A 110,122-nucleotide genomic window follows, 5' to 3' on the forward strand; every position below is an offset into this window, starting at 1 on the left:
GAATACGCTCGGCACCGGCCGACAACGGCACTTGGTCGGGAACGGTGACGATGTGGACTGCTTCGACGGTTCCGCCGCGTGCCGTCGCCATCAGACTCGCCAACTCGATGAGGTGCTTCTCCGTTCGGGGGTTGGCAAGCGGCACCATCACGCGGTAGCCGCTGCCGTCGGGTTGAACCGTACTTGCAGCGGAGACGGCGGCGTCGGGCATCGTCTCCGAACGCGAGAGAACGTACTGACTGAGTAGTCCTCCCGTTTCGACCTTCTCGCGGGCGTAGACGAAGTACCAGACGACTGCCGCGACGACGAACGCCGCCGAGAGCGCGATTTCGATGGTATCCATGAACGCGACGAGGCCGAGTGACAACACCGCGCCGGCAATCGGAGTGATAGGGTACAACGGCACGCGGAACTCCGGTTCGTAGTCGATAGCTTCGGACTCGCGAAAGACGACGAGCGCGACGTTCATCAGCGCGTAGACGATGAGGTGAAGCACGCTCGCCGCCTTCGCAAGGACTGCTAACTGCTGCCCCAGCGCCGCGATGAAGACGACGATGATGGCCCCCGTCACGAGAATCGAACGGTACGGCGTGGCGAACTTCGGGTGAATCTCGTTGAGCCAGTTGGTGACGATTTTCTCACGGCCCATGGCGAAGTTGATGCGCGCAGAGGCGAGAATCGAGGCGTTTGCACTGGAGGCCGTCGCCAGCAGTGCCCCGAGCGTCATCACGGTCGCTGCGACTGCGGCGATACCGCCGGGGAACGCGAGTTCGGCCGCCTGTGCGACCGGCGCGTCCTGACTGAGGTCGGGCCACGGAACGACACCGAGCATCACCGTCACCAAGATGGCGTAGACGACGGTGACGAGTGCGACGCTGCCGATGATGGCGATAGGGAGGTTCCGACCCGGATTTTTGAGTTCCTCGGCGACAGTGGCAATCTTCGCGTAGCCCAGAAAGGAGACGAAGACGACGGCCGTTCCCGGAAGGATAGCGTTGACGCCGAACGGCGCGAGACCACCTTCGGCGGTGAGCGTCGAGTAGTCGAACGACGCCCATCCGGCGACGGCGAACGCACCGAGAATCGCCAGCAGAATGAGCACGATGACGGTCTGGATGCCACCGGTCTCCTTCGCCCCGACGAAGTTGACGCCGACGAACACTACGCCGGCCAGAAGCGCCCCCGTCTGGATGGGCGTGAGGAACAGAATCCCCGGCAACCCGACGAGTTCGGCGAGATACTGTCCGAAGCCAATGCAGTAAAACGCCGACGCGAACGCGAGGCCGACCCAGTCACCGAGACCGGCGATAGAGCCGAACAGTGGCCCCAATGCCCGATTGACGTAGTAGTAGCCGCCGCCGGCTTTCGGCATCGCCGTGCCGAGTTCCGAAACCGAGAGCGCGTTGACCATCGCCACCACCCCGCCGACGACGAACGAGACGACGACGATAGGTCCTGCCTCCTGAGCGGCGACGCCCGGTAGGACGAAGATTCCCGCGCCAATCATCGTCCCGATACCGATAGTCATCGCCGACAGCAACCCGAGGTCTTTTGCGAGTTCCTCGTCAGCCATCGTGTTCTCCTCTCGGGTACTCCTCCAGAGCGGCGGTAGCGTCGGCGGCAGCCGTCGCTTCGATTCGAGTGTTCATACACAGCGTATTGATTGCGGAATCATAACTCAATCGACTCTGAGTTACTCAAAGCACAATTTAGTATTTAAATAGACTACTCATAGGTCACCAAAACCTCGTTCGTTTATATCCGTGTACTGCTCCGATAGCGTCACCACTCGGTCACCACTGCGCATCGAACAGAAACGGTCAGCGGCGGTCGTCAGCAATCGCCCCCGATACGTCTCTACGCCGTGTTTCGGAGCGCCGCGAGCGTCTCGTCGGGAACCTCGCCGCGCGAAAAGAGCGTCACTTCGTCGCCTGCGCGGAGAACCGTATCCCCGCGCGGCGTCACGACGGTGTCACCGCGGTCGACGGAGATGACGAGCATGTTCTCACTGAGGAGACCGCGTTCGCCCGCCTCCGACAGCGTCAGCCCGTCGATTGGCGCGCCTTCGCCGATGGTCGCTTCGACGATTTCCGACCCGCCGGTGAGACTCACGAAGTCGGAGAGCGTCCCGCGTCGTTCGTCTTCCTCGGGTTCGTACGCCGCGTAGGGGAGATACGTGTCCGCCTGCACGAGGTCTTCGTCCTCGATTTCGATGCCGAGACTGGAGAGTGCTCGCGCGACGCGGCGCAGGTCGGCGATGTCCTCGCCGACCGCCAGCACGTGGAGGTTCCGGCGACCGGTCATCAACTCGCGGACGTGGACGACTCCCGGCACGGTTCGCACTCTCGCGGCGACGGACTCGCGTTCGGCGACCGGCGCGTTACAGAGATACAGGTTCGTCAGTCGCCCGTCAGCCCGCTCGAAGTCGATGTGGGCGTGGTAGCCGCTGATGATGCCGGCTTCTTCCAGTCGGGCGATTCGGTTCCGAATCGTCCCGGCGGAGACGCCGAGTCCCTCGGCGATGGCGGGTGCGGAAGTGTTCCGCGCGTCCGCCATCAGTGCGTGGATGACGCGACGGTCGACCTCGTCGAGTTGGAACGCCCCGTCCATTGTCACTCCGGCGCGCCGTCGAGAATCGCAACCCCACTGGAGGCGCCGATTCGCTCCGCCCCAGCGTCTATCATCGCCAGCGCCTCGTCGTAACTCCCGACGCCGCCGCTGGCCTTCACGGGCAGGTACTCGGCCATCAGTTGGACGTCCTCGATTGTCGCACCACCATCGGCGAACCCGGTCGAGGTTTTGACGAACGCGGCATCTGCCCCTTCGGCCGCCTCGCAGGCGCGGTGTTTCTCCTCGTCGGTCAGAAGTGCCGTCTCGATAATGACCTTGACCGGAATCGGAACCGCGGCGACGACTTCGGCGATGTCGGCTTCGACAGCGTCGTCCTCGCCAGCTTTCAGTCGACCGACGTTGACGACCATGTCCAGTTCGTCGGCACCTTGCTCCCACGCGTCGACGGCTTCGGCGCGCTTGGCCTCCGTCGAGTGCTGGCCGTGTGGGAAGCCGACCACAGTAGCGAGCGTCACGTCCGGGGCGTATTCGGCCGCTTCGGCGACGTAACACGGCGGGATACAGACGTTCATCCCGTACTCGACGGCGTCGTCGAGGACGGCTTCGACGTCGTCGAGCGTGGTCTCCGGACCGAGGACGGTGTGGTCGATGCGGGCGGCGAGTTCGCGTCGTTCCATGGCGGCCTCACGGCGGCGGGGGTTAAAATCCCGCTGGAGGCCGGCGGAGGCTGCTGAACACCGCCGGTCGAAGCGCAGGACACCTCCGAGGAGGGTTCGGTAAGGCTTTCACGCCGGCCCGACACTCCTCGCGCCATGCAGGTGTTGCCCGAGGGGTTTGCGCTGCCGCCGCTGCCGTACCTCCTCGCGCTCGTCGTCGGTCTCGCCGCTGTCGGCTACGCGTTCTACCGCCGTCGACCCGCACTCACCGACCGTCACGTGCTGGCGCTCGCGCCGTGGATGGTGACCGGGTCGGCGCTCCACGTCGCCTACGCGCTCGGCGTGCTCCCCGCCGTCGTCGACCCGCTGATGGGGACTCCGTCGGTGTATCTCACGGTCGGCGTCGTCGCCGGCGGCGTCTGGGTCGTCGCCGACGCGCTGAACTGGCCGGTTCCGACTGCCCTCGCCGTCACGGGTGTCGTCGCCGCGATTCCCGCCGTCGGCCTCCCCGTTTCGGCGGCGCTCGCTGCAGGGTCGTTCAGCCCGTTCTGGTCGACTGTCGCGCTCGTCGTCTCGCTCGTGCTCGCGGCGGTGGCGTGGACCGCACTGAAGACAATCCGCCCGGAGACGACCGTCACCCACTGGGCCGGCGCGCTCGCCGTGTTCGGACACACCCTCGACGGCGTCTCGACGGCTGTCGGCCTCGACGTGCTTTCGTTCGGCGAGCGGACGCCACTCTCCCGACTCATCTTCGAGTTCGCCGCCGAACTGCCGACGGCCGATATCATCGGGACGGGATGGCTGTTCGTGCTCGTGAAACTCCTCTTGGCAGGATTCGTCGTCTCGATTATGGCCGACTACGTCCGCGAGGAACCGAGCGAAGGCCTCCTTCTCCTGACGCTCGTCGCGGCCGTCGGTCTCGGGCCGGGCGTGCACAACCTCATCCTCTTCGCCGTCGCCTGATACTCGAATAACTGGAGCACGGCCGCGTCGGGTGGCTTTTTCTCGCCAGCGTCCGAGAATCGTCTCATGCCCCGTGTCATCTGCGCCGGTCACGTCAACTGGGACGTGACGCTCCGCGTCGACCACCTCCCCGAACCCGACGGCGAAGCAGCCATCGAAGCGCAGTCCGGTGCGGGCGGCGGCAGCGCCGCGAACGTCGCCGGCGGCCTCGCCGGTCTGAACGTCGCTACCGACATCTTCGGCAGCATCGGCGACGACGGCCACGGCGCGGACGTCGAAGCGGAACTCGCCGACGCGGGCGTCGACTGCGAGACGCTCGTCCGCGCCGACGGCCCGACAGCAGTGAAGTATCTCGTCGTCGCCGCAGACGGCCGCGTGATGGTTCTGGGACGCGACGGCGTCAACGAAGCGTTCTCGGCTACGGACCTCCCGGCGGAGCGACTCGCTGCGGCTGACCACCTCCACCTGACGAGTCACGACCCGGAGACGGCGGCGGCGCTGGTCGACCGAGCGCACGAAGTCGACGTGTCGGTGAGTTTCGACCCCGGCAGGCGCGTGGGTGACCGGGGTTTCGAGGCGGCACTCGACGGGGCCGACGTGGTGTTTCTGAACGACCGCGAGGCGGCGGCGGCGTTGGACGCCGACCTCTCGCCGAGGGGCCGCACGCTCGTGTTGAAACACGGCCCGCGCGGCGCGGAGGTACGGACGCCGACGGAGACGTACACGCATCCGGGATTCGCCGTCGACACGGTCGACACGACGGGCGCGGGCGATGCGTTCGCCGCCGGCTTTCTGGCGTGTCGTCTCGACGGCGACAACTACGACCGGGCGCTCGCCGTCGCCAACGCCTGCGGCGCACTCGCGGCGTCGGCGCTCGGCGCACGGACGACACTCGACTGGACGGCCGTGGACCGACTGCTCGACGGTGAGTAGCTGCCGGAGGACTGTTGTCAGACGCATCGATTGTCTCCCGCACGTTTATACGACTGCACGAGGTTTTCCGGGTAATGCTCGTCGACATCGTCCTCGAGGTAGCTACGACGCCCCGCGTCGCGTTGCTTGCTCGCCTCGCATTGGGCGCGCTGGCGGGCCTCGTCGCCGCCGTCGTCATGGACGTTCCGATGGGTCGACAGGAAGGCGGCTTCACGCCCGCCTACGTTGCCGCCTCGGTGCTGCGTCGAACGACGCCCGACGAGGTGAGTTTCCGCGACGCCAACGTCGTCCACCACGGCGCGGGACTTCTCGCGGGTGTGCTCTACGCGGTCGTGTTGACCGCCAGCGAAAGCGTCGTGCCGCCGGTGTGGTCACTCGGCGGGGTCGACTTACTCGCACATCTCGTCGCCGTCGGCGTCGTCGTCGGGTTCATCTACGGCTTCTTCGCGTATCTCGTCCTCCCGCGGGCCGGGAGGCGAATCTACGAGGAGCAGTCGACGGCGGTTCGCGGCCAGTGGCTTCGGTCCTCGTTGGTGTTCGGCGCGGCGTTGGCCGTCGTCGCGCCGTTTCTGCTGGCGTTCGTGTGACGTCACCGCCCCAGTCGCAGGTTTCTGACGCTCACTCCTCGGGCGGAAACGGAAGGCTGCCGTCGCCCTCGCGCCGCATCACGTCGCGGACGAACAGTCGAACTCCGTCGACGAGGTCGCCCTCGTCGTCGTACGCACGAACCGTCGCGTCCCACCGGTCGGCGACGGCGCGAATCATCGCACTCCTGACGCCTGCTTCGTGGACGAACAGCACTCGCTCGCGTGCGTGGTCGGACATATCCTCCAACACCGCGCCGACTTCGATGCCGACACCGAGGTTCTGGCCGTCGGCGGGGACGACGAACACGACGGCGTTGCTGGCGCGGGCGAAGCGCAGCGACTGCGTCCCGGCGTCCATCTCGTCTAAGTCGATGTCCGCGTCGGTGGCGAGGAAGGCGTTGAATCCCACGTCCCTGAGGTCGTCGCGGAGACGTTCGAGGAAGGCGAACATCTCGCTGTTCTCGCCGTGGTGGGCCTTGTACGGCCCCATGAGGTAGACGAGGAAGCGCCGATACTTCGTCGGTGGGAGGGTGTCGAGGAGACGGTCGCGCATCTTTGCGGAGTCGTTCTCAGTGCGGTAGTATAAAAATAGCGGGTGTTTCAGGAGTAGTTGACTCAAGAAGTGTTAAGGTATCACGGAGTAGATACAGAGTATCAACGGCGTATATACTACGTGAACGACCCCCATCGTAACCCAGCAAGAGCGGCACACTAATCCAGAGTCAGACGGCCCAAACAAATGTCCAAAGCCAAACACCCCCACATCCCCGAACTCCCCGAGGACGGCGTCCTCACGCTGAGCGAGTACCTCGCCATGCAACGCTCCATCGGCGAGGAGACGCGCTACCGCGTACTCGCCGAACTGCTGCGCGAGGGCGAACTGAGCGCGAGCGAGTTGGCCGACAGCCTCGACAGCCCCTCGAACCGCCTGCACTACCACCTCGACAAACTCGTCGACGTCGGATTGGTGGCGAATCGGAAGCGGCGCGAACGGGGGAAGGACGGTCTTTACTCGTACTACACGGCGACGGCGCTCGGCGAGGCCATCATGACTCACGGCGTGAGCGAACTCATCGCCGAGGAGCGCGAACTGCTGCAGCGGTACGGCTGAGTTCGAGCCAGTTCGTACTCAGTGAGCAATACTTTTCTCCGGCCGCAGAGTCCTCGAACTGATGCCCTCCAGACGAACGTTTTTAGCCACGTGTGGCGCGGTGCTGTCGACGTCGGTTGCCGGATGTACGGAACTGGTGACTTCGCCCGACTTCACCAGCGGTGCGAGTACGTCCGCTGACTCGGCGGTGCTTCGTTATGGACCGACACCGACCGACGGTGCGCCGTTCGCAGCCAAGGTGTTCACAACCGCCGAGACGGCTCGCTCGGAAATCCACTGGGATGCGCTCCCCGAACCGTACCACGAGTACCGTGACATCGACTTCTCGGAGTCGTTTCTCGCGGTTTACGTCACGCGCTATCAGGTGCTTCCGCCAGGGCAGTTCAAGGGCTGGTGTCCGCTATCGAAACTTGACGGCGACGAGTTCGTCTTCGAGTTGAAACTGGAGACGTGGCCACCGGTTGCCGGAAATCGTGTTCAGGTGCAACTCGAACAGTGGATGCTCAACGGAAACGAGCCACCGAAGCGGGCGCGAGTCGACGTTTCGCTCGTCGATTATCGCACTGAACGGATTTGTACGGACTGAACCCCGAGAAATCTCGAACCCGACATCGTTGGAGCGGTCTACGATACCAATCAGTTTTTCTCCGCGACGCGTGAGCCACGACTATGGCAAAACAGCCGCACCTGCTCGTCGAGGACGGAGACGTACACGACATCGCGCTCATCCCCGGCGACCCGGGCCGCGTCGACCGAATCGCCGACCAGTGTGAGAACGTCGAAGAGGTCGCACAGAACCGCGAGTACAAAATCGTCAACGCCGAGTACGACGGCGTTCCGCTCACCATCTGTTCGACCGGTATCGGCTGTCCATCCGCCGCCATCGCCGTCGAGGAACTCTCACGCGTCGGCGTCGACACCGTGATTCGCGTCGGTACCATCGGCGCGCTACAGGAACACGTCGAAATCGGCGACATGATTGTGGCGACGGGTGCGGCCAAAGAGGAAGGCACCTCGAAACGCTACGAGTCGGAAGTGTACCCGGCAGTCCCCGACTACGGGGTTCTGACGGCGCTCGTCGATTCCGCGGAAGCCAACGACGAGGACGTCCACGTCGGCCCCATCGTCTCCGACGATGCGTTCTACAACGAGTCCGACGAGTACGTCGAGGAGTGGAACGCGGCGAATCTGCTCGCCATCGAGATGGAGGCAGCCACGGTGTTCTCGCTCGCCCGCCGCAAGGGGATGCGCGCTGGTGCCATCTGTACCGTCGACGGCAACCTCGTGAAGGGCACGCAGAAAGGTGCGGACTCCGACGACGAACTCCCCGAGAAGGCGAAGAACAACGTCGAGCGCGCCATCGCCATCACGCTCGATGCGGTGACGACCGTCGCCTGAGTCCTGAATGTTCGACCGGGTGGTGAGACGAGTCGGCGACGTGCTCCGGCGACTCCGCCGCATCGAGCGGCGGGAACTCGTGGAGTTGCGGCGCTGGATGGAGAACACCAGCAACCTCGTCCACCTCTCGGTACTCGTGTTTGTCCCGCTTCTCATTGCGCTCGTCACCCACCTCTCGAATCTGACGGCGCTGTCGTTTCTGCTGTTTCCACCGCTCGCGTCCGGGACGTACACGCTGTTTGCGGACCCGGAAGGTCAGTACGCGGACCCGATTCGGTTCGTCGCGGGGTTCGCGGCGGGTGCGGCCGCGGGATGGCTCGCCGAGGCCGTCGCCGTCACGCTGTTCGGGCCCGTGGGTTCGACCACCGTTAGCCCCGTCAGCGCTGCGCTGGCCATCTTCTTCGCCGGGGCGGTGACGTGGGGCCTCGACGTGGAGGAACCGGCGGCGTACTCGACGGCGCTGCTCGTTCTCGTCGCCGTCGACGCCGAACCGTGGGAGTATCTTCTCGCGGTCGTCGGTCTCAGCAGCGTCGTCGCGTTCGTGTTCGTGCTTTGGCGCTCGCGCTTCTACGAACGTCGCGCGCAGTATCTGTACGGAACCACCCGCGGCGACGACCACGTTCTCGTCCCGATGCGCGGCGAGACGGCGACGAAGACGGCGCTGTTCGCCGCGCGACTCGCGGCGGCCCACGAAGCCGGGAAAGTCGTTCTGCTCGATGTGCTCGACGACCCCGAACACGCCGCTGCAGAGCGGGCGATTCTCGACGACGAACTGTCGGCGGCGACGAGCGGCGTGTCCGCCGACACCGACATGGCCGCGAAAAGCGAGTCACGGCGTTCCGATTCGGTCGACCCCGAACCCGCCGAAGCAGTCGACGATGAAACCGCCGAGGCCGTCGACGACGCCGCCGACAGACTCCAGACCGAAGCCCAACGGATTCGAACGCGAATCGGGGTCCCTTGCGAAGTCGTCGTCGCCAGCGGGTCACCCGGTACTGTGGCCGTCCGCGCCGCCCGCGAGACGAACTGTGACCTCGTCGTAGTTCCGTTCGAGTCCGAAAACGGCCACCTCTCGGGCGTCGTCCGCACCATCTTCAACGGCCCGACCGACGCCGTCGCGTTCCGTTCTCGAACCGGGAAGGAGCGATGGCGACGTATCCTCGTCGCTGTCTCGCGGCCCGGCGACTCCGCACACGCGATGATAGATTTCGCCGAGCGACTCGCTGGACGCGGCGGTCACGTGAGCATCTGTACCTGCATCAGCACCGAAACCGAACGACGTACCGCCGAGAACAAACTCGCCAAACTCGTCGAAACGACGCGGGGACACGTCGAAACGCGCGTCGCCCGCGCGGACATCAAATCGTTCATCGCGGCCAACGCCGAGGCGTACGACCTCGTCGTCATCGGGTCCAGCGGCGACCGAAGCGCCGCGTCGCGCTTCATCTCACCACCGACGTTCGAGCGCCTCGAATCGCTCGACTGCGACCTCGCGGTCGTCGACCGCGGGCGCGCGAACTGAGCGGACCAGCGGCGTTCGAGTCCGTTCTCAGTGCTCAGCGCTCTATCGAGCGGTCGTGCAGCAGTCGCTCTGCGACGTCTTCGATACCCTGTCCGCCGAGCGCCGACGCCGCGAGTAGATGGCCACCGAGCGCCGCGGGACTGATAACCGTGTTCGCACCCGCCCGTTTCAGCTTCTGGACGTTTCCGCGCTGTGTCGCTGCTGCGACGATGGGCACGTCGGGGTTCAACTGTCGGGCGGTGAGAATCGCCAGCGCGTCCTGTGCGTCGTCGTTCGTCGCGGCGACGACGGCGCGCGCCTCCTCGATGCGGGCGCGCTTCTGAGGTTCGTCGTCGCTCGGGTCGGCGGTGAGCACGTGGTCCCCACGCTCGGTCAGTTCCTGTGCGCGGGCGCTGTCGCGGGTGACGACGAGATACTCCGCCTCGTCGCGCAGTTCTTCGAGAATCGGTTCCGTCAGTTCCCCGTACCCGAGTACGAGGACGTGGTCTTCTAGAAGCGAGAGTTGTGTGTCTGTCATGCGTCCGAGTGTTCTGGCGAATCGAGCCTCGATAGCGGGCGTCAGGAGCGTCCCGAGGGCGACGGCGAAACTCGCCGTGCCGGTCAGAAGCACCGACATGGCGAACAGTTTTCCGGCTTGGCTGGCGGGCGTCACGTCGCCGTAGCCGACGGTGCTGGCGGTGACGAGCGTGAAGTAGAACGCGTCGACGACGGTGTCGACGGTGCCGAACTCGTCGCGGAGTGCGTACGTCCCTACCGTTCCGTACAGTTGCGCGAGCGCGATAGCGGCCAACGCCGCCTGCTGGGTCGTCGAGAGTTCGGCGCTCTCCTCGAAGTGACGGCGGTTGAGCAACACGACCGGTAGCGCCAGAATCGAGAGCACGACGAGCGGGTACGCGAGCGGACTCGACTGCAGGAGTCCCTGTGCGGCCGACAGCGGCAGCAACAGAACCGCCGTGTACCAGCCGATTCGGAGCCCGTTTCGGAGCGCGTAAACGCTCGCCAAGAGCAGAAACCCGGTGAACGCACCGGTGAACGCGGCCGCCTGCTGGACGAACGGCGGAACGTACGCGGCGAGCGGACCGTCGACGCTCGGCACGTCGAGTCCGAGGATGCCGAACCCGGCGACGCCCGTGACGACCGACAGCGTCGCTGCGGCGAACGTGAGCGCGACGGCCAGTCGCGCGCCCAGTCGTTCTCGATTCACCTCCATACCACCGGAGTGGTCCGCACTGACACATAAATTCGCCCGAACCGGTTCGTCCTCGCTACCGCTGTTAGCTTCGGTAGAGGTTTATCCGGGGACACCCGTGGCGACGCTATGGCAGAATCGATTCCGTTCGAGATTCTGCGGGGTCTCTATCTCGGCGTTCTCACGGGAATCATCCCTGCGCTGGTCTCCGCGGGTCTCGGCTTCGTGTTCAAATACTTCACCGGCGTCTCCATCCCCGGGTTCGGTGTGGTCGTCTTTGCACTCGCCATCGCGGGTGCCAACGGCGGCCTCTTGGCGCTGAGCGACGACAGCCTCACCGCCGGACAACACGGCTTCGCGCTCACCATCGCCATCCTCGTCGTGTTGATGCTGTCACTGTACGCGCACGCACAGGGCGACAAACTCGGCGGCAGCCTCCCGAAACGAATCACGTTCAAATCGCTCCGCGAGCGGACGCTCTCGGGTGACGTGGTCGAACTCGTCGGCGGCCGCCGCCGGGTGACGGTCACCGTCGCTGGCGACGTCGACGACATCGAAGGCTACCCGCCGCTGTCGCCTTCGCTCCGCACGGAACTGAGAGATGGCGAGTGGGAGTTCCCGGCGGACGTCCCACTGTCGGAACTCGAAAGCCGACTCGCCGAGCGACTCCGAACCGACTACGACCTCGCGGAAGTGACGGTGACGCTCGACGAGAACGCCCGCGCGAGACTGGCGGCCGCGCCGCCGGTCGGCGGCCTCTCGAAGCGTCTCTCGCCGGGCCAACGTGCCGTTTCGGTCGAGACGCTCGTGCCGACGGGCGTCGCCCGCGGCGAGTCGGTCACGCTCCGGACACCCGACCGAACCATCGACGGGACTGTCGTGACGGTCAACGCCGCCGAACCGTCGGCGAGTTCGGCGACGCCGGACGCCGACGACGCGGAAAGCGATGAGGACGAAGACGAGAAACCGGCCGTCGTCCCCGCGGCCCCCGTCGCCGCCGGCGGCGAGGGTCGACTCACCGTCGCCGTCGACCGACCCGACGCGGAGGCGCTGTTGTCGACGGGCGCACCACAGGTCGTCGTCCGGTCACGGGGAACTCGCCGCGAGTTCGAGTTGACGACGCTACTGCGGCGGGCGGGCCGGCGGATTCAGCGACTCTCGGTCCGCTCCGACGGCGCACTCGACGGGACGACCCTCGGCGACGCCGGCGTCCGCGACGCCTACGACGTGGCCGTGCTCGCGGTTCGGCGCGACACGTGGCGCTTCGCGCCGCGCGGCGACACGCAACTGGCAGCGGGTGACGAACTGTTCGTCGTCGGGTCACCGGGTGCGCTGTCGGCGTTCGCGGAGGTGGTCGCGTGAGGGGCGTCGGGTCGCTCGCGTCCGTCTGGTTGCAAGTCGCGACAGAGGAACCGCTCGGTGCCGAGACGGGGTTCGTCGGCGACGCGCTCTACATTCTCGGCCTCGCGTTCGCCGCCGCCGTCGTCGCCGCCGTCGGTGCGTTCGCCTACCGGTGGTACTTCCGGGAACGGCCGCCGCGGGGACTCACCGTCCTGCTCGGCCTCTCTGCCGTCGTTCTCTATCTCAACACCGCCAAACTGAGCGACATCGCGCTCGGAAACGGCGGCGACGAACTGTTCGTCGTCGGCAACGTGCTGTTCAACCTCGGTGCGCTCGCGGCCGCCACCGTCGCGGCCCCCGTCGGCGCGCAGGTCGGCGACACGCTCGCCCGAAACACCTCGGCGTTCTCGGGAGTGCGCGAAATCGAAGGCGAGGTGAGCCGAGTCGTCCGCTCTGTCGGCCGCGTTATCTCGGTGACGCTCCCCGACGAAATCGACGATATGGCCGAGTACGACCCCGTCGCCGACGCGACGAAGGAGGCGCTCGCCGGCAAGACGCTGTTGTTCCCGCGACGGCTCACGGTGGCCGAACTCCGAGAGCGACTGGTCGCCCGCCTCCGCGAGGATTACGGCGTCGGTCACGTCGACCTCGATTTGACCGACGACGGCGAAGTCGAGTATCTCGCCCTCGGCAGTCGCCTCGCGGGTATCGGCCCGACGCTCGCCCCCGGCGGCGTCGCCGTCGCGGTCCGCGCCGACCCGTCGCTCGACGCCAGTCCCGGCGACACCGTGCAGGTGTGGCGCACCGACGACGAGGGACCCGCCCGAGTGCTGACCGGCGAACTCCGCGCGACGACCGACGACACGGCGACGCTCGCCGTCGACGAAGCGGAGGTCGACCGTCTCGACGGCGCACAGTCGTACCGCCTCGTCACGCTGCCGGTCGACCCCGGCGTCGACCGACAGTTCGCGGCACTGCTTCGAACCGCCGACGAGACGATGGGCGTCATCTCGGTCGCCGAGACCGACTCGGGGACGCACGCGACGGTCGGCGACTTGGCGACGACAGTCGTCGCAATCCGGCCGGCGGACGGTCTCGTCGAAGCCATCCCGCCCCGGTCGCGGGAACTGTCGACGGGCGACGCGCTGTACGTCATCGCCCGCCCGGACGAACTCCGCCGTCTCGAACGGACGGTCGGAACGGCGACGGGGACCGTCGGCGACGACGACTGACCGGCGGTGACGACGGCTGTCGTCGCCTCGAACTCCACTGAACTCCACCGAACTTCGCAGAACCCCGCAATCCTCATGTCGACTGCGCGGCGAGTAGCGCGCATGCAGTGGAAACTCTTTGCGGACCTCGCGGAGACGGCCGGCACTCGAACCGTCTCGCTCGACGCCGACTGCGACACCGTCGGTGATGCGCTCGACACGCTGCTCTCGTCGCGCCCGGCGCTCGAAGCGCGCGTTCTCGACGACGACGGCGACGTGCGCGACCACATCAACGTTCTCCGAAACGGCGAGAACGTCTTCACCGGTGAGGGACTCGACACGCCGGTCGACGCCGACGACGAACTCGCGCTGTTCCCGCCGGTCAGCGGCGGCTAAATCCAAATTAGGACTCGTTGAGCACTCACACGACGGCTACGAGCGTTTATACCAGAGAACGCGGCCACCTTTCTCCGTGACCTGACGACGGCCGCGAGCGGGCCGAGGCGGGTGTGCGGCGTCTCCCTCGCGTGTCGGCGACGAGCGTGTCGACGGATGGACTCGTTGACGGACAGACGGACGCGTCGACGCCTCGTCTCACAGCGGTGACGCCGCCTGTTCGCCCTTCAGACCATCGCATCCGACGAAATTTCCGGATGCGCTCGCACGTACTCGACGAGTTGCGGTGCGTACGCCGCAATCGGCGGACAGGCGATGTCGGTGCCAGCGAGGTCGCGCCGAGCGTTGCCGTCGACGTAGCGGGTCGGGTGTGTGAGATAGTCGAGCGTCTCTGGGTCGACACGGAGCGCGTTCGCCGCCTGCGGGACGACATCGAGTAGACGCTTTCCAGCGCTCCCACCGACCGGAACCGTGACGGCGCGGCGGTCCATCGCCGCGGCGAGACACCGGACGAACGCCGGGACCGACAGCGGTGCCGGGTCGCAGAGCTGATACACCCGATTCGCCGAACGGTCGAGTCCGCTCAGGTGGTCGATAGCGTCGACGACGTAGTTTCGGGGGACGACGTTCAGTTCACACCGCTCAGCACCGCGTCCGAGCGGAACGACGGCGACCCGGGGTTGCCGCGACAGCAAGCGCACGAGCGAGTATGGGCCGTCGTACTTCTGGGTCGCTCCCGTCTCGCTGTCGCCGACAACGATTGCCGGTCGGTAGATAGTCGTCGGCAGTCCCTCGGCCATCGCGCGCTGAACTGCGACCTCAGCCAGATACTTCGTCTCCTCGTAGGCGTTGTTGAACGACTGCCCCACGTGGAGGTCGGATTCGGTGAACACGCCGTCGTGTCGACCGCTCACGTAGCAGGTGCTCACGTACTGGAACCGTTGGAGGTTCGGACAGCCCTCCGCGAACGCGAGTACGTGCTTCGTCCCGCGGACGTTGACCGCCATGCCGACCTCCCGGTCGACGCCGAGGTCGTACACCGCCGCGAGGTGGAACACGTCGGTCGCCTCGCGTTGGAGCGTCCGCCGTGTCTCTGCATCCAAGCTGAGCGACGAGTCAGTGATGTCGCCGTCGTAGAGCGTGAGCGACTCTCTCCAGTCGTCGCCGGCGAGTTCGGCCGCTCGCTCTTCGGCTTGGGTGCGATACTTCGGCTGGACGAGACACGTCACGTCGCGGCCGCGGCCGAGCAGTCGCTCGACGAGCGCTGACCCGAGAAATCCGGGAAAGCCGGTGAGAAAGACGGTCATCGAAGCCACTCCACGACACGTTTCTGTGCGCCGAGCAGCGCGACCATCCCCCGTTGCCACCACGCGTCGGGAATCGAATCCGGTGGCATCGTCGGCGCGCCACGGTCGACGGCGACCGTTTGGGACTCGGTGTACTTGCGAATCCCTTCGGGGCCGTGTCGCCGGCCGACGCCGGACTCCTTCATCCCGCCCATCGGTGCGTCTACCGACGACCACGCAGTTGCGTACGCGTCGTTGACGTTGACGGTCCCGCACTCGATTCGCTCGGCGACGGCCTCACCTCGCGCCTCCTCACCGGTCCAGACGCTTCCGTTGAGTCCGCGGTCGGAGTCGTTCGCCCGTTCGACCGCCTCGTCCTCGTCTTCGACTCGGTACACCGAGACGACGGGCCCGAACGTCTCGCTACGAAAGAGCGTCATCTCAGGGGTCACGTCGGTCAGAACCGTCGGTTCGTACACGTACGGTCCGCGGTCTGGCCGTGGCCGACCGCCGCTCAGGACGGTCGCACCCTTCTGAACGGCGTCTTCGACGTGCTCGGTCGTCTTTTCGAGTTGGTCGGCCGAGACGAGTGACCCGACTTCGACGTCGTCGCCGAACGCCGCGCCGACCGAGAGCGCTCGCGTTCGGGCGACGAACGCGTCGAGAAACGCGTCGTACACGTCGGTGTGGACGTACAGACGCTCCGTCGAGAGACACAGTTGTCCCGCGTTCGAGAAACAGCCGACGACCGCGTCGGCGGCCGCGGCGTCGACGTCGGCGTCGTCGAGGACGACACCCGGGTTCTTGCCGCCGAGTTCCAACGAGCAGTCGACGAGGTGTTCGCCCGCGAGCGACCCGACTATCCGTCCGACGTCGACGCTGCCGGTGAATCCGACGAAGTCGACGCTGGCCACGAGCGACTCACCCAGTTCGTCGCCGCGGCCGGTGACGACCTGTAACAGGTCCGAAGGAAGGCCACAGTCGACGAGCAGGTGCGCGGCGTAGAGAGCGGTAAACGGCGTCCCTTCGTCGGGTTTGAGGACGACGGCGTTACCCGCCAGAAGCGCGGGAATCGCGTCCGAAATCGACAGCGTCAGTGGGTAGTTCCACGGTGTGATGAGGCCGACGACGCCGACGGGACGGTAGTTGACAGTTACCTTCGAGAGCAGCGGAAACACCGACGAGCGACGCTCGCGCTGTAGGTGGTCGTCACCCTGTGTCGAATAATACTGTGCGGTGAGCGCGACGTCTAGGAGTTCGACGAACGCGTCCCGCTTCGACTTTCCCGACTCCGCCTGCATTAGTTCCAGCAGTTCCTCGCGTCGGGCGAGGAGTCTGTCGTGAAACCGACTGAACACCGCCGCTCGTTCCTCGAAGGGTTGTGCGGCCCACTCTGACTGCGCCTCTCGGGCGCGTCCGGCAGCGTCGACGACATCCTCCGCTGTCGCCGCCGGAACCGTCCCGAGAGACTCACCGGTAAACGGTGCTTCGACCGAGAGCGACGCCGACGAACTCGTCTCCGCGGCAACCGTACGTAACGCGTCGAGGTCGGCGGTCGGGCGAACCGACGTAACTTCGCTGTTCATGCGTTCTGTTGGGCGAGTGACCCATTGAATGGTCCGGTCCGGCGGGTTCGACAGCAGGGCAGATGTTACGACGACCTTCTCGGCTGACGCTACGTCTCGGCGAGTCGGTATCCATTGACTGGAAATCGAGAGAGAAGGAAATCGAGAGAAACGAAAGGAGTCCGAGAACGGTGGCGGTTGGGTTCGTTACTCGGGACGCGGACGGGCGACGAACAGCGTCTGCACGACGCTGAATGGGTCGTACACCGACTGGTGGCACTGGCAGTAGACGGCGTTCGCACCGCCGAACGTCGCCGAGGACCCCGTGGTTTTGTAGCCGGGGACACAGCAGAAGTGCGTACACTTGTTCAGCCAGGCGATGACGCCTTGGGAGGTGCTCGCGTTGAGCCACTCGTTGTTCTGGGCGGCCTCTTCGATGCGTTCGCTCCGAATCATCTGCACCGGGATGACGTCCTCGGCGTCTTGGGAGCGCCAGTTTCCGGCGGCTGGTTTACCGATACCGGCCTCACCGATACCGTTGCCCCACGTCTCGTAGTCGTCGAAGTCGCTGATGTTGAACCGGTCTCCCTCGGACTTCGACTCCTGTTGCCACGCGTACGGCGGTGCCGAACCGGAGCGGAAGTAGTTGTCGCTCTCGTAGGTGGGGTCGAGGCCTTCGTAGGACTCGACACCGCAGTACTGGAACCACTCCGAGGAGTACGTCGTCCCGCCGAGTTGCGTCTGTGCCAGTTGCACCTCGACACCGTTCTGCTCGACGGTCTGGACTTCGGGCCAGACACCTCTGATGTAGCCTTCGTCGTCGATTTCGATGGGAATCTGGGGCATCCCACGCGGTGCTGGCCCCGCGACGTTCTCGATGGCGTACGCCTGCGTCGAACCCCCACCCGCACCCGAAGCGTTCGTGGTGGCGTTGATGCTCGTAGTCCCGAGGACCCCGACGCCTGCGAGGGTAGCGCCGCCGACGACGCCTTTGACGAACCGACGTCGGCCGGATTCAGCGGGATACTTGTCGCTTTCGCTCATAGCTATGCCTTGGAGTGACCGATAAAAAGACTGACGAAGTGGGTGGGGGGTCCGTTCGCCGTCGCCGAAATCAGGTTGGGATGGAGCGCTCGAACTCCGGTTAGCTATATAGGTCACTTAGCGAGCTTTTTACTCCTCGCTGGTCGCAGTTCGGACGACGACGCCACGACAGTCCACACGTGAGTACAGCCAGCCCCGTGGCGCGTCACCGGCCCCGTCCCCGGGGCCTGATTCCACACGACGGTACCGGGCCGTACGGAGCCAAACGGCCCTCATCGCTGCAGTCAGACATCACTCGCAGTTCTCTTCCCTCTCTTTTTTCGGCGACAGACACAGACTGTCATAGAAGATAGTACTCGATTCCGAGGCAATTTTTCGACGATTGTCGCGGACTTTTACCCTATGCCACTCGTACACGTACACATGGACCTGCACAACCGGACGGTTCGCCAGGACGTCCGCGAACTCGGTGCGTTGCTCGGCGACGTTCTGGAGGCACAGACCTCCACCGAAGCGTTCGAGACGGTCGAAGAACTGCGGACGAACGCCATCGGCTACCGCAAAGGCGACGTCGAGTCGAGACAGGAACTGTACGACGTACTCGGGCGACTCCGTTCGGGCGACGAGAGCGTCGTCGCCCGTGCGTTCACGACGTACTTCGAACTCATCAACCTCGCCGAGGAACGTCAACGGGTCCGTGCGGTCAGACGTGGGTCACAGGACGGTACCCTCGACGACAGCCTCGTCGACACCGTCGCCGCGCTCGCGGACGCCGACGCCGACGCCCACACCGTCCAGCAAGTTCTCGACGATGTCCTCGTCGAACCGACCTTTACCGCGCACCCGACCGAGGCGCGCCGGAAGACGGTCAAATCGAAACTCCGCGCGATTGCAGGCGATTTGGAGACGCTCGACGAGCGTCGCCTCACCGACCAGGAACAGGAGCAGACGTGGCACGAGATAGACGCCGAGGTGACGAGTCTCTGGCAGACGGCGCAGGTCCGCAACCGTCGTCCGGAACCGACCGACGAAGCCCGAAACGTCCAGTGGTACCTCGAAAACACGCTGTTCGACGTGACCGGCGAAGTGTACAGCGAACTCGAAGACATCGTCTCGGAGGCGTACGGTGACGAGGTACGGGTGCCGAAACTGTTCGAGTTCCGCTCGTGGGCCGGCAGCGACCGCGACGGCAACCCGTACGTCACCGTCGACGTGACCGAGGACACCTTGGAACGCCAACGCTCGGTCGTCCTCCAGCGCTACCGCGACGCGCTCAAACGACTCTCCGGCGTGCTGAGTCAGGACGGTAGCCGTATCGACATCGGGCCGGCGTTCGAGCAGTCGTTGGAAGCCGACCGCGAGCGACTGCCCGCGACGGCCGAGGAGGCGACAACGCGCTACCCCGACGAACCGTACCGTCAGAAACTGAAATTGATGCGTGAACGTCTCGAACGCGTCGAGGACGTTCGCCCCGACGGCTACGACGACGCCGCCGAACTGACGGCCGACCTCGAAGCTATCGCCCAGAGCCTGAAACTGAACGGAGCCGAGCGCGTCGTTTCCGCATACGTCGAACCGCTGATGCGACAGGTCGACACGTTCGGCTTCAGTCTGGCGAGTTTGGACCTGCGCGACCACCGCGAGAAACACACGAGCGCCATCGCGGAGGCGCTGGCCGTCGAAGGCATCGAGTACCGCTCGATGGACGAGGACGAACGCGTCGAGATGCTCACCGAAGCCGTCCTACAGGAGAAGCCGATACTCGACTTGGACGACCTCAGCGAGTTCTCCGACGAAACGACGCGGGTGCTTCGCCGCTTCCACAAACTCGGCGACTGGCAGCGGGAGTACGGCGTCAGTGCCATCGACACCTACGCCATCTCGATGACCGACGAACCGAGTCACGTCCTCGAAGTGCTGTTCCTCGCAGACCAAGCGGGCGTCGTCTCGCTGCCGGACCACTGCGGCATCGACATCGTCCCGCTTCTCGAAACCGAGTACGCGCTCAACGGCGCGCGCCGCATTATGGGCACGCTGTTCGAGAACGAAGCCTACTCACAAGCACTGGCCGCGCGGAACGGCCTCCAGGAGATTATGCTCGGTTACTCCGACTCCAACAAGGAGAACGGCTTCCTCGCGGCGAACTGGGACCTCTACAAGAACCAGCGTCGCCTCGCCGACATCACCGACGAACACGACGTCGATATGCGTCTGTTCCACGGCCGCGGTGGCTCTATCTCCCGCGGCGGCGGCCCGATGAATCAGGCGATGCTCGCGTTGCCGAACGAGACGGTGTCGGGGCAGATCAAGTTCACAGAGCAGGGCGAAGCCATCGCCGAGAAGTACGCGAACCCGCGTATCGCCGAGCGCAACCTCGAACAGATGCTCGACGCACAGATTCGCGCCCGCTACGAGGCGATGCAGGAACCGAAAGAACACGTCCCCGACGAGTGGGCCGAGGCGATGGACACGATGTCCACCGCCGCCCGCGAAGAGTACCGCGGCCTGTTGGAGACCGACGGATTCGTCTCCTACTTCGAGCAGGCGACGCCCATCACCGTCATCGAGGAACTGAACCTCGGCTCTCGTCCCGCCTCCCGGTCGGGCGAGCGGACCGTCGAGGACCTCCGCGCCATCCCGTGGGTGTTCTCGTGGACGCAGTCGCGCTGTATCCTCCCCGGGTGGTACGCGCTCGCGACCGGTCTGGACGCGTATCTCCACGACGGCGGCGACGAGGAGACACTCCAAGAGATGTACGACGAGTGGCCGTTCTTCCAAACGACACTCGACAACGCGGCGCTGTCGCTGGCGCGGACGGACCTCGAAATCGCCGCCGAGTACGCCGCCCTCGCCGACGCGTCGCTTCGCGCGGAGTTCTTCGACCGCATCGAGACCGAGTACGACCGTGCGACCGAACTCGTGCGCGATATCTCGGGACGCAACTCGCTGTTGAAGCGTGAGTGGCTCGGCGAGAGCCTCCGCCGCCGTAACCCGTACGTCGACCCGCTGAACCTGCTGCAGACGCACCTGCTGTCGCAGACCCACCGGACGACCGAAGAGGAACGGACGCTTCGGCTCACCGTGAAAGGCATCGCTGCTGGGATGAAGAACACCGGGTAGTCGCCGGGTCCGTCGACACCGACGGCACCGGCCACCGAACGACCGCTTCGCCGAAGAGCAACACTTAGCCTCCCCCCGTTCGACGCGCCTGCAATGAACTTCTTCGACCGGTTGGCCGACCGCATCGCCACCGTCGACAGTGTCGTCTCGGTCGGGTTGGACGCGGACCCGTCACGCATCCCCGACCACTTACAGGAAAAAGACCTGCCGCAGTGGGCGTTCAATCGCCGCATCATCGACGCGACGCACGAACACGCCGCGGTCTACAAGCCGAACGCGGCCTTCTACGAGTCCGAAGAGGGATGGCGCTCGCTCCGCGAGACCATCGCCTACGCCGAGGGCAAGGGCGTTCCAATCCTCTTAGACGCCAAACGCGCCGACATCGGCAACACGACCCGACAGTACGCGAAACTGCTCGACGACGTCGACGCTATCACGGTCAACCCGTACATGGGCCGCGACTCGCTGGAACCGTTTCTCTCCCGCGAGGACAAGGGCGTGTTCGTCCTCTGTCGGACCTCGAACCCGGGCGCGTCGGACCTCCAAGACCTCGAACTCGACACGGGTGAGCCGTTGTACGAACGGGTCGCGGCGCTCGCGGACCTCTGGAACCGCAACGACAACGTGGGTATCGTCGTCGGCGCGACAGCGCCGGAAGAACTGGAGTCGCTGCGCGAACAAGTGCCCGAACTTCCGTTCTTGGTTCCCGGTGTTGGCGCACAGGGCGGTGACGCCGAGGCGGCGGTGGAGTTCGGACTCCGCGCGGACGGCGTCGGCCTCGTAAACTCCTCGCGCGGCATCATCTTCGCCGGCGAGGGCGAGGGCTTCGAGAAAGCCGCCGGGCGCGCTGCCCGACGGATGAAACGGCGTCTCAACGAGTTCCGGTAGTCTCGAAGAGACCGGTCGTCAGTCGCCCTACCGAACGTCAGTCGACTAATCCGGCGTCACGGATGTGTGCTTCGAGTGCCGCCTCGCTGTCGAACTCCTTGCCACACGTCTCACAGACGTACGCTTCGACTTCGTTCGTTCCGTCTGTCTCGTCCTCCGAGCGCGTCATCGCATTACGTCTGACTGGTCGATTTCGCTCGTCTGGTCGTCGGACTGTCGTGCCGCGGACGCACACCGAACACAGATGCTCAGTTCGCGGTCGTAGTGTTCACTGCAGACCATCGCGCCGCAGTTCGGACACGTCTGCGACGCTTCCGCCGACTCGCACACCTGACAGACGCCACTGACACTCATACCCGCGGTACGACGCCGAGTCACTTGAGCGCTGGGCAGGTGGTGTCGGTGTCCGTCGTCCGACGCAGAGTGCGGCAGGGTGCGCCGGGGGGCAGCGGGGTACCAGTTCGACCCGTCGAACCGGGCGGGAGCCTTAGGTCCGTGCAGTCCATAGCACCGCCGTGGACCGCGACTTGCTCATCATGGGACTCGCTGCCGTCTTCGCGGGGATTACTGTCCTCCTCGCGGTTCTCGGGTTGAGCTATCAGCCGTTTCTGCTGGTCCTCGCGCTTCCGTTCGGGGCGACGACGTACTTCATGTGGTATCAGGCGAGCGGTCGCCTCACCGACCAAGCGCGCACCCGCCGGGTCCGCCGCGAACCGTCAGGGTTCGGTGCGGGCGCACGACGCGAGAACGTCCGTCAGAACCGACGCCGAGCACGCCGGGGTGCGGGTGCGGGCCCGGGAGGGCGAGCGGGTGCTGGCGCGCGGACGAACGGCGGCGCGAGAACGGGCGCACCGCGGACGACGCCCGGCCCGAGTCGCGCGGAGGCGTACCGCGCGCTGGATTTAGAACCCGGCGCGAGCACCGCCGAGGTGAAACGCGCCTACCGTTCGAAAGTCAAGGAAGTCCATCCAGACACCGAAACCGGCGACGAGGAGTCGTTCAAGCGGGTGAACCGAGCGTACGAGTCGTTGAACGAATGAGAGTCCGCTCGTCGACATGGCGGCTCTTACATCAGCTGTCTTTGCCTTTCGTACCCGTCTCGTCCCGGCGTATCGAACACGCCCGAGAGCGTCCGTAGACGAAAAATCTGTGTCTACAGACTTCGAGAACTCCGTATCGCTCGGTAGCGCTTCTGTGCTATGTCTTCTCAAAACACGAAAAAGGTTTTAGCAAACCGACGCTTACCGCCGCCCATGAGCGCCGACCGGGCCGCCCTGCAAGAGGCCCTACAGCGCGGAGAGGAAGAAGGCGGCTACATCGAGTTCAAAGAACGGCTCTCCAAGGAGGTCCACCTCTCGGGTGGCCGCATGGAGAGTCTCGCCGCCCAACTTCGACACCGAGTGCTCTCCGGCGACGGGGAGGCGACGTACGTCGTCGGCGTCACCGACGACGGCGGCATCGCCGGCATCTCCTCGGAGGCCTTCTCGGAGTCGATGGACGTGCTCTCGCTGCTCGCCGAAGAAGCGAGCGCGCACATCGAAGACGTAGACACTTGGGGCGTCGGCGGCGAGGCCGACGCGGGTCTCGTCGGCATCGCAACCATCCGCGAGGGTGCGATGCTCGAAACCGACGAGGAACACATCGTCGTCGGCACAGCGGGACACGTCGACCACGGCAAGAGCACGCTCGTCGGGTCGCTCGTCACCGGTCAGGCCGACGACGGCGACGGCGGCACCCGAGGTTTCCTCGACGTGCAACCGCACGAGGTCGAACGCGGCCTCTCGGCGGACCTCTCGTACGCCGTCTACGGCTTCGACGACGACGGCCCGGTTCACATGCGCAACCCGCACCGAAAGAGCGACCGCGCACACATCGTCGAAGAGGCCGACCGCCTCGTCTCCTTCGTCGACACGGTCGGTCACGAACCGTGGCTCCGAACCACGATTCGAGGACTCGTCGGCCAGAAACTCGACTACGGACTGCTCGTCGTCGCCGCCGACGACGGCCCGACGAAGACGACGCGCGAACATCTCGGCATCCTCCTCGCCACGGAGTTGCCGACGCTCGTCGCCATCACGAAAGTCGACGCCGTCAGCGACGAACGCGTCGCCGAGGTGGAACACGAAGTCGAGAAACTGCTGCGCGACGTGGGCAAGACGCCGCTGCCGGTCGAGCGATACGGCGTCGAAACCGCCGCCGAGGAGATTAGCGACTCGGTCGTCCCCATTCTCCGGACCAGCGCCGTCGGCATGGAGGGTCTCGACGACCTCGACTACCTGTTCGAGACGCTGCCGAAAACGAGCAACGGCGAAGGCCAGTTCCGGATGTACATCGACCGCAGTTACAGCGTCACCGGCGTCGGCGCAGTCGCGTCTGGAACAGTCAACTCCGGCACCGTCGAGGCCGGCGACGAACTGCTGCTCGGCCCGATGCCGGACGGCAGTTTCCGCGAGGTAGAGGTGCGCTCCATCGAGATGCACTACCACCGCGTCGACGAGGCGAAGGCCGGGAGAATCGTCGGTATCGCGCTCAAAGGCGTCAAGGAAGCCGAAATCGAGCGCGGGATGGTGCTCGTCCCACGGGAGTCGGACCCGAAGGCGATTCGGTCGTTCGAGGCCGACGTGATGGTTCTCAATCATCCGACGCGCATCGGAACCGGTTACGAACCGGTCATCCACCTCGAAACCGTCAGCGAGGCGGCGGTGTTCTATCCGGACGAGGGCCGACTTCTGCCGGGCGACACCGGCCACTCCCGCGTCGAGTTCAAGTTCCGGCCGTATCTCATCGAGGAGGGCCAGCGGTTCGTCTTCCGCGAGGGCCAGAGCAAAGGCGTCGGCACCGTGACCGACGTTCACTACGACTGAGCCAGCCGACGACTCCGTCCACACCTCGCGGCGACGGAGAGACGCCGCCATCGCCGCAACTTCCTTCTTCCCGAGGCGAATATTCGACACATGGAACAGCGACGAATCATCCTGACGGTCACCGGCGCGTTGCTCGCGGGTGTCACGACGGCCGTACTGGGTTCGACGGGACTCGACGCACCGCTGGCTATCGTCGCCGGCGTCGCGGTGGCGATTCCGTTGCTCAGAGCCGAGGCTTTCGGCGGGTTCGACAGCCCCGAGTCGTTCGATAGCGGCGCGGCGTTTCTCGCCTCGCTCGGCGCGTTGGTCGTCGGTACCGTCGGCGTCTACGCCGCGGGTGCGTTCGGGGCAGGGCAGACGGTGACGGTCGGACTCGGCGGGGGCGGGGCGTTCGCAGGGAGCTATCTGGGCGACGTGTACGCCCAGCGACGGTCGTGAGAGGCCGAGAATCGATTCGTGAGGTTGTAGGTTTAGGCCCGAACGTACCCGCCGTCTCGTCGTTCGGCCAAACCGAGCAACACGAACCACTCCAGAATGTCGGCGACGCGTTCGCCCCAAATCTCCTCCCAGCGCTCGGGATTTTTGAAGTGTTCCCACTGCGGGACCCGGTCGCGGACGCGGGCGTACGCCTCGTCTGCGCTCACCGGTTCTTCGGCGGCGACCAACACCGCGAGCAACTCCTCGGCGGCGAACACCCGACGAGTGAACGCGTCGCGGAGATGTTCGGGCGTGGGGTCGGTTCGAAGTCGTTTGAACCCGGTCTGCGTCTCGGTGGCGAGTTCGAGCGCCCGCAGAAACGTCAGCCACGTCCGCGCGGCGTCACGGCTCGGAAAGCCGACGCGTCGCATCAGCCGCTCGCAGCAGTCGTCCTCCGAATCCGGAACCAGTGGCACCGCTTTCTGTGCGTCGGCGACGACGCTCAGGTCGTCGGGCGCGGGCGGAACGAGTTTGAACTGCACGGTTCGACTCAACTCAGAGTTCGCGGAGGCCGAACGACTCCGCGAGCAGGTCTTCGTCCGTCTCGCCGAACACTCGCGTAGAGCCGTCGACGACGTCGACAGTAATCTGTGCGGGTGCGAACGCCGACACGGGAACCTGCGAGAAGTCCCAGTCGTTCTCGGCGAAGATGTCCTCGAACGGCGTGCCGTACTCGTCGGCCGCAGTCGACGGAACCTCGTCGAAGCGGTCGAACTCGTCGCGGACGGTCAGGTGGACTTTCCCACCGTAGGCGAGCGCGTCGTTCGTCCGGCCCATGGCGACGCCCTCGTCGTAGCTGACGGGGGCCATCGGTGCGCTGCCGTTGACAGAGAGGATGTCTCGGGGGTCGTAGCCGAGTTCGAAAAGACGGAAGACGGCGAGTTCAGCCGCGCGCGAGGCGATGTTGACGCTGCCGGCGAGCGAACCGACGGCGAACGTCGGCAGGAAGACGGCGCTGGGTTCGACTTCCGCGAGGTCGGCGACGTGTTCGGCCACCTCGTCGCCCGGGAGGTCGATGCTCTCGACGGCCAGAACGGTGAGGTCGAACTCGTCGTAGTAGCCGACGGCTTCGAACTCCGACTCCTGACCGACGAGTGCGCGGGCGGGACCGCTGCCGAGGCCGTCGAAGCGGTCGAACTCCAGTTCCCATCCGGCCTTCTGTGAGCAGAGAAGCGCGATTGCGGGGTGGTCGGTCGACAGTTCGATATGTGGAATCGGCGCGCCGTCGACTGCGCCCATCCGACTCTGGACCGTAGCGAGGCCGGCGGTCTGAATCTCGGTCAGGAGCAAGCCGGCTTCGACACCGCCGACGGCGTCGACGCCGAAGTCCAGTACAGTTGCCCCCGAGTCCAACTCGTACGCGCTGAGGTTCAACTCGTCGGCGAAGTCGAGCGCCTCGTCGACGAGTTCTATCGCCATCCGATTGAGACTGTCCATACACCCGGTTGCGCGCATTCGGATAAAGGGTTTGGCGGTCGGCGGTCGTTAGCCGTCGGCGGTCGTCTACTGATGACCGAAAGTGGCCCCATCGTTGGAACCGGACGGCCGATTTTAGTTTCACCCTGTGGTACGTTCACGCATCGATGCTCGAACTGTACCAAGCCGAAGGCTGCCCGCACTGCGCGACGGTCCGCGACGAACTCTCGACGCTCGGACTCTCGTATGTGAGCCACACCCCGCGACTGCCCGGCGGCGAGGGCGGCGACGTGGTGAACCGACAGGCGTACGACCAGATGGTGACGCTCGGCGGTGCCGACCAGATTCCGTTTCTCGTCGACCACGCGGAGGCGGTCAGACTGTACGAGAGCGACGCGATGGTCGCGTATCTCCGCGAACAGTACGGTCCCGATACTCGTGCGGAGTTCGAGACGCGCGACCCCGACCCGACGCACCTCCGGAGTCGGGTCGTCTCGGTCGGTCGGCGCTTGTTACAAGCGCTCGGATGAGGCGGGAGGCGAACTATCGGTCGCTTCGCGCCTCGCGGCCGAGTTCGCGCTCGACTGCTTCTACTTTCTCGCGTGCGCGGCCGTCGCTCGTCCGCTTGTCGTCGATTTTGAGGACGGTGCTCACCCGGTCGGCGTCGACGGCTTTGTGCGCGGCCGAAACGGCGTCGAGGAGCGTGTCGATGTCGTCGGCTTCGACGACGGTCCCCATCGGGTTCGTCTCGTAAGCGACGTCGAACCCGTCGAGTGCGGCGACGGCGTCGGCGACGTCGGCGGCCATGCTCTCTTCGGTGACGGGTGCGACGCTCAGCAGTGCAATGACTGTCATACGTGTCGGGTCCGCGGCCAGCGCCCTAACTGTGCGGGTCGGTCTCGCCGGGGTCGATTCGGGCGGTCTCGTTTCCGTTCTCGCGCCGCCGGGCGCAGTTGAACTCGACGGTAACCGTATCGACGACGGTTCCGTCGGAGGTGACGCCGTCGAGTCGATAGACACCGTTCTGCGGGCGCGGGCCGAGCGACTGCTCGTACTCGATGATACCCGAATCGGGGTACTTCCCTTGCGGCGCGTTCGGTTCGTGTTCCGCGCGGACGGGGATAGCGAACGCCGACGAATCGCGTCCGCGTCGGTACGCCTCGACGTACGCCGCACCGGACTGTTCGATTCGGTCCCGCTGGAGCGGTATCACCAAGACGACGTTCTCATCGTCGACTTCGACGTGTGCACCCTGATTGAGCAGGCTCCCGTCGCCGTGGTTCGTCGCCCAAGTGCTACAGGCGTCCACGTCGTTGCTGGAACTACTTTCGGAGTCTTCACCGGAGAGACAGCCGGCGACGGTTGCGGCCGCGGCGACGCCTGCGGCAGTCAGTAGCTGTCGGCGAGAACTGGTTCGTGGCTGGACGTCTCGGAAGTCGTCGGCCGTCTCCCGTCGACGTGGCGTCTCGGAGGGCACGGGAGACGGTTCGGGAACTCGCCGCATCAAACTGCTGACTTCGGTTGCCGGCGCGAACGAGCGTCTCGCTCCCGGCGGGCTTTTGGCCTCCGTCGTCGTACTGGCGACAATGTCTCTCTCGCGTGAACGCGCGGTGACGGTCGGTCGTGCACTTCTCCACGAGATTCGCGTCGAGAAACTCACGTTCTTGGCTGGAAGTATCGCGTACCACGCCTTTGTCTCGCTGTTGCCCTTCTTCGCGTTGGCGCTCGCGGCGTTCGCGGCCGTCGGTAACCGGTCGTTTCAGGACGGCTTCGAGTCGCTCGTCGAGGCGATGCTGGCTCCGGGGGCGGGCGACCAACTGATTCAGGACCTCTCGAACGCCAGCGGGTCGACGAGTCTCTCCATCGTCGGCGTCGTCTTCCTGTTGTGGGGCGCACTGCGCATCTTCCGCGGCCTCGACACGGCGTTTTCGGATATCTACGAGACGGAAGCCGAGAACACGTTCCGCGACCAGATACTCGATGCGACCATCGTTCTCGGGACGGTGGGTATCGCTATCTTCGCGGCGATTCGGATTCAGCAGTTCGGCCTCGGGCAGTTCGGACTCGCGGGGCGAATCGTCCAGATACTCCTCCTCGTGGGCGGCCTCACGCTGACGTTTCTGCCGATGTACTACATCTTCCCCGACACCGACGTGAGCGTCGCCGAAATCCTCCCCGGCACTGTGTTCGCCGCCGTCGGCCTCACCGTCTTCCAGTTCGCCTTCCAGTTCTACGCTGCGGCCAACAGCGACGGCCCCGGGAACCTGCTCGCCGTCGTGCTTCTCGTCCTGACGTGGCTGTACTTCAGTGGCCTCGTCGTCCTCGTCGGCGTCGCCATCAACGCCGTGCTCTCGAACCGCAGCGCCGACGTGAGTATCGAACCAGTCATCGGCGGTGTCCGTCCCGAACACAGCGCCGAACGCGCCGACCAGAAGGAACTCGCCGCGGCGTTGACCGAACTGGACCGTCTTCTCGACGCCGGCGACGAGATAACCATCGAAGTCGGCGACGGCTCAGTGACGCTCCCCCGTCCCCAGCGCATCGCAACCGAAACCGACGGGTCACTGTTCCGACTCAGTGACGGCGGCTACGGACTCGAACTCCGCTGGTCGGTCCACGACGAGGAGTGAACCGGAGGCGAAAATCAAGAGGCGAATCCCGAGGCAGAACCCGGAGGTAGCATACCGAGAACGAGACGTGACGGCGGACTCGCTGATTTATGCTGTCATCGAGCGTACTGTTACCGATGGACACGAAGCAGCCACTCACATTCCGAACCAGCGATTCGACCGCCGCCGGTGCGATTCCTCGACGTGCAGTCGTCCGGAACGAACGTCTCAGCAGTTCGGCACTCGCCGAGGCGTACCTCGTCTGGCGCTGTTACCGCTGCGGCGAAACGGGCGACTTAGAAGCGTTTCCGGTCGCGTGCTCGAACTGTGACGCACCGCGTGAAGACCTGTACTACTGGACGGAGGACTAACCGTCTTCGTCAACCTGAACCGGATTCGTTTTCTTTCGGACCGAACTCCTCCCGGTATGTACCTCTCACACCCCGTGCGCCGGATGCGTGACGACCCCATCGACGGCGAGGTGGTGACGTTGGTCGTCGAACTCGACGACGAGGCGGCCCGAGAGTCGCTCGAATCGACCGTTCGGGACGCCGGTGGGAGCGTCGAGCGCGACCTACAGTTTCAGGCAGTGCTGGTCTCGCTTCCAGAACCCTGCGTCTCGTCGCTCTGTACGCTCGACGGACTCGCGCGCATCGAGACCGGAGAGACGCTCTCGCTCGGCGTCGACGAGGATTCGGCGGAAGTGGCCGACTCAGCCGACTCCGACACGGCTGACACGGACGACGCACTCGACTTCGGAGCGTCCGAACGACGGTAGTAGAGACTCTCGGTTCGTCGTCTGTTCTTTTCATCGCCTCTTCTCGAACCGCCGGCGTTCTATCGTGGTCGCCGAGCGACCAGCGCGTGGGCCGTCCACGAGATGACGACTTCGTCGCGTTGGTTGACGCCGGTTATCTCCACGTCGACGTAGCCGCGTTCGGGGTCCGACTCCGAGACGCGCATCTCGCCGAGTTCGACCCACCCCGAGAGGGTGTCGCCGGGTCGGACCGGTCTGTGCCAGTAGAACTCGCTGAGGCCGCGACCGCAGAGAAACGCGACCCGTTGGAAGAACGCCTCGGTCGCCAGTCGGTTGCAGACGCAGTAGGTGTGGAGGCCGCTGGCGATGAGGCCGCCGAACATCGACTCGCGGGCGGCGTCCTCGTCGACGTGGAACGGTTGCGGGTCGTACTGTTCGGCGAACGCGACGATGTCGTCACGTGCCAGTGTCGCCGTCTCCAGTTCCCACACCTCGTCGGGGTCCAAATCTTCGTAGTGCTGGCGGGTGGAGGCGGCGGCGTCGGGGTGCATACCGAGTAACGAGTCGCGGACGGAATGACGGTTCCGATACGGAGGAACGAGTGCGACAGCGGTGACTACCCGACCAGACTGCGGGCATCTGGCCGTACTGACCGACCGGCCGCCGACGACCCGGTGTTCGCTCGTCGGTGACTTGGTCGGCCGTGGACTTCCCTCACGGTGTGGTGTCCGATGTGCCGACGACGTACACGTCCTCGTCACGTCGAGACTCCCGGTGTTGCGGTGTGTGCCGGTCCCGACGGGTCGTCGACGGCGACTGCCGCGTCACGACGGGCCGTTATCAACTTGTGGGCCACACATACGCTCAGGTGACTCTATCGGGCGAGTGAGTGTTTGTGCGATGTGAGGAGACGTGCCGCTCAGAAGTGCTGAAATCGGAGAAGTACGCTGGTCAGGACCGAGCAGACCGAAAATCTGCGAGGGTTGGGCAGCGCACTCCTTTCGGTCGTACGCTGCCCAAGATTTGAACAAAGTCAGGCGTGCTCGCTCACGGAGTTCGCTGCGCTGCGACTGACTGGCTCAAATCCCGTACCGCATTCACGACACCTGAGCCTCGCAGAGCGATAAAACGCCCTGCTCGGTGTGTGGGATTCAGAGAAATGCGCTGGCCAGGATTTGAACACTGGGTTGCGGCCGTGGAAACGACCGCGTGTTGACCGCTACACTACCAGCGCAGGGTGACTGCGTCTACACTCTCACCGATGCCCGCCAGTAGTAAAGGCGTTGTCTCGGTTATCACACTGCGAGACAACTGCCCGAACAGATGCGAGCGCTGAAGTCGCGTTCCAGATTTGGTGGAGATATCCCGTTTCTGTGATTTGGAAACGAGAGAGTCGAACCCATCGAGAAGACACGGCTCCTCCGGGAAGTAGGCCCCAAAGCAGAACGATACGCATCGCTTGGAGATTTAAAATCGTAGAAGTGCGCTGGCTGGGACCGAGCAAACCGAAGGTTTGCGAGGGTCGGCGAGGCTTTGTCTCGCCGGGATTTGAACCGCCCGAACTTCGCTCGCTTCCGCTCACTCGTTCCGTGCTTCAAATCCCAGAATTTCGCATTCACCGCTTCACAGTCTCGCGACGGGATAACACCCGCCGCTCGGAGGTATTGAAATCGTAGAAGTGCGCTGGCTGGGATTTGAACCCAGGTTGTGACCATGGCAAGGTCACGTGATACCACTACACTACCAGCGCCTGACTGCTGCATTTCCACAAATGCGGCATTTGTTGATAAGGCTTGCGAATCGACTTCGAATCGACAGCAGGCGTGGGGGTGATTCGCATCCCCAAATTCGGCTGAATGTGTCGTCAACAGTCATGTGAGCGCGTCTCACTGGCGTTTGGATTCCGCTACGCTTTTTAGTGCGTGTCGGATAGCAACGTCACAGTCTAGTGGCGAGACACCCAAACGACGGCATGACACTCACCGTATGCGTGCCGTCGTCGCTCGTCCGGGAAGCCGAGGACCAACGCGAGGCAACTCGCAAAATCGGCTACGTCGCCCGCGCGGCGACGGTGTTCCGGGCGGACCGACTCGTCGTCTTCCCCGACGGGGAAGGCGAACGTCGCTGGGGCGGCGACTTCGTCGCGACCGTGCTCGAATACGCCGTGACGCCCCCCTACCTCCGGAAGGAGGTGTGGGGCAAGCGCGACGAGTTACGGTACGCGGGGATACTCCCGCCGCTCCGTGTCTCGCCACGGACCGGCTCCGAATCAGACGATTCGGGGTCGTTAACACAGGGAATCGTGACCGAGGTCGGACCTGAAGGTCGCGTCCGGGTCAATTGCGGACTGCAACACCCGATCTCGCTCTACACGCCTCCGGGAATGGAGGCAGAGGAGCGAGAGCGCGTCACCGTCAGGATCTCTTCGAGAGAACCGGTCCGTGCCCGCATCGTCGACGAGACCCCACCGGGGTTCGTCGTCGAGCGCATGGACCTATCGGAAGCGCTCGGCCGTGAGGACGCCGGCGTGAAAATCGGCACCTCCCGATTCGGACAGGAACTGTCCATCGGGCGGCTGTCGACGCTGGCCGGACGAACCGCCGACGGAATGACCGTCGCCTTCGGTTCGCCCGAGAGAGGGCTTCCGGACATCTTCGGGTTTCCACCCGAAGCCGTCGCCGACGACGAGTCGGCGAGCACACGAGTCGAACCCGGTCCGGGGTTCGACCTCTGGCTCAATACGATTCCGCGACAGGGCAGCGAGGTGGTGCGAACCGAGGAAGCGATGTTCGCCTCCCTCGCCTGCCTAACACTCACGGAGTGAAACAATGCCACAACCAAGCAGACCACGAAAAGGCTCGATGGGCTTCGGCCCGCGTACGCGCGCAGCCAAAGAGGTTCCGCGCATCAAGTCGTGGCCCGACGACGATGGCTCCCCTGCACTGCAGGGCTTCGCCGGCTACAAAGCCGGAATGACCCACGTCGTTATGGTCAACGACACGGCGAACTCGGCCCGCGAGGGAATGGAAGAGTCCGTTCCCGTCACGGTCGTCGAGACCCCGCCGATGCGCGCCGTTGCGCTCCGAGCCTACCAGAACACGCCGTACGGACAGAAACCGACGACGGAGGTTTGGGGAACCGACCTCGACGAGGACCTCGACCGGGTTCTCGACCTCCCGTCGGAAGACACGTTCGAGGAGGACGCAGACGACCTCCGTTCGCTGCTCGACGACGGCGAGGTCGATGACCTTCGCGTCATCACCCACACCGTCCCGAGCGGCCTGAAGAACGTCCCGAAGAAGAAACCCGACGTGATGGAGACTCGCGTCGGTGGCGGTTCGCTCGACGAACGCGCCGACTTCGCGCTCGACCTCCTCGAAGAGGGCGGCGAGCACGCGATGGCCGACGTCTTCCGCGCGGGCGAGTACCTCGACGCCGCAGGCGTCACCAAAGGGAAAGGGACGCAGGGTCCCGTCAAGCGCTGGGGCGTCCAGAAACGCAAAGGCAAGCACGCTCGCCAAGGATGGCGGCGTCGCATCGGTAACCTCGGCCCGTGGAACCCGAGCCGCGTCCGCTCGACGGTTCCCCAGCAGGGCCAGACCGGTTACCACCAGCGTACCGAACTGAACAAACGTCTCGTCGCGATGGGCGAAGGCGACGACGCATCCGTCGAAGGCGGGTTCGTCAACTACGGCGAAGTCGACGGCAACTACGCGCTCGTCGAAGGCTCGCTCCCGGGTCCGAACAAGCGCCTCCTGCGCTTCCGCCCGGCCATCCGACCGAACGACCAACCGCGCCTCGACCCAGAGGTGCGCTACGTCTCCACCGCGTCCAATCAAGGGTGAATAACGAATGGAAGCAACAATCAAGGACCTGAACGGCGACGACGCCGGCACGCTCGAGCTTCCGGAGGTCTTCGAGACGACGTACCGTCCGGACCTCATCAAGCGCGCCGTCCTCGCCGCACAGGCGAACCGAACGCAGGCCTACGGAGCCGACCCACTCGCCGGAATGCGAACCCCGGCAGAGTCGCTCGGCAGCGGCCGCGGTATGGCGCACGTGCCCCGAGAGAACGGGCGCGCACGTCGTGTCCCGCAGGCCGTCAGCGGTCGCAAAGCGCACCCGCCGAAGGCCGAAAAGGAGCACGGCAAGAAAATCAACAAGAAGGAGCGCCAGTTGGCGGTCCGCTCGGCAATCGCCGCCACGACCGACTCGGACCTCGTGTCCGAGCGCGGTCACCAGTTCGGCGACGCCGACCTCCCGCTCGTCGTCTCCGACGACTTCGAGGACCTGGTGAAGACGCAGGAAGTCGTCTCGCTGCTCGAAGCGCTCGGCGTCGACGATGACATCGAACGCGCGGAAGACCGCAAAGTCCGCGCCGGACAGGGGAAGGCACGTGGTCGCAAGTACAAGCGACCCAAATCCATCCTCTTCGTCACCAGCGAGGAGCCGTCGAAGGCGGCTCGTAACCTCGCCGGTGCCGACGTCGTCACCGCTTCGGAGGTCAACACCGAGGACCTCGCACCCGGTACCCACGCCGGTCGCCTGACCGTCTGGACCGAGAGCGCAGTCGAGGAGGTAGCCGACCGATGAGCGTCATCCGACACCCCCTCGTCACCGAGAAAGCGATGAACGAGATGGACTTCGACAACAAGCTCCAGTTCATCGTCGACCTCGACGCCTCGAAGCCAGAGGTCAAAGAGGAGATAGAATCGCGCTACGACGTGACCATCGACAAGATAAACACGCAGGTCACGCCGAAAGGAACGAAGAAGGCGACCGTGCGTCTCTCCGAGGACGACGACGCACAGGAAATCGCCTCCCGAATCGGGGTGTTCTAGATGGGACGTAGAATTCAAGGTCAACGTCGCGGACGCGGCACGTCCACGTTCCGTGCACCGTCGCACCGCTACAAAGCCGAACTCACGCACAAGAAGGAAGCGACCGACGGCGACACCATCTCCGGAACTGTCGTCGACATCGAACACGACCCTGCCCGCGCAGCGCCGCTGGCCGACGTCGAGTTCGAAGACGGCGACCGACGCCTCGTGCTCGCGCCCGAGGGCGTCACCGTCGGCGAGACCATCCAGGTCGGTGTCTCCGCGGAAATCAAGCCCGGCAACACGCTGCCGCTGGCCGAAATCCCCGAGGGGATTCCGGTCTGTAACGTCGAGCGCCAGCCCGGTGACGGCGGCAAGTTCGCCCGCGCCTCCGGCGTCTCGGCGCAGCTTCTGACCCACGACAAACGCGTCGCGGCGGTCAAGCTGCCCAGCGGCGAGGTCAAACGGCTCAACCCGCAGTGCCGCGCCACCATCGGCGTCGTCGCCGGTGGCGGTCGAACGGAGAAACCGTTCGTCAAAGCAGGGAAGAAACACCACAAGATGCGCGCCCGTGGTACGAAGTACCCGCGCGTCCGCGGTGTGGCGATGAACGCCGTCGACCACCCGTTCGGTGGCGGCGGCCGCCAGCACCCCGGCAAACCGAAGTCCGTCTCGCGGAACGCCCCGCCGGGACGGAAAGTCGGTGACATCGCATCGAAACGTACCGGACGAGGTCGTAACAAATGAGTACTGAATACCGCACCGGCCGCGAGGGCGAGTTCACCTACCGCGGCCACACGCTCGACGAGCTACAGGATATGGAGCTCGACGAGGTCGCAGAACTGCTCCCCGCGCGAATGCGGCGAACCATCACCCGTGGTCTGGGCGTCGAGCAAGAGAAACTGCTCGAGAAAGCCCGAGACAAGACCGACGAGGAGACCGCGAACAACCCGATTCGGACGCACCTGCGCGACATGCCCGTCGTGCCCGCGTTCGTCGGCCTCACGTTCGCCGTCTACAACGGGCAGAGCTTCGAGCGCGTCCAGATTCAGCCAGAGATGATTGGCCACTATCTGGGCGAGTTCCAGCTGACCCGAAACTCGGTCGAACACGGGCAGGCCGGCATCGGTGCGACCCGGTCTTCGAAGTTCGTGCCACTCAAATAACCCATGGGAATCAACTACAGCGTCGAGGCCGACCCCGACACGACGGCGAAAGCCATGCTCCGGGAGCGGCCCATCAGCCTGAAGCACAGCAAGGCCATCGCGCGCGCCATCAAAGGCAAGCGCGTCGACGACGCCGAGTCGTACCTGCAGGACGTCATCGACGAGAAGCAGTCGGTACCGTTCAAGCAGCACAACACCGGCGTCGGCCACAAAGGCGACATCGACGGGTGGGACGCAGGTCGCTACCCGAACAAAGCCTCGAAAGACTTCCTGAAGATACTCGAAAACGCGCGTAACAACGCCAACGAGCAGGGCTTCGACGGCGAATCGATGGTCATCAAGCACGTCGCTCCCCACAAGGTCGACGAGCAGATGGGGCGTAAGCCCCGCGCGTTCGGACGAGCGGACCCGTGGAACACGACGCTCGTCGACGTGGAACTCATCATCGAGGAGGTCGAAGAATAATGGCAGACGAACACCAGTTCATCGAAGACGGACTCCAGCGCTCGCAGATAGACGAGTTCTTCGCGGAAGAACTCGGCCGCGCCGGCTACGGCGGCATGGACGTCGCCAAAACGCCGATGGGGACCCAAATCGTCCTCAAAGCCGAGAAACCCGGTATGGTCATCGGCAAGGGCGGGAAGAACATCCGAAAGGTCACCCGCCAACTCGAAGAGCGGTTCAACCTCGACGACCCGCAAATCGACGTGCAGGAGGTCGACGAACCCGACCTGAACGCACGCATCGTCGCGGACCGCCTCGCCAACGCGCTCGAACGCGGTTGGTACTTCCGTAAGGCCGGTCACACGACCATCGACCGCATCATGGACGCGGGCGCACTCGGTGCCGAAATCAAGCTCAACGGCAAGGTCACCGGCGCACGCTCGCGCGACGAAAAGTTCAACCGCGGCTACATCAAGCACAACGGCGAACCCGCCGAGGAAGTCGTCGACACCGGCCAAGGTGTCGCCGTCATGAAGCTCGGCACCATCGGCGTCACGGTGAAGATTATCCCGCCGGGAGCACAGCTCCCCGACGACTTCTCCGTCGCCGAGGACGTCGAGGTCGAAGCAGTCGAGCAGATTGCCGAAACCGAGGGCGTCGAGGACCTCCTCGAAGAGCCCGACGACGAGAAAGTGCCGGACGTCGGCGACGACGCCGACGACGTCCCCGCCGAACACGCCGGCGAGGACGACGCGCAGGAGGCCATCGACGAGGAAGTCGTCGAAGAAGTGGTCGAGGAGACCGCAGACACCGCCAACGCGCAGGAAGAACCGGTCGCAACCGGCGACGTCGACGACGACGAGCACGCGCTCGACGCCGACGAGGAAGCCACCGACGACGTGGAGACGGAGCTTTCGGAGCTCGACGAGGAAGTCGAGCAGGAAGCCGCCGACCTCGTCGCCGAGATGGAAGCCGACGAAGAGGAGGACCAGTAAATGGCAATCCTTTACCCCGACGAGATACGCGACATGACGCCCGCAGAGCGCGAGGCGGAAGTCGAGGAACTCGAAACGGAACTCCTGAACGCCCGCGCCGTGCAAGCGGCGGGTGGCGCACCGGAGAACCCCGGCCGAATCGGTGAGATTCGCCGGACCATCGCCCGAATCAAAACCATCCAGAACGAAGAGGGCGACGAAGAGTAAGATGGCCCTGACACCCGAACGCCTCACGCGACACGAACTCAACGGCCTCCCGATTCGGGTGGCCGCCGCCGACAACCCCGACCTCGTCGGGATAGCCGGCCGTGTCGTCGTCGAGACGATGCAGACGCTGCACGTCGACTGTGACGTGTCCGCTGCAAGTCGACTGTTCGGCGACGACGTCGCCGAACGGGGCGCTCGGGTCGTTCAGGTGCCGAAACGCGGAACGACGTTCGAGTTCGCACTCGAACAGAGAGACGGCGGCTCGAACGGGCCGCCGCGCACAAATGAAGCCGCCGGGAACCGTCGACACCATCTCGACGAGTCGTCGGACACGCGCCGACGACGCCGCAAGGCCCCGGGGTCCGCGTCCAAACGGGAGTCGGAAACTGCCGGTAATTTAGCCGGTCAGTCTGGTTCGACCCGCGAGGGCTCGTCCGACGACGGTTCGTCGGGCGACTGCGAGGGCGTGGTCTACGTTACGGTGGATGGTGCAAACCTGCTCTCACGACCCGCATTGCGCACCGAAAACGTAGGTGAATCTACATGGCGATAGGACTGAACGTACCAGAACCGGAGGAAACCTGCTCCGACGAGAACTGTCCGTTCCACGGCTCGCTTGCCGTACGAGGACAGACGCTCGAGGGCACCGTTGCCTCCACAGACATGGACAAAACCGTCGTTGTGGAACGCGAATACGACGTTCGCGTTCCCAAGTACGACCGCTACATGAAGCGGCGTAGTCGCGTTCCCGCCCACGCACCCCCGTGCATGGAGCTCGAGGAAGGCGACACGGTTCGCATCGCAGAGACACGACCACTTTCGAAGACGAAATCGCACGTGGTCGTCGAGACAATCGAGTCGCTGGACGTCACCGAGGGCCTCACGGCTCCGGAGACGACCGGCGACGAGACCGAAGAAGGTGACGCGTGATGGAGGCGCTGAAAGCCGACGTCACGCAGGGTCTCGAACGAGGCTCGCTCGTCACCTGCGCAGACAACACCGGAGCCCGCGAGCTGAAAGTCATCAGCGTCGCCGGCTACTCCGGAACGAAGAACCGACACCCCAAAGCGGGCGTCGGCGACAAAGTGACCGTCTCGGTCACGAAGGGTACCCCCGAAATGCGTCGGCAGGTACTCGAAGCCGTCGTCGTGCGACAGCGGAAATCCATCCGCCGTCCCGACGGCACGCGCGTCAAGTTCGAGGACAACGCCGCCGTCATCATCGACGAGAACGGCGAGCCTCGCGGGACCGAAATCAAGGGTCCCATCGCGCGAGAAGTCGCCGAGCGCTTCGGGAGCATCGCATCCACGGCTACGATGATTGTATAGTATGACGAAGCAACCACGCAAACAGCGAATCCAGAACCGCGACGCGCCACTGCACGAGCGACAGAAGCAGGTCCGCGCGACGCTGTCCGCCGACCTCCGCGAGGAGTACGGCCAGCGCAGCGTTCGCGTGAACGCGGGCGACACCGTCGAGGTACTCCGCGGCGACGACGCCGGGGAGACGGCCGAAGTCATCGACGTCGACCTCAAACGCGAGGTCATCACCGTCGAAGGCGTCGTCGTCGAGAAGGCCGACGGGGAAGAAGTCCCCCGGCCGCTCGACACCTCGAACGTCCGTGTGACCGAACTGGACCTCGAAGACGAGCGACGCGAAGCGCGTCTGGAGGGTGAGGAATGACGAAGCACCAGAAGCGACTCTCGGTCCCGAACTCGTGGCCGGTCGAACGGAAAGAACAGGTCTGGACGGTCAAAGCCGGTGCCGGTCCGCACGGCGAGCAGGGTGTCCCTCTGCTCATCTTGCTGCGGGACGTGCTCGGCTACGTCAACACGAAGAAGGAAGCGCGCTACGCGCTCAACGAGGGCACGGTCCTCGTCAACGGTGACAACGTCTCCGACGAACGCCGACCCATCGGCATGTTCGACATCTTGGCGTTCACCGCCCGCGACGAGTACTACCGCGTCTTCCCCGACGAAGGTGGTCGTCTCGCGCTGACCGCCGTCGACGAGGACGCCGCCTCGAGCCGACTCGGTAAAATCGTCGGCAAGCGCCAAGTCTCCGGCGGCGCGTTCCAGCTGTCGCTGCACGACGGCACGAACGTCCACCTCGAAGACGCCTCCGAGTACGACACCGGCGACTCCGTCGTCGTCGACAACGACTCGAAGGATATCGTCGCACACTTCCCGTACGAGGAAGGTGCGCTCGTGACGGCCGTCGCCGGCGGACACGCCGGCGAAATCGGCACCATCTCGGACATCACCGTCACGCTCGGTAGCGGCGACAACACCGTCGCCGTCGAGCAAGAAGACGGCGAAGGCTTCGAGACGGTCGCCGACTACGTCGTCGTCATCGACGAGAACTTCACCGGCGGCGAACCGGAAGTCACCACCACCGGAGGTGACGACGAATGAGCGAGTCCGTCCACGAGATGCGCGAAGCGCGCATCGAGAAGGTCGTCGTCCACATGGGCATCGGCCAGGGTGGCCGCGAACTCGCCAACGCCGAGGACATCATCGAGGCCGTCACCGGCCAAGAGAGCGTCCGCACCACGTCGAAGCGCGCCGGACAGGACTTCGGCGTCCGTATCGGTACGCCGGTCGGCGCGAAGGTCACCCTTCGCGGCGAGACGGCCCACGAGTTCCTCGAGACGGCGCTGCCGCTGGCAGGCCTCTCGGAGAGCAACTTCGACGACACGGGTAACTTCAGCTTCGGCGTCGAGGAACACACCGAGTTCCCGAGCCAGGAGTACGACCCCGAAATCGGTATCTACGGGCTGGACGTGACGGTCAACCTCGTCCGCCCCGGCTACCGTGTTGCGAAGCGAGACAAGGTGACGCGGAGTATTCCCGCGAACCACCGACTGACCCCCGAGGACGCGATTGCGTTCCTCGAGGAGTCGTTCGACGTAGAGGTTGAACAATGAGCGAGAGTGAAACAGACGTGACGGGCGAACACGCCACGCAACGCACCGGCCAGCGCCACGAGTGCCGCCGATGCGGTCGCAAACAGGCGCTCGTCGGCAAGTACGACATCAACCTCTGCCGGCAGTGTTTCCGCGAGATCGCCCGCGAGATGGGATTCAAGAAGTATCGATAATCATGGCTGACAACGACCCACTCAGCAGCGCGCTCTCCGGCGTGGACAACGCCGAGAGCGTCGGGCATCTGTCCCACGAGGTACAACCCGCCTCGAACATCATCGGCTCGGTCCTCGAGGTCTTCTACGACCGCGGGTACATCGACGGCTTCGAGTTCGTCGACGACGGCAGAGCCGGTCGGTTCGAGGTCGAACTGAAAGGCGCTATCAACCAATGTGGCGCAGTCAAGCCCCGCTACTCGGCGGGTGCTGGCGAATTCGAGAAGTGGGAGAAGCGGTTCCTCCCCGCCCGCGACTACGGGGCACTCATCGTCACGACGAGCCACGGCGTCATGAGCCACTACGAGGCCCGCGAACAGGGCATCGGTGGCCAAGTAATCGCATACGTCTACTAATATGAGCCGAGTCCAAATCGAAATTCCGGACGACGCCTCCGCCGAGGTAGACCACCTCGACCTCACCGTCGAAGGACCCAACGGGTCCGTCACGCGACGGCTCTGGTACCCAGACGTCTCCGTCAGCGTCGAAGACGACCACGTGGTCGTCGAAAGCGACAACGAGAACGCGAAGACGAACGCGACCATCGGGACGTTCGAGAGCCACATCCGAAACATGCTCTACGGCGTCACCGACGGCTGGGAGTACCGGATGGAGGTCTACTACGCTCACTTCCCGATGCAAGTCAGCGTCCAAGGGAACGAGGTAGTTATCGAGAACTTCCTCGGTGAGAAGGCACCGCGCCGCGCAGAGATTCGCGGCGATACCGACGTACAGGTCGACGGCGAGGAGGTCATCCTGACGGGTTCCGACAAGGAAGCCGTTGGACAGACCGCCGCGTCCATCGAACAGCTGACGCGCGTCACCGACAAGGACACTCGCGTGTTCCAAGACGGCGTCTACATCACCGAAAAGCCACAGGCAGGTGGTGCATAAATGGCCGACGACGAACCAGAGACACTCGAAGAGATAAGCGGTGTTGGGCCGAGCAAGGCCGACGCACTGCAGGAAGCCGGCTACGAATCCGTCGAGGACGTCAAGGCAGCAAGCCAGTCCGAACTCGCGGAAGTCGAAGGCATCGGCAACGCGCTGGCGGCCCGCATCAAAGCGGACGTCGGCGGACTCGAAGTCTCCGAGGAGACCGAAGCCGAAGTCGAAGACGAAAGCGAAGGCGAGGAAGTCGCCGACGAAGACGAGGACGTCGAGACGGAACTCCGTCCGCGCGGCCACGTCGACAAGACGCCGACCCTCGACGACGAGACGGCGCGCGCACTCGGGCAGAAGCACCGTGAGGGCATGCCCGCGTTCCGCCGCCAGAAGTACCACGCAAAGAAGCGCGTCCCCGAATCGTGGCGTCGCCCACGCGGTGGACTCTCCAAGCAGCGACGCGGCATCAAGGGCAAAGGCCCGAAGGTCGAAGCGGGTTACCGCACGCCGAAGGCCGCCCGCGGTCTGCACCCGAGCGGCTTCGAGGAGGTTCGCGTCCACAACGTGAACGACCTCGAAGGCGTCGACGGCGACACGCAGGCCGTCCGCATCGCCAGCAAAGTCGGCGCTCGCAAGCGCGAGCGCATCGAGGACGAGTGTGAGGACCGCGAGATTCGCGTTCTCAACCCGACCTACGTCGAAGTGGAGGTCGAGAAATGACGAACCTCAGCGCACAGCGACGCATGGCCGCCGACGTCCTCGACGTCGGTAAGAGCCGCGTCTGGTTCGACCCCGAAGAACAGGACGAAATTGCCGAAGCCATCACCCGCGAGGACATCCGCGACCTCGTCGACAGTGGCACCATCCGCGCGAAGGACGCCAAGTCCAACTCCCGCGGACGCGCCCGCGAGCGGCAGGCCAAACGCGACTACGGCCACCGCAGCGGCCCCGGCACCCGCAAAGGGAAAGCCGGCGCGCGGCGAGACTCGAAGGACGAATGGATGAGCCGGATTCGCGCCCAGCGAGCCCGACTCAAGGAACTGCGCGACGACGGTCCGCTGAACCGAACCCAGTACCGCGAGCTTTACAACAAAGCAAGCGGTGGCGAGTTCGACAGCGTCGACCGCCTCGAAGCGTACGCACGAAACAACTACGACATCGAACTGGAGGACCAATAGATGGCGACAGGACCACGATACAAGGTACCGATGCGACGCCGTCGTGAGGTCCGGACAGACTACCATCAGCGGTTGCGCCTGTTGAAATCCGGCAAGCCGCGGCTCGTAGCCCGCGTCAGCAACAAGCACGTCAGGGCGCAGCTGGTAACCCCCGGACCCGACGGTGACAACACACACGCCGCCGCTTCCTCCGAGGACCTCGCCGAGTACGGCTGGGAAGCCCCCACGGGCAACCTCCCGAGCGCGTACCTGACGGGCTACCTCGCGGGCAAGCGTGCGGTCGAAGCCGGCCTCGAAGAGGCCGTCCTCGACATCGGCCTGAACACGGCAACGCCCGGCAACAAGGTGTTCGCCGTTCAGGAAGGAGCGATAGACGCTGGCCTCGAAATCCCGCACAACGACAGCGTGCTGGCCGACTGGTCGCGTAACCGCGGCGAGCACATCGCCGACTACGCAGAGCAGCTCGACGAGCCACTGTACGGCGGCGAGTTCGACGCCACGAAACTACCCGAGCACTTCGACGACGTGCTCGAACAACTACAGGACGACGAATGAGCAGAAACAACAACGGCTGGGAGCCGCGTACGCGTCTCGGCCGCATGGTCCAGAACGACGACGTCACGTCGATGGAGCAGGCGCTCGACACCGGCCTGCCACTGAAAGAGCCCGAAATCGTCGACCAGCTCCTCCCCGGACTGGACGACGACGTGCTCGACATCAACATGGTCCAGCGGATGACCGACTCCGGCCGCCGGGTGAAGTTCCGGTGTGTCTGTGCGGTCGGCAACCGCGACGGATTCCTCGGCTACGCCGAGGCCCGCGACGACCAGGTCGGCTCGGCGATTCAGAAAGCCATCGACGTCGCAAAACTGAACATCATCAAGGTCGACCGTGGCTCCGGTTCGTGGGAAGACCGCGCAGGCGGTACCCACTCGCTGACCCGGAAAGCCGAAGGGAAGGCCGGCTCGGTGACCGTCGAGGTCATCCCCGCGCCGATGGGTCTCGGCCTCGCGGCCGCGCCCACCGTCCGCAGCATCCTCGAACTCGCGGGTGTGCAGGACGCGTGGACGAAGTCCGACGGCAACACCCGGACGACGGTCAACCTCGCAAAGGCGACGTACAACGCACTGAAGAACGCCTCGCAGTCGCGCACGCCGCGACACGCCCGTGAAGTCCAACAAGAGGTGAACGAGTGATGCGTGCAGTCGTTCAGATTCGCGGTGACGTCAACATGAGCGGTGCGGTGCACGACACCCTGCAGATGCTCAACATCCACGGTGTCAACCACTGCGCGTTCGTCCCCGAGACGGACACCTACAACGGCATGGTGACGAAAGTCAACGAGTACGTCGCTCACGGCGAACCGAGCGCCGACGTCGTCGAGACGCTGCTGCGCAAGCGCGCGGAGCCGCTCGAAGGCGACGCGACGGTCGACGACGACTACGTCTCCGAGCACACCGACTACGACGACCTCGGTGCGCTCGCGGAGGCACTCGTCGACGAGGAGACGACGCTGCGCGAGCAGGGTCTCTCCCCGTCGCTGCGACTCCACCCGCCACGCGGCGGACACAAGGGTCTCAAACACCCCACCACCGAAGGTGGACAGCTCGGCAAACACGAAGCCGAGGATATCGACGAACTCCTGGAGGCGATGCGATAATGACATCCAAGAAACGTCGACAGCGCGGTTCCCGAACCCACAGCGGCGGCACGCACAAGAACCGGCGCGGTGCCGGTCACCGAGGCGGTCGCGGTCGCGCGGGACGCGCGAAACACGAGTTCCACAACTACGAACCGCTCGGCAAACACGGGTTCACCCGACCCGACGACACACAACTCGACGTCGTCGAGGTGCGTCTGCAGAAACTCGACGAGGACGCCGCGCTCTACGCCGCGGAAGACCTCGCCGAGGAGGAGGGTGACGGCTACCGTCTCGACGCCCGAGACGTCGTCGACGCCCGCAGCGACACCGACGTCGTGAAAGTGCTCGGTGGCGGGCAGGTTCGCAACGAACTGCACGTCGTCGCCGACGCGTTCACGTCGACGGCCGTCGAGGACCTCGAAGAAAACGGCGGCAGTGCCGTTCTCTCCGAGTACGGCGAACACCTCGTCGAAGAGGCCGAAGCGGCCGAAGAAGACGAAGACGAAGACGACGAGTAACTCGTCGGTTCGCTGTTTCTCTCTTTATCAGCCCCGTGAGCGACTGCGTCGTCTCCGGAGTCGGTATAGGGTGTGCTCCGACTGCTTGCGGGTCATCGACCGACGCTCGAAGAATCGGGGTCGTAGACGGAACTCGACATCGCCAGCGGGGGAACAGTCAGCGGGGGAACAGTCAGCGGAGGAACGGCCAGCGGAGGAACGGCCAGCGGGGGTTACTCGGGGTGTCTCACTCGACGCGTTCGACGTGAACCAGCGCCACCGGGTCGGTCCAGCCGTGAACGTCAGGGCGGAGGTCGGAACCGCCCGTGATGCCTGCGTGTGGCATCACGACGCCGTCCTCGGCGATGGCTGGGTCGCTCGTCCCCGTCCCCTCGGCGTCGCCGGTGACACCGATGAGCGACTGTGCGGGTGGGACGAGGTCGGCGAACGATTCCGTGTTCATCTCGGTCCCGGCGTCGAACGACGCGGCGTACAGCGACTTCGACTCGTTGACCGCGGCGGGCAGTCGAACCGTGTCGAGGCCGGTGAACCCGTCGTTCGTGGCGATGAGCATCGAGATGAACGAGAGGTACTTCGCGCTCCGGTCGGCCGTGACGGTGAGCGTCGTCGTGTACGGCTGACCCGTGTCGCCGGGGTCCGTCGCCGGAACGAGCGGTGCGTCACCGATAGCCGCGCCGACGATATCACGACTGGACTCGATGGCCATCCCGAGCGGGTCGAGGTTGCCGTTTTCGGCGATTTCCTTCACCGCCTCGCTGGCTGGTTCGCCGACGGAGAACACCTCCACTGACGGCCGGTGGACTGCGACTGCTGGCGGGGTAAACGCCTGTCCGCGCGTCAGGTTCGCAACCGTCACGCGGTACGTCGCCGAGCCCTGTTGTTTGCCTTCACTTTGGTACTCACGGGCGGCCACGGAGCCGACACCGCCGAACGCAAGTGTGCCTGCAGTGACGCCGGCCGCCTGAAGGAACTGTCGTCGCCGAACTGGACTGATACTGTTTCGTGACATGGTTTCTGTGGGGAGTTCCCCAACAGATGGGAGGCTCGCCGGCTAAAAGCCCGTTTTCCGAACTTCGGCTCGAAACAGACACCACTGTGTATCCACTCTGACCCAGATAGACCCAAATTCGGGTCGAATCGCCAGTAGCGTCGGTACAGTGGTCTCGGTACGACGCGCGAGAGGAACGGGAGACGATTCGACTCGGGTCGATTCGGTTCGACCGTTACTGGAGGGTCACGTAGGTCAGAAACCCGAGCGCGACGAGTTGAAGCCCACGAAGCACCGTCACCGCCTGTTGGACCGTCGGGTCGCCCGAGTAGAGCATCGTCATGCTGAAGAAGTAGTAGAGTGCGAGCGCGTTCTCGGTGAACATCACGGCGCCGAACGCGACGAGACCCAAAACGAGCGGCGTTCGAAACGCGAGGTAGTTGCGCACCCAGATACCCGTCAGGAGGGCGAGAAACACCATGTTCACGGCGGCCAGTACGCTCGCAAGTTGTATCGTCGGGTCCATAGCTACTCCAGATGTTCGGTGATTGTCTCGAAGGTGTCGCGGTGAGTCTCGAAGCGGTCGGTGAGAAAGTACAGTTTCGCGTACTCGTCGCCGCTCGGTTCGATAACGCCGTGGTCTTCGAGCATCCCGAGATGATGTCTGACGGTCTTGTAACTCACGTCGAGTTCCGCGGCGATACGGTTGGCGTTCATCGGTCGCTCCGAGAGACAGCGGATGATACGTGCGCGGTTCGTGCCACCGCGTGTTGCTGTGAGGAGATACCAGAGCGCCTTATCCATCGAAGTTGTCCTCTCATCGGTTCGGCCGCAGGTTATAGCTGACCGCTCGAACACGTCGACAGCTCACGGCCGCACCCGCTCTCTGACCCACCCGCTGGCACCGCTGGGGTAAGCGCTGGCTTCTGTCTCGGGTTGCACTGTCCCGGTTCCGTCGACGGCGCGGACGACTACCTCGTGTTGGTCTGTGGCTTCGTACTCGTAGCGCCACATCCGCCACGCGTCCTCGGCACTCCCCGAAAAGCCGAAACCGGACGACTGTGAGGGGTCGTCTGACTCCGTCGCGTTCGACCGATTGCCAGCCGAGTTCGTCCGGTTGCCGGTGGAGTTACTCGCAGCGCCACCCGCCTGCACCTCGGCGGCGACCGAAGCCGGAAGCGGCGTCGACAGCGACGCCTCCTCCCACGTCTCGCCGCCGTCGGTCGATACTTCCACACGCTCGATACCTCGCGTGCCGGCGTAGGCGTGGCCGCCGACGCGGACTCGCCCGTCGTCGACTGTTTCGACCGAGTGGAGTTTCGCCACCGTGTTCACCGGGCCGGTGCCGTTCCACCCGCGTTTCTCCCAGTAGCCCTCGGCGTCGCGGGTGAGAAACTCGATTTCGTCGAGCCACTTCACGTTGATTTCCCCCCAGTGCCCCGGCACGAGCAGGCGAACCGGATGACCGTGACCCGTCGGCAGCGGGCGGCCGTTCATCCGGTAGGCGAGAAAGCCGCGTTCGAGCGCCGACAGCGGGAACACTTGGTAGTAGTCGTCGGCGGCGCGGACGCGGACGCAACACGCCTCCGGCGGCGCGAGGTCTTCGAGGACTGTTTCCATCGGCACGCCCGTCCACAGCGCCGTGTCTATTTTCTCGCCGTTGAGCGGGTCGCCGACGCAGCGAAGCGTGACGAACCGGTGTTCGGCGGGCAGCGACTCCAACTGTCCCATGGTGAGCCGTCTCGACCGCACGCCCGCGCCGGTGAGTCGAAGCGACCAGTCCTCGGCGGCGACGGCGGGGTCGGCGGCGCTGATGTCGACGGTGTAGAACGCCTCGGTTTCGGTGAGCAGCGTGTCGGTGTCGGCGAGGGAGAACGACCGCCGACTCGCCTCGTCTAAGAGCGCGCGGACCTGCGGGTCGTCTATCGGTCCGGCGTCAGCCGTCGGTCCCCCGCCTCGTTGCCGACCGGACCCGACGAGCGCACCCAAGCCGACGGCGACGGCGGCGCTCGCGCCCGCTTTGAGCGCCCGGCGGCGGGCGTGAAACGCTGGCATCGACCGGCCGGTATCGCCACCGGCGACGCCGACGACGAGACCCGCACCGAGTCCGGCCGCCAGTGCCGACCCGAGTGCGCCAGTGAGAACGAGTCCGAGCGCGCTCGCAAGAAGCGTCGTGACGACGACCCGTCCGCCGAGGATTTGAGCGCGCCGACCGACGGCGAGTCCGACGAACGCACAGCACGCGAAGAGGCCGACGGTGAGACAGAGTGCGACAGCGAGGACGAGCGCTTGTCCGAGATTCCCGAGCGTCTGTATCGCACCCGCGACGACTGCGTCGGGAGCGGTGTTCGTCACCGCGTCGGCGACGGCCGAGGCGACGAACGACTGTGTGAGTCCGACGACGGTGAGCGACGCCCCGACGGCCGACACGCCCGCGACGAGCGAGACGACTATCGATATGCGTCGCGTCGTCCACCGGTTTGCTGCGTCGCTCATGGCGCGCTCACGGCTCCAGTCCGATAACCGGAGGGGTTGACCAGTCAGTGTGGTCGGTGTGGTCAACGTGGTCAACGCGGTCGGCGCGGTCGGTGCGTCCCGCGACGGCGACCGAGTCTTTGCCTCCCACGGCAGTAGTTCGCATCTTATTGCTCTTTTAGAACTCTGTTGTCCTGTGGGTTTCGCTCGTTTCGGCTACGAACGGAGTATCGACAGCTCTCCGCGGGGAACACAACACCCAAACCGATGGCCCACCGACGTGTCGCCGTGACCGAGACGACCGAGCACGGAGAACGGTCGGACGCCGAAAGCGACGACGGACCCCGCGGGCGACCCTGTCCGTTCTGTGAGACGCCGATGCAGCATCGCCACTGCAAGTACATCTGTCCGGCCCACGGCGTCGTCTACGACTGTAGCGACACGTTCTGGTGAGCGTCGTTTTCCTACGCTGCGCTCGGAGCTCGAAGACTCGTCTGCGGGTCGTTGTACAACTTGTACTGGTACTAACGGTTATGACCCTGCAATCCTTAGAGTTGTGTAGCTCATGCGCTGTTGTGACCGGAGTAGACGATGGATAGGGCAACCGCAGGGTACGTCCCCATGGTGAAAGACGACCAAGTCGCCCGGAGCAAAGCGATACAACAGCGGACTGGAAAGACGTTCCACTTCGCCACGCGGCTCCTCCCCCAGCGAGTCCGCCACGCGACGTACGTCCTCTACGCGTTCTTCCGTCTGGCCGACGAGGTGGTCGACGACGCCGGCGACGCGACACCCGAAGAACAACGTGCCGAACTCGAACGGCTTCGTGCCGCGGCGAAAGGCGAAATCGAGACCGACGACCCCGTGTTGTCGGCGTTCTCGGAGATGCGCGAGGAGTACAATATCGACGACGCCGACGTGGACACGTTCGTCGACGCGATGCTCACCGACATCACGAAGAGTCGCTACGAGACGTACGCGGAACTGGAGGCGTACATGGACGGCTCTGCGGCCGCCGTCGGTCGGATGATGACCGCAGTGATGGACCCCGAGGAACGCGAGCAGGCGCTACCGCACGCGACCAAACTCGGCGAGGCGTTCCAGATGTCGAACTTCCTGCGCGACGTGCGCGAGGACATCGACGAGCGGGACCGCATCTACCTTCCGCAGACGACGCTCCGCGAACACGACGTGACCGACGAGCAGATTCGGCGCTACGAGATGTCGGAGGGCTTCACGAACGCGATGGAGTCGGAACTCCACCGGACGGAAGCGCTCTACCGCGAGGGCGTCGCCGGCATCAAATACCTCCCCGAAGACTGCCAGTTCTCGGTACTCTTAGCCGCCGTGCTGTACGCCGACCACCATCGACTCATCCGCGACCGAAACTACGACGTGCTCTCTGCGACGCCGCAGTTGGGCCGCCTCCGGAAACTGACGCTGTTCGCCCGCACTCGCTATCACTGGATGTGGACGAAAGACCCCGAAGCCGTCTTCTGGCGGGTTAGTTCGGTCTCACACCGCGGTTCGACGGCGACGGGACCGGGTCGCCACGACGGCCTTCCGGCGCGCTGAGGAACGAACTTCGGGAGTTCGATTACGTGTTTTGTTTCATCGTCGCGTAGTGGACGCCGAGAGCGAAGACGACGGCAGGAACGCCGAGATACGTGAGCGCGTCGAGAAGGAGCAGATACGTGCTCGCAGTCTGTCCAATCGTCGTGCCGAACTCCGGAAGCCACCACGGAAACTGCCCACCAGCGACGACTTCGTCGAGGAGGTGCCCGAACAGAAGTTCGAGAGTGAGAGGGACTGCGACGATGAGGCCAACAGCCAATCCATAGCTCGCTTTCGAGCGAAGGTGGGAGTACATGCTACTCACGTGTTCGTGACAGGATTTTATCTTTTTCGCCGGTTGTCTACTCGGTGTTCCGAAGTCGCTTCCGAAGCGACGCGCCGTCCCAGTGTCTCACCACCTCAGTTCAGTCGTGGTCCGAGTTTCCGCTCACCCACGACGGCCGGAACAACCCGGTGTCGAACCGCTCGGTTCGGAGCAGACCGAGGCCGAACAGCACCGCGACGAGTGCGGGAAGATAGTTGCCGAAGACGACGTTGACGCTCCCCCAGAGGATGACGAAGCTCACGAGGTCGTCGAGCATGAACTCACACCCGGAGAGTCGCGCGAGCAACGCCCGGCGGTCGAACGCCCAGTCGAGGGTGACGACGGCGACAGTGGCGCTGACGACCCACCCCGCGTAGTTCGACAGCGGGACGCCGTAGAAGCCACCGTCGGGCGAAACACCGGGATACACCCAGAAGCCGAGCGCGACGGCCCCTGGGTCCAACACCACGTCCATCGCCAGTACGGTCACGATGACCGAGAGCAGACGAACGACCGAGTTCTCCGCCCGGTCACCGAGCAACAGCAGACAGAGCAGATACGAGTTCATCACTAAGGGGAGAAAGAAGATGGGCAGACCCAGCGGTATCCCCTCGATAGTCGGCCCGAGGTCGACGCCGTAGTAGAACTCGCCGTAGGGCCACCCCGTCTCTACGCCGGTGTACTCGATTCCGTAGGCGTACAGCGCAAGCGCCGAGACGCCGGCGAGCGCTTTGCGGTCGAACAGCGGGAGCGTCCCGACGATGAGCGGCGAGCGCATCACGAACGTCCCCAAGAGGATGAGGAAGGCGTTGAACGCAAACGGCGGGGGGAGCAGTTCGAGACGACTGGCGACCAGCAGAATCCCGCCGACGAGCGGAAACACCACCGAGATGGTGAACCGATTCTCTCTGACGAGACGGTCGAGTCTGGACTCCATCTCCGTGCGGTTCGAGGGAAGCGACTCCGAGACCGTCGACATCGAGTCAGCCATACACTAACCTCCAGAGCGCGCCCATCGTGAGCACCATCCCGACACCCGTGTTCAGCGCGGGGTACCACCAGTACGCCCGCGAGACGTCGACATTCGACTGGTAGATGGCAAAGACGACGACCGGATACGCCAGTAGTAACAGCGCGATGCGGAGGTCGACAACGGCGAACGCGAGCGCCGCCGCGAGCCAACAGACCGCGCAGTACGCGTACGTTCGGCTCTCGCCCAACACGGTAGCAGTCGTCCGAATCCCGGCCTCACGGTCCGGTTCGATGTCGGGAATCGCCGAGAACGTGTGCATCCCCATCGTCCAGAGCCACCCGCCGAGAACGGCGAAGAGCGGCGGGTTCTCGCCCGCGATGGCGGCGTAGGCGGCGACGCCCGGCAGGATGTACAGTCCGTTCGATATCGAATCGAGAAGCGGCGTCGTCTTGAATCGCAACGGCGGCGCACTGTACTCGACGGCGAGGAAGAAATGCGCCGCCAGCCACACCCACGCGACCTGTGGCGTCACCGCGAAGAGCGCGAGACCCAGCAGTCCGGACGCGACAACGACGGCGACGACGACGGAGTCGCCGCTGAACCGAGCCTCCTTGTCGTCCTTTTTCGGGTTTTCGGCGTCTATCTCGGCGTCGAACACGTCGTTGACGCCGTACAGGAGTACGTTTCCGGGGACAAGGAAGTAGCCGAACAGCGCCAGCGCCAGCGGCGCGAACAGGTCCGGAACCGACTCCGCGGCGAAGGCGACGCCGACGACGACGGGGCCCGCGAGGTAGAACCAGAAACGCGGGCGAGAGAGCTTCAGCAGGTAGCCGAGACGGCCCATCAGTCGCTCGTTCGACTCGTCTGCTCTCGGTGTGCCGTCTCGTCGTCGGCGTCACCGGACTCGCTCACGTCCCCGTCGGGTCGGACCGTCTCGTCTTCGGCGGGCGGGCGCGGATTCTCACGACCCGAGTGTTCGGCCATCGATTCGGCGGTGAGTCGACCGCTGATGAGACACATCGGGACGCCGATACCGGGCGTCGTGTACGACCCGGTGAAGTACAACCCCGGCACTTTCTTCGAGTGGTGTGGGGGTCGCAGGAGCGCGGTCTGTCGCAGCGTGTGCGCCATACCCAGCGCCGTCCCCTGCTGGCTGTTGTAGCGTTCGGTGAAGTCGTCGACGCAGAACGATTTCTCGAAAACGATGCGGTCACGTAGGTCCACACCAGTGTTTTCGGCGATGTCGTCTAAGACGAGTTCGCGGAACGACTCTCGAATCTCGGGGGTGTCGTCCAGTCCAGCCGCGATGGGGACGAGGACGAACAGGTTGCTGTGTCCTTCGGGGGCGACGGAGTCGTCGGTTTTCGAGGGGACACAGAGGTAGTACGCCGGGTCGTCGGGCCACGACGGGTCCTCGAAGATAGTGTCGAAGTGGGGTTGCCAGTCGGTCGGCAGCACGAGCGTGTGGTGGGCCAACTCCTCGACGTCGCCTTCGACGCCGAGATAGAGCAGGTACGCCGAGGGCGCGTACGTCCGCGACTCCCAGTAGTCGGCGTCGTACTGCCGTTTTTCGGGCGGAAGCAGTTCCTGCTCGGTGTGGGCGTAGTCGGCGTCCGAAACCACGAGGTCGGAGAGATACTCCTCGCCCGACTCCGTGCGGACGACGAACCCGCCTTCGCGACCACGAATCTCGGACACGGCGTCGTCGGTGTGGAAGGTGACGCCGAGTTCCTCGCCGAGGTCGACCATCGCGTCGACGACGGCCCCCAGTCCCCCGTCGGGGTAGTAGACGCCGAGTTCGAAGTCGACGTGGCTCATCAGGTTGTACAGCGCCGGCGTGTTCGTCGGCGCGCCGCCGAGAAACACCAGCGTGTACTGCATAATCTGCTGGAGTTTCGGGTGGTCGAAGTAGTTCTCGACGTGGCCCTGCATCGACCCGACGAGCGAGAGGCCCCACGCGTGCCGGAGCACGTCGGTGTCGACGTAGTCGCGCAACTTCGGCCGGTCTTTGTAGACGAAGTGTTCCATCCCGATGCGGTAGTTGCGTTTCGACTTTTCGAGATAGCGTTCGAGCGTCTCGCCCGCGCCCTCCTCGTAGGAGTCGAACAGGAGTTTGTTCGTCTCCAAGTCGGGAACGAGGTCGGCGCGGTCGCCGTCTTTGAAGAACATCCGGTAGTGCGGGTCGAGACGTTCGAGCGCGTAGTAGTCGGTGGGGCGCTTGCCAAAGTAGCCGAAGAAGTCCTCGAACACGTCGGGCATGAGATACCACGACGGCCCCATGTCGAAACTGAACCCGTCTTCCTCCAAGCGACTCGCGCGCCCGCCGAGTTGCTCGTTTTTCTCCAGTACGGTGACGTCGGCACCGGCCTCGGCGAGATAGCAGGCCGTCGAGAGGCCGCCGAAGCCGCTGCCGACGACGACGACGGACTGCCCCGACAGCGACGAGAGGTCTTCACGGACCAGTTCTCGGTCGCCGTCGAGGCCCGAGCCAAAGCGTCGGCCGGCGTCCGCGGCGGGGGTGGCGGTGTCGGCGCTGCCCGCAGTGGCGGTGCCGTCACCGTTCGATGGGAAGGTCATGACACGGACTAGGAGCGTTCGGAGCATAAAACGAGTGACTGCCTCGCGGTAGCACACCCCGTACCGAGTGAACTCCTGTCGGAAAAACCACCGCGAGGCCCACCTTTAGGTCGGATTCGCCCCAACCGAACACATGGACGAGAAGACGGTCGTCGTCACCGGGGCGAGTCGGGGAATCGGGCGAAGCGTCGCTAGGACGTTCGCCGCCGAGGGTGCGCGCGTCGTCGCCTGCGCCCGCGACGTGGAGGCGCTGGACGAACTCACCGAGGAAGTCGGCGACGAGGGTGGAACGATTCTCACCGAACGCGCCGACGTGCGCGACGAGTTCGACATGGAGCGACTGATGGAACGGGCGGCGCGCGAGAGTCGACCCATCGACGTGCTCGTCGCCTGCGCGGGTGTCAACCACGGAACGCCGGGTGAGATGCCGACCGCCGAGGAGTCGTACGCACGCTTCGACGACACGATGCGGACGAACGTCCGCGGCGTGTTCGCGGCGGTCAAAGAGGCCGTCCCGCACATGGCCGACGATGCGAGAGTGCTGATTCCGTCGGGGTCGGTCGCCCGCGAGGCGAAACCCGGGATGGGCGTGTACGCCGTCTCGAAAGCTGCCGACGAAGCGCTGGCACGTGGATTCTCGGTCGATTTGGAGCAGACTGTCGGTGTCGTCGACCCGGGACTCGTCGCCACCGACCTCACCGGCGGGCAGGGCCGCGACCCCGAAGACGTCGCGCCGATGTTCGTCTGGGCGGCGACCGAAGCCGACGTCGAGACGGTCGACGGCGAAATTCTCGACCTGCGGACGTGGAAGAAGGCGACGCGGTGAGAACTGCGGTGGCGGGTCACCGCCGGTAACGAAACGACCGAAAACCGGCCGGTGTATTACGATTTTCAGAATTTATCATAACGAAAATAAAGTGAGTAACCGGGCTAATCGGGAGACGAATGTCGTTCGGAGTCGGTCGTCGCTCGTCGTCGCAGGTGCTCGCGTACTACGCGTACAAAGCGACGAAAGCCGTCGAGTTCTATCGCCCCATCATGTATCTGTACTTTCTCTCACAGGGGCTCACCTTCGCGGAGATAGCGGTTCTCGAATCGCTGTACAACCTGACGACGGTGCTCGGCGAGATTCCGACCGGTTACGTCGGTGACCGAATCGGCCGCCGGAACAGCCTCCTCGTCGGCACTGTACTCATCTCGATGACACTTCTCGCCATCGGTCTCGCCGAGTCGTTCGCTGCGCTCTCCGTGCTGTACGTCTGCTGGTCGATGGGCTACAACTTCCGGTCGGGCAGCGAGGACGCGTGGCTGTACGACGCGCTCACCGACGACCGCTCCGAAGACGAGTTCGCGCACGTCCGCGGCCGCGGAGAGTCGATGGCTCTTCTGGTTGGCGTCGGTGCCTCCGTCGTCGGCGGTTATCTCGGCGGCCTCGACCTCTCGTACCCCTTCTTCGTCGCCGCCGGTGTGACGAGCCTCGGCCTCGTCGTCTTACTCAGTATCGACGAATCCGAGACGTACGAACAGACGCGAGCGGACCGCCTCGGCTTCCGCGAAACGCTCACAATCGTCCGTGAGACGGTCTCGAAGCGGAACATCCGCTCGTTCGTCCTCTACTACTTCGTACTGTTTTCGGCGGTCTCCTATCTCGTGTTCATCTTCCTGCAACCGGTGTTCGAGGGCGTCGTCCCGCAGTACGGCGTCTCGGAAGGACAGATAGAACCGCTTCTTGGGTGGTTCTACGCGGCAATCAGCCTCGTCGCCGCCGGCCTGAGTTATCGAGCGGGATGGATTTCCGAACGGGTCGGCCTCCGGCGCTGGTTCGCCGTGATTCCGCTCGTCGTCGGCGTGTCGCTCGCCGCGATGTCCGTCGTTCCGCTACTTGCGATACCCGTACTGCTGTTCGTCCGCGGTATCAGCGAGACGACGCGGACGCTCGCCGGGCAGTACGTCAACGACCGTATCGACTCGCTGGGTCGGGCGACGGTGTTGAGCGCGATGGCGATGGTCAGCGGCCTCACCGTCATCCCGTTTCAACTCGGTGGCGGCGTGCTCTCCGACGTGCGTTCGCCGCTGTCGACGCTCGGTGTCGCCGGCGTCGTTCTCGTCGTCGGGTCGCTCGCTATCTACGCGTGGGAGCGGCCAGTGCGAACCGCGACGTCGTCGCGCGGCCCGGTCGAGTAACCTCGCGTCGCAGACGGCGAAAGTGATAGAAACGACGAAATCGACGGCCATATTAATCTCAGTCTCCCGTTTCACAACGTGCAACGACGCTCGGCAGTCGGTATCGGCTCGGTCGCGCTGTTGGTCGTCTTATCGGCGATTGCGCTCCAGCGCGGCGCGAGAGACCTCCTCGTCATCTCGTGGGTCGCGTTTCTGGCGATGGCCGTCGCGGGCTTTCTCGGTGCGCGCCGAACCGACGAGCGTGCGGGCGTCCTCGTCTGGGGGTACGGCCTCGCCAGCGGTGCGATGATAACCAGTGCCGCGGTGTTTCTGCTTCCCCAAGCCATCGGCGTCAGCGGCGACGTTCCGCAGTACGGCGGCTTCGGCGTCGCTCTCGGCTTGCTCGTCGGCTTCGGCTCGCACACCGTCGGCCACCGCCTCGCTCACCTCGATTTGCCGTTCGACCGAACCGTCACGGAACTGTCGGCGCATGCGCTCTCGGCGGGCGCTATCATCGGCATCGTCTACGGCAACATGGAAGTCGGCCTGACGCTCGGACTCGCTATCGTCTCGCACAAAGGGCCAGCAGGCTACGCCGCGGCGACGCGACTGCGACGCGCCGGTCGTGAGTGGTCGGTGCTGCTTCTGCCCGCTGCGGGCGTCGGTCTCGCCGCGATTCTGTCGAGCATCGTCGTCCTCCCGGCGACGGCCGCGGTTCGGGGAATCGTCTTCGGATTCGCCGCGGGCGTGTTCCTCCACGTGGCGATGGACTTCCTGCCTCGATGCGAACTCGGCAGTGAGATTCACGAGGCACTCAGCATCGACGGCGACGCTCACACACTGTTGGACCGCTTGCGGGTCCACGCCGTCGCAAGCACGTCGCTCGGTGGACTCGTCGTCTTCGCGGCGTGGGTCGCGCTGTGAGGTAGGTCGAGAAATCGAATCGAGTAACTCCGTCGGGATTTTTACTCGGGTGGCCGTCGAAACTGAATAGAGAGCGCGTGTCCGTCCGAGTCTTGCTTGTGTCGGCATTGCGTACAGACCAGACAGAAAACATATCCCGTTTGTTTTGATAGGATTAGATATGAATCGAAAAGAGAACGTTCCAGTGTTCCGCACAGCGACGTGTCTCATAGTAGGAATATTACTACTCATTTGGGTGACAAACGGTACGATGAACAACTATCCTCCGACACCGCAACAGGCAGCAATAGATGGAGGGACCGCGTTTGCAGGACTGTTCGTGGGTCTGTTCTCTTGTGTTGCTGGCATAGTGCTTGTCCACGGTTTTGCTCACATCGTCGAGTTGGGTTCGACCGTTACCGCTCGTGTGCTCCGGTATCCAGTTGCGGCATTTGTAACGATGTTTAGCCAAATTCTCTTGATTGTGTATTTAGAGTCGGGCGGTGTGCAGCAACTGCTTACGTTCGTCGACTGGCTTCCGACACCACTGGTTGTGGCACTTCCTGCAGTAGCTCTCTCAGAGACACGACTATTCGTCTCTCGATGGCTCGGCAGTTGATTCTGTCACGTGCTGAAGATTCGGGCAGACCGAACCGTGCGCCAACTGCTAACTCAGAAGTCGAGGCCGATGGGCCACTCACAGGAAGGACAGGTGAACGCCACCGAAACTTTCTCGGGGTCGCGTTCTTCGAAGAACGTCGGTTCGTACGTCGACAACACTGTGTAGTGACCGCACTCGGGACACTCCTCGGTGAGTTCGGAGAGAATATTCTCTCGAATCAGTTCGACTGCCGCCTCTTTCTCGCTCCGGGGGACGGTGACGGCACACTCGCGCTGTCGTTTCGTCTTCGGGTCCATCACACCCGTCGTCGGGTCCATGGTGGTGGGGTCGGCGGCCCAGTCATAGGCCTTCTGAACCGCCTCGTGTCGGCCAATCGACCGGAGTTCCACAGGTGACTCCGACTCAGTCGAGTCGCCGCAGTTGCAGCGAGATGCCGCCGACACAGAGCAGGAGAACGACGAGGTTGAACGCCGCGCGGAAGAAGATTCGGTACTCCGAGGCGACCCAGCGGTCGATAACGCCGCCGACGGCGGTGTACAACTGTACCGACGCGACGAGTGCGAACAGCACCAACACCGCAAGCGCAGCGTAGTTCAGAAGCGTCCGTACGTCGCGACCCGAGCGGGTGGTTCCACTGCTCGAAGTCGCGTTGCTGTTCGTCGTCCCGCCGTCGGTTTGCATCGGGTTTTCCTCGGTCGTCATCTCTGTGGTCGTTGGTTCGTCGTTCGCGTTCATTCGGACCGCCTCCGGACGAGAAGCGCTGTCGCAAGGAGGGCGACAACGGCGACGGCGACGCCGAATCCGGGCGTCGTCGTCTGCGAGTCTGCTCCATACGTGCCGCCGTCTTCGGCGGCGGTCGTCTCTTCGTCGTCGGATTCGAAGTCCTCCACCTCGAACTCGACTTCCTGTTCGGTGACGTTCGCGCTGATGCGCTCGGTCGGGTCGAGGTTCGCCACGCTCTGTGCGGAGTCGACGTGGACGTCGTCGCGCCAGAGGATGGCGTCGACGTAGTAGTTGTACTCCGCGGGCACCGTCACGGAGGCGTCGACAGTCGAGGTCCGGCCGGCGCGAATCTCACCGACTGGGACGGTGACGCGGTCGGCGACGACGTTCGACTCCGCCTGCCGGACGACGAACGTCACTTCGAGGTCGCCGGTCGGGGTGTCACCTTCGTTCGTCAGCGCCCCCGAGAGGTCGAGGCTCACCCGGTCGCCCTCGGCGGACCCCACCGAGACGGAGACCGGTTGCAGCGCCGTCGACTCGGCGAAGACGACGTTCGAGTCCGCGTAGGCGGGCGTCAGTGCTTCGAGACCGCTGACACGCCGCGTCGCGTCGGCGACACGTTCGCCGTCGCGGAAGACGATAGTCTCAATCTCGTAGCCACCTTCGCGGGCGACGGTGAGATTGGCGCGGACGGGCGTCTCTCGGTCGCCGGTTAGGGTTCCGACCTCGACGGTGCGACTCGTCTCGACGAGGTTCGATTCGCTGTCGATAGCGCGGAACAGTACGGTCACGTTGTCGGTGGGGTTGCCCCGATGTTCGAGTCTGGCTTCGACGGCGAGCGTCGCCGTCTCACCCGTCGCAGCGCCGGGGGCGATAGGAACCTCCTCGACGTGGACGGGACCGGGACGGAGCGGACCGTCGTCGGTCGGGTCGGCGAGGGCACCGGGGACCACCGCGGCGGCGACGAGCGACGCCACGACCACGACGGTGGCCGCGGCGACGAACGTCGTTTCACGGTTCATGTCACGGCGGTCACGTGTCGTCGTTAAATGTTTTGTGTATGTCGGGAGGGAAAATTACAGTCGTCAGGCCGGAGTCATCGCGCGGTTTCGGGGTATCGGGTCGCTGTGGGTTCGATGTGTTGACTATGAATCTGCCGGACGAACGTCGCCGCTTCGCTCGGTGTCGGGCGCACCGGAGATTTCGAGCGTCGCCTCGAACGCTTCCAACTCGCGGCCGTACTCCTCCTCGGACAGTTCTCCCTCGGAAAACGCCGTCGTCGACTGTGAGAGCGTCTTGGCGGCTTTGAACTGCGTCCGGTCGAGTTCGAAGCCAGCGCCGCAGATACTGCAGAACAGCCCCCGCGTCGCCCGGCCAAGCGGCAGCAACGGCAGGAAGTACAGTGTGAACCAGCGTCTGGACTTCCCGAGTTCGTAGTACTGGTCGTTCTCGCAGTGACTGCAGTGAGCAGGGTACGTCTCGCCGTACTCCTTGCTCCGGCGCGGCCAGCCGAAGATGATAAACAGTAGCATCCTTCGGATATCACTCTCTCGTTATTTGAACTTTTCTCTGAAAAATCAAATACGAGAGATATGTTCGTTACTCGACCTCGAACACCTTCTCGGCGAGCGTCGGTACGAACGTCCCGATGTCGGTCACCATCCCGATAGCCTGCGAAGACCCGCGGTCCAGAAGTTGTGTGACCGTCGCCGGGTTGATGTCGACACAGACGGTCTTCGTCGTCGACGGCAGACAGTTGCCGACGGCCACCGAGTGCAAAAGCGTCGACAGCATCAACACGAGGTCGGCCTCGTGGGCCTGCTCGCGGATGGCGTTCTGCGCCTCGACGGCGTCGGTGATGGTGTCAGGGAGCGGTCCGTCGTCGCGGATAGAGCCGGCGAGCACGTAGTTCACGTCGTTTTCGATGCACTCGTACATCACGCCCTCCTCGATGAGTCCGGCGTCCACAGCCTCCTGAATGCCGCCCGCGCGAATGACCTCGCTGATGGTGTAGATGTGGTGTTTGTGGCCCTTCCGGGGGTGTTCCATCGTCTCCATATCCATGCCGAGCGAGGTGCCGTAGAGGCCGCGTTCGATGTCGTGCGTGGCGAACCCGTTGCCCGCCGAGAGCGCGTCGACGAACCCCTCGCGGACGAGGTCCGCCAGCGCGTCGCCCGCCCCCGAGTGGATGAGTGCTGGACCCGCGACGACGAGTACGTTGCCGCCCTCGCGTTTCGTCTCGACGAGCGCTTCGGCGACTTCGCGGATGAGCGACTCGGAGGGTCGCTCCGAGGAGACACCGCCCTGCATGAAGCCGAACGGCCCGGACCCGTCGCGGGGGCGCTCCGGGGGATTGACTCTGATTCCCGCCTCGCCGACGACGACGAGGTCGTCTTCGCGGATGGCGTTCAGCACCTTCGTCCGAGCGGTGTACTCGCCGTCTTCCTCTTCGAGAACGACCGCACAGTCCATCTCGATGTTGTCGACGGGAATCCACTGGCCGTCGTAGAACACCTCCGTCGGGTGGTTCGTCGTCGAGTAAAACCCGGCAGGAACGACGCGGTCACCGGGGGCGGGTTCGGCGGATGCGGGACGCGGGTCCGCGGGGTTCGCCCCGTTCTGGTGGAGTTCGTGGATAATCGACTGCAGGTCGCCTTCGGTGTCGGCGGAGACGCGCATCCGACAGTAGGAGGTGGCGTCTTTGTGGCGGCCGACCTCGAACTCCTCGACCTCGAAGGAGCCGTTCATATCCATCACGATGCCGAAACACTGGCCCATCATCCCCGAGTCGATGATGTGGCCGTCGAGTTCGACGGTACGAGAGACGGTCATACCGGAGAGACGGAGGAGACCCAAAAGAGGATTGCGTCGACGCGAAGCGTTGCGAAGCGTCGCGGACGGCCGACTGGAAGCGTTGCGGACCGCCGACTGGACCTGCCTCGAACTAACGGCTCAGTCGTCCGCCGGGTCGCCGACGACCCGGTCGAGGAAGGCGAACTGGTGAGCCAGCGACTCCTCGAACGTCTCGTCGCCGTAGATGTCGAAGTGACCGACGGGCAGACGGAGGAACGTCCCGTTCGGCAGTTTCTCGGCGGCGCTCTCGACGTCAGAGAGCGAGACGATTTCGTCGTGTTCGCCGGCGACGACGAGCGTCGGGCAGTGGACTTCCTCGGTTTTCGTCCCCGGTCGGTAACCCGGAATCGAGAGCAACACCCGCGCGGGCGTTTCGTTCTCCCACTCCGACCCCGGCGGCACGAGGTCGAAAAATCCTGTCTTCGCACCCGGTTCGTTGATGACGGCGAACTCCTCGGGCGTGCCGACGATTGGGAGCGTCTTCGAGCGGCCGACGACCGACAGCAGTTTGTCGACGACGCCGAGTGCCAGTCCCTTCACGGCGAAGCCGAGACCTTTTGCGAGCGTCGTCGACCGGCCGTCGACGAACGGAACCTGCGAGATGACCGCCGCGACGTGCGGTTCGCCGGCAGCGACTTCCAGGACGTGCCCGCCTGCGAACGACGCGCCCCAGAGGATGAGGCGGTCGGAGTCGACGCCGTCGAGGTCGTCGACGCGTTCGATGGCCGCACGCCAGTCGGCAATCTGTTTCGCGGGGCTGACGAGGTTTCTCGGCTTCCCCTCGCTCTCGCCGAAGTGGCGGTGGTCGAACAGGAAGACGGCGTAGCCTCGCTCGGCGAACCGTTCGGCGTAAGCGGGGAGGCCGAACTCGGCCTCGGAGCCGAATCCGGGCGACATCAGCACCAACGGCGGGTTCTTCGGGCGGTCCGGCCGGTACAGCGTTCCGACACAGCGCTGGCCGTCGCTGTCGAAGCGGACGCTCACCGTCGAGAACTCGTAGCGGGAGGGTCGGCGCTGCTCGCCGGTCGTCGCGTCCACTCCCTCGCGGTGTCGCCACGCGCTCTCCTCTCGGCTCATCTGTCGCCTCCGGCGTACATCGACGGCTCCTCTTCGAGCGTGTCGAGAACGAGTTCCGAGAAGTCCTCGTCGGAGAGGTTGTAGGAGAGATAGCCGTCGAACCAGTCGGCGTCGGCCCGCCAGCGACCCTGTACGTCGTCGTCGATGCGAATCGACGTCGCGTAGACGGGCGCGGGCTCCCACTCGCCTCGTTGGGCGAGGTCGATGAAGGCGGTCAGCGCCTGACCGACCTCACGGCGGTTGACGTGCGCGGCGGGAAAGGCGGTCATGTACGTCAGGTCGACGCGACCTTCGGTTCCGCCGTCGACGTCCACCGATTCGACGCTGATTCCGTTGCCCCGGAGTTCCTCCTCGATAACGCTCGGGTCGGTCATGAGACGGAGTACGAGCGCGGGGGGCTAAACGCTTGCCGCGCAGACAGTTCGAAGAAGGAAGCCGAACCCAGTTGCCGACTCCGGTCGGCGGCTACGCCGACGGCGGTCGCTGTGTCGACCGCAGGTCGTCGGCGTCGAGTCCCAAGGAGTGACAGAGGAAACCCCACTGTTCGGCCTGTTCTGTGACGTACATCGAAGTCGGTTTGCCGATGCCGTGGCCTGCCTTTTCCTCGGTTCGCAGGAGAACCGGCTGGTTGCCCGTGTTCGCCGCCTGCAGTCGGGCGGCCATCTTGCGGGCGTGACTCGGGTGAACGCGGGTGTCGCCCGCCGCCGTCGTGAACAACGTCGCCGGATACTCGGTTTCCTCGACGTTGTGGTACGGCGAGTACGCGCGGATGTACTCGTAGGCGACGGGGTCGTCGGGACTGCCGTACTCGGTCGTCCACGACGGACCGAGCAGGAACTTGTGGAACCGAAGCATATCCAGAAGCGGAACCAGACAGAGCGCCGCGCCGAACAGGTCCGGCCGCTGGGTGATGAGCGCGCCGACGAGCAGTCCCCCGTTCGAGCCACCGGAGATGGCGAGACAGTCGGGGTTGGTGTAGCGCCGTTCGACGAGACCCTCGGCGACGGCGATGGCGTCGTCGAACACGTTCTGTTTGTTCTCGCGGCGACCCGCTTCGTGCCACTCCTCGCCGAACTCCGCGCCGCCGCGCAGCGTCGCCAACACGTAGACGCCGCCGGCTTCGAGAAACGGCACGGCGAAGCGGTTGAACGTCGGCGTCCGGTTGACCCGGAAGCCGCCGTAGCCAGTCAGAATCGTCGGGTTGTCGCCGTCGCGGTCGAGGTCCGAGCGGTGGACGACGAACGCCGGGATGCGGGTGCCGTCGGCGGACTCGAACCACTCCTGTTTCACTTCGATGTCGGCTTCGATTCGGGCCTCGGGTTCGTCGAGGATACGCGTCTCCTCGGTTTCGAGGCTCGCACAGCAGACTCGTGGCGGGCGCTTGAACGACTCGACGGTGTAGAACAGTTCGCCGTCCCACGCGTACGTTCCGGCGACCGCGCCGTACTCGGGGAGTTCGATACGGCCGACGCGTTCGCCGTCGCGGGTGAACGTCGACAGCGCCGAGTAGGCGTTGCGGTGGTAGTGGGCGACGATTCGGTCGTCGCCGAGCGCGATGTCCCGAAGAATCTCCTTGTGCTCGGGGACGACTTCGTCCATCTCGTCGGGGTGGACGTCGCCCGAGAGGGCGGTTTCGACGCCGCATCCGAGCAGCCGAGAGCGTGGCGCGTCGAAATCGGTGAGCAGATAGAGGTAGCCGTCGCGAATTGTCGGGTCGAACGTCGCGTCGAGGTCGGTGACGACCGGGACGAGGTTGACGGGGTCGGTCCGTCCGGCGTCGGGCGTCTTTGCGAGCGCGTACACCTCCGAGCGGTCCCAGCCCTCGTAGTACTGGACGACCAGCACGTCGTCGTCGGTTTCGAGAACGGGCCAGACCTGCTCTTCGAAGTCGTCGACGACGAGGGCGTCGGTGTCGCCCGGCGACCCGAGAACGTGGTGTCTCACCTCCTTTTCGAGTTGCTGGACGCCGTCGTCTTCTCGGCTTCCGGTGCTGACGTAGTAGAAGCCGTCGGCGGTCCACGCGAATCCAGTCGCGGAGATGCGGCCGACGTGGGGGAGTTCGTCGACTCGCTCGCCGGAGACGACGTCGACGATTCGGACGTCGTACTGTTCGTCGCCGCCGGTAGCGACGCCGTAGGCGAGAAACTCGCCGTCGGGATGTGGGACGAACCAGTCCATCGAGATGGTCCCGTCCTTGGACCACTCGTTGGGGTCGACGAGCGTTCGTCGCTCACCGCTGAGCGAGTCGCGGACGCACAGTACAGGTTGTTCGTCGTCGGGTGCTTTGATGCGCTGGAAGTAGCGGCCTGCGGCGGGACGAATCGTCCCGTAGTCGGTGACGCGAGCGAGTTCGTCGAACCGCGATTCGAGTACGCGTCTGGCCGGCACGTCCAGTACCGACTCGGCGTACGCGTTCTGCTGTTCGACCCATTCGCTGACTTCCTCGGACTCGGCTTCCAACCAGCGGTAGGGGTCGGTAACCTCCTCGCCGTGGACGGTGTCGACCACCTCACGACGCGGCGTCTCCGGAGGTTCGTGCATACGTGGGCGTTGCGCACGCGCCTCATATAACTGTGGGCGTCGGTGATTCTGCGTCACCATCGGGGCGTACGGTGGTTCGGCTGTTCACACCGACGACGAGTGTATCACGCACAGCGGGCGCTGACTTCGACGAGCGAGAGTGTGTCCGGGCGACAGTGACAACGCTCGGATAATAACTGCTAATAGCTGAGCGACACTGAGTTAATATATGACCGTCGTCAGCGTCTCCATGCCCGAAGAACTGTTGGCACGTATCGACGCCTTCGCCGAAGACCACGGCTACACCGGACGGAGCGAAGTCGTCCGCGAGGCTTCGCGAAACCTCCTCGGCGAGTTCGAGGACACGAGACTGGAGGACCGCCAACTGATGGGCGTCGTCACCGTCGTCTTCGATTACGAGACGACGAGCGTCGAAGAGCGGATGATGCATCTACGCCACGAACACGAGAGCCTCGTCGCCTCGAACTTCCACAGCCACGTCGGCGCGCACTACTGCATGGAACTGTTCGTTCTCGAAGGCACCCTCGAAGAGATTTCGGCGTTCGTCGGCAAGGTTCGAGCGACCCAGAACACGCTCAGCGTCGATTACTCCGTGATGCCCGTCGACGATTTCAGTCCGCTGGCCGACGTCGAGTGAACTGACGGTTCGCGGTGTCGACGCCCGTCCCGCGAGGGTCGACCGCGTCTCCACTCAGTTCGCGGCGTCGACTCCGCCTCCGTTCAGTTCGCGTTACGACCGTTCCCCGAGTTCTCGGTACTCGATATCTCACTCCCACCGTCGGTGGCAGCTGTCTCCCCCATTTTCGAGCGCCGTGGAATGGCTTTGTCGGCGACGATACTGGCCGCGTAGAGGCCGATAGCGACGAGGACGATGGCCCCACCGGCGGCGACGCCGTACTGGTAGGAGGCGACGAGGCCGAGGAGCACGGCCAGTTCACCGACGACGACGGCGGCGAGTACCGACTCGCGGAAACTCCGAGCGACCTGCGCTGCGGCGGCGACGGGAACGACGAGCATCGCCGCGACGAGGATGACGCCCATAATCTGCATGGCGGCGACGACGACGACGGCCGTCAACACCACCATGAGTCGGTTGTACAGCGAGACGTTCAGACGCGCGACGCGGGCGGCCGTCTCGTCGAACGTGACGAACAGCAGTTGCTTGTACGTCAGCGCGACGACGCCGACGACGACCGCGCTGAGCACGAGCAGTATCGACGTGTTCTCCAGCGTCACCGTCGAGAGACTGCCGAACAGATACTGACTGATGCCGACGGCGATGCCGCCGTCGGTGAGACTGATGATGACCGTTCCGAGCGCGAACCCGCCCGAGAGGACGATGGCCATCGAGACGTCGCCGTAGGCGTCGGTGTAGTCGGCGATGAACTCGATGAGGAGCGCCGAGAGCACCGCGACGATTAGCGCCGTCACGTACGGCGAGACGCCGAACTCGAAGGCGGAGCCCAAAAAGAGGCCGATTGCGACGCCCGCAAAGGCGGTGTGTGCGAGCGTGTCGCCGATGAACGCCATCTCCCGGTGGACGAGGAAACTCCCGACGAGCGGTGCGACGACGCCCACACAGAGACCGGCGACGAACGCCTGCTGCATGAACTGATAGCAGAGAATCTCGACGCCGAGCGGTCGAGTGGCCGCACACATCCCGTCGCCGAGAAGGCGTACCAGTTGGTCGACAAAGTTCAAGAAAAGCAAACTCGCGGTCGGAAACAGCGCCGAGTCGGTCATGGGTGTGAATGAGAGCCGTCGTGGTCGTGGTCGTGTTCTAGCATCCGCTGGTTCGCGCCGTAGGCCTGCGCGAGCGCATCGCTGTCGGCGAAGCCCGACGGTTCGCCGTGGAAGAACAACTGGCGATTGAGACACGCGACGGTCGTCGCGTGCTCGGTGACGACGCCGATGTCGTGTTCGATGAGAACGACGGTGAGGCCGCCCTCGTTGAGTTCGCGCAGCAGGTCGTAGAACGCCTCCCTCGACTCGGCGTCGACGCCGACGGCTGGTTCGTCGAGTGCGAGCAGGTCGGCTTCACCCGCGAGTGCACGGGCGATGAACACGCGCTGACGCTGGCCGCCCGACAGATGTGCGAGGCGGCGGTCGGCGAGGTCCGTGACGCCGACCGTGTCGAGGGCGTCGGCGACGATACGGCGGTCTTCCGTACCGAAACGGCCGAAACCGATGTGGGGATACCGACCCATCTCGACGACTTCGCGGACGGTAATCGGCATCTCGGTCGCGGCGGACGCGACGTCTTGGGCGACGTAGCCGATGCGCTCGCCCGCGTCGAACGACCGTGCCGGTTCTCCGAACAGTTCGACGTTGCCGGCGTCGGGTCGAACGAGACCGAGCATCAGTCGGAGAAGCGTGCTCTTGCCGGAGCCGTTCGGGCCGACGAGACCGAGGAACTCGCCTTCCTCGACGGTCAGCGAGACGTCTTCGACCACCGGCGTGTCGGTGTAGCCGAACGTGACGTTCGACAGGTCGATAGCGCTCATTCGGCGTCCATGTTCGTTTTCTTGGTGTCGTCCATCGCTGCGGTCACTCTCGCTTTCGTTTGCTACGACGTGACCTCCGTTGAAGCGTCTGGCGAATCCACCGCGCCGGTCACCGCTCATTCCGAACCGAGTGCGGTCTTGAGGCTGTCGAGGTTCACCTCGCGCATCACGTCGACGTAGCCCCACCCCTTCTCGTTCCACTCCTCGGTCACACTCGGAATCGGGGTGATGGGCAGCGTCCCCTCGGCGTCGGTCTCCGCGACCAGTTGCCGGGCGGCGCGGTCGGACTCGAAGACGGGTGCGAGAACGTGTGTGATGCCGTGTTCGTCGATGAGTTCCTGTGCGTGTTTGATGTCCTGTGCGGACGGCTGGTCGTCCGGGGAGATACCCGACAGCGCGTGGACGTGGAAGCCGTAGCGGTTCCCAAGATACTGGAGCGCGTTGTGGCCGGCCACGAGAACGTGGTCGCGCTCTCGCCCCGACAGCTCTTCTTCGAACGTTGCGTCGAGTTCTTCGAGGCTCTGAACGTACGACTCGGCGTTTTGCGTATAGGTGTCGGCGTTCGACGAATCGAACTCGGCGAATCCCTCGCTGATGGTTTCGACGGCGGTCGCGGCGCGTGTCGGGTCCAGCCAGAAGTGGGGGTCCGCGCCGCTGTGGTCGTGGCCGTGACCGTCGCCGGAATCGTCGTGGGATTCGTTGCTGTGCGCGTCGTGAGTTTCGTTTTCGTGTTCGTCGTGAGTTTCGTTTTCGTGTTCGTCGTGGCTCTCGTTTTCGTGCTCGCCGTGAGTTTCTTCCTCGTGTTCGTCTTGCTGTTCTTCTTCGTGGCCGTGGGCGTCTCCGCTTCCGGGTGCGCCCAAGAGATTGACCCCGTGGCGTGCTTCGATAACCGCCACGTCGCTGTCGGCGTCTTCGAGGTTCGTGACGACGTTGTCGGCCCACGGCTGGAACCCTTCGCCCATGTAGACGAACGCGTCCGACTCCAGCACCGTTCGCTGGAGGTTCGGACCCGGTTCCCACCCGTGGCCGTGCTGGCCGAACGGAACGAGGTTCTCGACCGTGGCAGCGTTGCCGGCGACGTTCGACGCGAAATCTGAGAGAACGAAGAAGGACGCCTGCGCAGTCGCCTCTCCAGACTCGCCCGAGCCACCGCTGCTGTCCGACGGCGACTGACTGCCTGCGTCGACACACCCTGCGAGTGCAGCGACGACTGCACCCGCACCCAGACCGAGAACCGACCGCCGATTGTGAAGGCTCATGCTCTGATTAACAATCAGCGACTCCCGGTTAATAAACACTCCCATTTGGTTAGTAATGATTCGCACGTAGAGACGTAGTGTTGCTATCTCGGTGACAGCCGAAACGGGTAGCGAGAAACGGGCACTACGGAACGAGAAACGAGAGACTGGACCCGAAAGACTCCGTCCGCGTCCACCAAACGATGAGCCGGAGAAGGGGTACAGAGACCCCGAGAGCACCGTTTTGACTATCGCTGTGACTCGCGGAGAATGAGCGGACCGATGGCGAGCGTCCGCTTGGCGACGGGTGCGATACGGAGGATGTAGGAGGTAAAGAGCAGGAACGGGACGAGCGTCACGGTGTAGGCGGCGCTGACGACCCACGTGATGGCCGGAATCGTCAGGAACGCTCCGTCGAACGACTCCGCGCCGACGAACGTCACCATCCCGCCGGCGACGATGAGCGCCGGAACCGCCGCGTAGAGGATATACTGCGAGAGGTCGACGAGTGCCCACTGGAAGTAGAGTGTCTTGATGTGTTCACGTGCCGGACCGAACATCGAGAGCGCCGTTTTGAGGTCGTCGAACGCCCGTCTCTGCTCGCCGTTCATCGACGACGCGTAACTTTCGCGGAGTCGTTCGGTCTGGTAGATTTTCCAACTGTAGTTGAAGTTGAGTGCAGCGAACAACACGTCGAACGTCCCGAATCTCGACCCCTCCAGTTCCGCTTCGACCTCCTGTGCGTTCCCGTGAAGACTGTCGATGAACTCGCCCGTCTGTCGCTGCAGTTCGTCGTCGTCGGCCTCCGTGACGAGGCGGTCGACCGCCTCCGCCCGCCGTTCCGTTTCGCCGACGAGTCGCCCGAGGAAAGCCGATGGGTCCGCGGGGACGACCGAACCGAACAGGTCTTTCGTGTACGTGCGGAAATCCATCGCCGAACTCATGCGCTCGCGTTGGTCCCCGAGCGGACCGTTCTCCGCCGAGAGGACGAGTTGACTGATGGTGACGACGAGCGTCGTCCCGGTGACGATGACGCCGATCATCGCCGAGAACACCGTCTCGATAGTGTCCGTCGACGTGATTTCGCGTGAGAGCGGTGGGTCGATACTCACGCTGATGAAGAGAAGCGACACGAAGACGAGCGACGCGAGCAACGCGGTCAGTAGAAACCGATTCGTCCGAAAGAGCAACCAGATTTTGAGTCGGCTCTCTTCGGACCGTCCACGCATCGTGTCCGCCGTACCGACGTCGCTCTGTTCACCGTCGCTCATCGCCTTCACTCTCGCTGTCGTTCTCACCGTCGGCCGGGCCGGACGTCGCCGGTCGCTTGAAAACCAGATACTTCGTCCCACCACCGGTGTACGCTATCGTCTCCGCGAGTTCCCAACCGTCGCTCCCGAGGCGGTTTAGCTCCGTAGTCGGGTCGCTAGCTTCCTTTTTCGTCTCTTCTCGCCGCGGCCGCAGGCAGTGGTATTCCCACTCTCCGGTGTAAGCACACATCACGGACAGTTCACGACGGCGGCGTAAACCGGTTGGTGTTGTATATCCCGTGTGGGTCGCTCGTGGTCGTCCGCTGTCGACTCCGGCCGACGGGACGGACGACTACGACTGTTGTTCTCCGAGAACGCGGTCGCTGAGCGTGAACCGTGCGAAAAGTGAGAAAACGAAGCGCCCGTGAGGTATCGAACTCGGCCTCGGTGGCTGTCCGGATTACCGACCGAACATGTTGCGCATCATCGGGTGCATCTCCATGAGTTGCTCCTCGGCAATCTCCTCGTACAGTTTGTACGTGATAGAGACTGTGAGCAGCAGGCCCGTTCCGGAGACCTGCCCGATGGTGCCGAGCATGTTCGCCATGACGGCGAGCAGACCGACGAGCGCACCGCCGATGACCGTCACCTGCGGGATGTAGCGCTCCATCACCTTCTCGATGACCTGCGGGTTCCGACGGAAGCCCGGAATCTGCATGCCGGAGTTCTGAATCTGTCGCGCCGTCGCCTCCGGACCCATCCCGGTCGTTTCGACCCAGAAGATGGCGAATATCGCACCGCCGATGACCATGAACGTCAGGTCGATGGCGACGCGGATGAAGATTTGCCACGGCTCAGCCGCCGTGCCGGCGAGGAACCACAGCCAGTCCTGCGGGGCCTGAATCGGCGCGAAGTAGTAGAAGAACCCGCCGACCGGCTGGCCGTCGGAGCCGTACTGACCGAGCCACGGCATCGACGTGCCGAACAGCGTAATCGCGCTGGACCCGGCCGGACTCTGCGAGAAGAGGATGCGGCCGAGGAACTGGATGTTCGCCTGCAGCGCACGCACGAGAATCATCGGCAGGACGGACGCGTAGATGAGCTTCACGGGGAAGCGTCCGCGAGCACCCTTGACGCGGGCGTGGCTCAACGGAATCTCGACGCGGACGGACTCCGCGTAGACGACGATACCGAAGATGAGCACCGTCGTGAACAGCGCGAGAATCTGCCCCGGCTGGAACAGCAACGCCTGGATGCCTGGGCCGGTGAGCAGTTGCCCGTCAGCGAGCGTCTGCGAACCGGTGAGGATGCCAATCCACGTCGGGATGAAGCCGGCCGCGCCCCCGAGCGAGGGCCACGCGAACAGGCCACCGACGAGCTGCTGGCTCACACCGGCGATAATGAACAGCCCGACACCGGAGCCGACGCCCCATTTGCTCACGATTTCGTCCATGAACAGGATGAGCACGCCGCCGACGAATATCTGCGCGAACAGGAGCACCTGTACGCCAGTGGCGGTGATTCCGAGCGCGCTGGCGACGGCCTGACTCGGCGGGAGGAAGCTCCCGGCGAACACCATCGGGATGCCCGTCAGACAGATCATCACGACGACGAGGAACTTCTGCAGTCCCTGGTAGAGAATCTGGTCGCGCGGGTCGTTCGTGTCGAGTCCCAGTAGGTCCGCACCGCCGAGCAACTGGAGAACGATGCTCGCGGTGACGATGGGTCCGATACCCAACTGTAGAATCGACCCCTGCGCCCCGGCGAGGATAGACCGGAAGCGTCCGAACAGGTCACTTTGCGTCGAGACGTCTAACCCGAAGAGGGTGACGTTCGTGAGGAAGAAGTACAACACGAGAATCCCGGCGGTCCAGCCAAGCTTGCGCCGGAAGGGCACGTGCCCCTCTGGACGCTGGACCGCGGGCATCCGCGTTAAAACTGGTTCGGCCGTCTCTTTCCAACCCATATATCGGCTACTTCGCATCGGGATTTGTATGTTCTTCGCTTTTGTTGCCCGCCGGTTGTGGACTGGTATCATCGGCCGGTCGACGAAAACCAGACACGAAAAACGATAGACGGGAACGCTTTCGACTTCAGTACGTCGCAGATATTACGCGACTTTTCGGCCCGCAGCGAGACGCCCCCGGTACCGAGTGAATCCAATCGGTCGACAGACGCTCGACTCCGGGATTTCACAGACCCCCTATACCGACTGAATTTTTGTCGCGTCTCCGTCTCGGTTCGGCTTAGCTCGATATCGTCGCCGCAATCGAGGCAACAGGAACCGTGCGTACGTCCGGTGTTCGGTCGTCACTTTCGTCTACTCGGTCCGTTCTCTGATTCACTTCGACCGTCACCCTCACCCCTCGAACCGAGTGAAACACTCCACGACTGCCCCGGATAATCTCGAAATCGCGGCGAGTAACTCGCGCCTATTATATAATTACCTATACAAGCAATCAACAACAACAACAATTTGTACAGTTTGCTTTTTCACCGGCCGAAGACCCGCTCTTCAATTTACCCGTGATACCGCCACACACGCCACTTATATCCTATCGCTCTCTCACCGAAATCGGCCGGATAGCCGCCTCTCACCTTCTCGTCGATTCACTCGGTACGAGGGGTGGGGGATTCCCGGTCTCGTCGCGTTCGTCCGGCAGTGTCTCGCCCGTGCCGCCGCTCGAAACGGACGCCGACTTCACTCGGTACGAGGTCGGCAGTTTTATCTCACTGCCGTGTGGCTACGTGAGTCGATGACCGACTCGGAGGACGGAGGACGCACACGTCGCAATCGAGGCCGAAAGGCCGCCGGACACGACGCCGACCTCCGGTCGTACGTGACGCCGACAGACGAAGCGAGCGACTCCTCGGAGTCGACACAGGAGCGCGGAACCGCCGGCCCCCCGACGACCGACGGCGGCGACCCACAGAACGACGAGTCGTACGGTGACCCGTTCGCCGTCGGGTCGATATTCGCCCGCGAGGAACTGCTCCGCGTCGGCTACGTCCCCGACCGGGACCGAATCATCGGCCGCGACGACGAGATTCGCGCCGTCGGCAAAGCGCTCGGCCCGGCGGTCAGAGGCGGTCCGCCGCGGAACCTGCTGCTCTACGGCAAGACGGGCACGGGAAAGTCGCTCGTCTCGAAGCACATGGCCCGCGAGGCCGGCGGGCGCGCCAGCGACAACGGTGTGGACCTCATCTACCAGTACGTCGACTGCTCGAACGACGACACCGAGACGCGGGCGGCGCGCGAACTCGCCCTCGGCGTCCGCGACACGCTCGACCCCGACCTCTCGATTCCGCGAAAAGGTATCGGGGCGGCCGAGTACTTCAGACACGTCTGGGACCTCCTCGACGACCACGAGGTCCGCTCGCTCATCGTCATTCTCGACGAAATCGACAAACTCGACGGCGACGACGACATCCTGATGACGCTCTCGCGCGCCGAGGAGTCCGGCAAGACCGACTCGTACGTCGGCATCATCGCCATCAGCAACAAAATTCAGTACCGCGAGTCCATCGGCGAACGCGTCGACTCCTCGCTACAGGACCGCGAGTTCGTCTTCCACCCCTACGATGCCACTCAGTTGCGACAGATACTCGAAAACCGGCGCGACGCGTTCCAACCAGACGTGCTCTCGGCGGACGTCATCCCGAAGGTCGCCGCACTGGCGGCGCGCGAACACGGTGACGCCCGCAAAGCCATCGACATCCTCCGATACGCCGGCGCGATAGCCGAGGAGTCCGATAGCACACAGGTGCTCGAACAGCACATCGACCACGCGATGGAACGCGCGGAGGCCGACCGGTTCGCGGAACTCATCTCCGGCAGCACACCGCACGTCAAGTACATTCTCGTCGCTCTCGCGTCGCTGACGATACGACGCGACGAAGAGGAGTTCGCAAAGCAGGATATCTACTCGACGTACAAGCAGGTGTGTGCGAACGAAGGCTCCGACCCCATCTCGTGGGACCGCGTCTCCCGACTGCTGAAAGAACAGTCGTTTCTCGGCATCACCGAGAGTCGCCACACCGGCGGCGGCTACGAGAAAGGCAGTTATCGAGTCCACTCGCTGAACCGTGACCCCGAAATCGTCCTGAAGGCGCTGGACTCCCGGTCGGACCTGTAGTCGGAGTGGATTCCGTTCTCTGGCTCTCGTCTCGCGCTCCCGAGCGGTGGCTCTCTCCTCCGTGCACTGCGCCAACCCGTGGGATAGGGAGCGAAAGGACAGAAAACGGAATCGGAAACCAGTAGACCGAAACCCGGACCGTAGAGGGACCGAACCGAGAGAGACAGAGGGAGAAAACTGCGCGGCGCTTCGACGACGCGTTACGTTAGCACTCGGACCAACCGCAGGACTCGCAGGTCTTGCAGCCTTCCGAGAAGTACAGCGTCAGGTTCCCACATTCGGGACACTCAGGACTCTCGCCCGCAGCGAGCAGGTCGTCCATCGCCGAGGACGCCGCGCTGTCGTCGACGGACGCACCGCCGTCGGGTTCGGGTGCTTCTTCGGCGTCGACCGCAGCATCGGCGTCGGTCGTCTCCTCTTCGATTTCGGTGAGACTCTTCTGTTTGGGGTACGGCTTCTCGATTTCGCCGTCGAGGTAGCGCCGCATCGCCACGCCGATGGCGTCCGGGATGGAGTTTATTTGCTCGCCTTTGTCCCACGCGACCTTCGGGCTACGGATGCCCTGCAGGTCGGCGGCGATTTCGCGCGGGTCGACCCCCGAGCGCAGCGAGTAGCTGATGACCTTCGCCAACGCCTCGGTGAAGGAGTTGGTGAAGCCACCGGAGTTGCCGATGGTGGCGAACAGCTCGAACGGTTCGCCGTCCTCGTCCTCGTTGATGTTGACGTACAGTTTCCCGTAGCCGGTGTCGATGCGCTGGGTGACGCCGTGGAGTACGTCCGGACGGGGTCGTTCCTGTGCGTAGGCACGACCCTCGCCGGTCGTCGCGACGACCTCTTCGAGGTCGCCGCCGAGCGCTTCGCGGACTTCCTCGGCGTCGAGGAACGCGTCGAGACCGCCGAACGCCTCACGAATCTGTTCGGCGATGACTTCCGCGGCCTCGCCTTCGTCGGCGAACTCGGCGTTGTCGGCGCGCGTCGTCAGCACCTGCTTCGAGCGGGTGCCGTCGCGGTAGACGGTGACGCCCTTACCGCCGTGGTCGTAGATGTACCTGTAGACTTCGTCCATATCCTCTTTCGAGGCGCTGTTCGGGAAGTTGCAGGTCTTCGAGATGGCGGAGTCGACGCCCTGCTGGCAGGCACACTGTACGGCGGCGTGGTCCTTGCCGGAGAGGTCGGCGGTGACGACGAACAGTTCCGAAATCGAATCAGGAACCGTCGACAGCGAGTCGACGCCGTCGAACTCGTTGTTCGCCATCTGCTCTTGGGCTTCGCGTTTGACCTCGTCGACGTCGATGTCGTTGGCCTCCAACACGCGGAGGAAGTAGTCGTCGAACTCGACGAGCATCTCGTCGCCTTGGACGTCGTCGGAGACGTTCTTGTAGTAGGCGACGTTGTAAATAGGCTCACAGCCACCCGTCGTGTTACCGACCATCGACGTGGTGCCCGTCGGCGCAATAGTCGTCGTGTTGTGGTTTCGGACGGGGAAGCCGTCTTCCCACTCGTCGGCGTCTTCGCCGGTATGGTGTTCGAACCACTGGCGGTACTCGGTCGGGTTCGCGTACTTCGAGTCGCCCCAGTCGTCGAACGAGCCGCGTTCCTCGGCGAGTTCGTGGCTGGCCCACTTCGACTGGTGGTTCATGTGGGTCATCAACTGGCTGGCGACTTCGTTGCCCGCGTCGGAGCCGTAGCCGATGCCGAGTTGGATGTACAGTTGCGCGAGGCCCATGACGCCGAGGCCGATTTTGCGCATTTCTCGCACTTTTTGCTCGATTTTTGCGACCGGGAAGTCCGACATCGTGACGACGTTCTCGAGGAAACGCGTCCCGAGGTCGATGCGGCGGTCGAACTCCTCGAAGTCGATGGCCTCGTTCAGGAACGCCTCGACGGCCTTCTCGTGGGAGTCGTACTCGTCGAGGTGCGCTTCGGACCAGACGCGCCAGTCGGGCGCGTCGAGGTCGGCGAGCGTCGAGAGGTTGATGTGGCCGAGGTTGCAGGCCTCGTACTCTTCGAGCGGCTGTTCGCCACACGGGTTCGTGGCGAGAATCCGGTGGTCGGGGTGTTTCTCGACGTCGAAGGAGTGCTGTTTGTTGACGCGTTCGAGGTAGATGATACCCGGTTCGCCGTTCTCGTGGGCACCGGAGACGATGTGGTCCCAGAGTTCGGCGGCCGGAATCGAGAGGACTTCGCCGACTTCGACGTGTTCGCCGAGGTCGAACATCTCGTACAGTTCCTTCGTTTCGGGCGTGGCGACGTGCGGTTCCTCGGTTCGGGGGTTCGTGAAGACGAACTCCTCGTCGTCGTACAGCGCCTCCATGAAGTCGTCGGTGACGCCGACGGAGATGTTGAAGTTCGAGAGGTGGCCCTCGACGGCGTTGCGGAGGTGTTTCGGCACTCTGCCTTCGTCGTCGATGAGTTCGCGCGCTTCGTCGAGCGCGTCGGCGAACTTCGTGTGCGTGTAGTCGTCGGGGTCGTTGAGACGAAGCGAGTGCGCCAGCGAGACGTCCTTGTTCTTCGAGTGGATGAACTGGATGACGTCGGGGTGGCTGACGCGCATGACGCCCATCTGTGCGCCGCGTCGGGCACCGCCTTGCGCGATGGTCTCGCACATCTGGTCGTACGTTCGCATGAACGTGATGGGACCGGAGGCGATGCCACCAGTAGAGCCGACGGCGTCGCCGTACGGGCGGAGTTTCCAGAACGCATAGCCCATGCCGCCGCCGGACTGGAACACTTCGGCGGCTTCCTTCATCGTCTGGTGGATGTCGGTGATGTCGTCACCCGGCGAGTCGACGAAACACGCCGATAGCTGCTGGAGTTCGTCGCCGGCGTTCATCAGCGTCGGCGAGTTCGGAATAAAGGAGAGCTGTTCCATCAGGCTCTGGAACTCGTCACGACGCGTCTCGACGGCCGACTGTATCTCCGTGGGGAGTTCGGGAACGACGGTGTCGTAGGCGAACTTGTTGACGTTGTAGACCGAGAGCGTCGTTTCGGCGTCGCTGTCGGCGGTGACGCCTTTCCCGAAGACTTCCGCGGCGAGTTCGTCGCGGCGGGGGTGGCCGGGCTTCAACTGCTCGGGGGTGACCGTCACCGACTCGCCCGCTTGTTCGGCCTCGTAGACGGCCTCCGCGAGCGCGATGTTCTTGGCTACTCGCGCAAACAACTCCTCTTGGGTCTCGGTGAGGTTGCCGTCGGCGTCCTTGCGGAGATACCGTGCGGGCAGGATGTTGTTGTACGCGTTCGAGGTCATTCGCGCTTCGAGGTTCTCACCCTCGGTGCGCTTGACCGGGAGCACGAGTTCGTCCGCGCTCAGGTCGGCGTTACTCATCTGTCGCTCTCTCCTCCGTTCGTGGGAATTTGAGTGGCTGCGTGTAGGGCATGTTGTCGACTCCGGCTCGTCATCTATGACGGAACGTTTGATACGGTAGTGACCCATTAATGCTTTCGAAGCCGGGTATTACCAACTAAATGACTTGTATATATAGTGACTGTTCCGTCGTCTCGACTCGCCTTCGACCGTACATCGATTCGGCGACGACATAACGATGTGCAGAGTGCGGTGAAAGTGATTCTCAGGAGCTTCGAACCACGAGCAGGCAGGCCGATGTCCAGCGGAACAAAAGGGGGGTTCAGGCGGCGTCACTCCGCCTTCCGACGCCGAAAGCTGTCGGTTCTCGAACGAGTGTCCGACACAAGCTTATGCCGTCGGAGGCAGTATCGAAAACTATGGACGCCCTCCTCGTGACAGCACTGCTTCAGACTGCGCTCGGCGAGATGCCGTACGGGTCGTTGTTCCTGAGTCTGCTCGCGCTCGGTGCCGTCGTGTTCGTCGGTCGTCTCCTCTTGCGACTGGCGTGGCGACTCGTGACTATCGCACTCGTCGTCGTCGGCGCGCTGATGGTCGTCTCGATGGTCGCGCCGGGACTGGTGTAACCGAAAACGAGAGACACTCCAACGGCGTGCCGACTGCGAGCGACGGCTCTTAGTCCTAGCCCTTATCCTTAGTCCGCTGTCGGCCGCGGTGCGTCGGACACGCAGTTCACGAGAAAGTTCTCCACGACGTCGTGACCCACGGCGGTCAGCACGCTTTCGGGGTGAAACTGGACGCACTCGATGGGGTACTCGCGGTGGCGAACACCCATCACGAGTTCCGTTCCCTCGTGGTCCGTCGTCGCCGTCACCTCGAAACAGTCGGGAACTTCGGTCGCCACCAACGAGTGGTAGCGCCCGGCCTGAAACCCTTGTTCGAGACCCGCGTAGACGCCTGCACCGTCGTGGTCGACGGCGAACGCCTTTCCGTGAACGGGTTCGGGCGCGTGGCCGACCTCGCCACCGTAGGCGTGCACCGCCGCTTCGAGGCCGAGACAGACGCCGAGCGTCGGCACCTCGGGACTGAGTTCCCGCAGCACGTCGAGAGTGACACCGACGTCGCGGTCGTTCTCGGGATGGCCCGGCCCCGGACTCAACACGATGGCGTCGGCGTCTGCGGCCCGTACCTCGTCGAGCGACGCCGTGTTCTTCAGTACCTCCACCTCGACGCTCTCGACACGTCCGTTGCGTCCGTCGCCTCCGTCGCGTTCGACCTGCGTCTCCGAGAGATACTCGACGAGGTTGTACGTGAACGAGTCGAAGTTGTCGACGACGAGTACCTTCATCGCGGCACCTCCGCAGGCGTCGCTTCGTCTTCTTCGTCTTCTCCGCTTCGTCCATTTTCTTCGATGCGTTCGAGCGCATCGAGGACGCCACCCATCTTCTGTTCTGTCTCCTCGTACTCGGCGGTCGGGTCGCTGTCGGCGACGATTCCAGCGCCGGCGCGTACCCGGACTAGGTCGGCACCTTCGATGCCGCCGGTGTCCCCGTCTCCGTCGCCGCCCCCACGGTCGATTGTCGCGGTGCGGATGACGATGGCGATATCGGCGTCGCCGGTCCACGAGTAATAGCCGACACCACCACCGTAGAGACCTCGTGGGGTCGTCTCCAGCGCGTCGATAATCTCCATCGCGCGGACTTTCGGTGCCCCCGAGAGCGTCCCCGCCGGGAACGACGCGCGGGTCGCGTCGAACGCATCTGATTCTGTGTCGAGCGTGCCCGAGACGGTCGACTCGATATGCTGGACGTGGCTGTACTTGAGGACGTTCATGAACTCCTCGACGCGGACCGTTCCCGCTCGGGAGACGCGGCGGACGTCGTTTCGCGCGAGGTCGACGAGCATCGTATGTTCGGAGCGTTCCTTGGCGTCGGCGAGCATCTCCCCGGCGAGACGGCGGTCTTCGACCGGGCTGTTCCCGCGCGGGCAGGTTCCGGCGATGGGGTTCGCTACCACGCGGTCACCGCGCACCGAGACGAGCGTCTCCGGACTCGCACCGACGACGGTCCGGTCGCCGTGGCGCAGCAGATACATGTACGGCGAGGGGTTCACCTCCCGCAGCGACGCGTACAGACCGAGTGGGTCGATTTCGCCTCGCAACTCTCGGGTCCGGGAGATGACGCCCTGATAGATGTCGCCGTCGAGGACGTGCTGTTTCGTCTCCCGGACTGCGGCCTCGTACGCGTCTTTCGACCCCGCCGTCTCGCCGTGTTTCACGAACCCGCCGTGGTCGGGCGTTTCTGCTTCGGCGAGTTTCTCTTGGACGCGCGTCGCTTCCGCGGCGAGTTCGTCGTACACCGTCTCGGGCTCGTCGCCGGGAGCGACGACGGGCGTGAAGACGAGCGACACCGAGTCGGTGGCGTGGTCGAAAACGAGCGTCTTCGTCGTCAGCACGAACTGCGCGTCGGGCGTCGCACGCTCTTCTGTCTGCGCGTCCGGTCGTTCGACGCCGACTTCCTCCAACCAGAGGTCGTACACCGCGTCGTACGCGAGAAAGCCCACCAAGCCGCCGTCGAGACGCTGACGCTCGGCCGCTTCGGCGTCCTCGAAACCGACGCGTTCGACGTCCGGCAGCGCACCGCGGAGTGCGTCGAGTACGTCACCGTCTGCGGGTTCGACGAACCGAGATGCGCGCCCGCCCAGCGATTCGACGCTCGCGCCGTCGGCGTCGACGGTGACGACGGCTTCTGGGTCGTAGCCGACGAACGAGTAGCGAGCGTGGCGGTCGGTCGCGGTCCCAGGCGAGAACGCACCGTCGGGGTCGCTTGACGGCGTCTTCTCGGCACTTTCGAGCAAAAAGCCGTACTCGTTTTCGTCCGATAGTGCCGCGTACGCCGACAGCGGTGCCGTCGACGGGAGGTCGAGTGTCGCCGAGACTCGCGCGACTGCCGGTCCGTCGACGTCGTCGAGAAGTGAGACGAACGACTCGCGCGTTCGTTCGAGCGAACTCACGCCGACACCTCCTCGCGGAACTTCGTCGCTTTCGCCCGGTGGACGAACGTCCGGACGGCGTCCTCGTCTTTGATACCGCCGGTGAGTTCGACACCGCTGGCGGCGTCGACACCGTACGGGTCGACAGTCTCGATGGCTTCCACGACATTTTCCGGCGTCAACCCGCCAGCGAGGACGACCGGCGAACAGAGCGTCTTCGCGAGTTCCGCCGTCGCCTCCCAGTCGTGGGTTTCACCGGTCCCGCCTGCACCGTCCTCGGTGACCGAGTCCAAAAGTACCGCGTCGACGACCGGATCGATGTCCCGGACTCGTTCGGCGTTCTCGGCGTCGGCGGCCGCGAGGAGTTTCGTCTCCGTCTCCGCGCGGATATACCGGAACTCGTCGGCGGTGAACTCGCCGTACAGTTGGAGCACGTCCGGTCCAACGAGGCGCGCGAGTTCGACGGCCCGCTCCGGCGTCTCGGGCATGAGCACGAGCGTCGTCGTCACGAACGGCGGTGCGGCGGCGACGAGGTCCGCCGCCGACGCGGGCGTGACTTCTCGTGGACTGTCGACGTGGCTGGGCAGTTCGGTGATGACCCCGACGGCGTCGACACCGGCGTCGGCGGCGGTTCGGATGTCCGCTGCCCGAGTGAACCCGCAGAGTTTGACCCGCGTCATCAGTCGCTCCGAGAAAGTTCGACAGCCGACCCACTCAGTCGATGCAGTTTCTCGGCGGCCGCGCCCGAATCGATGGCCTCGCGTGCGGTCTCGACGCCGTCTTCGATGCTGTCGGCACGGCCAGCGACGTAGACGGCGGCCCCGGCGTTTGCGAGGATGATATCTCGTTTCGCGCCCGTCACGTCGCCTTCGACGATGCCGCGAAGGTCGGCGGCGTTCTCCTCGGGAGTGCCACCGGCGACGGCCGAAATCGGTGCCGAGTCGAGACCCATCTCCTCGGGAGTCAGGGTGTACTCGGTGATTTCGTCGCCGTCGACTTCGGCAACGGTTGTCTCGCCGTGGAGTGCGATTTCGTCGAGTCCGTCGCCGTGAACGACGAGCGCCCGTTCGACGGGCATGTGCGAGAGCGCGCGTGCGATGACGGGAACGAGGTCGTCGTCGTAGACGCCGAGCACCTGTGCGTCGGCCCCGGCGGGGTTCGTCAGCGGGCCGAGGACGTTGAACAGCGTCCGCATGCCGAGTTCCTTGCGGGGGCCGATGACGGCTTTCATCGCCGGGTGGAACACCGGCGCGAGCATGAAGCCGATGCCGTCGCGTTCGATAGCGCGTTCGACTGCCGGTGGTTCGGCTTCGACGTCGACGCCGGCGACTTCGAGTACGTCCGCGCTTCCGGACGATGACGACACGGAGTAGTTGCCGTGTTTGGCGACGGCGACGTCCGCACCCGCGGCGACGATGGCGCTCGTCGTCGAGACGTTGATGGTGTCGTAGTCGTCGCCACCGGTGCCACAGGTGTCGACGAGCGGCGTCTTGTCTGGCGAAATCGTCCGCGCGGCGTCGCGCATCCCTCGGGCGAAGCCGGCAATTTCGGCTTCCGTCTCGCCTTTCGCTCTCAGCGCTGCGAGTAGCGCCCCGATTTGTGCCTCCGTCGCGTCCTGAAACACCGCGTTCGCTGCCTCGTGTGCCTCCTCGACGCTCAAATCCTCCCCCGCCGTGACGCGTTCGATGTATTCCTGCATGGTGGACACCAATGTACGTATTCGTGTTGTAGTGTACAAATCAGTACATCGGTATAAGCCTGTCGCCGGAACCCGCGCTCCGAGAAACTCCCCCGCGGGGGCCGTCGCTCCTATTTGAGGCCGTCGAAAGTCGCCGACGGAGCGACGTTCCGAAACCTTCAATTACTCGGCCGGAATACGTGATAATGCGTTCAGCAGGTGAACGTCGGACTGGGTTTGTGGTCTAGTCTGGTTATGACACCTCCTTGACATGGAGGAGGCCGGCAGTTCAAATCTGCCCAAACCCACTACGTTTCTCGCGTGTTGCACTCTCAGTTCGAGAGCGGACGCTCACACTCTAGTCACGGTTACACTCCCGTAGCTAGTAATACGAGCGTAACTGGCGATTGAGCCGTTCTCTGTGCTGTTTTCGCCACCAAGAATCGCCGCTCAAAGACAGTCGTGCGTGTAGTCTCCTCCGCTCTCGCTGACTGACTTCTGGAGAGAAAATACTGCGAGAACGTTATGTTTTCGACGAGAAACGCAACAATTCGAAGGTTCAACCGAGCAAAAACAAAGTACTAGGAGAGTTATTCAGGACGGGATGGGCCAGACACAGGAGACGTATCGGATTCGGGGGTACAGCGACTCCGACCGGGAGACGTTCTGTGACCTCTTCAGTACCGAGTGGTTCGAGGTGAGCGACCAGTGGTTCGAGTGGCGATATTCGACGCCGTACCTCGACGAGAAAGCAATCGCGGTTGCGACGGCGAACGGTGAGCCAGTCGGGTTCTTCCCGTGTATGGTGTTTCCGCTCCGAGCAAACCACGAGTGGACGCTCGCGCTCCAGCCCGCAGGCGTGCTCATCGACCCGGACCACCGGCGGCAGGGACTGTTGACCAAGCTCACGACGTGGCTGTTCGAGACGTACGAAGACGCCGAGCCGTCGATTCTGTTCAACTTCCCGAACGCCGCCATCAGTCCGGGCCTCGAGAAACTCGGCTGGAAACAGACGCTCACGCTCGAATCGTACTTCAACGTGCAGAACCCTCATGCGTTGCTCCGTGCGCGTGGCCGCAATCTCGGCACCGTCGGTGACGTGGCGTCGAAAGCACTGTCGAAGGCGTATCTCACCGGCTGTCGCCAGTTCAGAGCCGGCGGTGACGACATTACCGTCACTCGACACTCGACGGTTCCAGCGGAGGTGTTCGCATCACTGTACGACGAGAACGTCCCGAAGACGATTCACGTCGCCCGTGATGCAGAGTTCTATCGGTGGCGCTACCACGTACCAGAATGCGAACACCGTGTCTACGTCGCGCGAGACGGCGACCCGCTCGCGGGTGCGATTACGCACACCCATCGGACGGTGAACGGACTCCGCCTGACCGACGTGATGGAGGCACAACCGATGGGCGTCACCGACAGGGATGGCGCTTTCGAGCGCTTACTCGACGCGATAGCGGCCGATCACACTGACAGTGACCTGATACGAGCGACGAAGGCGACGCTCCCTCGGAACGCAGCGCTCCGGTCGGGCTATCTGCCCGACGACCGACTGCCGCTGTCGGCGGTTCGGAAACCGGAGACGACGATGATGACGCGGCCCATCCCGGCGAGCGGTGGGTCGTGGCGACTGAACGGCTTGGCGTTCACCGACCCCGACAACTGGCAACTGATGCTCAGCGAACGGGACCCGACGTGTTGAGGCGACGGCTCAGGACGGCCGAATCGCGTCGTCGACGACCCGGTCGAACTGCGCTTTCAGCGCGCCGTCGACGGTGACGCCCGGTTGGACGGTGTGGATACCGTGGAGGCGCTGTCCAGCCGTCTTCTGCAGTACCGTCGAGAAGAACCGGGAGACGACGTCGGGTTCACAGTACATCTCTAAGACGCCGAGCGCGTCGGTCACTACGCAGTCACCCTCCGAGAGCGTCGAGAGCGCGTCGACGAGACGCATGCCGACACCCGTCACGTCGCCGGGGTGGACGACGCCGGTGAGCGTGACGGGGCCGTCGTACTCCAGTTCGACGGGCCACACCGACAGCAGCGTCGCACTCGCGGGGTCGCGCCCCGACTCGCGGAGCATCTGTTCGAGTCGTTGCGGGTGGAGGCGCGCGCTGACGACGAGCAGTCTGTCGCTCCGCGGCAACGCCGCCGAGGGCAACGGGTCGGGAGTCCGAACGAGCGTCTGTTCGCCCGGCGCGGGCGCGTCTGCTGCGTCCGCCGTGTTCGTCGTGTTCGCCGTGTTCACGTTTGCTTCGAAGACCATTGGCTATCCTGCGGCGTCGCCGCCGCCTGTCTCGCGGTAGAACGGCTTCCCTTATCGACATACGCCGCCTACCGAGGTCATAGCCCCTCGTTACTGCGTGGTTGGTCGCGCCTTCCGTTCCGGTCTCGGGACCGCGAATTCGACCGACTGCGGCCGTTCGACGGCGTACTCACTCCGTTCTGTCGTCCGGCGACCCGTGGACGAGTTCGTGGATGCCGATGACCAGCGACGGCACGACGACGATGAAGATGTGTTCTTCCAGCGGGATGCCCAGGAGTTCGACGCCCGTGCGCAGCGGAATCGAGAAGACACCGACTTCGAGCGTGTACCAGTCCCAGACGTACGCGATGGGATACAGTACTGCGACGGTCTTTCCCGCCCGTCGAAACGCGTTCGCCCGCCACAGCAGGACGGCCGCGAAGCTACCGAACAGAACCTCCGTCATCAGGTACGTGTAGGGCCCGAAGACGCCGATATCCGGGAGCGCCACCCCGACCAGTCGAACACCGTCGTCGACTCCAAACCCCGTGCTATAGCACACCACACCTACTATACGACGGGGTATCGGAAAGCAGCGGGGGGTAAACAACCTTCAAGCCCTCCGGCGGTGTAGATGGAGATTGGACCATGGACATTACTGACATAGCACTCCAGGACTTCGTGGAGCTGGAGGCCGACACCCGACTCGGGAAGGTCCGGTCTGCGTTCGAGCGCGAAAACCCGAAGGGTATCATCATCACCGACGGCGGCGACTACGTCGGGGTGGTCGGCGAGAAGCAGTTGATTCAGTCGCACATCGAAGACAACACGAAGGCCGCTGCGTTGATGCGCTCTGCGCCGCGCATCGACCGCCACGAGGACGTCCGCGAAGCGTCGCGGATGCTCATCGAGGGCGACACCCAGATTGCGCCCGTCTACGAAGGCGAGAAGCTCTGGGGCATCATCACGAGCGACGCGATTCTCGAAGCCGTTCACGACAACTTGGACGCGCTCACCGTCGAGCAAATCTACACCGAAGACGTGGTGTCGATTCTCGAAGAGGAGAGCGTCGGCCAGGCCATCAACCGCCTGCGCGAGAACGGTATCTCTCGACTCCCAGTTCTGAACGACAGCGGAAATCTCACCGGCGTTCTCACAACGCACGACATCGTCGACTTCGTCGTCCGAAACGAGGTCCGACAGGGAACCGGCGACCGAAGCGGTGACCTCGAACGAATGCTGGACCTTCCGGTCTACGACCTGATGACGAGTCCGGTGTTCAGCACGAACCCCGGTGAGTCGGTCGACGACGCGGTCTCGAAGATGTTCGAGAACGACGTGGCCGGACTGGTCGTCACTCCTTCGGACAGTGACGCAGAGGTGCTCGGCGTTCTCACGAAAACGGACGTACTCCGCGCGCTGACCTACACTGAAGAAGAGCAGATGGACGTCCAGATTACGAACGTCGACCTACTCGACACCGTCTCCCGGACGGAACTCGTCGAGAGCCTCACGCAGGTGGTCGACAAGTACCAGCAGATGCAGGTCCACCACGCCCACATCCGCTTCCACGAACACAAGGAGAAACTTCGTGGCACCCCGCTCATCCAGTCGCAGGTTAGACTCCGGACGAGCCACGGACAGGTCGCTGGCTCCGGGGAAGGATACGGCGCAGAACACGCCTTCCGCGTCGCCCTCGACAAACTCGAACGCAACGTCTTGGAGATGAAAGGCATCAACGCCGACGAGCAGTACCGCGGCCAGTTGCTGCGGAAACTCGGCGAGCTGTAGAACGCCCACCTTTTACGCTGTGCGGACGGCTCCGCCGTCCGCTCGGTAAAAGCTGGACCAAAAACACTCCTCCTTCGCTTCACTTCGTTCCGCTCAGTCGTCGGTCGAAAATCGCTCCGCGATTTTCGGGCACGTCGAGACGTCGTTCCGACGGCGGCCCGCTCGCTTCGCTCGCGGTAGAGCAACTGGTTTCCGTTAAAATCCCTCAAGTGGTGTCAGAAACGCCTTGATGGATACAGAGGATGTATGCAGTATGTAACCGCTGTTCGTCTCGCAGTGCTACTGTTGAATACAGGAGTTCGGTTGGGTGTGCATGTCGTACAGCGGGAGGATGATAGTCTTAGTACCTTTGCACGAACATTCCCACCAACAGAACTTACTCGACAGCAATCAAATCGCGGCTATGGATTTGAATCGGATAGCAGTAGTTGCGACATATCTCCTTGCCATCGGAGTCTGTCTGAGCGCTACTCTCCTCACAGGAATCTTCGCTTCAGTACCGTTTGGAGTCGATGATCAAATTGTGGAGCTACTATTGTTTGTATGCCTGCCGTTCGCGCTCGCGGTCGCTGTGCTCACTCGTGCAGGCCTTAGTAGGACGCCTGTGGACATCGTACTGGCCGCATTTGCGTTCCCGTGTCTCCTCGCAACGATATGGACGCTCGGTGGGTACGTGTGGCCGAGTGTGACGGATTCACCATCTAATCTGATTTCATTGGGAGTTGGGCTTCTACTATCGATTATCCTCTTAGCTGATGGAGTCCTGACTCACGTTGGTGCATCGGAGTTGGGTTAGATAGTCACTGCTATTCCTCCAATAGGTGGTGCAACCTCTGGACGTAACGCCGAATCCGAGCCAATTCAGTGCCTGACTTGCGCCTTCTATTCAGCACGACCGCTGAAACCTACCGCCGATTGGATATTTGACAAAACCAAACAGCGTCGCCCCGCCGCTTCAGAACTCCTCGGTCGCTTCCAACCCGCTTCCCGTAATTCGGAACGTCGCACTCTCCCCGGCGGCCTTCGCGCGGTGTTTCTCCAGCGTTGCCCGGCGGTTACCGCCGCGGAAGCGGTCGAGGCGCACGACGACGCCGGTCCAGTGTTCGAGCGTGTGGCCGCCGAGCGCTCGCGCTCTGTCGGTGTCGGGGTCGGTGAACACCTGATTCGTCAGGACGACGGCGATGTCGTGTTTTCGTGCCAGAGAGAGCAGATGCGTCACTTGGCGGGCGACGCGACGGAGCGATTCGCCGCCTTCGCCTTCCATGGTGCGTTCGAGACGGTAGAAGCCGGTCGCGCTGTCGAGAACGACGAGGTCCGCTCTGTCGGCGAACTCCTCGGCGTCGCGGACGGCCTCCTCCTGTTCGGCGAAGTCGTGCGCCTCGGTGACGATAACGCGGGAGGCGACGTCCTCGAACGCCTGCTCGTCGTCGGTGCGAGCTTCGACCAACTGGCGGAAGCGGTCGATGGAGAGCCCTTCGGTGTCGATGTAGACGACGGTTCCGCCCGCGGCGGCGACGTCGACGGCCGCCGACAGCGCGACGTTCGTCTTCCCCGCCGCCGGTGCGCCGTACACCTGCGTGACGGTCCCGCGTTCGAGACCACCCCCGAGCAGGTCGTCGAGCGGCGCACACCCCGTGGAGAGTGTTTCAGTCACGGTCGGAGGTAGCGCGGTCGACGGGAAAAAGACCCCGATACGACGCTGAGACGACGGCGAACGGGTCGATAGGCGGTGCTCGATGGGCGGTCACATCGACTGCAGTTTTTAGCCTTCGGGCGTCCAACGAAACCCGTGATAGTCGTCGCAACGGAGGACTTCGAGTTGTACCACGAAGCGGTCGCCGCCCTGCGCGAGCGCGGTGTGACGTTTACGACGGTCCGCTCGGACGACGACCTTCCAGCGGCGACGAGCGTACTCGTCACCGCACCCGACGACACCGTTTCCGACCTGCCGTCCGACGTGACCCACATCGAAACGAGCGCCGACGAGGTGCGACAAGCCGTCGAAGAAGCACTCACCGTTCTCCGCGGCAGCGGTGAGCGGACCATCGTCGGCGTCGACCCCGGCACGCGACCCGGCATCGCCGTCCTCTCCGGCGAGATGGTCGTTGCGGCGTTCCAAGTTCCGCTCTCGGATGCAGTCGCCGCAATTCGTCGGGAGACCGACGACGCCGTCGACCCACTCGTCCGCGTCGGCGACGGGGCACGGTTGCAGAGCGCCCAAATCGTCAACGACCTCGAAGACGTCCCCGTCGAACTCGTCGACGAGACGGGGACGACACCGTATCTCGGGACGGGCGCTCGCGGCATGGGCGACGTACTTGCTGCTGTCAACATCGCACATCTGGAGGGCGAACGCGTCGACTCCCGCGACATCGACCCGACCGCCGGAGAGATTCAGGTCATCAAGGACCGTTCGCGCGAGCAGTCGCCCGAGAACCGTTCTATCGACGAGTCGTTGGCGCGCCGTGTCGCGGCGGGCGAGTTGAGCATCGAGGAGGCGCTGGCAGAGCATCGAGGTGAAGGTGACGAAAACAACGGAGGCGACAAAGGCGGCGAAGGCGGTGAAACCGTCACCACCGATAGCGAGATAACCAACGCCACCGACGGCGACGAGTCCGAGTAACGGTGAACGGCATCGCTCGCAGCTTTATGGCCGCTCGTTCAGTATCTGGGACCGACTTCGGAGAAGCGAGGTGAGGTGGTCGGCGTCGCGGAGCGTCGTCATCGTCGCGTCGGGGAGTCGGTCGGCGAGGCCCCGAGCGGCATCGACCGGAACGTTCGTGTCTTTCTCACCGTGCCAGAGTCGGACGGGGTGACCGACACGCTCCAGCGGTACGTCCCACGTGTCGGCGAGGAGACGAAACTCTGTCACTGCGCCGCTTTGACCGCCTTCGACCGACTCGGCGAAGTCACGTCTCACCAGTTCGGCGACGCCGTCATCGAGTTCGGCCACTCCCTCGGCAGTGGTGTACTGCGAAACCACGACAGCGGGAGATGCGCGTCGCGCAACCCACCCTTGCACTCGAAGGAGTCCACTAAGAAGTGACGGCGTTCGGTGAGCCATCGTCGCAAGCACCCGACGAACCGCTGGGGTGTTCGCTTCGAGCGCCGGTGGCGTTGCGCCGGCGACGATATCTACACTCTCGACACGCCCACCGTGCGTCGCCGCGAGTGCGAGCGCGTGGGGGCCACCGCCCGAGAACCCGACGGCACCGGCGCTCGACACGCCGGCATGGTCGAGAACGGCAGTGACGAACGTCCCGGTGTCGCGTAGCGTTCGACCGGGCCACGGCGTCGAACGGCCGTACCCCGGTCGGTCGGGAGCGATGAGACGGACACCGTTTCGTCGCGCGGCGTCGTCGAACAGCGCTCCGAGGAGATGTGACCCGGGTGTTCCGTGGAGGAAGACGACCGGTCTGCCGTCACTGACGCCGTACTCGGCGTAGGAGACGACTCGCTGGTCGTCCAACGGAGCGGTTGCTTCGGCGAGCGGTTCGGTCGTCGGAGTGGAGGGCGAAACGTCAGCGGGTCCGGGTCCCATCACCCGACTGTTTCGGCTCGTTGGCCGAACGCTTCGCGCCGGATAGATACGGTGTTTTATATGTTACTGTCGTAACGACTGGACGTGCGACGAGTGTCGTTCGAGGCGGAATACCCGACAGAGTTGGCGCATCCGATACACCGAGAGCTTTCGGAGACCGAGGGAGTCACCCGTATCGAACTGTTGGCGTGGAGTCCGGCAGGTCGGGTGAAGACGCTGCTCTGGTTCGACGGAGACGAGTCGGCGGTCCGACGACTCTTAGCGGCCGTCGAGTCGCTCGTCACCGCGAGTCTGGTTTCGGGGAGCGACGGGACGTACGCGTTTCTCGACCAGACGGTGTACGAACTCGCCGACGAGGTGATGGACGTGGTTTCGCGGTCACAGGTGGTTTTCCTGCCGCCAGTGACGTTTCTCGACTTCGGGGCTGCCCGGTTCGACGCTGTCGGCGAGTCCGACCAGTTGGCGACGCTCTACGACGCACTCCGCGACGTTGTTCCCACGAGCATTCGACGAGTACACGACTTCGAACGCCAGCACTCGCCGATGGGGCTCACGGACCGCCAACGGACCGCGCTGGACGTCGCCGTCGACGTGGGCTACTACGCTGTTCCCCGAACGGGAAGCGTCGCCGACGTGGCCGCAGAACTCGACTGTGCGACGAGTACGGCGGGGGAACTGCTCCGGCGTGCTGAGGCGACTGTCGTCGCCGACTACGTGCGCTCACAGTAACTGGGGTCCGTTGACAGTCAACGGCCGACGACCCTCTTACTCCTCGCTGACCGCGTTCTCCGCCTGCTGCATAATCTCACGAATCGGGACTCCCGTCTCTTGGGCCACTGCCATCGCGTCGTCGAACTCCGCACTGCGGTCGTAGACGACACCGTCGGCGTCGCTGGCGATTTTCACGCTCACCTCGTGTGTCTCACCGTCGATGTCGAGCGTCGCCGTCTCGAACGCCCGGGAGGCAACCCAGCGGTGGCCCGCGCCGTGTTCGCGGACGCCGAGCGTCCCCGTCTCCTCGGCGAGTTTGCGGGCGACGCGTTCGGCGTCGGCCGGGCGGACGATAACTTTCACGAGGTGTCCGGGGCGCGACTTCTTCATCGTCGCCGGGAGAATGGAGACGTCGCGCGCACCCGCCTCGGAAAGCGTCTCCTGCAGGCCACCCAAAATCTCCGGCGCTGCATCGTCGAGATTCGTCTCCAGCACGGTGATTTCCTCGCGTGTGAGTCGACTCCCGCCGTCGCCGACGAGCGCTCTGAGGACGTTCGGATGCTCGGAGAAGTCGTAGCCGCCAGCGCCGTAGCCCGACGCTCCGACTCGAATCGGCGGGAGGTGGTCAACTCCTTCAGCGTAGTGTGCGAGAATCGCCGCACCCGTCGGCGTCAGCAGTTCGGCCTCGACGGGGCCACCTTTGAGCGACCAATCGGCGCGTTCGGCGATTTCGACGACGGCGGGCGTCGGAACGGGATAGACGCCGTGGCTCATCGACGCTTCGCCGCCGCCGGTCGACAGCGGCGTCGTGACGACGCGTTCGACGCCCAAGTCGGCTATCAGAAGGCATGCGCCGACGATGTCGGCGATGGCGTCGTCGGCGCCGACTTCGTGGAAATGGGTCTCCTTGAGGTCGGTGTCGTGGACGGCAGCCTCCGCCTCTCCGAGGATGCGAAACACCTCCAGCGCGTCTGCTTCGACCTCACTCGGTAAGCCCATCGATTCGACGATACCGACGACTTCGGTGTACTTGCGGTGCGGCCCTGCGCCCTCAGCGTGCGTGTGGCTGTGCCCGTCGTGGTGGTCGTGTTCGTCGTCCTGATGGCTGTCTTCGTCCTGATGGCTGTCTTCGTGCCCATCGTGGCCGCCGTGATGGTGGTCTGTGTGGTCTGTGTCGTCACCATCGTGACGGTGTGAAGCGTCGTGGTCGTGATGCGCATACTGACTACCGCTGTGGTCGTGGTGCTGATGGTCGTCGCCGTCGACGAGCAACACCTCTACCGTCGTCGAACTGATACCGTTCTTCACCGTCTGCCCGATTTCGTAGCGAACGTCGAGTGCCTCCTCCACCGGTGAGAGCGCGTCCGGGTCCGCCCCTACCGCGAGCAACGCGGCGAGAATCATGTCGCCGCTTGCGCCCATCCGTCCGTCGAACGCGAGAGTGTCCATGTAGAGTGAGCCTCTCGAAGCGAGAAAAAGCCCTCGTCGTCTCGTGGTCCGCAGGCGGTTTCGAAGTTGACAGGCGACCTGTTCAGGCGGTAGGGATATGTACAGTGAGGTAGTACCGTGTCACACAATGACACTGATGCGTTCGGTTCGGCTTTGTTCGGCCGAAACCCCCGGGAGCAAAGAACTTATCCCGTGTGACCGCCGAATTGCACGTATCCCCGCGAGTACATTATGAACGAAGTCCAACTCGAAGTGGCGAAAGCGTACCCGAACGACTCGGGACGCGGTATCGCCCGTCTCGACCCGGACACGCTTCTCCACTTGAAGCTCTCACCGGGCGACATCATCGAAATCGAAGGAGGTGAGACGACCGCTGCGAAGGTCTGGCGCGCAGACCGCCAAGACTGGAACACCGACACCGTCCGTATCGACGGCTTCACCCGACAGAACGCAGACGTCGGCATCGGCGAACGCGTGACGATTCGGAAAGCCGAAGCCAAGAAAGCGAACAAACTGGTTCTCGCCCCACCCGAAGAGGCGAGCGTCCAGTTCGGCTCCGACGCCGCCGGCATGGTCAAACGCCAGATTCTGAAGCGGCCGGTCGTCGAACGCGACATCGTCCCCGTGATGTCGAGTACGAACCATCCGTTCATGCGCTCGCCGGGCCAAGCGATTCCGCTCATCGCCGTCGAGACGGACCCATCGGGCGTCTGTCTCATCACCGAGGACACCGAGGTCGAACTCCGCGAAGAGCCGATTTCGGGCTTCGAACGCGCCCAAGGCGGCATCACCTACGAGGACATCGGCGGCCTCCAAGGCGAGATTCAGCGCGTCCGCGAGATGGTCGAACTGCCGATGAAGCACCCGCAGATATTCAAGAAACTCGGCATCGAACCGCCGCAAGGGGTGCTTCTGCACGGCCCACCGGGGACGGGTAAAACCCTCCTCGCCAAGGCCGTCGCCAACGAAACCTCCGCGAGTTTCTTCTCTATCGCCGGCCCCGAGATTATCTCGAAGTACTACGGCGAGTCCGAACAGCAGCTCCGCGAGATATTCGAGGACGCCAAAGAGGAGTCGCCAGCCATCATCTTCATCGACGAACTCGACTCCATCGCGCCCAAACGCGAGGACGTCACCGGCGAAGTCGAACGCCGCGTCGTCGCGCAACTCCTGACGATGATGGACGGCCTCGAAGCCCGCGGCCAAGTCATCGTCATCGCGGCGACGAACCGCGTCGACTCCGTCGACCCCGCGCTTCGTCGTCCCGGCCGGTTCGACCGCGAAATCGAAATCGGCGTCCCGGACGAAGTCGGCCGCAAGGAGATTCTTCAAATCCACACCCGCGGCATGCCGCTGTCGGACGACGTGAACCTCGACCACCTCGCCGACGAAACCCACGGCTTCGTCGGTGCGGACATCGAGAGCCTCACCAAGGAGGCGGCGATGAAGGCGCTTCGTCGCTACCTCCCCGAAATCGACCTCGACGAGGAGGATATCCCGCCGAGTCTCATCGACCGGATGATCGTCAAGCGCGAGGACTTCGGCGGCGCACTCGGCGAAGTCGAACCGAGCGCGATGCGCGAAGTGCTCGTCGAACTCCCCAAGATATCGTGGGACGACGTGGGCGGCCTCTCCGACGCAAAACAGTCGGTCAAAGAGTCCGTCGAGTGGCCGCTGACGACGCCCGAGAAGTTCGACCGGATGGGAATCGAAGCGCCGAAAGGCGTGTTGCTGTACGGCCCACCCGGTACGGGGAAGACGCTGATGGCGAAAGCCGTCGCCAACGAGACGAACGCGAACTTCATCTCCGTCCGTGGCCCGCAACTGCTGTCGAAGTGGGTCGGCGAGTCCGAGAAGGCGATTCGGCAGACCTTCCGCAAGGCGCGGCAGGTGAACCCGACGGTCATCTTCTTCGACGAACTCGACAGCCTCGCGCCCAGCAGAGGCCAGGAGATGGGCAACAACGTCTCCGAGCGGGTCGTCAACCAACTCCTGACCGAGTTGGATGGACTCGAAGAGATGGGAGACGTGATGGTTATCGGCGCGACCAACCGGCCGGATATGATTGACCCGGCGCTCATCCGCTCGGGTCGGTTCGACCGCCTCGTCCTCATCGGCGAACCCGACGAGGAGGGTCGCGAGCAGATTCTGAAGATTCACACGCAGGCGAGCCCGCTCGCCCCGGACGTGAGTCTCCGCGAAATCGCCGAGATAACCGACGGCTACGTCGGGTCTGACCTCGAAAGCATCGCCCGCGAGGCGGCTATCGAGGCGCTCCGCGAGGACGACGACGCTACGGAAATCGAGATGCGGCACTTCCGCAAGGCGATGGAGAACGTCCGCCCGACCATCACCGACGACCTGATGGACTACTACGAGCAGATGCAGGACCAGTTCAAAGGTGGCGGCCGCGGCGACCAGTTCGCCGAACGCGGCGGCGGTCGTATCGGGTTCCAGTAGCCCCACCTTTTACGCTGCGCGGACGGCAAAGCCGTCCGCTCGGTAAAAGCTGGACCAAAAGCACTCCTTCCTCACTCCGCTTCGCTCCGTTCGGTCGTCGGCCGAAAATCGCAGGGCGATTTTCGCACAACACATACCGCTCAGCGGCGAATGGACATTCGCGCTTACTCCTCGACGATTTCGACGTGTTCGCGGAGCCACTTCACCGCCGCGTCGACGGCTCCGGGGTCTTGGCTCGTCACCTTGATTCGGTTGAACTCCTCGCCGCGAGTCGGATAACTACCGACGGCGACGTCGTACTGGTCGCGGACCTGCGCGAGTTGTGAGGTGACTGCACCCTCCGGGGCGGGCGTCCGAAGCGTCTGGGAGGTCACGTCGCCGCCGAAGTCGTCGGCGACGAGGTCGAACATGGCGTGCATCTCGTCCGGGATTCCCGGCAGTACGTAGACGTTCGCCATGACACATCCCGGTGAGAGGCCGGTGGGGTTGAGAAGCGGTCGAGCGCCGTCGGGAATCGACGCTTGCGCGTCGGCGTCGATTTGGAGGTCGTAGTTCTCCGCGAGTTCCGGGTTTGCCTCGCGGAACGCGGCGACGGTTTCGAGGATATCCTCCCGAGCCTCGTCGTCGACGACGAGCGAGACGCCGAACCCGTCGGCGACACCGTCCATAGTCAAATCGTCGTGGGTGCCGCCGAGGCCGCCCGTAACGACGACGGCGTCGTACGCGTCGCTCCACCTACCGACGACGTCGGCGATAACCGACTCCACGTCGGGAACGGTGAGGATGCGCGTCACCGTCGCGCCTCGTTTCGTCAACTGTTGGGCCAACCACGTCGCGTTCGTGTTCTCGGTGTCCCCGGCCAGCAGTTCGTCGCCGACCGTGAGAATCGCCACGTCCATGCCTCCACTGTGGGCTACGGCCGATTAAGCGTTGGTCCGGCGGCAGGCGGGGCGGAGGCGGTGCGGGACGGTGCGGGGCGGCGTGTCCCCGTCGGTGTACCGCGAGCGAACGGAGTTCTCGTGAGCCGGAGGCGAACGAGAGCTTGGGAGAGCTTCGCTCTCCCAGCGTGAGCGAGCGGGCCGCCCTCAGACCTGCGGTCTGATGTGCCCGAAAATCGCTTTACGATTTCCGGCCGAGGAGAGAACGGAAGCGTGCAAAGCGCGCTGGAGTGAACGACGAGTGTCTTCGTGAGCGCAGCGAACGAAGACTCGTCAGAGCAGAGCTCTGACGGTGCTTTTGGTCCAGCTTTTACCGAGCGGACGACAAAGCCGTCCGCGCAGCGTAAAAGGTGGGTTCTAGTAGATGAGCGCGTCGTCGTTCTCTATCATGTACAGCGTCCGCGCGGCGATGTTGACCGTGTGGTCGCCGATGCGTTCGAGGTCACGAATCGTCAGCAGCAGTCGGGAGACGTCCTGCATCCGACTCTCGATGTCGACGTCCTCCGTCGTGTCGGCCTCGATGAGGTCGCGGACGACGATTTCGCTGGCGGCTTCGCACATCGCGTCGAGTTCGTCGTCACGGTCGGCGATGGCGTAGCAGGCGTCGGCGTCGTCGCGGTCGTACGCGTCCATCGACTCGCCGAGCATCTCCAGCGTGAGGTCACCGATGCGCTGGATGTCGACGTCGGGGAACACGTCGTTCTCGGCGCTCTTTGCGTACTGGCCGAGGTTCGTCGCGAGGTCGGCGATGCGTTCGAGGTCGGTGATAATCTTGAACGACGCCGCGATAAAGCGCAAGTCACCGGCGACGGGTTGCTGCAGCGCGATGAGGTCGATACACTGCTGCTCGAGGTCGAGATACATCCGGTTTATCTCGGCGTCACCCTCGATTATCTCCTCGGCTAGGTGGTCGTCTTTCTGTTCGAGTGCGTCCATCCCCATCCGAAGCCGCTCGCTGACGACCTCACTCATGTAGAGGACGTCCTCGCGGAGATTCTCCAGACGTTGTTGATATTCTACGCGTGGCATATCCGACACTGAGGGTATGGGGGAAAATAAGAGTAATGTGTGAAAATATAGCAAACATAGTAGTATATAGATTAGCGGGCAAAAATATCACTCCGCAGGAAGGTACTTGATACTGCCTTTCCTACAGAGAAAGAGAAATGCGCCGCCGCGACTTCGCTGGACTCTCGCTCGGATTCGTCGGCCTCTCCGGATGTAACAGCCCTCTCTTGGACTTCTCGAACTCCTCGGACCAATCGGACCAGCCGACCCAACCGAGAGATACGGAGACGCCGGTGACACCGACGACGCCGCCGGAGACGACCGACACCCCGGAGACGAGAGAACCGTACCGCGCACCGGAGGGCGAGTCGCTCGACCAGCCACGCGGTATCACACTGAACAACATCGGGACCGACGCCCGATACCTCACGCTCGTCGTCAGCGACGGTGAGACGGACGTGTTCGTCGAGAGCAGGTCACTCCCGGAGGACGGGCGATTCTCGGTCGAGCGATTGGTCGCTTCGACTGGAACGTACGACGTGCTGGTGGAGACAGCTGACGGAACTCGTCAGACGTACTCGTGGACGGTCGAACCCGGATTCAGCGGACTCGTCGTCGATATCGGTTCGACGCTCGATTTCCGACGGAGCGTCGTCTGTACGCCCACGTGCGGACCGTTCTCGGGGGCAGGCGACAGAGAGTCTTCGCCGCCGGGTCCGGCTTCGACGGTCGATTCGCTCGACAACCAGAAGGCGATTTTCGTCGACAACGACGCCGATAGCCGACGTACTGTGTCACTGTACCTGACCGCTCGCACCATAGAACTGCTGGAGCAGACCTACGACGTACCACCGAACACCCGCCTCGTCGTCATCGTCGCAAGAGTGCAGTTCAGCTACGAGGTCGAAGTTAGAGTCGACGGGACGACCAGAGAGTACGACTGGCTCTCGCCGAACGGAGACGTACTGTACATCTCGCTCGACGACAGGGTTCGGATACGCTGTACCCAACGTCGCAAGGATTTGGTCGTCGTCAACGATACCGACCGTGACCGACGAGTCACTGTGGTTGGAATCACCGATGGACGACGCACAGTCGATAGAACGGTGCAGGTAGACGCGAACAAGCAGCGGACGCTTTCGGAGGCAGTCGCCGCCGCGGGAACGTATCGCTTCGTCGTCGAAACCGGCGACCAACGCGAAACGTACGACTGGGACGTGTGCCCTCCCGAAGGACCCGTCATGGTCGTCGTCACCGACGACGGAATCCAAGTGTCGGTTCCGGCGTCGCTCGACAGGTGAGAAACGGTGGGCGGAAAAAACTCCGCTCTGACTACCCGAACTTACCGGTGATGTAGTCTTCGACGCGCTGACTCTCGGGACTCTCGAAGATTTTGTCCGTGTCGCCGTACTCGACGAGTTCACCGCCGGTGAGAAACACCGCGGTCTGGTCGGAGATACGCGCCGCCTGTTGCATGTTGTGCGTGACGACGACCACGGTGTAGTTTTCTGCGAGGTCGGCGATGAGGTCCTCGATTTTCGAGGTGGCGATGGGGTCGAGCGCCGACGCCGGTTCGTCCATCAGGATGACCTCCGGGTCGGTCGCCAGACAGCGAGCGATACAGAGTCGCTGTTGTTGACCCCCAGAGAGACCCAGTGCGTTGTCGTCGAGACGGTTTTTCACTTCGTCCCACAGTGCCGCCTGTTTGAGCGAGCGCTCGACGATTTCGTCCTCCTTCTTCTGGTCTTTCCGCCCCGAGAGTCGAGCGAGCAGGCCGGTGTCGATGTCTCCGTGCTTGCGTGGTCCGTAGGCGATGTTGTCCCGAATCGACTTCGGGAACGGGTTCGGTGCCTGAAACACCATCCCCACCCGCTTTCGGAGTTCGACGAGGTTCACCCCGTCTTGATATATCTCCTCGCCGTCCAGCGTGACCGACCCGTCGACGTTCGCCGCTTTGATGCGGTCGTTCATCCGGTTTAGGCATCTGAGGAACGTCGACTTCCCACAACCGGATGGGCCGATGAGCGCCGTGACGCTTTCCTTGGGAATCTCCATCGAGATGCCCTTCAGTGCGTGGTCGGAGCCGTAGTGGACGTCCAACTCCTTCGAGGCGAGTTTGGGTTCGCCTTCGAAGTCGTAGTCGAGCCACGACTGCTGAATCCGCTCGTCCGTCTCGCCCGAGACAGTCGACCGTTCTGTGCTCTGTGTGCTCTGCGTGGTCTGCGTGCTGTTCTCCGTATCGGCGCTGGTAACTGGTTCACTCATTGGTGTAGTTTCCTCCGGAAGTAGAACCGCGAGGCGATACCGACCGCATAGAACGACAGAACGACGAGCAGCAAGACGAGCGCTGTCGCCCATCCGAACGACTCGTCACCGCTGACTCCGGCGGTGATAGTCGCGTACAGCTGGTACGGAAGCGCGGGTGCGCTCTGGAGCAGTGCGTCGTTGGCGACGAACGGCGGCGAGCTGGTGAACTCGAACGACCCGAGGATGTTCGGGGCGTTGTCGCGCAGTCCCCCCGTCATCACGAGGAGAATCGGTGCCGTCTCGCCTGCGATACGACCCACGCCGAGGATGACGCCGGTTGCGACGCCGGGTAAGGCGGCGGGGACGACGACACTGCGAATCGTCTCCCACTGGCTGACGCCGAGTGCGGCGCTCGCGTCGCGGTACTCGTCGGGCACCGAGATGAGCGCCTCCCGACTGGTGATAACGACCAGCGGGAGAAGCATGAACCCCAGTACGAGCATCCCGGCGAGCAGCGAGGTGTTGTTGCCGAGTCGCGGGACGAGGAACGCGTAGCCGAACAGACCGAACACGACACTCGGTGTGCTCCAGAGACCGTTCGTTGCGACTTCGACGACGGCGGTGAACCGACCTTGCTCGGCGTACTCGGTGAGGAACACCGCCGCGCCGATACCGAGCGGCACCGCGAGGAGAACCGCGCCGAGTACGACCCAGAACGTCCCGACGATGGCCGGGAACACGCCGTTCGGCTCGTTCGGTGAGAGCGTGTACCCGTTGGTGACGAACGGCCAGTCGAAGCCCGCTCCAAGCTGTACTCCTTCGAGAACGGGGCCGATGCCTTTCGACGCGATGAAGACGATGAGTCCGGCGAGGATGGCGAGCATCCCGAACGCGTTCAGGCCGATGAGCAGGTACGCACCGTTCTGTCTACCACGAGTGCCGAACCCTTCGTTCGCTTTCGCCGCCGCCCACGCGCTGAGCAGTCCGCAGAAGACCGTCAGTGCAGGGATGACTATCGTCCCGTTGAACGTGGCCGTGAACGCCTCGGGGTCCCAACTCCACTCGGGGCCGAGAACGCCCGTCACGACGAGAACGCCAACGACGGCGGTCAGTACGCCGATAGGAACTGTCGAACCGATATCCTCACGGACGAGGAGCATCGCAAGCGTCGTCGCCGCGCCGGCGACGAGTGCCGCGAGCACCGAGACGAGCGTTCCTAGTCCGAGCGTCTGCGAGACGACGAGTCCCACGACGACTGCACTGATTGCACCGATAGCAACCGCAGTGAACGCGCCGACGTTTCGGTCCGGTTGCGTCTCGACCATGCCGGTTCGAGAGGCGACGCCGATGACGACGAGTGTCAGCCCCATGGCGAGCAGTCCGATGGCGAAGAAGTCGAACAGCGAGACGCCGAGGAACTCCGTCGACTCGGTGGTCCATCGCAGGATGCTCGTCATCCCGAGGAGGCAGCTGACGATGCTGAGACCGACGACACCAGTGGTCACACGTTCGAGCGCCGACGTCTGTCCCTCGACGAGCTTCGAGCCGTAACCGTCGCTCATTGGTTACCTCCCAGCTGTCTCTTCATCCGCGCTTCGATGAGCTGTGAACCCACACTGAGGAACATGACGCTGACGAACAGGACGACACCGGCGGCGAACAGCGCGCTCATGTGCGTGCCGGTCGCGTTGCCGTACTGACTGGCGATGAGGCTCGTCAGCGTCTCCGTGTTGCCGAAGACGTCGTAGAGCGGTTCCGGGAGCGCCTGCGTGTGACCGAGAATCACCGTCGCGGCCATCGTCTCACCGGCAGCGCGGCCCACTCCCAGAAGGACTGCCGCCGAGACCCCCGAGAACGCCGAGGGAATCGTGATGCTCTTCATCGTCTGCCAGTCGGTCGCGCCCATCGCCAGCGACCCGTCTTTTATCGACGGCGGGACGCTCGAAATCGCGTCTTCGGCCACCGAGACGACCGTCGGCAGCGACATGAGGCCGATGACGATACCGACGACGAACAGACTCCCGAACGTCGGCAGCGCGAAGTTGTCCATCATGTAGCTGTTGATGATGACGTACCCGACGAACCCGTAGACGATGGACGGCACACCGGCCATAATCTCGATACCGGGCTTGACGATTTCGCGGATGGTCGGCGGTGCGATTTCGCTGATGAAAAGCGCCCCGGCGATACCGAGTGGTCCCGCGATGAGCATCGCAAGAGCCGTCGTGATTAACGTCCCCCACACCATCGGCGTGAGCGAGTAGAGGTCCTGTGACGTACTCCACAGGGGGTCTTGTCCGGGAATGACGGTGACACCGAACAGCTCTACTGGCTTTTCGACTGCGAAAATTGCCAGGCCCATCAACTGAAACGCCGGGAGCGCTTCGAGTATCAGGAACACAGTGATTAGTACGAGTATGAGCACTGTCGAAGTCGTCGCCAGAAGCGTCAGTGCACGTGCGGTCTCTGCCTGATGTGCGTACCAGCCGTACGCCGTAACGACGATGAACCCGACGACTGGGACGATTGTCAGCGTCGAGTTCATCAAGAACGCCACGAACGCCGCGCCAAGCAGCACCACCCCGATAGCGCCAGTCAGTAACGCACCGTCGTCACTGCCGGTGGTCTGGCGTATTCGTTCAAATCCCGATATACTACTCATTTGGTGAAGAATTTTGACTGTTGTTGTGGTTCTGCCTCTCCGGATGCGTGGAAAGGCAGTGTCGTCTCGCTCTCGATACGCTGCTCAATCTGATTTCCTCTCGTCTCAGTTGTTCGTCGGCTCCGGCAGCGCGTCGAGCTGTTCCTGCCGGTAGCTCTCCTCGAGTCGCAGGTAGTTGTTCGGCTCGACGAACATCGTCTGCCCGTAGTCGTGGAGAATCATGCGGATGAACGCCGCCTCCTTCTTCGAGGTGCCGTCCCACGTGTACGTGTGAAGCGCCCGCGAGAGCGGGTAGTCGAGCGTCCCGAGGTTCTCGCCGTAGGTGTACGTCGTGCCGTCGATGGTGAGACCGACCGGCGGGAGCGTCTCCTCGTCGACGAACGCGAGCGCGATGTACGCGATGGCGTTGTTCGACTCTTGGACGAGCGTTGCGACCTGTTGGTTCTGGCCCTGACGGACGTCGGTGCCGGGCATCTCGGCGTCCGGGTCGCCGAGTACGTTGTTACGGAACGAGGTGTCCGTTCCGGAGCCTTCCGCGCGGCCGACCGCCTGAATCTCGCGATCCGGACCGCCGAGTTCCGACCAGTTCTCGATTTCGCCGCGGTAGATGGCGCGGAGTTCATCGATAGTAATCTCCTGAACTCCGTTGTCGTATATCTCCTTGCTCACGACGATAGGCTGGGCGTCGACGGCGACGACGTGGTCCGTGAACGGTTCGAGTTCCTCCTCGCTGCGGTCGGGGAACTCGGCGCTGACGGGCGCGGACGCGTCACCGATGTCGACCTGTCCCGCTTCGAGCTTTTCGAGACCGACGCCCGTGTGGTTGAGACCGATGGACGTGTAGAACGGCGGCGTCCCTTCCTCACCGCTGGGCTCGAAGCCGTAGAGACCCGCCCAGTAGTCGGCCATGTTCTTGTCGGTGTCAATGTCGTACTGACCCGGCCCCCAGTACTCCTCGTCGCTGGCGGGTGCGTTCCCGTTCCAGAGCGACCCGGCCATACTCGTAATCGGGTACACGGTCGAGGAACCGTCGGCGGTCAACGGAGCCATTCCACCTTGCTGCTGGCTCTCGGACCCGCTTTCGGTCTCGCCGCTGCTGGCGTTTTGGTTCGCGCCCCCGCCGCTTTGGTTCCCGCTTCCGTCCCCGTTTCCGTCGCTCGATGCACAACCGGCGAGCGCAGCGATGCCTGCCGCGCCGGCACCGACTACGAACTTACGCCGCGACGTACTGTCCGTCCCCTCAGACTGATTTCGCGTCATCACGTGGACGATATCTCAGAACGATTAAAACGCCTGCTAATATTTCTATATAGCTATAGTAGTTGGAACTTGTCGAACAGTTGCTCTCACGACTGGTATTGATTCGAAAACAACACAAACCCGGCGGTATTCTAGAAAACGCTTTAGAAGCAGTCTAGAGTCAAAATCAGAAAGAAATACTATCAAGTACATTTTGTTTTGGCTAAGATAATATGCTCGCAAGATTTCACGACCAACAGTATTCGAGAATCACGGTTACGGACGGAATCGAAACTATATAGTCAGATTTACCATCCCTGTCAAGCTGTATCTATCATGGAACGCCGGACGGTCATGTTGACCGGAGGGACGACGTACACGGTCGCACTTCCGCGAGAGTGGACCGAATCAGCGCGAGTCGACCCGGGCAACGAAGTCGAACTGCATCCGTGCCACGATTGGCGTTCGCTCTGCATCGACGCGTCGAACGGTTCTCGCCGAACCGTGACGCTCGGACTCGGTGACGTCGACGACGACGACCGGCAGCGTCGAATTCTCCGGTGTTACGTCGCGGGATTCGACTGTCTCCGCCTCCGCGGCATCGACTCCGACAGCCACGCGCTGACTCGGTCGCTCTCTCGGCTTCGAGGGCTGACACGGAGCGAGAACTCGGCAGACGACATCACACTGACCGTCGACCTCGACCCGGGGTCGGTGTCGCTCGAACGGCTACTCATCCACGCGCGTTCCTCGGTCACGTCACTGTTCGACGACGTCGTCGCGTCGCTGACCACACCGTCTGCGGCCGACCTCGACCCGACACAGGTCGACGAAATCGACCGTGACTGTCTCGCCGTCTCGCGTCTCTGTCGACAGCTGCTTCGCTCTCCCGCACTCTGCTGTGAGTACGACCTCTCACTGAGTGACTGTCTGGACTACTACACCGTCGCCGAGGAACTCAGAAACGCCAAACAACACGCGACACAGCTCGCAGCGCTCGACAGGCAGCACGAGTGGTCCGACGCGGAGTGGCTCGCAGCGCTCGGCTCCGACGCAAGCGAACTCGTACTGAAAGCGACTGACTCCTTCTTCATGCGCGACTGGCGGCGTACCGCCGACCTCGCTGCGGAGGTTCGTCAGTCGACGACCGAACTCACGAAGCGGACGCGACATCGGCCCGACTCGCTGACCGACGACGAGTGGATAGGCAAAGCTGTCGCACCGATACTGCGATACGCCGAGTGTGGCCGAGAAATCTCCGAGGCGGCGACCAAGCGCGTTCCCGAGCGGTAATCTTCTGGAGTCTCGTGTCCCGAGCGTTCGCTGTACTCCGTTCTGGTCGTCACGGAGAGTCGTCACTCGAAGGCGACGCAAACGACCTGAAAATCCTCGTTCGACCCGGCGAAAACGGACCGACTACCCGAACTTGCCGGTGATGTAATCTTCGACGCGCTGACTCTCGGGGTTCTCGAACACCTTCTGGGTGTCGTCGAACTCGACGAGTTCACCACCGGTGAGGAACACGGCGGTTTTGTCGGAGATACGTGCGGCCTGCTGCATGTTGTGCGTGACGATGACGACGGTGTACTCCTCGGCGAGGTCGGAGATGAGGTCTTCGACCTGCGAGGTAGCCACGGGGTCCAGCGCCGATGCTGGCTCGTCCATCAGGATGACTTCGGGGTCGACGGCGATAGCACGGGCGATGCAGAGTCGCTGCTGTTGGCCGCCGGAGAGGTCGAGACCGGACTCGTCGAGGCGGTCTTTGACCTCGTCCCACAGCGCCGCCGACTTGAGGGCGTCTTCGACCTTCTGGTCCATGTTCTCGGTTTTGCCCTGTATCTTCAACCCGTAGGCGACGTTCTCGTAGATGGTCTTTGGGAACGGGTTCGGCGACTGGAACACCATCCCGATACGGCGTCGGAGTGCAACGGGGTCGACGTCGCTGTCGTAGACGTTTTTCGCCTCGAACTTCAGTTCGCCCTCGATACGACAGGAGTCGATGAGGTCGTTCATCCGGTTGATACACCGGAGGAACGTCGATTTCCCACAGCCGGAGGGACCAATCATCGCGGTCACCTGCTTTTTGGGAATCTCGATGTCGATTCCCTGAAGCGCCTGCGTGTCGCCGTAGAACACGTCGAGGTCTCTCGACGAAACGACGGTTTCGCTCGTTTTCGGGCGATTCAGTTCGTCGCTGTCGACGACTTCCGACCCGGGCCGCGGCGACGTTTGCGATTCGACGCGACTGCCGCTCTCGGTGTTCGGGTCGGGAGTAGTCATGTTTTCGTTGCTCATATGTTTACGACCTCCGCTCATATTTGTTGCGAATAAGTATCGCTGCGGCGTTCATGGATATCATCACCGTGACGAGCGTGACAACGCCTGCAGCCATCACGCCGTACTGGAACTCCTGAGACGGCTGTCCGACCCAGGTGTAAATCTGGCGCGGCATCGCGCTGAAGATGTCGAAAAAGCCGTTCGGCGCGCGGAACACCGACGCGGCGGCCCCGATCATCAGCAGTGGGGCCGTCTCGCCGATGGCACGGCCGAACGCGAGGATACTTCCCGTGAGGATGCCGGGCAGCGCTTCGGGGAGAACGACTCGCCGAATCGTTTGCCACCGAGTCGCGCCCATCCCGTAGGACGCCTGTCTGAGCGACCCCGGTACCGCCCGAATCGCCTCCTGTGCGGAGATGATGATGATGGGCAGTATCAGCAGTCCGACGGTCATCCCGCCGACGACGACGATACCGCTGGCGAAGTCGAGCCAGTTGACGAACAGCGCCAGTCCCAGCAGGCCGTAGACGACGGACGGCACGCCCGCGAGGTTGGCGATGTTTATCTCGATGAACTTCACGACGACGCTGAGTGGGCCGCTACTCGGCGCGTACTCTTCGAGATACAGCGCCGCACCGACGCCGATGGGGAACGACGAGATGGCGACGACGACCATCATCAGTATCGACCCGATGAGTGCGGGGTAGATACCCGCCTCCTCGGGGAATCGGGAGTTGGCGCTCGTGAGGAACTGGATGTCCAGCCACGCCTGCGGCCCGGCGAATCCGAGGAGGTCGACGAGCACCGCGCCCACGAGCATCCCGGCGACGACGACAAATGGGAAGAACAGTCCAACCGGCAGGCTACCCTGTCGGCGACGAACCACACCCTCGGCGTACAGCGCCGTCGGGATAGCTGCGAACGTGAAGAGGATGACCCACACCGGCGGCGTGATGCCAGTCGATGGGTCGATGAACACTCCCGCAGTTACTGTTACGAACAACGCTGTGAAGGCGGTGAGGCCGGCGCGCCGGTCGTTTCGCCGCCGGGCAACGAGGAGACCAGCGATTGCGGCCCCGCCGAGTCCGAACGTGAACAGGTAGATGAGCCACGCTTGCGGAAGGGTCGGGAACGTCGAGATAAACTGGTAGGTAACTGGCCCGAGTCCCACGAGCGCAACCACGCCGACGAGTAGTTCTTCGAGGAACGACGTCCGTCCACGCACGCGCCTGTGACCGAGGATGACGCCGACGGCGACGATGGTCGCTGCGACGAAGGCGAGCCACTCGAAGATGCCGATAACGTCGATGAACAGCATCAGCACACCGCTTCCGAGCAGCAACCCGAAGAACGGAATGCCGAGGGCGGTCAGTGCGACAGTCGCCTCGCCATCACGTCGACGCCCGAAGTAGGCCAGTAGCGCCGTCGACGGGACGACGAGCGTGAGGAAGAAGACGAGGAACCACCCGGGGTTGGCGGTGAGCGGCCGAATCGCGTCTTTGGTCACGTAGACGAGCAACCCGGCGACCATCACGATACCGAACAGCGTCGCTGCCAAACAGGTCGCCGCGAACACCTTCCCCGGCAGACGGCTAATCTGCTCGGAGTTTCCGAACCAGTCACCGGTCGGCCCGTCGTGTCCGGTCGCCATCAGCGACGCACCTCCAGCGACACGCCGTCGTGGCGGCGGTTCATTGGTACTCCTCCCGGTACCGCGACGCGACGAACGTGCTAGCGAGATTCATAGCGAACGTGATTGCGAACAGCGTGATTCCGATGGCGAACATCGCTCTGTAAGCGGTCGAACCACCGGCGATGTCCGTCGTGACGAGTTGGACCATCGCGGCGGTCATCACTTCGAGCGACTCGAACGGACTCGGGACGAGTCGGGGCCGCATCCCCGCGGCGACGACGACAATCATCGTCTCACCGATGGCGCGTGAGAGTGCGAGGATGAACGACGAGAAGATACCCGAGGCCGCCGCCGGGATGACGACTCCCGTCGACACCTCCAGTTTCGTCGCGCCCATTCCGTACCCGGCCTGTCGGAGCGAGTCGGGGACGGCACTCATCGCGTCTTCGCTCAGGCTCGACACCATCGGGATAATCATGATTCCAATCATGATGGACGCACTGAGCGCGTTGAACGTACTCAGCGGAAGCCCCAGCCACTCCAGTGCGGGCGTGAGGTAGACGAGTGCGAAGTAGCCGTAGACGACCGTCGGGATTCCAGCCAGGATTTCGAGTGCGGGTTTGATAATCGACCGCGTCTTGCGACTCGCGTACTCGCTGAGATACGTCGCTGACGCGACGCCGACTGGGATGGCGATACACGCCGAAAGCACGGTCACGAACAGCGTTCCGGCCACCAACGGGACGACGCCGAACGCTTGGTCGATGGTCGGACTCCACGTCGTTCCGAAGAAGAACGCCATCGGCGACACCTCGAGGAAGAAGTCGATAGCGTCGAACAGGAGCGTCGCAACGATAGCGGTGGTAACTGCGACCGACAGGGCCGCACAACCGAACAACAGCCACTTGATGCTCTGTTCGCGTGCAGAGCGGATGCCCGACCGGCCGACGAAGTCGGGTGTGTTGTTTTCCTGGCTCATCTTGTGGTCATTGCGTTGTGCGTCCTGAAAAGCGGCATGATTCGTGTTCGGTGGTGTTTAGGTGTCTATCCGTTGAAATTGGCTACTTCAGAGCCGGGTTAGTTACCGCTGTACTCTTCGAGTTTGCTCAGGTTCTCGTCGCGTAGTTCCGTACTGGTGGGGACGTACCCGATTTCGCTGACGAGGTCCGTCTCGGCTTGGTTGAGGTAGTACTCCATGAACGAGTACACCTGCTGTTTCTCCTCCAGAGAGGACTGCGCGGCGTAGATGAACAGCGGGCGCGCCATCGGGTAGTCGCCGCTCTTGGCGTTCTCGATGCTCGGTTCGACGCAGTTGCCGTCTGCGTTCTCTTTTATCTGCACCGCTTTGACGTTCTCGCGGTTCTCCTCGTAGTAGGCGAACCCGAAGAAGCCCATCGCGTACTCCGAACCCTGAATACCCTGGATGATGCGGTTGTCGTTCTCGGTCGGTTCGTAGTCGCTGCGCAGCGAACCGTCCTCACCGATGACGTTCTCGATGAACCAGTCGAACGTCCCCGAGGACGAGGCCGGACCGTACAGTTCGAACTCCTCGTCGGGCCAGTCGGAGTTGATGTCGCTCCACGTCTGTGCGCCGTCGGGCTTCCAGATTTGAGCGAGTTGGTCGAAGCTGAGACAGTCGACCCAGTCGGCCTCGTTGTTGACGGCGACGGTCAGCGCGTCGCTGGCAATCTGGAACTCGACTGGTTCGACACCGTTGTCGCTGCAGAGTTGGACCTCGCTGTCCTTAATCGCACGCGACGCGCCGTTGATGTCGGCGTTGCCGGGGCAGAAGTGGTTCTGGAACCCGCCACCGCTGCCGGTGGAGTCGACGGAGACGTTCACGTCGTGGTTGGTCATGTACTCCTCGGCTATCGCCGCCGAGACAGGATAGACGGTACTGCTTCCCTTGACGATGACTTCCCCGGAGAGGTTCTCTCCGGACCCACCGGAGCTTCCGTTACCGGAACTGCCGTTTCCGCCGCCGCTTCCTCCCGAATTCCCGGAACTCGCGCCCGGATTAGTCGTACAACCCGCGATACCGAGCATCCCTGCGGTGCCGGCACCGACGAGGAATTTACGCCGTGATACGCCGTCCGTCCCGTCCGACGTCTGTTGCGTCATTAATCGTTCATGGCCGACTGAGACATAAGTACCCTGCTATGACAACTATATAGTGGTTGGTATGGGAAATAGTGCCCAGCCAAGATACTCGCTTTGGGCGGACCATCGAGATGAGAACATCTTCGACGTGTCGAACTGGCGCGTGTTAGACGGCTAATGAGTCCTCTTCAGTTCTCTTCGTTCTCTCAGTCTGACTTCGTGGACGGGGTCCCATCGTGTTGACTCGACCATCGAACGGTGGCCTCTCTGTTCTAGATAGGTACTCCACCATACCTCGGTGCCACAATATATAGAAGAGGGGTAGATTTATAACGTACATACACCCACTTTCCCCATGGTCGAGACACGAAAGGTGCAGGTGACGGGCGGGTCGACGTACACTGTTTCGATTCCCAAAGAGTGGGCGACAGAAAACGGCGTCAGCGCCGGCAGCGAAGTCGAGTTCTACCCCGAGGGCGACTCGCTGTTCCTCACGCCGCGCACCGAAGAAGAGCGAACCGAGGGGACGCTTGACATCTCGAAGTTGGAGGGCCAAGAACTCGTACGCGCGGTGATGACGATGTACGTCAGCGGCTTCGACGTTATCGCGCTCGAAAGTGGCCGCATCACCAACGACCAGCGTCGGACCGTCCGACAGGCGACACAGGGACTCGTCGGCCTCGAAGTGTTAGAGGAGACCCGCGACCGCATCGTCATCCGCGACCTGTTGGACTCCTCGGAACTGTCGATTCACAACGCCGTCACCCGGATGCGACTCATCGCGCTGTCGATGCTCGAAGACGCGGTGGCCGCACTCGCCGACCTCGACATGGATATGGCCCAAGACGTCATCCAGCGCGACGACGACGTGGACCGCCTCTACATGGTCGTCTCGCGCATCTTCCGCGCGACGCTCCGAACGCCGAAAGCCGCCGAGGAACTCGGTCTCCCCCGCGAGGTCTGCTTCGACTACCACTCCTGTGCCCGCCAACTCGAACGGGTCGCCGACCACGCGACGAAAATCGCCCATCTCACGCTCAACATCGAACAACCGGTTCGAGAGGACGTCCTCGACGCGCTCTGGGAACTTCACGAGGACGCGACCACCGTCGTCGACGCGGGGATGGACGCCCTGTTTTCGGACGACAGCGTCGAGGCGACGGAAGTCGCAAACGAGGCCCGCGAGTCGGTCCAAGAGATAGACGAACACGCTCGCACCATCGACGAACTCCTGCGTGAACTCGACCCTGCACGCGCGCAGATGCTCGGCCTCATCGTCGACTCGCTCTCACGTAGCGCCGACTACGGCGGCAACATCGCCGAGACGGCGCTGCAGAAGGCCGCCCCGACTCCGTAGTCCGCGTCTCGACTCTTCTCGGCCCTTTTCACGTCAGTTTCGGCCAGTCGTTCGTCAGTCTCGGACGGGACCACCGACCGTCAGTGATTCGAGTACCGTCGCTACCCGACGCTGAGAAAATCGAAAATGTAGAACCGATTACTCGTCGACGAGCACGGCGTTGACCTGTCCGGTCTGGCCCGGACGGGAGGTCACGCGTGCGCGGCCGGCGGAGGTCTCGATGATTGCGCCTTTCGTGATGATGTTTCGGCGGGCGTAGTTGACGTTCGAGGGGTTGTCGACGACGTTCTCGATGTCGGCCTCGCTGACCTCGCCACCTTCTGCGACCTGCGCGACGTTCGTCGCCAGTGCGCGCGTCTTCGTGTTGCTGCCGCGGGAGTCGATAGTCTGGAAGCGCGGTTCGCCGACGGTGGTCTCCGCAGGCTGGCGGCCGAGCTGGTAGCGCTTCTTGTTGCTGGCCGGTCGGAGGCGACCGCCCGTTCGCTTTCGCTGGGAGCGTCCTTGGTCCTTCATACCCCGAAGAACTGCCAGCAACTACTTGAATCGCTCGAACTTGCATCGCCGTCGACGGGGACGGACGCCCGCGTTCGCGGGTCACGCCTCGTTACCCCGGCACTCGCCGCGAGTAGCAAGGTTTAGTGACCGTCCCTCCCGTGTCTCGCTCAATGAGTCTGCAGACCGCAACG

118 protein-coding genes, 3 tRNA genes and 1 pseudogene (2 of these 122 running past the window's edge) are annotated in these 110,122 nt (G+C 63.8%); 62 read left to right on the forward strand and 60 right to left on the reverse strand.

What is annotated here, in order from left to right; genetic code table 11:
- The 3 genes from AUR64_RS12960 to deoC form a co-directional block, all read right to left on the reverse strand.
- Positions 1 to 1,573, reverse strand: the 5' portion of a protein-coding gene (locus AUR64_RS12960; protein ID WP_058582365.1) for an amino acid permease. The gene continues 695 nt to the left of window position 1, outside the view; the window shows 1,573 of its 2,268 coding nt (coding positions 1-1,573); the start codon lies at positions 1,571 to 1,573; its stop codon lies off the left edge, out of view.
- 284 nt (positions 1,574 to 1,857) lie between these two features.
- Positions 1,858 to 2,610 (reverse strand): Lrp/AsnC family transcriptional regulator, encoded by a 753-nt coding sequence (locus AUR64_RS12965; protein WP_058582366.1) that lies wholly within the window; start codon positions 2,608 to 2,610, stop codon positions 1,858 to 1,860.
- 2 nt (positions 2,611 to 2,612) lie between these two features.
- Positions 2,613 to 3,248: a deoxyribose-phosphate aldolase gene (deoC, locus tag AUR64_RS12970; protein ID WP_058582367.1), complete on the reverse strand. Its 636-nt coding sequence runs from the start codon at positions 3,246 to 3,248 to the stop codon at positions 2,613 to 2,615.
- 135 nt (positions 3,249 to 3,383) lie between these two features.
- On the opposite strand from deoC, the gene AUR64_RS12975 reads away from it, so the two are divergent.
- The 3 genes from AUR64_RS12975 to AUR64_RS12985 all read left to right on the forward strand — a co-directional run bounded on the left by AUR64_RS12975 (position 3,384) and on the right by AUR64_RS12985 (position 5,710).
- A complete protein-coding gene (locus AUR64_RS12975; protein ID WP_058582368.1) occupies positions 3,384 to 4,190 on the forward strand; it encodes a DUF63 family protein in 807 nt (268 codons plus the stop codon).
- A 66-nt stretch (positions 4,191 to 4,256) separates the two neighbouring features.
- Positions 4,257 to 5,123: a carbohydrate kinase family protein gene (locus tag AUR64_RS12980; RefSeq protein ID WP_058582369.1), complete on the forward strand. Its 867-nt coding sequence runs from the start codon at positions 4,257 to 4,259 to the stop codon at positions 5,121 to 5,123.
- Positions 5,124 to 5,197: 74 nt separating this feature from the next.
- A complete protein-coding gene (locus AUR64_RS12985) occupies positions 5,198 to 5,710 on the forward strand; it encodes a hypothetical protein (protein WP_058582370.1) in 513 nt (170 codons plus the stop codon).
- Positions 5,711 to 5,741: 31 nt separating this feature from the next.
- Here AUR64_RS12985 and AUR64_RS12990 read toward each other — a convergent pair whose 3' ends face one another.
- Entirely contained in the window at positions 5,742 to 6,263 is a 522-nt protein-coding gene (locus tag AUR64_RS12990; protein WP_058582371.1) for a DUF7509 family protein, read from the reverse strand.
- Positions 6,264 to 6,449: 186 nt separating this feature from the next.
- Between AUR64_RS12990 and AUR64_RS12995 the strand changes: the two genes are divergently transcribed.
- The 4 genes from AUR64_RS12995 (at position 6,450) to AUR64_RS13010 (ending at position 9,741) form a co-directional block, all read left to right on the forward strand.
- Positions 6,450 to 6,821 (forward strand): winged helix-turn-helix domain-containing protein, encoded by a 372-nt coding sequence (locus AUR64_RS12995; protein ID WP_058582372.1) that lies wholly within the window; start codon positions 6,450 to 6,452, stop codon positions 6,819 to 6,821.
- Positions 6,822 to 6,882: 61 nt separating this feature from the next.
- Positions 6,883 to 7,407, forward strand: a complete 525-nt coding sequence (locus AUR64_RS13000) for a hypothetical protein (protein ID WP_155120610.1) — start codon at positions 6,883 to 6,885, stop codon at positions 7,405 to 7,407.
- Positions 7,408 to 7,490: 83 nt separating this feature from the next.
- Positions 7,491 to 8,219 carry a nucleoside phosphorylase gene (locus AUR64_RS13005; protein ID WP_058582374.1) on the forward strand — a complete coding sequence of 243 codons (729 nt, stop codon included), beginning with the start codon at positions 7,491 to 7,493 and terminating at the stop codon, positions 8,217 to 8,219.
- 7 nt (positions 8,220 to 8,226) lie between these two features.
- Positions 8,227 to 9,741: a universal stress protein gene (locus AUR64_RS13010; RefSeq protein ID WP_058582375.1), complete on the forward strand. Its 1,515-nt coding sequence runs from the start codon at positions 8,227 to 8,229 to the stop codon at positions 9,739 to 9,741.
- A gap of 34 nt (positions 9,742 to 9,775) precedes the next feature.
- Here the strand turns inward: AUR64_RS13010 and AUR64_RS13015 are convergent, their stop codons facing one another.
- Positions 9,776 to 10,951: an NAD-binding protein gene (locus AUR64_RS13015; protein ID WP_058582376.1), complete on the reverse strand. Its 1,176-nt coding sequence runs from the start codon at positions 10,949 to 10,951 to the stop codon at positions 9,776 to 9,778.
- 108 nt (positions 10,952 to 11,059) lie between these two features.
- Between AUR64_RS13015 and AUR64_RS13020 the strand changes: the two genes are divergently transcribed.
- The 3 genes from AUR64_RS13020 to AUR64_RS13030 all read left to right on the forward strand — a co-directional run bounded on the left by AUR64_RS13020 (position 11,060) and on the right by AUR64_RS13030 (position 13,878).
- Positions 11,060 to 12,292 carry a potassium channel family protein gene (locus tag AUR64_RS13020; protein ID WP_058582377.1) on the forward strand — a complete coding sequence of 411 codons (1,233 nt, stop codon included), beginning with the start codon at positions 11,060 to 11,062 and terminating at the stop codon, positions 12,290 to 12,292.
- On the forward strand, positions 12,289 to 13,503 hold the full coding sequence (locus AUR64_RS13025) for a potassium transporter TrkA (RefSeq protein ID WP_240479611.1): 1,215 nt from the start codon (positions 12,289 to 12,291) through the stop codon (positions 13,501 to 13,503). The genes AUR64_RS13020 and AUR64_RS13025 overlap by 4 nt, the downstream gene beginning before the upstream one ends.
- A gap of 102 nt (positions 13,504 to 13,605) precedes the next feature.
- Positions 13,606 to 13,878, forward strand: a complete 273-nt coding sequence (locus tag AUR64_RS13030; protein ID WP_058582715.1) for a ubiquitin-like small modifier protein 1 — start codon at positions 13,606 to 13,608, stop codon at positions 13,876 to 13,878.
- Between the two features lie 227 nt (positions 13,879 to 14,105).
- Here the strand turns inward: AUR64_RS13030 and AUR64_RS13035 are convergent, their stop codons facing one another.
- From AUR64_RS13035 to AUR64_RS13045, 3 genes are all read right to left on the reverse strand, one after another.
- On the reverse strand, positions 14,106 to 15,185 hold the full coding sequence (locus AUR64_RS13035) for an SDR family oxidoreductase (protein WP_058582378.1): 1,080 nt from the start codon (positions 15,183 to 15,185) through the stop codon (positions 14,106 to 14,108).
- Positions 15,182 to 16,750, reverse strand: a complete 1,569-nt coding sequence (locus AUR64_RS13040; protein WP_058582379.1) for a succinic semialdehyde dehydrogenase — start codon at positions 16,748 to 16,750, stop codon at positions 15,182 to 15,184. Before AUR64_RS13040 ends, AUR64_RS13035 begins: the two co-directional genes overlap by 4 nt.
- 186 nt (positions 16,751 to 16,936) lie before the next feature.
- Entirely contained in the window at positions 16,937 to 17,773 is an 837-nt protein-coding gene (locus tag AUR64_RS13045; RefSeq protein WP_058582380.1) for a cytochrome B, read from the reverse strand.
- Between the two features lie 423 nt (positions 17,774 to 18,196).
- Between AUR64_RS13045 and ppc the strand changes: the two genes are divergently transcribed.
- Positions 18,197 to 20,893, forward strand: coding sequence for a phosphoenolpyruvate carboxylase (ppc, locus tag AUR64_RS13050; protein WP_058582381.1), 2,697 nt, complete (start codon positions 18,197 to 18,199; stop codon positions 20,891 to 20,893).
- A gap of 93 nt (positions 20,894 to 20,986) precedes the next feature.
- Positions 20,987 to 21,781 carry an orotidine-5'-phosphate decarboxylase gene (gene pyrF, locus AUR64_RS13055; RefSeq protein ID WP_058582382.1) on the forward strand — a complete coding sequence of 265 codons (795 nt, stop codon included), beginning with the start codon at positions 20,987 to 20,989 and terminating at the stop codon, positions 21,779 to 21,781.
- Positions 21,782 to 21,818: 37 nt separating this feature from the next.
- On the opposite strand, the gene AUR64_RS20550 is transcribed toward pyrF, so the two are convergent.
- Entirely contained in the window at positions 21,819 to 21,950 is a 132-nt protein-coding gene (locus AUR64_RS20550; protein WP_155120611.1) for a C2H2-type zinc finger protein, read from the reverse strand.
- The gene (locus AUR64_RS13060; RefSeq protein ID WP_058582383.1) at positions 21,947 to 22,135 is read right to left on the reverse strand and encodes a zinc finger HIT domain-containing protein; all 189 of its coding nucleotides are present in this window, start codon (positions 22,133 to 22,135) and stop codon (positions 21,947 to 21,949) included. Before AUR64_RS13060 ends, AUR64_RS20550 begins: the two co-directional genes overlap by 4 nt.
- A 161-nt stretch (positions 22,136 to 22,296) precedes the next feature.
- Here AUR64_RS13060 and AUR64_RS13065 point away from each other — a divergent pair, with 161 nt between their 5' ends.
- The 3 genes from AUR64_RS13065 (at position 22,297) to AUR64_RS13075 (ending at position 25,083) form a co-directional block, all read left to right on the forward strand.
- Entirely contained in the window at positions 22,297 to 22,821 is a 525-nt protein-coding gene (locus tag AUR64_RS13065) for a J domain-containing protein (RefSeq protein ID WP_058582384.1), read from the forward strand.
- 213 nt (positions 22,822 to 23,034) lie between these two features.
- Entirely contained in the window at positions 23,035 to 24,645 is a 1,611-nt protein-coding gene (locus tag AUR64_RS13070) for a GTPBP1 family GTP-binding protein (protein WP_058582385.1), read from the forward strand.
- A gap of 90 nt (positions 24,646 to 24,735) precedes the next feature.
- A complete protein-coding gene (locus tag AUR64_RS13075; protein WP_058582386.1) occupies positions 24,736 to 25,083 on the forward strand; it encodes a hypothetical protein in 348 nt (115 codons plus the stop codon).
- A gap of 32 nt (positions 25,084 to 25,115) precedes the next feature.
- Here AUR64_RS13075 and AUR64_RS13080 read toward each other — a convergent pair whose 3' ends face one another.
- Positions 25,116 to 25,604 carry a hypothetical protein gene (locus AUR64_RS13080; RefSeq protein ID WP_058582716.1) on the reverse strand — a complete coding sequence of 163 codons (489 nt, stop codon included), beginning with the start codon at positions 25,602 to 25,604 and terminating at the stop codon, positions 25,116 to 25,118.
- Between the two features lie 13 nt (positions 25,605 to 25,617).
- Positions 25,618 to 26,559, reverse strand: a complete 942-nt coding sequence (gene mch / locus AUR64_RS13085; RefSeq protein ID WP_058582387.1) for a methenyltetrahydromethanopterin cyclohydrolase — start codon at positions 26,557 to 26,559, stop codon at positions 25,618 to 25,620.
- Between the two features lie 146 nt (positions 26,560 to 26,705).
- Between mch and AUR64_RS13090 the strand changes: the two genes are divergently transcribed.
- The gene (locus AUR64_RS13090; protein WP_071391275.1) at positions 26,706 to 27,068 is read left to right on the forward strand and encodes a glutathione S-transferase N-terminal domain-containing protein; all 363 of its coding nucleotides are present in this window, start codon (positions 26,706 to 26,708) and stop codon (positions 27,066 to 27,068) included.
- Positions 27,069 to 27,081: 13 nt separating this feature from the next.
- Here AUR64_RS13090 and AUR64_RS13095 read toward each other — a convergent pair whose 3' ends face one another.
- Positions 27,082 to 27,393: an MTH1187 family thiamine-binding protein gene (locus AUR64_RS13095; protein ID WP_058582388.1), complete on the reverse strand. Its 312-nt coding sequence runs from the start codon at positions 27,391 to 27,393 to the stop codon at positions 27,082 to 27,084.
- Positions 27,394 to 27,418: 25 nt separating this feature from the next.
- Positions 27,419 to 28,015, reverse strand: a complete 597-nt coding sequence (locus AUR64_RS13100; RefSeq protein WP_155120612.1) for a hypothetical protein — start codon at positions 28,013 to 28,015, stop codon at positions 27,419 to 27,421.
- Positions 28,016 to 28,124: 109 nt separating this feature from the next.
- Here AUR64_RS13100 and AUR64_RS13105 point away from each other — a divergent pair, with 109 nt between their 5' ends.
- From AUR64_RS13105 to AUR64_RS13115, 3 genes are all read left to right on the forward strand, one after another.
- A complete protein-coding gene (locus AUR64_RS13105; RefSeq protein ID WP_058582390.1) occupies positions 28,125 to 29,168 on the forward strand; it encodes a YhjD/YihY/BrkB family envelope integrity protein in 1,044 nt (347 codons plus the stop codon).
- Positions 29,169 to 29,284: 116 nt separating this feature from the next.
- Positions 29,285 to 29,518, forward strand: a complete 234-nt coding sequence (locus tag AUR64_RS13110) for a DUF7130 family rubredoxin-like protein (protein WP_058582391.1) — start codon at positions 29,285 to 29,287, stop codon at positions 29,516 to 29,518.
- A gap of 56 nt (positions 29,519 to 29,574) precedes the next feature.
- Positions 29,575 to 29,925, forward strand: coding sequence for a hypothetical protein (locus AUR64_RS13115; protein WP_071391276.1), 351 nt, complete (start codon positions 29,575 to 29,577; stop codon positions 29,923 to 29,925).
- 59 nt (positions 29,926 to 29,984) lie between these two features.
- Here AUR64_RS13115 and AUR64_RS13120 read toward each other — a convergent pair whose 3' ends face one another.
- The 3 genes from AUR64_RS13120 to AUR64_RS13130 form a co-directional block, all read right to left on the reverse strand.
- A complete protein-coding gene (locus AUR64_RS13120; protein ID WP_058582392.1) occupies positions 29,985 to 30,455 on the reverse strand; it encodes a MaoC family dehydratase in 471 nt (156 codons plus the stop codon).
- Positions 30,456 to 31,064: 609 nt separating this feature from the next.
- Positions 31,065 to 31,138: transfer RNA gene (locus AUR64_RS13125), tRNA-OTHER, on the reverse strand.
- A 445-nt stretch (positions 31,139 to 31,583) separates the two neighbouring features.
- A tRNA-Gly gene (locus tag AUR64_RS13130) sits at positions 31,584 to 31,654 on the reverse strand.
- A gap of 222 nt (positions 31,655 to 31,876) precedes the next feature.
- Here AUR64_RS13130 and AUR64_RS13135 point away from each other — a divergent pair.
- The 24 genes from AUR64_RS13135 to AUR64_RS13250 are packed head-to-tail and all read left to right on the forward strand — an operon-like array spanning position 31,877 to position 44,897.
- Complete coding sequence (locus AUR64_RS13135; RefSeq protein WP_058582717.1) at positions 31,877 to 32,728, forward strand: putative RNA uridine N3 methyltransferase; 852 nt, start codon at positions 31,877 to 31,879, stop codon at positions 32,726 to 32,728.
- A gap of 4 nt (positions 32,729 to 32,732) precedes the next feature.
- Positions 32,733 to 33,749, forward strand: a complete 1,017-nt coding sequence (locus AUR64_RS13140; protein ID WP_058582393.1) for a 50S ribosomal protein L3 — start codon at positions 32,733 to 32,735, stop codon at positions 33,747 to 33,749.
- Positions 33,750 to 33,756: 7 nt separating this feature from the next.
- Positions 33,757 to 34,497, forward strand: a complete 741-nt coding sequence (rpl4p, locus tag AUR64_RS13145; protein ID WP_058582394.1) for a 50S ribosomal protein L4 — start codon at positions 33,757 to 33,759, stop codon at positions 34,495 to 34,497.
- Positions 34,494 to 34,745, forward strand: coding sequence for a 50S ribosomal protein L23 (locus tag AUR64_RS13150; RefSeq protein WP_058582395.1), 252 nt, complete (start codon positions 34,494 to 34,496; stop codon positions 34,743 to 34,745). Before rpl4p ends, AUR64_RS13150 begins: the two co-directional genes overlap by 4 nt.
- Entirely contained in the window at positions 34,746 to 35,471 is a 726-nt protein-coding gene (locus tag AUR64_RS13155) for a 50S ribosomal protein L2 (RefSeq protein ID WP_058582396.1), read from the forward strand. It begins immediately after the preceding gene.
- Positions 35,468 to 35,890, forward strand: a complete 423-nt coding sequence (locus AUR64_RS13160; protein WP_058582397.1) for a 30S ribosomal protein S19 — start codon at positions 35,468 to 35,470, stop codon at positions 35,888 to 35,890. Before AUR64_RS13155 ends, AUR64_RS13160 begins: the two co-directional genes overlap by 4 nt.
- Positions 35,891 to 35,893: 3 nt before the next feature.
- Entirely contained in the window at positions 35,894 to 36,355 is a 462-nt protein-coding gene (locus tag AUR64_RS13165) for a 50S ribosomal protein L22 (protein WP_058582398.1), read from the forward strand.
- Entirely contained in the window at positions 36,355 to 37,329 is a 975-nt protein-coding gene (locus tag AUR64_RS13170; protein ID WP_058582399.1) for a 30S ribosomal protein S3, read from the forward strand. The genes AUR64_RS13165 and AUR64_RS13170 overlap by 1 nt, the downstream gene beginning before the upstream one ends.
- Positions 37,330 to 37,536 carry a 50S ribosomal protein L29 gene (rpmC, locus tag AUR64_RS13175; RefSeq protein WP_058582400.1) on the forward strand — a complete coding sequence of 69 codons (207 nt, stop codon included), beginning with the start codon at positions 37,330 to 37,332 and terminating at the stop codon, positions 37,534 to 37,536. It begins immediately after the preceding gene.
- Position 37,537: 1 nt separating this feature from the next.
- A complete protein-coding gene (locus AUR64_RS13180; protein ID WP_058582401.1) occupies positions 37,538 to 38,089 on the forward strand; it encodes a ribonuclease P protein component 1 in 552 nt (183 codons plus the stop codon).
- On the forward strand, positions 38,080 to 38,466 hold the full coding sequence (locus AUR64_RS13185; protein ID WP_058582402.1) for a 30S ribosomal protein S17: 387 nt from the start codon (positions 38,080 to 38,082) through the stop codon (positions 38,464 to 38,466). Before AUR64_RS13180 ends, AUR64_RS13185 begins: the two co-directional genes overlap by 10 nt.
- Positions 38,466 to 38,864, forward strand: coding sequence for a 50S ribosomal protein L14 (locus AUR64_RS13190; protein WP_058582403.1), 399 nt, complete (start codon positions 38,466 to 38,468; stop codon positions 38,862 to 38,864). The genes AUR64_RS13185 and AUR64_RS13190 overlap by 1 nt, the downstream gene beginning before the upstream one ends.
- Position 38,865: 1 nt before the next feature.
- A complete protein-coding gene (rplX, locus tag AUR64_RS13195) occupies positions 38,866 to 39,219 on the forward strand; it encodes a 50S ribosomal protein L24 (protein ID WP_058582404.1) in 354 nt (117 codons plus the stop codon).
- Complete coding sequence (locus AUR64_RS13200) at positions 39,216 to 39,950, forward strand: 30S ribosomal protein S4e (RefSeq protein ID WP_058582405.1); 735 nt, start codon at positions 39,216 to 39,218, stop codon at positions 39,948 to 39,950. The genes rplX and AUR64_RS13200 overlap by 4 nt, the downstream gene beginning before the upstream one ends.
- Positions 39,947 to 40,462 carry a 50S ribosomal protein L5 gene (locus tag AUR64_RS13205; protein ID WP_058582406.1) on the forward strand — a complete coding sequence of 172 codons (516 nt, stop codon included), beginning with the start codon at positions 39,947 to 39,949 and terminating at the stop codon, positions 40,460 to 40,462. The genes AUR64_RS13200 and AUR64_RS13205 overlap by 4 nt, the downstream gene beginning before the upstream one ends.
- Positions 40,459 to 40,635 carry a 30S ribosomal protein S14 gene (locus tag AUR64_RS13210; RefSeq protein WP_058582407.1) on the forward strand — a complete coding sequence of 59 codons (177 nt, stop codon included), beginning with the start codon at positions 40,459 to 40,461 and terminating at the stop codon, positions 40,633 to 40,635. The genes AUR64_RS13205 and AUR64_RS13210 overlap by 4 nt, the downstream gene beginning before the upstream one ends.
- A gap of 2 nt (positions 40,636 to 40,637) precedes the next feature.
- The gene (locus tag AUR64_RS13215; RefSeq protein WP_058582408.1) at positions 40,638 to 41,030 is read left to right on the forward strand and encodes a 30S ribosomal protein S8; all 393 of its coding nucleotides are present in this window, start codon (positions 40,638 to 40,640) and stop codon (positions 41,028 to 41,030) included.
- Between the two features lies 1 nt (position 41,031).
- Positions 41,032 to 41,568: a 50S ribosomal protein L6 gene (locus AUR64_RS13220; protein ID WP_058582409.1), complete on the forward strand. Its 537-nt coding sequence runs from the start codon at positions 41,032 to 41,034 to the stop codon at positions 41,566 to 41,568.
- Positions 41,569 to 42,279, forward strand: coding sequence for a 50S ribosomal protein L32e (locus tag AUR64_RS13225; protein ID WP_058582410.1), 711 nt, complete (start codon positions 41,569 to 41,571; stop codon positions 42,277 to 42,279).
- Positions 42,276 to 42,737 (forward strand): 50S ribosomal protein L19e, encoded by a 462-nt coding sequence (locus AUR64_RS13230; protein WP_058582411.1) that lies wholly within the window; start codon positions 42,276 to 42,278, stop codon positions 42,735 to 42,737. Before AUR64_RS13225 ends, AUR64_RS13230 begins: the two co-directional genes overlap by 4 nt.
- Positions 42,738 to 43,292, forward strand: a complete 555-nt coding sequence (locus AUR64_RS13235; protein WP_058582412.1) for a 50S ribosomal protein L18 — start codon at positions 42,738 to 42,740, stop codon at positions 43,290 to 43,292. It abuts the gene before it with no gap.
- A complete protein-coding gene (locus AUR64_RS13240) occupies positions 43,289 to 43,933 on the forward strand; it encodes a 30S ribosomal protein S5 (protein WP_058582413.1) in 645 nt (214 codons plus the stop codon). Before AUR64_RS13235 ends, AUR64_RS13240 begins: the two co-directional genes overlap by 4 nt.
- A complete protein-coding gene (rpmD, locus tag AUR64_RS13245; protein ID WP_058582414.1) occupies positions 43,933 to 44,397 on the forward strand; it encodes a 50S ribosomal protein L30 in 465 nt (154 codons plus the stop codon). The genes AUR64_RS13240 and rpmD overlap by 1 nt, the downstream gene beginning before the upstream one ends.
- Positions 44,397 to 44,897 carry an uL15m family ribosomal protein gene (locus AUR64_RS13250; protein WP_058582415.1) on the forward strand — a complete coding sequence of 167 codons (501 nt, stop codon included), beginning with the start codon at positions 44,397 to 44,399 and terminating at the stop codon, positions 44,895 to 44,897. The genes rpmD and AUR64_RS13250 overlap by 1 nt, the downstream gene beginning before the upstream one ends.
- Before the next feature lie 226 nt (positions 44,898 to 45,123).
- Here AUR64_RS13250 and AUR64_RS13255 read toward each other — a convergent pair whose 3' ends face one another.
- From AUR64_RS13255 to AUR64_RS13270, 4 genes are all read right to left on the reverse strand, one after another.
- Positions 45,124 to 45,906 carry a spondin domain-containing protein gene (locus AUR64_RS13255; RefSeq protein ID WP_058582416.1) on the reverse strand — a complete coding sequence of 261 codons (783 nt, stop codon included), beginning with the start codon at positions 45,904 to 45,906 and terminating at the stop codon, positions 45,124 to 45,126.
- Positions 45,907 to 46,120: 214 nt separating this feature from the next.
- On the reverse strand, positions 46,121 to 46,411 hold the full coding sequence (locus AUR64_RS13260; protein WP_058582417.1) for a hypothetical protein: 291 nt from the start codon (positions 46,409 to 46,411) through the stop codon (positions 46,121 to 46,123).
- A gap of 2 nt (positions 46,412 to 46,413) precedes the next feature.
- The gene (locus tag AUR64_RS13265; RefSeq protein WP_058582418.1) at positions 46,414 to 46,689 is read right to left on the reverse strand and encodes an ArsR/SmtB family transcription factor; all 276 of its coding nucleotides are present in this window, start codon (positions 46,687 to 46,689) and stop codon (positions 46,414 to 46,416) included.
- 63 nt (positions 46,690 to 46,752) lie between these two features.
- A complete protein-coding gene (locus AUR64_RS13270; RefSeq protein ID WP_058582419.1) occupies positions 46,753 to 48,381 on the reverse strand; it encodes a molybdopterin-dependent oxidoreductase in 1,629 nt (542 codons plus the stop codon).
- A gap of 267 nt (positions 48,382 to 48,648) precedes the next feature.
- Here AUR64_RS13270 and AUR64_RS20950 point away from each other — a divergent pair, with 267 nt between their 5' ends.
- Both AUR64_RS20950 and AUR64_RS13280 read left to right on the forward strand, forming a co-directional pair.
- Positions 48,649 to 48,813 (forward strand): HVO_2523 family zinc finger protein, encoded by a 165-nt coding sequence (locus tag AUR64_RS20950; RefSeq protein WP_169794668.1) that lies wholly within the window; start codon positions 48,649 to 48,651, stop codon positions 48,811 to 48,813.
- A gap of 168 nt (positions 48,814 to 48,981) precedes the next feature.
- Positions 48,982 to 49,935 carry a phytoene/squalene synthase family protein gene (locus AUR64_RS13280; RefSeq protein ID WP_058582421.1) on the forward strand — a complete coding sequence of 318 codons (954 nt, stop codon included), beginning with the start codon at positions 48,982 to 48,984 and terminating at the stop codon, positions 49,933 to 49,935.
- Positions 49,936 to 49,957: 22 nt separating this feature from the next.
- Here the strand turns inward: AUR64_RS13280 and AUR64_RS13285 are convergent, their stop codons facing one another.
- From AUR64_RS13285 to AUR64_RS13300, 4 genes and pseudogenes are all read right to left on the reverse strand, one after another.
- Complete coding sequence (locus AUR64_RS13285) at positions 49,958 to 50,230, reverse strand: hypothetical protein (protein WP_058582422.1); 273 nt, start codon at positions 50,228 to 50,230, stop codon at positions 49,958 to 49,960.
- 109 nt (positions 50,231 to 50,339) lie between these two features.
- The gene (gene cruF / locus AUR64_RS13290; RefSeq protein ID WP_058582423.1) at positions 50,340 to 51,230 is read right to left on the reverse strand and encodes a bisanhydrobacterioruberin hydratase; all 891 of its coding nucleotides are present in this window, start codon (positions 51,228 to 51,230) and stop codon (positions 50,340 to 50,342) included.
- Positions 51,223 to 52,056, reverse strand: coding sequence for a prenyltransferase (locus AUR64_RS13295; protein ID WP_058582424.1), 834 nt, complete (start codon positions 52,054 to 52,056; stop codon positions 51,223 to 51,225). Before AUR64_RS13295 ends, cruF begins: the two co-directional genes overlap by 8 nt.
- Positions 52,057 to 52,181: 125 nt before the next feature.
- Positions 52,182 to 53,789 (reverse strand): annotated as a pseudogene (locus tag AUR64_RS13300) (phytoene desaturase family protein); the annotation flags it as partial.
- A gap of 133 nt (positions 53,790 to 53,922) precedes the next feature.
- Here AUR64_RS13300 and AUR64_RS13305 point away from each other — a divergent pair.
- The 4 genes from AUR64_RS13305 (at position 53,923) to AUR64_RS20555 (ending at position 57,474) form a co-directional block, all read left to right on the forward strand.
- On the forward strand, positions 53,923 to 54,615 hold the full coding sequence (locus tag AUR64_RS13305; RefSeq protein WP_058582425.1) for an SDR family NAD(P)-dependent oxidoreductase: 693 nt from the start codon (positions 53,923 to 53,925) through the stop codon (positions 54,613 to 54,615).
- Positions 54,616 to 54,734: 119 nt separating this feature from the next.
- Positions 54,735 to 55,973 carry an MFS transporter gene (locus AUR64_RS13310; protein WP_058582426.1) on the forward strand — a complete coding sequence of 413 codons (1,239 nt, stop codon included), beginning with the start codon at positions 54,735 to 54,737 and terminating at the stop codon, positions 55,971 to 55,973.
- A gap of 78 nt (positions 55,974 to 56,051) precedes the next feature.
- Positions 56,052 to 56,876: a hypothetical protein gene (locus tag AUR64_RS13315; RefSeq protein ID WP_058582427.1), complete on the forward strand. Its 825-nt coding sequence runs from the start codon at positions 56,052 to 56,054 to the stop codon at positions 56,874 to 56,876.
- Between the two features lie 160 nt (positions 56,877 to 57,036).
- Complete coding sequence (locus AUR64_RS20555) at positions 57,037 to 57,474, forward strand: hypothetical protein (protein ID WP_155120613.1); 438 nt, start codon at positions 57,037 to 57,039, stop codon at positions 57,472 to 57,474.
- A gap of 53 nt (positions 57,475 to 57,527) precedes the next feature.
- On the opposite strand, the gene AUR64_RS13320 is transcribed toward AUR64_RS20555, so the two are convergent.
- The 8 genes from AUR64_RS13320 to AUR64_RS13355 form a co-directional block, all read right to left on the reverse strand.
- Positions 57,528 to 57,794, reverse strand: a complete 267-nt coding sequence (locus AUR64_RS13320; RefSeq protein WP_155120614.1) for a hypothetical protein — start codon at positions 57,792 to 57,794, stop codon at positions 57,528 to 57,530.
- Between the two features lie 85 nt (positions 57,795 to 57,879).
- On the reverse strand, positions 57,880 to 58,212 hold the full coding sequence (locus tag AUR64_RS13325) for a hypothetical protein (protein ID WP_058582429.1): 333 nt from the start codon (positions 58,210 to 58,212) through the stop codon (positions 57,880 to 57,882).
- A complete protein-coding gene (locus AUR64_RS13330) occupies positions 58,209 to 59,222 on the reverse strand; it encodes a DUF7490 domain-containing protein (protein ID WP_058582430.1) in 1,014 nt (337 codons plus the stop codon). Before AUR64_RS13330 ends, AUR64_RS13325 begins: the two co-directional genes overlap by 4 nt.
- 123 nt (positions 59,223 to 59,345) lie before the next feature.
- Positions 59,346 to 59,732, reverse strand: coding sequence for a zinc-ribbon domain-containing protein (locus tag AUR64_RS13335; RefSeq protein WP_058582431.1), 387 nt, complete (start codon positions 59,730 to 59,732; stop codon positions 59,346 to 59,348).
- A gap of 67 nt (positions 59,733 to 59,799) precedes the next feature.
- Positions 59,800 to 61,032, reverse strand: a complete 1,233-nt coding sequence (locus AUR64_RS13340) for an ornithine cyclodeaminase (protein WP_058582432.1) — start codon at positions 61,030 to 61,032, stop codon at positions 59,800 to 59,802.
- A gap of 120 nt (positions 61,033 to 61,152) precedes the next feature.
- On the reverse strand, positions 61,153 to 62,130 hold the full coding sequence (locus tag AUR64_RS13345) for an alpha/beta hydrolase (protein WP_071391277.1): 978 nt from the start codon (positions 62,128 to 62,130) through the stop codon (positions 61,153 to 61,155).
- Positions 62,127 to 62,504, reverse strand: coding sequence for a hypothetical protein (locus AUR64_RS13350; protein ID WP_058582433.1), 378 nt, complete (start codon positions 62,502 to 62,504; stop codon positions 62,127 to 62,129). Before AUR64_RS13350 ends, AUR64_RS13345 begins: the two co-directional genes overlap by 4 nt.
- A gap of 91 nt (positions 62,505 to 62,595) precedes the next feature.
- Complete coding sequence (locus AUR64_RS13355) at positions 62,596 to 64,671, reverse strand: prolyl oligopeptidase family serine peptidase (protein WP_058582434.1); 2,076 nt, start codon at positions 64,669 to 64,671, stop codon at positions 62,596 to 62,598.
- 208 nt (positions 64,672 to 64,879) lie between these two features.
- Here AUR64_RS13355 and AUR64_RS13360 point away from each other — a divergent pair, with 208 nt between their 5' ends.
- The gene (locus tag AUR64_RS13360; RefSeq protein WP_058582435.1) at positions 64,880 to 65,308 is read left to right on the forward strand and encodes a CopG family ribbon-helix-helix protein; all 429 of its coding nucleotides are present in this window, start codon (positions 64,880 to 64,882) and stop codon (positions 65,306 to 65,308) included.
- 83 nt (positions 65,309 to 65,391) lie between these two features.
- Here the strand turns inward: AUR64_RS13360 and AUR64_RS13365 are convergent, their stop codons facing one another.
- The 6 genes from AUR64_RS13365 to secY all read right to left on the reverse strand — a co-directional run bounded on the left by AUR64_RS13365 (position 65,392) and on the right by secY (position 71,629).
- Positions 65,392 to 66,414, reverse strand: coding sequence for a metal ABC transporter permease (locus AUR64_RS13365; RefSeq protein ID WP_058582436.1), 1,023 nt, complete (start codon positions 66,412 to 66,414; stop codon positions 65,392 to 65,394).
- The gene (locus AUR64_RS13370; RefSeq protein WP_058582719.1) at positions 66,411 to 67,175 is read right to left on the reverse strand and encodes a metal ABC transporter ATP-binding protein; all 765 of its coding nucleotides are present in this window, start codon (positions 67,173 to 67,175) and stop codon (positions 66,411 to 66,413) included. Before AUR64_RS13370 ends, AUR64_RS13365 begins: the two co-directional genes overlap by 4 nt.
- A 116-nt stretch (positions 67,176 to 67,291) precedes the next feature.
- On the reverse strand, positions 67,292 to 68,434 hold the full coding sequence (locus AUR64_RS13375; RefSeq protein WP_058582437.1) for a metal ABC transporter substrate-binding protein: 1,143 nt from the start codon (positions 68,432 to 68,434) through the stop codon (positions 67,292 to 67,294).
- 227 nt (positions 68,435 to 68,661) lie between these two features.
- The gene (locus tag AUR64_RS13380) at positions 68,662 to 69,684 is read right to left on the reverse strand and encodes a hypothetical protein (RefSeq protein ID WP_058582438.1); all 1,023 of its coding nucleotides are present in this window, start codon (positions 69,682 to 69,684) and stop codon (positions 68,662 to 68,664) included.
- Entirely contained in the window at positions 69,671 to 69,913 is a 243-nt protein-coding gene (locus tag AUR64_RS13385) for a hypothetical protein (protein WP_058582439.1), read from the reverse strand. The genes AUR64_RS13380 and AUR64_RS13385 overlap by 14 nt, the downstream gene beginning before the upstream one ends.
- Positions 69,914 to 70,123: 210 nt before the next feature.
- Positions 70,124 to 71,629 carry a preprotein translocase subunit SecY gene (gene secY / locus AUR64_RS13390; RefSeq protein ID WP_058582440.1) on the reverse strand — a complete coding sequence of 502 codons (1,506 nt, stop codon included), beginning with the start codon at positions 71,627 to 71,629 and terminating at the stop codon, positions 70,124 to 70,126.
- A 790-nt stretch (positions 71,630 to 72,419) separates the two neighbouring features.
- Between secY and AUR64_RS13395 the strand changes: the two genes are divergently transcribed.
- Positions 72,420 to 73,799 (forward strand): Cdc6/Cdc18 family protein, encoded by a 1,380-nt coding sequence (locus tag AUR64_RS13395; protein ID WP_082230786.1) that lies wholly within the window; start codon positions 72,420 to 72,422, stop codon positions 73,797 to 73,799.
- 205 nt (positions 73,800 to 74,004) lie between these two features.
- On the opposite strand, the gene AUR64_RS13400 is transcribed toward AUR64_RS13395, so the two are convergent.
- Positions 74,005 to 77,124, reverse strand: coding sequence for an adenosylcobalamin-dependent ribonucleoside-diphosphate reductase (locus AUR64_RS13400; protein WP_058582441.1), 3,120 nt, complete (start codon positions 77,122 to 77,124; stop codon positions 74,005 to 74,007).
- Positions 77,125 to 77,522: 398 nt separating this feature from the next.
- Between AUR64_RS13400 and AUR64_RS13405 the strand changes: the two genes are divergently transcribed.
- On the forward strand, positions 77,523 to 77,729 hold the full coding sequence (locus AUR64_RS13405; RefSeq protein ID WP_058582442.1) for a hypothetical protein: 207 nt from the start codon (positions 77,523 to 77,525) through the stop codon (positions 77,727 to 77,729).
- A gap of 68 nt (positions 77,730 to 77,797) precedes the next feature.
- Here AUR64_RS13405 and trpG read toward each other — a convergent pair whose 3' ends face one another.
- From trpG to trpD, 4 genes are read right to left on the reverse strand one after another with little or no spacing between them, the layout of a single operon-like run.
- Positions 77,798 to 78,451, reverse strand: a complete 654-nt coding sequence (gene trpG / locus AUR64_RS13410; RefSeq protein WP_058582443.1) for an anthranilate synthase component II — start codon at positions 78,449 to 78,451, stop codon at positions 77,798 to 77,800.
- Positions 78,448 to 80,115 (reverse strand): anthranilate synthase component I, encoded by a 1,668-nt coding sequence (trpE, locus tag AUR64_RS13415; RefSeq protein ID WP_058582444.1) that lies wholly within the window; start codon positions 80,113 to 80,115, stop codon positions 78,448 to 78,450. The genes trpG and trpE overlap by 4 nt, the downstream gene beginning before the upstream one ends.
- A complete protein-coding gene (locus AUR64_RS13420) occupies positions 80,112 to 80,774 on the reverse strand; it encodes a phosphoribosylanthranilate isomerase (RefSeq protein ID WP_058582445.1) in 663 nt (220 codons plus the stop codon). The genes trpE and AUR64_RS13420 overlap by 4 nt, the downstream gene beginning before the upstream one ends.
- On the reverse strand, positions 80,774 to 81,793 hold the full coding sequence (trpD, locus tag AUR64_RS13425; RefSeq protein ID WP_058582446.1) for an anthranilate phosphoribosyltransferase: 1,020 nt from the start codon (positions 81,791 to 81,793) through the stop codon (positions 80,774 to 80,776). Before trpD ends, AUR64_RS13420 begins: the two co-directional genes overlap by 1 nt.
- Before the next feature lie 212 nt (positions 81,794 to 82,005).
- Here trpD and AUR64_RS13430 point away from each other — a divergent pair.
- Positions 82,006 to 82,080, forward strand: a tRNA-Val gene (locus AUR64_RS13430).
- A gap of 296 nt (positions 82,081 to 82,376) precedes the next feature.
- On the forward strand, positions 82,377 to 83,480 hold the full coding sequence (locus tag AUR64_RS13435; RefSeq protein ID WP_058582447.1) for a GNAT family N-acetyltransferase: 1,104 nt from the start codon (positions 82,377 to 82,379) through the stop codon (positions 83,478 to 83,480).
- Positions 83,481 to 83,489: 9 nt separating this feature from the next.
- On the opposite strand, the gene AUR64_RS13440 is transcribed toward AUR64_RS13435, so the two are convergent.
- Positions 83,490 to 84,044 (reverse strand): hypothetical protein, encoded by a 555-nt coding sequence (locus AUR64_RS13440; protein WP_058582448.1) that lies wholly within the window; start codon positions 84,042 to 84,044, stop codon positions 83,490 to 83,492.
- A gap of 169 nt (positions 84,045 to 84,213) precedes the next feature.
- Positions 84,214 to 84,489 (reverse strand): lycopene cyclase domain-containing protein, encoded by a 276-nt coding sequence (locus AUR64_RS13445; protein WP_082230818.1) that lies wholly within the window; start codon positions 84,487 to 84,489, stop codon positions 84,214 to 84,216.
- A gap of 182 nt (positions 84,490 to 84,671) precedes the next feature.
- Between AUR64_RS13445 and AUR64_RS13450 the strand changes: the two genes are divergently transcribed.
- The gene (locus tag AUR64_RS13450) at positions 84,672 to 85,814 is read left to right on the forward strand and encodes a CBS domain-containing protein (RefSeq protein WP_058582449.1); all 1,143 of its coding nucleotides are present in this window, start codon (positions 84,672 to 84,674) and stop codon (positions 85,812 to 85,814) included.
- A 955-nt stretch (positions 85,815 to 86,769) separates the two neighbouring features.
- Here AUR64_RS13450 and radB read toward each other — a convergent pair.
- Positions 86,770 to 87,507 (reverse strand): DNA repair and recombination protein RadB, encoded by a 738-nt coding sequence (gene radB / locus AUR64_RS13460; RefSeq protein ID WP_394326103.1) that lies wholly within the window; start codon positions 87,505 to 87,507, stop codon positions 86,770 to 86,772.
- Between the two features lie 96 nt (positions 87,508 to 87,603).
- Here radB and AUR64_RS13465 point away from each other — a divergent pair, with 96 nt between their 5' ends.
- Complete coding sequence (locus AUR64_RS13465; RefSeq protein ID WP_058582452.1) at positions 87,604 to 88,437, forward strand: hypothetical protein; 834 nt, start codon at positions 87,604 to 87,606, stop codon at positions 88,435 to 88,437.
- A 24-nt stretch (positions 88,438 to 88,461) separates the two neighbouring features.
- Here the strand turns inward: AUR64_RS13465 and AUR64_RS13470 are convergent, their stop codons facing one another.
- Positions 88,462 to 89,355: an alpha/beta fold hydrolase gene (locus AUR64_RS13470; RefSeq protein ID WP_082230787.1), complete on the reverse strand. Its 894-nt coding sequence runs from the start codon at positions 89,353 to 89,355 to the stop codon at positions 88,462 to 88,464.
- An 84-nt stretch (positions 89,356 to 89,439) separates the two neighbouring features.
- On the opposite strand from AUR64_RS13470, the gene AUR64_RS13475 reads away from it, so the two are divergent.
- Positions 89,440 to 90,084: a helix-turn-helix domain-containing protein gene (locus AUR64_RS13475; protein ID WP_058582453.1), complete on the forward strand. Its 645-nt coding sequence runs from the start codon at positions 89,440 to 89,442 to the stop codon at positions 90,082 to 90,084.
- 36 nt (positions 90,085 to 90,120) lie between these two features.
- Here AUR64_RS13475 and larC read toward each other — a convergent pair whose 3' ends face one another.
- The gene (larC, locus tag AUR64_RS13480) at positions 90,121 to 91,515 is read right to left on the reverse strand and encodes a nickel pincer cofactor biosynthesis protein LarC (RefSeq protein WP_058582454.1); all 1,395 of its coding nucleotides are present in this window, start codon (positions 91,513 to 91,515) and stop codon (positions 90,121 to 90,123) included.
- Between the two features lie 231 nt (positions 91,516 to 91,746).
- Between larC and AUR64_RS13485 the strand changes: the two genes are divergently transcribed.
- A complete protein-coding gene (locus AUR64_RS13485) occupies positions 91,747 to 93,975 on the forward strand; it encodes a CDC48 family AAA ATPase (RefSeq protein WP_058582455.1) in 2,229 nt (742 codons plus the stop codon).
- A gap of 164 nt (positions 93,976 to 94,139) precedes the next feature.
- On the opposite strand, the gene AUR64_RS13490 is transcribed toward AUR64_RS13485, so the two are convergent.
- Positions 94,140 to 94,874, reverse strand: coding sequence for a competence/damage-inducible protein A (locus AUR64_RS13490; protein ID WP_058582456.1), 735 nt, complete (start codon positions 94,872 to 94,874; stop codon positions 94,140 to 94,142).
- A gap of 396 nt (positions 94,875 to 95,270) precedes the next feature.
- On the reverse strand, positions 95,271 to 95,942 hold the full coding sequence (phoU, locus tag AUR64_RS13495) for a phosphate signaling complex protein PhoU (protein WP_058582457.1): 672 nt from the start codon (positions 95,940 to 95,942) through the stop codon (positions 95,271 to 95,273).
- Between the two features lie 137 nt (positions 95,943 to 96,079).
- Between phoU and AUR64_RS13500 the strand changes: the two genes are divergently transcribed.
- Complete coding sequence (locus AUR64_RS13500) at positions 96,080 to 97,222, forward strand: hypothetical protein (RefSeq protein ID WP_058582458.1); 1,143 nt, start codon at positions 96,080 to 96,082, stop codon at positions 97,220 to 97,222.
- A 31-nt stretch (positions 97,223 to 97,253) separates the two neighbouring features.
- Here the strand turns inward: AUR64_RS13500 and pstB (AUR64_RS13505) are convergent, their stop codons facing one another.
- From pstB (AUR64_RS13505) to AUR64_RS13520, 4 genes are all read right to left on the reverse strand, one after another.
- The gene (gene pstB / locus AUR64_RS13505) at positions 97,254 to 98,186 is read right to left on the reverse strand and encodes a phosphate ABC transporter ATP-binding protein PstB (protein ID WP_058582459.1); all 933 of its coding nucleotides are present in this window, start codon (positions 98,184 to 98,186) and stop codon (positions 97,254 to 97,256) included.
- Positions 98,183 to 99,730, reverse strand: a complete 1,548-nt coding sequence (gene pstA, locus AUR64_RS13510; RefSeq protein ID WP_058582460.1) for a phosphate ABC transporter permease PstA — start codon at positions 99,728 to 99,730, stop codon at positions 98,183 to 98,185. Before pstA (AUR64_RS13510) ends, pstB (AUR64_RS13505) begins: the two co-directional genes overlap by 4 nt.
- A complete protein-coding gene (gene pstC, locus AUR64_RS13515) occupies positions 99,727 to 100,830 on the reverse strand; it encodes a phosphate ABC transporter permease subunit PstC (RefSeq protein ID WP_058582461.1) in 1,104 nt (367 codons plus the stop codon). The genes pstA (AUR64_RS13510) and pstC (AUR64_RS13515) overlap by 4 nt, the downstream gene beginning before the upstream one ends.
- A gap of 105 nt (positions 100,831 to 100,935) precedes the next feature.
- Positions 100,936 to 102,090, reverse strand: coding sequence for a PstS family phosphate ABC transporter substrate-binding protein (locus AUR64_RS13520; protein WP_058582462.1), 1,155 nt, complete (start codon positions 102,088 to 102,090; stop codon positions 100,936 to 100,938).
- A 315-nt stretch (positions 102,091 to 102,405) separates the two neighbouring features.
- Here AUR64_RS13520 and AUR64_RS13525 point away from each other — a divergent pair, with 315 nt between their 5' ends.
- Positions 102,406 to 103,362, forward strand: a complete 957-nt coding sequence (locus AUR64_RS13525; RefSeq protein WP_058582463.1) for an AbrB/MazE/SpoVT family DNA-binding domain-containing protein — start codon at positions 102,406 to 102,408, stop codon at positions 103,360 to 103,362.
- 123 nt (positions 103,363 to 103,485) lie between these two features.
- Here AUR64_RS13525 and pstB (AUR64_RS13530) read toward each other — a convergent pair whose 3' ends face one another.
- From pstB (AUR64_RS13530) to AUR64_RS13545, 4 genes are all read right to left on the reverse strand, one after another.
- Positions 103,486 to 104,364, reverse strand: coding sequence for a phosphate ABC transporter ATP-binding protein PstB (pstB, locus tag AUR64_RS13530; RefSeq protein ID WP_058582464.1), 879 nt, complete (start codon positions 104,362 to 104,364; stop codon positions 103,486 to 103,488).
- A gap of 4 nt (positions 104,365 to 104,368) precedes the next feature.
- Positions 104,369 to 105,997: a phosphate ABC transporter permease PstA gene (gene pstA / locus AUR64_RS13535; protein WP_058582465.1), complete on the reverse strand. Its 1,629-nt coding sequence runs from the start codon at positions 105,995 to 105,997 to the stop codon at positions 104,369 to 104,371.
- Positions 105,998 to 106,037: 40 nt separating this feature from the next.
- Positions 106,038 to 106,958: a phosphate ABC transporter permease subunit PstC gene (gene pstC / locus AUR64_RS13540; protein ID WP_058582466.1), complete on the reverse strand. Its 921-nt coding sequence runs from the start codon at positions 106,956 to 106,958 to the stop codon at positions 106,038 to 106,040.
- Between the two features lie 98 nt (positions 106,959 to 107,056).
- Entirely contained in the window at positions 107,057 to 108,100 is a 1,044-nt protein-coding gene (locus tag AUR64_RS13545) for a PstS family phosphate ABC transporter substrate-binding protein (protein ID WP_058582467.1), read from the reverse strand.
- A 334-nt stretch (positions 108,101 to 108,434) separates the two neighbouring features.
- Here AUR64_RS13545 and AUR64_RS13550 point away from each other — a divergent pair, with 334 nt between their 5' ends.
- On the forward strand, positions 108,435 to 109,436 hold the full coding sequence (locus AUR64_RS13550) for a phosphate signaling complex PhoU family protein (RefSeq protein WP_058582468.1): 1,002 nt from the start codon (positions 108,435 to 108,437) through the stop codon (positions 109,434 to 109,436).
- 138 nt (positions 109,437 to 109,574) lie between these two features.
- Here the strand turns inward: AUR64_RS13550 and AUR64_RS13555 are convergent, their stop codons facing one another.
- Positions 109,575 to 109,949, reverse strand: coding sequence for a 30S ribosomal protein S8e (locus AUR64_RS13555; RefSeq protein ID WP_058582469.1), 375 nt, complete (start codon positions 109,947 to 109,949; stop codon positions 109,575 to 109,577).
- A gap of 152 nt (positions 109,950 to 110,101) precedes the next feature.
- Between AUR64_RS13555 and AUR64_RS13560 the strand changes: the two genes are divergently transcribed.
- Positions 110,102 to 110,122: the beginning of a DUF2240 family protein gene (locus AUR64_RS13560; RefSeq protein WP_058582470.1), read on the forward strand. 444 nt of this gene lie beyond the right edge of the window; 21 of the gene's 465 nt are visible here — the first part of the coding sequence; it begins with the start codon at positions 110,102 to 110,104; its stop codon lies off the right edge, out of view.

The organism is Haloprofundus marisrubri (assembly GCF_001469955.1).
GTDB classification, from domain to species: domain Archaea; phylum Halobacteriota; class Halobacteria; order Halobacteriales; family Haloferacaceae; genus Haloprofundus; species Haloprofundus marisrubri.

Coding starts and splice junctions, on each gene's coding strand:
- AUR64_RS12965 (WP_058582366.1), bottom strand. CDS start 2,610: ATGGACGGGGCGTTCCAACTCGACGAGGTCGACCGTCGCGTCATCCAC.
- deoC (WP_058582367.1), bottom strand. CDS start 3,248: ATGGAACGACGCGAACTCGCCGCCCGCATCGACCACACCGTCCTCGGT.
- AUR64_RS12975 (WP_058582368.1), top strand. CDS start 3,384: ATGCAGGTGTTGCCCGAGGGGTTTGCGCTGCCGCCGCTGCCGTACCTC.
- AUR64_RS12980 (WP_058582369.1), top strand. CDS start 4,257: ATGCCCCGTGTCATCTGCGCCGGTCACGTCAACTGGGACGTGACGCTC.
- AUR64_RS12985 (WP_058582370.1), top strand. CDS start 5,198: ATGCTCGTCGACATCGTCCTCGAGGTAGCTACGACGCCCCGCGTCGCG.
- AUR64_RS12990 (WP_058582371.1), bottom strand. CDS start 6,263: ATGCGCGACCGTCTCCTCGACACCCTCCCACCGACGAAGTATCGGCGC.
- AUR64_RS12995 (WP_058582372.1), top strand. CDS start 6,450: ATGTCCAAAGCCAAACACCCCCACATCCCCGAACTCCCCGAGGACGGC.
- AUR64_RS13000 (WP_155120610.1), top strand. CDS start 6,883: ATGCCCTCCAGACGAACGTTTTTAGCCACGTGTGGCGCGGTGCTGTCG.
- AUR64_RS13005 (WP_058582374.1), top strand. CDS start 7,491: ATGGCAAAACAGCCGCACCTGCTCGTCGAGGACGGAGACGTACACGAC.
- AUR64_RS13010 (WP_058582375.1), top strand. CDS start 8,227: ATGTTCGACCGGGTGGTGAGACGAGTCGGCGACGTGCTCCGGCGACTC.
- AUR64_RS13015 (WP_058582376.1), bottom strand. CDS start 10,951: ATGGAGGTGAATCGAGAACGACTGGGCGCGCGACTGGCCGTCGCGCTC.
- AUR64_RS13020 (WP_058582377.1), top strand. CDS start 11,060: ATGGCAGAATCGATTCCGTTCGAGATTCTGCGGGGTCTCTATCTCGGC.
- AUR64_RS13030 (WP_058582715.1), top strand. CDS start 13,606: ATGCAGTGGAAACTCTTTGCGGACCTCGCGGAGACGGCCGGCACTCGA.
- AUR64_RS13035 (WP_058582378.1), bottom strand. CDS start 15,185: ATGACCGTCTTTCTCACCGGCTTTCCCGGATTTCTCGGGTCAGCGCTC.
- AUR64_RS13040 (WP_058582379.1), bottom strand. CDS start 16,750: ATGAACAGCGAAGTTACGTCGGTTCGCCCGACCGCCGACCTCGACGCG.
- AUR64_RS13045 (WP_058582380.1), bottom strand. CDS start 17,773: ATGAGCGAAAGCGACAAGTATCCCGCTGAATCCGGCCGACGTCGGTTC.
- ppc (WP_058582381.1), top strand. CDS start 18,197: ATGGACCTGCACAACCGGACGGTTCGCCAGGACGTCCGCGAACTCGGT.
- pyrF (WP_058582382.1), top strand. CDS start 20,987: ATGAACTTCTTCGACCGGTTGGCCGACCGCATCGCCACCGTCGACAGT.
- AUR64_RS20550 (WP_155120611.1), bottom strand. CDS start 21,950: ATGACGCGCTCGGAGGACGAGACAGACGGAACGAACGAAGTCGAAGCG.
- AUR64_RS13060 (WP_058582383.1), bottom strand. CDS start 22,135: ATGAGTGTCAGTGGCGTCTGTCAGGTGTGCGAGTCGGCGGAAGCGTCG.
- AUR64_RS13070 (WP_058582385.1), top strand. CDS start 23,035: ATGAGCGCCGACCGGGCCGCCCTGCAAGAGGCCCTACAGCGCGGAGAG.
- AUR64_RS13075 (WP_058582386.1), top strand. CDS start 24,736: ATGGAACAGCGACGAATCATCCTGACGGTCACCGGCGCGTTGCTCGCG.
- mch (WP_058582387.1), bottom strand. CDS start 26,559: ATGGACAGTCTCAATCGGATGGCGATAGAACTCGTCGACGAGGCGCTC.
- AUR64_RS13090 (WP_071391275.1), top strand. CDS start 26,706: ATGCTCGAACTGTACCAAGCCGAAGGCTGCCCGCACTGCGCGACGGTC.
- AUR64_RS13095 (WP_058582388.1), bottom strand. CDS start 27,393: ATGACAGTCATTGCACTGCTGAGCGTCGCACCCGTCACCGAAGAGAGC.
- AUR64_RS13105 (WP_058582390.1), top strand. CDS start 28,125: ATGTCTCTCTCGCGTGAACGCGCGGTGACGGTCGGTCGTGCACTTCTC.
- AUR64_RS13110 (WP_058582391.1), top strand. CDS start 29,285: ATGGACACGAAGCAGCCACTCACATTCCGAACCAGCGATTCGACCGCC.
- AUR64_RS13115 (WP_071391276.1), top strand. CDS start 29,575: ATGTACCTCTCACACCCCGTGCGCCGGATGCGTGACGACCCCATCGAC.
- AUR64_RS13120 (WP_058582392.1), bottom strand. CDS start 30,455: ATGCACCCCGACGCCGCCGCCTCCACCCGCCAGCACTACGAAGATTTG.
- AUR64_RS13135 (WP_058582717.1), top strand. CDS start 31,877: ATGACACTCACCGTATGCGTGCCGTCGTCGCTCGTCCGGGAAGCCGAG.
- AUR64_RS13140 (WP_058582393.1), top strand. CDS start 32,733: ATGCCACAACCAAGCAGACCACGAAAAGGCTCGATGGGCTTCGGCCCG.
- rpl4p (WP_058582394.1), top strand. CDS start 33,757: ATGGAAGCAACAATCAAGGACCTGAACGGCGACGACGCCGGCACGCTC.
- AUR64_RS13150 (WP_058582395.1), top strand. CDS start 34,494: ATGAGCGTCATCCGACACCCCCTCGTCACCGAGAAAGCGATGAACGAG.
- AUR64_RS13155 (WP_058582396.1), top strand. CDS start 34,746: ATGGGACGTAGAATTCAAGGTCAACGTCGCGGACGCGGCACGTCCACG.
- AUR64_RS13160 (WP_058582397.1), top strand. CDS start 35,468: ATGAGTACTGAATACCGCACCGGCCGCGAGGGCGAGTTCACCTACCGC.
- AUR64_RS13165 (WP_058582398.1), top strand. CDS start 35,894: ATGGGAATCAACTACAGCGTCGAGGCCGACCCCGACACGACGGCGAAA.
- AUR64_RS13170 (WP_058582399.1), top strand. CDS start 36,355: ATGGCAGACGAACACCAGTTCATCGAAGACGGACTCCAGCGCTCGCAG.
- rpmC (WP_058582400.1), top strand. CDS start 37,330: ATGGCAATCCTTTACCCCGACGAGATACGCGACATGACGCCCGCAGAG.
- AUR64_RS13180 (WP_058582401.1), top strand. CDS start 37,538: ATGGCCCTGACACCCGAACGCCTCACGCGACACGAACTCAACGGCCTC.
- AUR64_RS13185 (WP_058582402.1), top strand. CDS start 38,080: ATGGCGATAGGACTGAACGTACCAGAACCGGAGGAAACCTGCTCCGAC.
- AUR64_RS13190 (WP_058582403.1), top strand. CDS start 38,466: ATGGAGGCGCTGAAAGCCGACGTCACGCAGGGTCTCGAACGAGGCTCG.
- rplX (WP_058582404.1), top strand. CDS start 38,866: ATGACGAAGCAACCACGCAAACAGCGAATCCAGAACCGCGACGCGCCA.
- AUR64_RS13200 (WP_058582405.1), top strand. CDS start 39,216: ATGACGAAGCACCAGAAGCGACTCTCGGTCCCGAACTCGTGGCCGGTC.
- AUR64_RS13205 (WP_058582406.1), top strand. CDS start 39,947: ATGAGCGAGTCCGTCCACGAGATGCGCGAAGCGCGCATCGAGAAGGTC.
- AUR64_RS13210 (WP_058582407.1), top strand. CDS start 40,459: ATGAGCGAGAGTGAAACAGACGTGACGGGCGAACACGCCACGCAACGC.
- AUR64_RS13215 (WP_058582408.1), top strand. CDS start 40,638: ATGGCTGACAACGACCCACTCAGCAGCGCGCTCTCCGGCGTGGACAAC.
- AUR64_RS13220 (WP_058582409.1), top strand. CDS start 41,032: ATGAGCCGAGTCCAAATCGAAATTCCGGACGACGCCTCCGCCGAGGTA.
- AUR64_RS13225 (WP_058582410.1), top strand. CDS start 41,569: ATGGCCGACGACGAACCAGAGACACTCGAAGAGATAAGCGGTGTTGGG.
- AUR64_RS13230 (WP_058582411.1), top strand. CDS start 42,276: ATGACGAACCTCAGCGCACAGCGACGCATGGCCGCCGACGTCCTCGAC.
- AUR64_RS13235 (WP_058582412.1), top strand. CDS start 42,738: ATGGCGACAGGACCACGATACAAGGTACCGATGCGACGCCGTCGTGAG.
- AUR64_RS13240 (WP_058582413.1), top strand. CDS start 43,289: ATGAGCAGAAACAACAACGGCTGGGAGCCGCGTACGCGTCTCGGCCGC.
- rpmD (WP_058582414.1), top strand. CDS start 43,933: ATGCGTGCAGTCGTTCAGATTCGCGGTGACGTCAACATGAGCGGTGCG.
- AUR64_RS13250 (WP_058582415.1), top strand. CDS start 44,397: ATGACATCCAAGAAACGTCGACAGCGCGGTTCCCGAACCCACAGCGGC.
- AUR64_RS13255 (WP_058582416.1), bottom strand. CDS start 45,906: ATGTCACGAAACAGTATCAGTCCAGTTCGGCGACGACAGTTCCTTCAG.
- AUR64_RS13260 (WP_058582417.1), bottom strand. CDS start 46,411: ATGGACCCGACGATACAACTTGCGAGCGTACTGGCCGCCGTGAACATG.
- AUR64_RS13265 (WP_058582418.1), bottom strand. CDS start 46,689: ATGGATAAGGCGCTCTGGTATCTCCTCACAGCAACACGCGGTGGCACG.
- AUR64_RS13270 (WP_058582419.1), bottom strand. CDS start 48,381: ATGAGCGACGCAGCAAACCGGTGGACGACGCGACGCATATCGATAGTC.
- AUR64_RS13280 (WP_058582421.1), top strand. CDS start 48,982: ATGGTGAAAGACGACCAAGTCGCCCGGAGCAAAGCGATACAACAGCGG.
- AUR64_RS13285 (WP_058582422.1), bottom strand. CDS start 50,230: ATGTACTCCCACCTTCGCTCGAAAGCGAGCTATGGATTGGCTGTTGGC.
- cruF (WP_058582423.1), bottom strand. CDS start 51,230: ATGGCTGACTCGATGTCGACGGTCTCGGAGTCGCTTCCCTCGAACCGC.
- AUR64_RS13295 (WP_058582424.1), bottom strand. CDS start 52,056: ATGGGCCGTCTCGGCTACCTGCTGAAGCTCTCTCGCCCGCGTTTCTGG.
- AUR64_RS13305 (WP_058582425.1), top strand. CDS start 53,923: ATGGACGAGAAGACGGTCGTCGTCACCGGGGCGAGTCGGGGAATCGGG.
- AUR64_RS13310 (WP_058582426.1), top strand. CDS start 54,735: ATGTCGTTCGGAGTCGGTCGTCGCTCGTCGTCGCAGGTGCTCGCGTAC.
- AUR64_RS20555 (WP_155120613.1), top strand. CDS start 57,037: ATGAATCGAAAAGAGAACGTTCCAGTGTTCCGCACAGCGACGTGTCTC.
- AUR64_RS13320 (WP_155120614.1), bottom strand. CDS start 57,794: ATGGACCCGACGACGGGTGTGATGGACCCGAAGACGAAACGACAGCGC.
- AUR64_RS13325 (WP_058582429.1), bottom strand. CDS start 58,212: ATGAACGCGAACGACGAACCAACGACCACAGAGATGACGACCGAGGAA.
- AUR64_RS13330 (WP_058582430.1), bottom strand. CDS start 59,222: ATGAACCGTGAAACGACGTTCGTCGCCGCGGCCACCGTCGTGGTCGTG.
- AUR64_RS13335 (WP_058582431.1), bottom strand. CDS start 59,732: ATGCTACTGTTTATCATCTTCGGCTGGCCGCGCCGGAGCAAGGAGTAC.
- AUR64_RS13340 (WP_058582432.1), bottom strand. CDS start 61,032: ATGACCGTCTCTCGTACCGTCGAACTCGACGGCCACATCATCGACTCG.
- AUR64_RS13345 (WP_071391277.1), bottom strand. CDS start 62,130: ATGAGCCGAGAGGAGAGCGCGTGGCGACACCGCGAGGGAGTGGACGCG.
- AUR64_RS13350 (WP_058582433.1), bottom strand. CDS start 62,504: ATGACCGACCCGAGCGTTATCGAGGAGGAACTCCGGGGCAACGGAATC.
- AUR64_RS13355 (WP_058582434.1), bottom strand. CDS start 64,671: ATGCACGAACCTCCGGAGACGCCGCGTCGTGAGGTGGTCGACACCGTC.
- AUR64_RS13360 (WP_058582435.1), top strand. CDS start 64,880: ATGACCGTCGTCAGCGTCTCCATGCCCGAAGAACTGTTGGCACGTATC.
- AUR64_RS13365 (WP_058582436.1), bottom strand. CDS start 66,414: ATGACCGACTCGGCGCTGTTTCCGACCGCGAGTTTGCTTTTCTTGAAC.
- AUR64_RS13370 (WP_058582719.1), bottom strand. CDS start 67,175: ATGAGCGCTATCGACCTGTCGAACGTCACGTTCGGCTACACCGACACG.
- AUR64_RS13375 (WP_058582437.1), bottom strand. CDS start 68,434: ATGAGCCTTCACAATCGGCGGTCGGTTCTCGGTCTGGGTGCGGGTGCA.
- AUR64_RS13380 (WP_058582438.1), bottom strand. CDS start 69,684: ATGAGCGACGGTGAACAGAGCGACGTCGGTACGGCGGACACGATGCGT.
- AUR64_RS13385 (WP_058582439.1), bottom strand. CDS start 69,913: ATGTGTGCTTACACCGGAGAGTGGGAATACCACTGCCTGCGGCCGCGG.
- secY (WP_058582440.1), bottom strand. CDS start 71,629: ATGGGTTGGAAAGAGACGGCCGAACCAGTTTTAACGCGGATGCCCGCG.
- AUR64_RS13395 (WP_082230786.1), top strand. CDS start 72,420: ATGACCGACTCGGAGGACGGAGGACGCACACGTCGCAATCGAGGCCGA.
- AUR64_RS13400 (WP_058582441.1), bottom strand. CDS start 77,124: ATGAGTAACGCCGACCTGAGCGCGGACGAACTCGTGCTCCCGGTCAAG.
- AUR64_RS13405 (WP_058582442.1), top strand. CDS start 77,523: ATGGACGCCCTCCTCGTGACAGCACTGCTTCAGACTGCGCTCGGCGAG.
- trpG (WP_058582443.1), bottom strand. CDS start 78,451: ATGAAGGTACTCGTCGTCGACAACTTCGACTCGTTCACGTACAACCTC.
- AUR64_RS13420 (WP_058582445.1), bottom strand. CDS start 80,774: ATGACGCGGGTCAAACTCTGCGGGTTCACTCGGGCAGCGGACATCCGA.
- trpD (WP_058582446.1), bottom strand. CDS start 81,793: ATGCAGGAATACATCGAACGCGTCACGGCGGGGGAGGATTTGAGCGTC.
- AUR64_RS13435 (WP_058582447.1), top strand. CDS start 82,377: ATGGGCCAGACACAGGAGACGTATCGGATTCGGGGGTACAGCGACTCC.
- AUR64_RS13440 (WP_058582448.1), bottom strand. CDS start 84,044: ATGGTCTTCGAAGCAAACGTGAACACGGCGAACACGACGAACACGGCG.
- AUR64_RS13445 (WP_082230818.1), bottom strand. CDS start 84,489: ATGACGGAGGTTCTGTTCGGTAGCTTCGCGGCCGTCCTGCTGTGGCGG.
- AUR64_RS13450 (WP_058582449.1), top strand. CDS start 84,672: ATGGACATTACTGACATAGCACTCCAGGACTTCGTGGAGCTGGAGGCC.
- AUR64_RS13470 (WP_082230787.1), bottom strand. CDS start 89,355: ATGGGACCCGGACCCGCTGACGTTTCGCCCTCCACTCCGACGACCGAA.
- larC (WP_058582454.1), bottom strand. CDS start 91,515: ATGGACACTCTCGCGTTCGACGGACGGATGGGCGCAAGCGGCGACATG.
- AUR64_RS13485 (WP_058582455.1), top strand. CDS start 91,747: ATGAACGAAGTCCAACTCGAAGTGGCGAAAGCGTACCCGAACGACTCG.
- AUR64_RS13490 (WP_058582456.1), bottom strand. CDS start 94,874: ATGGACGTGGCGATTCTCACGGTCGGCGACGAACTGCTGGCCGGGGAC.
- phoU (WP_058582457.1), bottom strand. CDS start 95,942: ATGCCACGCGTAGAATATCAACAACGTCTGGAGAATCTCCGCGAGGAC.
- AUR64_RS13500 (WP_058582458.1), top strand. CDS start 96,080: ATGCGCCGCCGCGACTTCGCTGGACTCTCGCTCGGATTCGTCGGCCTC.
- pstB (WP_058582459.1), bottom strand. CDS start 98,186: ATGAGTGAACCAGTTACCAGCGCCGATACGGAGAACAGCACGCAGACC.
- pstA (WP_058582460.1), bottom strand. CDS start 99,730: ATGAGCGACGGTTACGGCTCGAAGCTCGTCGAGGGACAGACGTCGGCG.
- pstC (WP_058582461.1), bottom strand. CDS start 100,830: ATGAGTAGTATATCGGGATTTGAACGAATACGCCAGACCACCGGCAGT.
- AUR64_RS13520 (WP_058582462.1), bottom strand. CDS start 102,090: ATGACGCGAAATCAGTCTGAGGGGACGGACAGTACGTCGCGGCGTAAG.
- AUR64_RS13525 (WP_058582463.1), top strand. CDS start 102,406: ATGGAACGCCGGACGGTCATGTTGACCGGAGGGACGACGTACACGGTC.
- pstB (WP_058582464.1), bottom strand. CDS start 104,364: ATGAGCAACGAAAACATGACTACTCCCGACCCGAACACCGAGAGCGGC.
- pstA (WP_058582465.1), bottom strand. CDS start 105,997: ATGGCGACCGGACACGACGGGCCGACCGGTGACTGGTTCGGAAACTCC.
- pstC (WP_058582466.1), bottom strand. CDS start 106,958: ATGAGCCAGGAAAACAACACACCCGACTTCGTCGGCCGGTCGGGCATC.
- AUR64_RS13545 (WP_058582467.1), bottom strand. CDS start 108,100: ATGACGCAACAGACGTCGGACGGGACGGACGGCGTATCACGGCGTAAA.
- AUR64_RS13550 (WP_058582468.1), top strand. CDS start 108,435: ATGGTCGAGACACGAAAGGTGCAGGTGACGGGCGGGTCGACGTACACT.
- AUR64_RS13555 (WP_058582469.1), bottom strand. CDS start 109,949: ATGAAGGACCAAGGACGCTCCCAGCGAAAGCGAACGGGCGGTCGCCTC.